Below are 115,343 nucleotides of genomic sequence, written 5' to 3'. Positions count from 1 at the left end.
CCTTCGAGGACGTCGCCGGCGTCGACGAGGCCAAGCAGGACCTGCAGGAGATCGTCGAATTCCTGCGTGACCCCGGCAAATTCCAGCGCCTGGGCGGACGCATTCCGCGCGGCGTGTTGCTGGTCGGTCCTCCCGGCACCGGTAAGACGCTGATCGCGCGCGCGGTCGCGGGCGAAGCCAACGTGCCGTTCTTCACCATTTCCGGTTCTGACTTCGTCGAGATGTTCGTCGGCGTCGGCGCATCGCGTGTGCGCGACATGTTCGAGCAGGCGAAGAAGAATGCGCCTTGCATCATCTTCATCGACGAAATCGACGCGGTCGGCCGTCATCGCGGCGCCGGTCTCGGCGGCGGCAATGACGAGCGTGAGCAGACGCTGAACCAGTTGCTGGTCGAGATGGACGGCTTCGAGGCCAATGAGGGCGTGATCCTAATCGCCGCGACCAACCGGCCCGACGTGCTCGATCCCGCACTGCTGCGGCCCGGCCGCTTCGACCGTCAGGTCGTGGTGCCGAACCCTGACGTCGTCGGCCGCGAGCAGATCCTGAAGGTTCACGTCCGCAAGGTGCCGCTGGCGCCGGATATCAATCTGAAGACCATTGCGCGCGGCACCCCGGGCTTTTCGGGCGCCGACCTGATGAACCTCGTCAACGAGGCGGCGCTGACCGCCGCCCGCCGCAACAAGCGGATGGTGACGCAAGCCGAGTTCGAAGAGGCCAAGGACAAGGTGATGATGGGTGCCGAGCGCAAGTCGCTCGTCATGACCGAGGAAGAGAAGCTCCTGACCGCCTATCACGAAGGCGGCCACGCGATCGTCGGCCTCAATGTCGTCGCCACCGACCCGATCCACAAGGCGACCATCATTCCGCGCGGCCGTGCGCTCGGCATGGTCATGCAATTGCCGGAGCGCGACAAGCTGTCGATGTCGCTGGAGCAGATGACCTCGCGTCTCGCCATCATGATGGGCGGCCGCGTCGCCGAAGAACTGGTGTTCGGTCGCGAGAAGGTCACCTCGGGCGCGGCGTCCGATATCGAGCAGGCGACGCGTCTGGCGCGCATGATGGTCACGCGCTGGGGCCTGTCGGAAGAGCTCGGCACCGTCTCCTATGGCGAGAACCAGGACGAGGTCTTCCTGGGCATGTCGGTGTCGCGCACCCAGAACGCCTCGGAGGCGACGGTCCAGAAGATCGACTCCGAGATCAAGCGGCTGGTCGAGGAAGGCTATCATGAGGCGACCCGCATCCTCACCGAGAAGCGCGCCGATCTCGAAGCACTCGCCAAGGGGCTGCTTGAGTTCGAGACCTTGACCGGCGAAGAGATCATCGATCTCCTCAAGGGCAAGAAGCCGAACCGCGAGTCCGTGCTGGAGCCGACCACGCCGCGTGCCTCCGCGGTGCCGCCCGCCGGCAAGTCGCGTCCGCGTCCGGATCCGGACCCCGGCCTGGAGCCGCAGCCTCAGGCGTAAGCGCGATCAGAGAGCAAGACGTGTAGAAGCCCGGCCTAGCGCCGGGCTTCTGCTTTGTGATTGCTCGCGAGCGAAACTCACTGGCCGACCGCGTTCCGGGTCAAGCCCGGACGACCACGTCGTCGAGGCATCGCTCTCGCGGCCGTCATTGCGAGCCAACGGGTCGCGCGAACGCGCGCCCGATGACAGGCTCCGCGAAGCAATCCATTTCACCGCTTGTGGCGGCATGGATTGCTTCGTCGCTTTGCTCCTCGCAATGACGGAGTATCCCACCGCATCTCGTCATGCCGTCGCGGGCGCGCCGAGATGGACGGCCAGTATGTGCTCCGGCGTCTCGACCACGTCGATCCTCTCGCCATCGCCGCCGACGAAGGCAAGCACGGTGCGCTCGCCGTCGCGACACATGCTGCCGACGAGTGCGATGTTGATGTGGACCGGCTGCCCCGTCTCGAACCTCGTGCATTGAATCCAGAAGCGCATGCAGTTCTCCTTCTTGAGCCGCCGCAGGATACGAGACGGGGCGGGCACGCCCTGGAGCGTGATGACTTTTCTTCGAATCGTCATCGCGCTCTAGCTCTTTGTTTGAGCATGATCTTTTTCGGAAAACCGGTTCCACTTTTCCGGATCATGCTCTAGGCAAGCGACCGCAACTCCCGCGCGGCGGCGACCATGTTGGCGAGCGCCGGGCGCACTTCCTCCCACTTGCGGGTTTTCAATCCGCAGTCTGGATTGATCCAGAGCTGGGCGTCGGAGAGCCGTTGCCTTGCGAGCTTGAGGAGGTCGGTAATCTCGCTAACCTCGGGCACCCGTGGCGAATGGATATCGTAGACGCCGGGGCCGATTTCGTTCGGATAGTGGTAATTCCTGAAGGCGTCGAGCAATTCCATTTTCGAGCGCGAAGTCTCGATCGAGATGACGTCGGCGTCCATCGCCGCGATGGCGTCGATGATATCGTTGAACTCGGAATAGCACATGTGGGTGTGGATCTGGGTCTCGTCCTGCACGCCGCAGGCGCAGATGCGAAAGCTGTCGACAGCCCAGTTGAGATAGATGGTCCATTCCGAGCTGCGCAGCGGCAGGCCCTCCCGCAGCGCGGCTTCGTCGATCTGGATCATGCCGGCGCCGGCGGCTTCAAGGTCCAGAACCTCATCGCGGATTGCGAGCGCGATCTGCCGGCACACTTCGCTGCGCGGCAGGTCGTCGCGAACAAACGACCAGTTCAGGATGGTCACGGGGCCCGTCAGCATCGCCTTGACCGGTTTCGTCGTCAGCGACTGTGCGAACTGCCACCATTCAACGGTCATCGGGTGCGGGCGTGAGACATCACCATAGAGAATCGGTGGCCGCACGCAGCGCGAGCCGTAGGACTGCACCCAGCCGAGTTCGGTGAAGGCGAAGCCGGAAAGCTGCTCGCCAAAATACTGCACCATGTCGTTGCGCTCGAACTCGCCATGGACCAGGACGTCAAGCCCGATATCCTCCTGCCAGCGCACCGCGCGCGCCGTCTGATCCTGCAGATAGGTCTTGTACGCGGTATCGCTGAGTGCGCCCTTGGCGTGCGCGGCGCGTGTGTTCCGGACGTCTGTCGTCTGCGGAAAGGAGCCGATGGTGGTGGTCGGGAAGCGCGGCAAGTTGAACCGTTCGTGCTGCACCTCCGCGCGCTCGGCGAACGGGCTGGCGCGGTGGCGCATGCTGTCATCAACGGCGGCGAGACGCTGTGCAACCCTGGCATTGTGGATCCGAGGCGAGGTCTTGCGCGCCGCCGCGGCTGCATCGGATGCGCGTATCGCTTCGGATGCATGGGTACGCCCGCTGCCAAGCGCCGCCCCCAACGCGGCAAGCTCCTCGAGCTTCTGCACCGAGAATGAAAGCCAGGTTTTCACCTCGGGATCGAGCCTGGTCTCCAGCGCAAGATCGATAGGCACATGGAGCAGCGAGCACGATGGCGCGATCTGGACACGCTCCTTGCCGAGCTTTGCGACGACGGGCTCAAGCCGCTCGAGGAGCCCGCTCAGATTGGCCCGCCAGACATTCCGGCCGTCGATCACGCCGAGCGACAGCACACGCTGTTTGGGAACGTCCATGAGGTCGCCGATTTGTTCGGACGCGCGCACGAGGTCAAAATGCAGGCCGGCGACCGGAAGGTCAAACGCGACCGCGCGATTGCCGCCGAGCCCGCCGAAATAGGTCGCCAGCATGATCCTGATGTTCGGCACCGCCTTGGCAAATTCGGAATAAGCGTGCCGCAAGGCCTGCTGGGCGGCGGCATCCAAATCAAGCACGAGACAAGGCTCGTCGATCTGCACCCACTCGGCGCCGTGGGCGGCGAGTTCGCGCAACAGCTCGATATAGACCGGCAAGAGGCTGTCGAGCAGCGACAGGGTGTCGAAATCCGCGCCCTTGGACTTGGCCAGTTTCAGGAACGTGACCGGGCCGATCAGCACAGGGCGGGTCTGATAGCCGAGCGCCTTCGCCTCGTCATACTCCTCGATCGGCTTCCGCGAGGCGAGCGCGAATTTCTGACCCTTGCGAAGCTCCGGCACCATGTAGTGATAGTTGGTGTCGAACCATTTCGTCATCTCGAGTGCCGCCACGCCGTGCGCGTGATGAGCATGTCCGCAATCGCCGCCGTCGCTCTGGGCGCCGCGCGCCATTGCAAAATAGGTTGCAAGCGGCACGGCTCCGCCGGTCCAGCCGTAGCCTTCCGGGATCGCCCCGACCATCGCGCAGGTGTCGAGCACCTGATCGTAGAACGAAAAGTCGTTCGACGGGATCACGGTGACGCCGAGCTTCTTCTGCCGAGCCCAATTGGCCGCACGCAGCCCGACGCCGGTTTCGATCAGCGTCCTTTCGTCTATCGCGCCGGACCAGAAGCGTTCCAGCGCGAATTTCAGTTCACGGCGCGGACCGATCCGCGGCGTACCGAGGGACGCAACAGCAAGTGAAGTGGGAGACATTGGCTTAACCCCATAAGTTGGGGGCAAAGGCCGGAGTGACACGTCGGAATTCCCCGCACGAGGTGTGCACGGAATCGCAGCCGCACCACCGGGACACCCCGCCCGAGGACGTGTATGTTGTCGAGGCAGGTCTCCTGGCTCGCGGGTCGTTGCTGCGGTCCGGCCTTCCCGAAGCCTTACAGGCTTCAGTGGCAGTTGTGGACCGCGGCTCGCCGCTTACAGTTGCGGGGGCAGCTCCGGCTTTACACCGGCTTCCCTCTTAGCTCCGGAAAAGATCTCTCCGAAGAACCACGACGTGCTCACTTACCGGCAAGTTCGCGCGAACGTCAACTCGGATGACATTACTTGCGCGTGGAGCCGGTTGTTCACAGCGTCAGCGGTATGGACGCGAAATTTCTTCGCGCGACCCGCACGTCCCATTGACACCATTCTCCAAATCGCACCAGATGTAGCTGTCACGGTCCATCATGACGCAAGGAATGGTGGCTAAGAGGGAAGCAGGTGATCGCGCATCAGTCGCGAGAATCCGGCGCTGCCCCCGCAACTGTAAGCAGTGAGTTGTTCCCGACTTGAAACGTCACTGATGCGGCATCGCATTGGGAAGACGGGGAGCAACAGCGACCTGCGAGCCAGGAGACCTGCCGTGACAGCAAAATAACGTCCACGGGCGGGGTGTCCCGGCGGCCGCTTGCAGGCTCATGCCGGTCCGCCGCCGGCATCATCACGCAGCGTCGCTTCCGGCATCCGGCCCCAACAAACATCACGGGGTCTGCAAGATGTCACTCTCTCTCGATCGCGAAGCAGCAGTCGCGCCTCTCATTCACCTGCGGCCCGAATCACCCGCTGCGGCGGAAGCGCGGCTGCCGATGCAGGTGATCCGCCGCAACGGCACGGTCTCGCAATTCGACGCCGGCAAGATCTCGGTGGCGATGACCAAGGCCTTCCTTGCGGTCGAGGGCCATGCGGCGGCCGCGTCGCGGCGTGTTCACGAAACGGTCGAGGCGTTGACGGCCGAGATGGTCGGCGCGCTGTCGCGCCGGATGAGCGAGGGCCGCACCTTTCACATCGAGGACATCCAGGACCAGGTCGAGCTGGCGCTGATGCGCAGCGGCCATCACAAGGTGGCACGCGCCTATGTGCTCTATCGCGAGGAGCGCACGCGGCAGCGCGCCGAGCAGCAGGCGGCGAAATCGGCGGAGGCACCGAGCGGGCCGATCATCCATGTAACGCTCGCGGACGGCAGCAAGGTGCCGCTCGACCATGCGCGGCTGGCGATGATCGTGGGCGAAGCCTGCGCCGGCCTCGACGGTGTCGATGCCGCGCCTGTGGTCGCGGAAATCGAGCGCAATCTCTATGACGGCATCAGCCAGGACGAACTGGCGCTCGCCGCCGTGATGGCGGCGCGCACGCTGGTCGAGCAGGAGCCGAACTACGCCTATGTCAGCGCGCGCCTGTTGCTCGATAAGCTCCGCACCGAAGTGCTGTCGTTCGTGCAGGGCGTGCCAACCACTGCGTCGCAGGCGGACATGGCGGTGCGCTATGGCGAATATTTTCCGGCCTACATCAAGACCGGCATCCGCGCCGAATTGCTCGATCCCGAGCTTGGCCGCTTCGATCTGAGCAAGCTCGCCTCAGCGCTGAAGCCGGAGCGCGATCTCGCGTTCCAGTTCTTAGGTTTGCAGACGCTCTATGATCGCTATTTCCTGCATGCCCGCGGCAACCGGATCGAACTGCCGCAAGCCTTCTTCATGCGTGTCGCCATGGGGCTGGCATTGCGCGAGATCGACCGCGAGGCGCGGGCGATCGAGTTCTATAATCTGCTGTCGTCGTTCGACTTCATGGCGTCGACGCCGACGCTGTTCAATTCCGGCACGCTGCGGCCGCAATTGTCGTCCTGCTTTCTCACCACCGTTCCCGATGATCTCGACGGCATCTTCAAATCGATCAAGGATAACGCGCTGCTCGCCAAATATTCCGGCGGGCTCGGCAATGACTGGACGCGGGTGCGGGGACTTGGCGCGCATATCAAGGGCACCAATGGCGAGAGCCAGGGCGTGGTGCCATTTCTCAAGGTGGCCAACGACACCGCGATCGCCGTCAACCAGGGCGGAAAACGCAAGGGCGCGGTCTGCGCCTATCTCGAGACCTGGCACATCGACGTCGAGGAGTTCCTGGACCTGCGCAAGAACACCGGCGACGACCGCCGCCGCACCCATGACATGAACACCGCGAACTGGGTGCCCGATCTGTTCATGCAGCGCGTCGAGGCCGACGGCGAATGGACGCTGTTCTCGCCGGACGAGACGGCCGATCTGCATGATCTCTACGGCAAGGCCTTTGCCGAACGCTACGCCTCCTACGAAGACAAGGCCGCGCGCGGCGAGATCCGAGTATCCAAGAAGATCCGCGCGGTCGATCTCTGGCGCAAGATGCTGACCATGCTGTTCGAAACCGGGCATCCCTGGATCACCTTCAAGGATCCCTGCAACCTGCGTTCGCCGCAGCGCCACGTCGGCGTGATCCATTCCTCCAATCTCTGCACCGAGATCACACTCAACACCTCGGATGAAGAGACTGCGGTCTGCAATCTCGGCTCGATCAACCTGCTCAACCACGTCGGCGAGCGCGGGCTCGACTCGGTCAGGCTGCAACGAACGATCGCGACCGCGATGCGGATGCTCGACAATGTCGTCGATATCAACTTCTACACCATTCCCGAGGCGCGGCGCTCCAACCTGCGGCATCGGCCGGTCGGCCTCGGCCTGATGGGATTCCAGGATGCGTTGCATATGCTGCGGATCCCGCTTGCTTCCGAGGCCGCCGTCGCCTTCGCTGATACAAGCATGGAGGCGATCTCCTATCACGCGATCTCGGCCTCCGTCGATCTCGCCGCCGAGCGCGGACGCTACCCGTCGTTCGAGGGATCGTTGTGGAGCCAGGGCATCCTGCCGATCGATTCGATCGAACTGCTCGCGGAAGCGCGCGGCGAAGTCGCGATGGACCGCGCGCGCACGCTGGACTGGGACGGCCTGCGCGAGCGCGTCAAGGCGGTCGGCATGCGCAATTCCAACGTGATGGCGATCGCGCCGACGGCCACCATCTCCAACATCTGCGGCGTGGCGCAGTCGATCGAGCCCGGCTATCAGAACCTCTATGTCAAATCCAACATGTCCGGCGACTTCACCGTCGTGAACGCCTTTCTGGTCCGCGACCTGAAGGCGCGCGGCCTGTGGGACGAGGTGATGGTCAGCGACCTCAAATATTTCGATGGCAGCTTGGGCGCGATCGACCGTATCCCCGATGATCTCAAGGCGCTCTATGCAACCGCCTTCGAGATCGACAGCGTCTGGCTGATCGAGGCGGCCGCGCGGCGGCAGAAATGGATCGACCAGTCGCAGTCGCTCAACCTCTATATCGCCAACCCCTCCGGCAAGAAGCTCGACACGCTGTATCGCCTCGCCTGGCGGCGCGGCCTGAAGACGACCTATTACCTGCGATCGCGCAGCGCCACCCATGTCGAGAAGTCGACGCTGAAGGGCACGGACGGCAAGCTCAACGCCGTCACGGTGGCTCCCGCGATATCTACCGCACCGGATCTGTCCGGCGCCATCGCGTGCTCGATCGACAATCCCGAATGCGAAGCCTGCCAGTGAGCAGCGGAATAAGGAGTAACGTCATGCTCGACTGGTCAGAGCCCGCCACGCCCGCGCGCCACGCGGCCGTCCCCGTCATGAACCTTGCCTCGGCCACCAACCAGACCGGCCTCGGCACGATCGATCGCCACGGTGGCCGTGTCTCGGTCGACGACAAGCGGATGATCAATTGCCGCGCCGACGTCAATCAATTGCTGCCGCTGAAATACAAATGGGCCTGGGAGAAATATCTCGCCGCCTGCAACAATCATTGGATGCCCACGGAGGTGTCGATGCAGGCCGACATCGCGTTATGGAAATCGCGCGACGGCCTGACCGAGGACGAGCGCCGTGCGATCAAGCGCAATCTCGGTTTCTTCGCGGCTTCCGAAAGCCTCGTCGCCAACAACATCGTGCTCGCGATCTATCGTCATTTGACCAATCCGGAATGTCGCCAATATCTGTTGCGCCAGGCGTTCGAGGAGGCCGTGCACACCCACACCTTCCAGTACATCGTCGAGAGCCTCGGCCTTGATGAGGGCGAGCTGTTCAACATGTACCGCGAGGTGCCTTCGATCACCGACAAGGCGGCGTGGGCGCTGAAGCACACCCAACATCTCGACGATCCCGATTTCAGGACCGGGACGCCGGAGACCGACCAGGCGTTCCTGCGCGACCTCGTCGCCTTCTATGTCATCTTCGAAGGCATGTGGTTCTATACCGGCTTCGCGCAGATCCTCTCGCTCGGCCGCCGCAACAAGATGGTCGGAATTGCCGAACAGTATCAGTACATCCTGCGCGATGAATCCATCCACCTGAACTTCGGCATCGACGTCATCAACCAGATCCGAATCGAGAATCCGCATCTTTGGACGAAAGCGTTCCAGGAGGAGATTCGCGAGATGGTGCGGACCGCGGCCGAGTTGGAGGCCGCCTATGGGCGGGACACCATGCCGCGCGGCTTTCTCGGACTGAACGCGGCGCTTTGCGAAACCTACATGCATTTCATCGCCAATCGTCGTTGCGCCCAGCTTGGGCTCGCGCCGGTGTTCGATGAAGCCGACAATCCGTTTCCCTGGATGTCGGAGGCGATGGACCTGAAGAAAGAGAAGAATTTCTTCGAGACCCGGGTCATCGAATACCAAAACGGCGGCGCGTTAAGCTGGGAGTAACCAAGGGCTCCCGGGGCCAGATTGTTGTTTGACGAGTTTTCTTCACGCGAACCGCTGTCCACTTCGCTCGAAAACGCTCTAATTCGCTGAACCGGGACCCCTTCCTTTTGCGCATTCCAGCCGTCGCAAATCCGTCTTGCCAGACGACCTGAATAGGTGTTCATCTTTTGCAGCGATCTGCGCTCGATCGCCCAAAACAGTGAAGTCTCGTTCGGCTGATCGCAAGCCGGCGAGGGCCTGGGGACGGAACCGCCATGGTCTATCGGCGAACCCATCAAGTGGTGAAACGGCTGGCCGCCCGGCGCAGCGCTATTCTGGCGGCGGCGCGGGAGGCGGCGGCGGATGGCGGCATGGCCGCGGTGCAGATCGCCCCGGTTGCGGTCCGCGCGCACGTCGCGGCGGGGACCGTCTACCGCTATTTCCCGTCCAAGGCCGACCTGATCTCCGAATTGATTGCCGAGGTCTCACGCGACGAACTCGCCGCGATCCGCCGGGCGGCCGATGCCGCGCCCGGGCCGTCCTCGGCGCTGGCGGCTGCGGTCACCACGGTGGCCGTTCACGTGCTGTCGCAGCGCAAGCTCGCCTGGGGCATCCTGGCGGAGCCGGTCGATGTCGACGTCACCGCCTCGCGGCTGGCCAGCCGCCGCGAGATCGCGGGCGAGCTTGCCGCCCGGATCGATGCCGCGGTGCGCGCCGGCCACCTGCCGGCGCAAGACACCGCACTCGCCGCCACCGCGCTGCTCGGCGCGTTGCATGAGTCGCTGGTCGGGCCGCTCGCGCCAGACAATCTCGACGATCCCGCCAAGCTGCGCGATGCCGTGCAGACCGTGACGCTGCTCGCCCTGCGCGCCGTCGGCGTCATGGACGCCCGCGCGCGCGGGCTCGTCGTGCAGGCCACCACGCCAGCGAAGGCGCTGGTAGGGGCTTAGGCGTCGTCCGGCCACCGCTCTCCTCGTCATTCCGGGCGTCCGAAGGACGAGCCCGGAATCCATTTCTCCTCCTACGCCTGCGGACCGATGGATTCTCTGATGTGCAATTGCACATCATAGCTCGCGCTTCGCGCGCCCCGGAACGACTGAGCAATTTACTTCTCCGTGTCGCTCTGCGGGGCGACGGAGGCGATGCGGACCATGTTGGTGGTGCCGGGAATGCCGAGCGGGACGCCGGCGACGATGATCACACGCTGGCCGGCGCGGGCAAAGCCATCGCGGAATGCGATGGAGTTGGCGCGGTCGACCATGTCGTCCTGGTCGCGCGCGTCCTCGGCGACGACGCAGTGTACGCCCCACACGACCGAGAGTTTGCGGCCTGTCGCCAGGTTCGGCGTGATCGCAACGACCGGCACTTTCGGCCGTTCGCGCGCGACGCGGATCGCGGTCGAGCCGGACGAGGTCCAGCAGATGATTGCCGAGAGGTCGAGCGTCTCGGCGATCTGGCGCGCGGCGTCGGCGATCGCGTCGCCGACCGTCTGCTCCGGCTCGGCGCGCTGCGCATTGAGCACGCCGCGATAGATCGGGTCGCGCTCCACTTCCTCGCCGATGCGGTTCATGGTGGTGACCGCTTCCACCGGATATTTGCCGGCGGCGGACTCCGCCGAGAGCATGATCGCATCCGCGCCTTCATAGACGGCGGTGGCAACGTCGGAGACCTCGGCGCGGGTCGGCACCGGCGCCTGGATCATCGATTCCAGCATCTGGGTTGCGACCACCACCGGCTTGCCGGCGCGGCGCGCCATCCGCGTCATCTGCTTCTGCAGGCTCGGCACGCGTTCCAGCGGCAGCTCGACACCGAGGTCGCCGCGCGCGACCATCAGCGCATCGGACGCATCGATGATGTCGGCCAGCCGGTCGATCGCCTGCGGCTTCTCGATCTTGGCCATCACCGCGGCGCGGCCGCGAATCATCTTCTTGGCCTCGTGGACATCCTCGGCGCGCTGCACGAAGGACAGCGCGATCCAGTCGATGCCCGTGGTCAGCGCGGCCTCGAGATCGGCGCGGTCCTTCGGCGTCATCGCCGACACCGGCAGGTCGGTATCGGGCAGGCTGACGCCCTTGCGGTCCGACATCTTGCCGCCGATCACCACGCGCGTCACGGCGCGGTCGGGCGAGGTTTCTTCCGCAATCAGCCGCACCTTGCCGTCGTCAAGCAGCAGCGCATGGCCCGGCCGCAGCGCCGCCAGGATCTCCGGATGCGGGAGGTTGACGCGGGTATTGTCACCCGGCGTCTTGTCGGAATCGAGCACGAAGCTCTGGCCGTTGTTGAGGTGCACCGCGCCTTCGGCAAAGGCGCCGAGCCGGAGCTTGGGGCCCTGCAGGTCGACCAGGATGCCGATCGGCCGGCCGTAGCTGGACTCGACATTGCGGATGGTCTTGACCAGGTCCCGCATCTTGTCGTGCGGGGTGTGGCTCATGTTGATGCGAAAGAGATCGGCGCCGGCCTCGAACAGCTTGCGGATCATCGCACTGTCGGAGGAGGCGGGACCCAAGGTCGCGAGGATCTTGATCCGACGCAGTCTTCTCATTGCTTGCTTCCGGGTGGTGCGGCTGGTGGCAAACCAGACGCGCCCGGAGGCGTTCCGCCCGGTGGATTGGGCAGGCCCGGCACCGCGGGTGTTCCCGGTGCGACCCCTCCCGGCATTCCCGGCACCTTTTGTGCCGGCTGCTCGTTGGCTTCCGTCAGTTGTACGGTCCACGCCCGTTGCTCCCCGGTGTCGACCTCGAAGAAGCCGGTGCGGTCATAGCCGCGCGCCAGGCAGTTCTCGGTGCCGCGAATGGTGAATTCCTTGTCGCGCGAGCACATGAAGGCCTGGCCCGACCATTCCCCCCCACGGTCATAATCGAGGGCGTAGATGTAGTAATAGCGTGCGACCAGGTTGCCCCGCAGCAGGGTCTCGCAGGAGCGCGAGGAAATGTTCCACCAGCCTTCGGTGGTCCAGCCCTCGGCGTCCTTGTAGCCTAGCGCGATGCCGACCCGGCTGGCGGTATTGTTGCAGAGCCGGAAATCCGCGGCGGCCGGGCTGGTCCATAGGCACGCCACCACAAGCGCCAGCGCGGGCAGAAGACCGGCAAGCAGGCGAGAGGGGAAGGGAAGGGAGTCCAGTACGATCATGGGGCGAAGCTACACCGAATCATTGACGATTTCGCGTGGCCCGGCGACACCTGTCAACGGAAGGCAGGCGGACTTCTGCCATCGAAAACCGCCGATCCCACCCGATTTCATGCTGTTTTGCGCAGCGATGTGGCAAAATCTGTGACGAATCCCACCTGATATCAATATGCTGAGAGTGATCTATTCGAGCATGATCTATCGGAAAACCGGTACCCAGTTTTGCGGGTCATGCAGACAGCGGGATGACAGCCATGACGATTGACGACAAGACCAGAACCGAGCTGGAAGCCGCCGTTTTCCGGCGCCTGGTGCAGCATCTGCAGAATCGCACCGACGTCCAGAATATCGACCTGATGAACCTTGCCGGATTCTGCCGCAACTGCCTCTCCAACTGGATGAAGGAGGAGGCCGACGCCAAGGGCGTCGCGATCAGCAAGGATGAGAGCCGCGAGGCGGTCTACGGCATGCCCTATGAGGAGTGGAAGGCGAAATATCAGGGCGCGGCGACGCCGGAGCAACTGACCGCGATGAAGAAGGCGCATCCCGGGCATTGACTCGTGTGCACGCCGTCATTCCGGGGCAATGCGCAGCATTGAACCCGGAATCTCGAGATTCCGGGTTCGTCCTTCGGACGCCCCGGAATGACAGGTAATTGCGGCTTCTCCCGCATCTCCTGTGGGCGCGCTGTGGATGAGCGCGACGTTTCCTTGACGGGAGGCGTCCCAAACTTGAGGGTCATTTCCGACACGCGATGCGTAGGAGCGCATACCGCTCAGGACGCCTCCACATCAGTTCCATTCAGGAGTACACGATGGCCACTTCTGCCGCCGTCAAAGAAGAACCCGCGACCCGATTCGCAAAGGATCAGCTCAAGGCCATCATCGAACGCATCGAGCGGCTGGAAGAAGAGAAGAAGGCGATCTCGGACGACATCCGCGACGTCTATGCCGAGAGCAAGGGCAACGGATACGACGTCAAGGCCCTGCGCACCATCGTGCGCCTGCGCAAGCAGGATCCCAACGAGCGTCAGGAGCAGGAGACGATCATCGAGACCTACATGCAAGCGTTGGGGATGATCTGAGGCGTTACCCGCGTACACCTTCACCCATCATCCCGGGCAAGCGAAGCGCGACCCGGGACGACGCCGTCATTGCGAGGAGCAACGCGACGAAGCAATCCATGTCTCCACAAATGGAGGCATGGATTGCTTCGCTTCGCTCGCAATGACTGCGGGGATTGCTGCTTCAGTCGTCAAGCAGCGTAGCGGTGTGAGTTCGCGCCGCGGCGGATCGCCGCCTTCGCGGGGATGACATCGAATTTGTGGAGGCAAGATCAGCGCAGCGCGGCGGTGCGAACGACGAAAGAGGTCGTCGGCAGCGTTGCGGTAGCGGAGCCGGTGAAGCTGTCGCAGCTCATGCCCATCATCGGATCATTCGAGAAGGTCATGTTGATCGCGGCTTGCGGCTTGACGAAATGGGCGCGCATCAAGGTCATGTCGGTATCGCCGAGCACGGTGGTCAGCATGGCGTTGCTCGCGCTCGGCGCCAGCATCACCACGCGCATCCAGAGATCGTTGCCTCTTGCGGCGGAGATGCGGGTCGAGGTCGCGATCACGCTGCCCTGACCTTGCGCGCCTTTGGCGACCACGGTGTTGATCTCGGTCGCAGCCGCCGCGGCATTGCGGGTCGGACGGACGCTGCGCGGCACCGGCGCGGAGGCGGCGACGATATTGCCGCGCTCGATCGGCGAGTTCGCCGGCGCATAGGCGAGGGCCTTGTTGAAGTTCTCGGTCACGCTGGCCGTGGCCTGCGGATCGGCGGCGCCGACCGCCTCACGTGCCTTCAGCGCGGCGATCTGCGCAGCCGTTGCCTGTTTCGGTGCAGGTAGCTCATCGCCCCAGAAGCCACGGGCATTGATGATGTCGGCAGGCGTCTCCGGCTTCGGCTCGGATTTTTCTGCGGCGGCCGGCGCCGCCTGCTTGGGCTTTGCCGCCGGAATGATCTGAGCGTCAGCCGCGGCGAGCTGGATGGTCGAGGCAAACTGCGGTTTTGCGCGCGGTATCGGCACGGGATCGGCTGACTTCGAATCGGCAGATCTGGCGGAGGCCAGGACAACCGCGGGCGCGGGCTTCTCGGCGGCAGCCGGCGCAGCGCCCTCATCATCCTCTTCAGCGCCGGCAGCCGGCTTACCCTTGAACAGCGCAGTCAGGAAGCCGCCGATGTTGCTGCCGCCGGACGACGAGCTATCGCCATTGCCGCGCCGCTCGATGTCGGCACGGGCGAGTTCATACCCTCTCAACGGGTTGCCGTCCGCGGGGACGTGGACGGTGCGGCCGTCCGGGAACACCCTCGCCAACTGGTCATGCGTCATGCGCGGCCAGTGACGAATCGACCCGGTGTCGAGGTGAACAAAAGGCGAGCCGGAGGTCGGATAGAAACCGACACCGCCACGCTGTAGGCGCAGGCCGGCATAGCGGATCTGCTCGAGCGGCACGCCGGGAATGTAGAAATCCATCGCATGCCCCAGCATGTGCTGGCTGAAGCGCGCCACCCCGGAGGAGCGGCGGCGGAGCATGGCGTTAGTTGCGGGAGAGCGGTAGGAGGAGATGACGTTGATCGGCTGCTTGCCGTCAACGTCGCGATAGACTTCCCAGAGGATGTCGAAGAGCCGACGATCCATCGTGGTCTGTTCCTGGGTGCGCCAGTCGCGCAGGAACTGATTGAGCTTCTTCAGCGCGTCTTCGTCATAGCGGCCATCGCGCTTGAAGGTGACGGTGACGTCTTCGCCTGAGTGCGTGTGATGGAAAGCGAGGGTGCGGGTCTCGTTCAAGGCGGTGGCGTCGTGAACCGATCCGGCGCCTGCGAGCAGCAATAGCGACGTCAGCCCGACCTGACATCCGGCTTTCGGGAACGACAGCAGTTTATAGTGGCGTGCGCGGACAGCCAGCACCGATGAGCCCACCCAGTCGTCGAGCGTTCGACCTTAACTTTCTTTCGCAGACCCCGGCGAAAGGCGGTGAACGCATTCTTAAAGCGGGACGGTTAACCGAGATTTACCATCCCGTTTTCCCAAGTTGGGCTCAACCTAAACCGTTGACTGTGGCGAAAAAGTGCCGCCACCTGCACCAGATGAAGAATGGTTAATGTAATTGATCCCGCCGGGCGGGCGGGATCGTTGATTTTGCTCTAAAATTTGGCGCGTTTGGGGAGCAGTGGATTACCGGGTGAACACCCGGCGCGGCTGCGGTTGTCCGCGCCCGATCGGCGCCGGTGGCACGGGTTGGCCGCCGCCGAACAGCCGCTCGAAGAAGTTCAGGCCGGAATTGGTGTTGTCGCTGGCGATGCTGACGCCGGGCGGCAGGTTGTTGCGGCTCGGGCGCGAATAGTTCGGCTGCGCATGCGCCACCATTGATTCGAGGTCCTTGCCGCGATTGTTCTTGAGCAGCGCCAGCATGCCGGCGTCACGGCCATAGACGTCCCTGCGGAATTGCAGCTTGCCGGCATCGTCAACGAACGCGGTCTGATAGGTGATGTTGACCGGGATCGGCGTCGGGAATTTGAGGTCGATCTCGCTCGAGCCATACATGCTGCGGATCCGCTCGGGCGTCCAATGCTCGTTCGTCATCGTGATGTTGAGCAGCACGGACGCGTATTGGTCCGGATTCTGCACGCGCATGCAGCCGTGGCTGAAGGCACGCTCTTCCCTGGCGAAGAGCTGCTTGTCCGGGGTGTCGTGCTGATAGACCAGGAACTTGTTCGGGAAGTTGAAGCGAATGCGTCCGAGCGCGTTCGCCTCGCCCGGCGGCTGCGAGATGTGGACCGAACCGTCGCGGCCATATTCGAGTCGCAGGCCCATACGCTGCAGCACGGTCGGATCCTGCTGCAAGGCCGGCAGGTACTCGTTGTAGATGATCGATGGCGGCACGTTCCAGGTCGGGTTGACCGTGATGTACTTCATCGTCTCGGTCAAAAGCGGCGTCGCGTGCTGTCCCGGCTTGCCGGTCACCACGCGCGTGGTCCAGACCGGCGCGCCGTTCTGCATCACCCTCAGCGTGTAGTCGGGGATGTTTAGGATGACATAGGCGTTGCCGAGAGAGGCCGCGCCGAGCTGGCGCGGCAGCCAGCGCCAGCGCTCCATGTTGACGATGACGGTGTCGATCTGCTTGTCGCGCTTCGGGCTGTTGATCGCCTTCACGGTGCGATCGTCGAGCACGCCGGTGGGCTTCAGCTCGGCGCTCTGCTGGAATTTGCGCACGGCTTCGGCGACCTTGGCGTCGTAGCGCGTGTCGTCCGGATTGTCGCTGACGCCGAGCTTGGCACGGAGCTGCGGCACGCGCGGATCTTCCGGCGCCACCGCCGGCTGTTTCTTGCTGCCCGCCTTGTAAGCCAGCACCGGCCCTTCCGCGATCTGGATCACCGGTCCCTCGCCCTGGCCGCGCAGCTCGGCGAGCTTGGCCTTGAGCTCGCGGTAGAGCTTGTGCGGCGGGTTGTAGCTGTCGAGTGCGGCGGAGGCGTCCTTGGCGCCGGTCACGTTGGCGAGGACTTCCGACGGATCGATCGGGTGCTCGGGATAGAGAATATCGGCCGAGACCTGCGACCAGTGCATCCGCCCGCTCTGCGCCTGGCGCGCATAGTCCAGCATGCTGGCGGTGAGCTTCAGCTCGGCTTCCGCCAGCGCATCGGGCGATGCGGCAGCGGCAAAATCCGGCACCGGATAGTCTTCCGGGTTGAGACCATCGGCGGCGGCGTCCTTCAGCCGCGCGATCACGCCCTTGGCGGTCGCGGTCATCTTGCCGGCTTGCGTGAACACCGGCGCATAGTCGCGCGCCGAGTAGAACTTCTCGACCGCGGCGCGCTCGTTCTTGCGGTCAAAGGTGCGCAGCGTCTTGTTGGCCAGCGTCTCGCGAAGCTTGTCGGCGACCGGCTGATCCTCCGCCGGCACGTTGCTCGCAGCCTTGACCGGCTCCTTGGCGGGCTCGGCAGCAGGCGCGTTGGCGGTTGCCGGGGTAGGCGTCGTGGTGGGAACGGGAGCAGTGGCGGTCGCCGGCGCGGCGGACGGCGTCACCGTAGCGGTGTCGTTCTTGACCGGCTCTGGCTCCTTCGGCGCGTCTTTCGCCACATCGCTCGGCTTCGGCTCGGCGGCGGGCGCAGTGACGACATCTGCCGGCTTGGGCTCAGCCTTGGGCTCGGCGGTCTTGATCGCCGTGTCCGGTTCGCTCGGCTTGACGGCGTCCTTTGACGCGTCAGGCACCGAGGCGGTGGTGTCCAGCTTGATATCGGCCGCGGTGGGCGGCGGCACGTTGGCAGGCTCGGGGCGCGGGATCGCGGCGTCGATCGCGAGTTCTGCGGCGCTGGCGCGTGGCGTGTCCGACTGGGCCAGTGCTGAGGTCGCGGAGACCGTCAGGAACGTCGCGGCGACGGCCATCAGCACGCGGTCGAATCCGGTACGGCCTTTCGAACAGTCACGCATCGTCAAACCCCCTGGGGCGAACTGCCCGGCATTGGAACAGTTCTCACGTCATGGTCCTGAAGCACGATGACGCTTCGCAGAAAGCATCATCCCGCTCGATTTGTTCGAGCACGATCTTCCCGGATCATGCCCTAAGCTTGCGCGGAAGCGCCGGCCTCACTCGATCAAAAACTCCGTCACGCCTGCACGCAACAAATCAACGCAGACGATACCTACGCCCCCTTCATGCAGCCAGCGCCATGCGGGGCAACTCACGACAAACTGACCTCGAACAACCACTTGCACTCGATCTTGCGCGATTTCTGCCACGCGGCACCCCGTTTGTCTGTCACCGCCAAGCCACGGTTCAATAGGTTCCGGATCACGCTAACACCCAAGCCACGACGCAATGCCTGCTCCATGGCACAAACGCCCATCGGCTCAATTGGTGCCCCCGGCGCCATCGGCGGAATCATTTGCCGCGGCCTCGTCGATCTTGCGATAGAGCGTCGAGCGGCCGATCTTCAGGCGCCGCGCCACCTCGGACATCTGCCCGCGATAATGCGAGATCGCAAAGCGAATGATCTCGTTTTCCATCTCTTCTAAGGGCCGCACGTCGCCGCTGCTGGTCAGCATCGAGAGACTGCCGGCGGCAGGCAGCGGCGCGATCGGTATTTCGCTACCCGATACCATTGCAGGCGCCGTCGACGGGGCAACGATCAGCGGTTCGCCATGCGCCGGATTCGGCTCGGCGAGGTGATGCGCGGCGACCTGCGGGAAGTCGGCGAGGTCAAGCTGGTCGCCGTCGCTCATGACCACCGCGCGATACACGGTGTTCTCGAGCTGGCGGATGTTGCCGGGCCAGTCGAGCTGCGAAAGATGTGCCATCGCTTCGCCGCTGATGCCGGTGATGTTGCGGTTCTCCTCCGCGTTGAAGCGCGCGAGGAAATGCCGCAGCAGATGCGGGATGTCCTCGCGCCGCTGCCGCAAGGGCGGAATCGTCAGCGGCAGGACGTGCAGGCGATAGAACAGGTCCTCGCGGAATTGGCCGGCCTTCACCAGCTCCAGCAATTGGCGGTTGGTGGCGGAGATGATGCGGACGTCGACCTTCACCGGCTTGCGGCCGCCGACGGCTTCAACCGTGCCCTCCTGCAGCGCGCGCAACAGCTTCACCTGCGCCGTCAGCGGCAATTCACCGACCTCGTCGAGGAAGAGCGTGCCGCCATGGGCTTCCACGAACTTGCCCATGTGGCGTTCGGTGGCGCCGGTGAAGGCGCCCTTCTCGTGGCCGAACAGGATCGACTCCACGAGATTGTCGGGAATCGCGCCGCAGTTCACCGCGACGAACGGCTTTGCCTTGCGCTCGCTGCTGCCGTGGATCGCGCGGGCAAACAATTCCTTGCCGACGCCGGATTCGCCTTCGATCAAAACTGGAATGGCCGATGCAGCCGCCTTCTGCGCGGTGCGCAACACGCCGCTCATCGCTTCGCTGCGGGTGATGATGTCGGAAAAGGTCAGCCGTCCCTCGCGGCTGTGGCGGATGCGCTGCAATTCGCCTTTGAGTGCAGAAGTGTTCAGCGCATTGCGCAACGAGACCTGCAGCCGCTCGAAGCCGACCGGCTTGACCACGAAATCCTGGGCGCCGGCGCGCATCGCCGAGACCACGTTGTCGATGCCGCCATGCGCGGTCTGCACGATGACGGGGACGTTCAAACCAGCGTCACGAATCTTTGCGAGCACACCCAGGCCGTCGAGGCCGGGCATCACGAGGTCGAGCACGACCGCATCGATGGTCTGGTTTTCCTGGGCGGTGAGTGCCGCGATGGCATCGTCGCCACTATCGACCACGAGGGGCTGGTAGCCGCATTTTTGCACCATGTTTTCAACCAGACGGCGCTGTACTGCGTCATCATCGGCAATCAAAATGGTGGCAACCATGGTTTTCCCCGCGCGTTACGCTTATCTGTCTCGAATCGGGGCACTCTCGCCGAAGCCGATTAACGCCCTCTTAAACGTTGCCGACCCCTGCACATTTCGCCGCCGCATCTCCGATTGAACACAGGCACCCACCAAGATGACCTCGCGCTCCTCCGCATCCCGTAAGCCAACGCAACGCAAGCCGGCCGCCGCAAAATCCGCTGCAAACAAGTCTGCAGCGAAGAAGGCCGCGGGCAAAACCGGCAAGCTGCCGGAATGGAATCTCGGCGATCTCTATTCCGGTATCGACGCGCCGGAAGTCGCGCGCGACCTGGCGAAGATGGATGCAGATTGCGTCGCGTTTGAGACCGACTACAAGGGCAAGCTCGCGGAACATACGGCGCGGGAAGATGGCGGAAAGTGGCTCGCCGATGCCGTGCGGCGCTATGAAGCGATCGACGATCTCGCCGGCCGGCTCGGCTCCTTTGCCGGCCTCGTGCATGCCGGCGACAGTGTCGATCCCGCGATCACGAAATTTTACGGCGATGTTTCAGAGCGCCTGACGGCGGCCTCGACGCATCTCCTGTTCTTTGCGCTCGAGCTCAACCGCATTGACGATGATGTGATCGAGCGCGCGATGCAGACCGAGGAGCTGGCGTACTACCGGCCGTGGATCGAGGATCTGCGCAAGGAGAAGCCCTATCAACTCGAGGATCGCATCGAGCAGCTTTTCCACGAGAAGTCGCAGAGCGGCTATGCCGCCTGGAACCGGCTGTTCGACCAGACTATCGCCGGCCTGCGCTTCAAGGTCGGCGCCAAGGAGCTTGCGATCGAGCCGACGCTCAACCTCTTGCAGGACCGCGACGGCGCGAAGCGAAGAACCGCCGCGGAGGCGCTGGCGAAAACCTTCAAGGCAAACGAGCGCACCTTCGCGCTGATCACCAACACGCTCGCCAAGGACAAGGAAATTTCCGACCGCTGGCGCGGCTTCCAGGACGTCGCGGATTCCCGCCATCTCAACAACCGTGTCGAGCGCGAGGTGGTGGATGCGCTGGTCGCTTCCGTGCGCGCCGCCTATCCGAAGCTGTCGCACCGTTATTACCGGCTCAAGGCGGGCTGGTTCAAAAAGAAGAAGCTGCCGCATTGGGACCGCAACGCGCCGCTGCCCTTTGCCGCGACCGGCACGATCGGCTGGCCCGACGCACGCAACATGGTATTGTCAGCCTATCGCGGCTTTTCCACCGATATGGCCGCGATTGCCGAGCGCTTCTTCACCGACCGCTGGATCGATGCGCCGGTCAGGCCCGGCAAGGCGCCGGGGGCGTTCTCACATCCGACCACGCCATCCGCGCACCCCTACGTGCTGATGAACTATCAGGGCAAGCCGCGCGACGTGATGACGCTTGCGCATGAACTCGGCCACGGCGTGCACCAGGTGCTGGCGGCAAAGAACGGTCCCCTGATGGCGCCGACACCGCTGACGCTGGCGGAGACCGCGAGCGTGTTCGGGGAGATGCTGACCTTCAAGCGGCTGTTGTCCGAGACCAAGAGCCCCAAGCAGCGCCAGGCGCTGCTCGCCGGCAAGGTCGAGGACATGATCAACACCGTGGTGCGGCAGATCGCGTTCTATTCGTTCGAGCGCGCGGTACACACCGAGCGCAAGCACGGCGAATTGACCGCCGAGCGGATCGGCCAGATCTGGCTCTCCGTGCAGACCGAGAGCCTGGGGCCGGCGATCGAAATCAAGCCTGGCTATGAGAATTTCTGGATGTACATCCCGCATTTCATCCATTCGCCGTTCTACGTCTACGCCTATGCGTTCGGCGATTGCCTGGTGAACTCGCTCTATGCGGTCTACGAGCACGCCTCCGAGGGCTTTGCGGAACGTTATCTCGACATGCTCTCGGCCGGCGGAACCAAGCACTATTCGGAACTGCTCAAGCCATTTGGCCTGGACGCCAAGGACCCGAAGTTCTGGGACGGCGGTCTGTCGGTTGTCTCAGGCATGATCGACGAGCTGGAAGAGATAGGCTGAGGGTTTCGGGACCGTAAAACATCTGTTGAACGATGCTCTAGGGTGCGTTATACTGTTGTATAACGTGCATTGGGCATGCCGAATTATGATGCTTTTTGAAGCTCTTACAGAAAAACTGCGCGACTGGGCGCAACTCGAAAGGCAAACTCCTGATGAAAATCGAGATCAAAAAGATCGGGAATTCCGATGGCCTGCTGCTCCCCCGCGAGCTGATGCAGCGGCTCGATCTGAAGCGCGGTCAGCAACTGCATGTCACCGAACTTCCGGGAGGTGGTTTTCAGGCGCTTCCCTACGATCCGGATTTTGAGCGGACAATGGAAGTCGCGGACGAGATCATGGACAAGTATCGCGACACGCTGGCGGCGCTTGCGAAGTAGAAGTAGTCGAAATTTCGAATGAGCGAGCCGAAGGAGCCGCTTTGGATCACCTATAAGCAGGCCATCGCCATCCATGCCCGCCAGCTCCGCCGCTTCGGCGGAGCGTCCGGCTTGCGCGATGAAGGCATGCTGCGATCGGCGCTGGAGCGGCCAGTCAACAAATGGCGCTATGAGCAGGCCTCCCTGGCTGAGTTCGCGGCGGCCTACGCGTTTGGCCTCGCCAAGAACCACGCCTTTGTCGATGGGAACAAGCGCATCGCCTTCATGGCGATGATGACGTTTCTCATCAAGAATGGCGTCAGCTTCGGTCCTGACCCGGCGCACGCCACATCGATTATCTTGTCGCTCGCGGCCGGGGAGGTCAGCGAGGAAAGCCTCACCCGCTGGGTTCGGGATAATTGGCCTTCCGAATGAGGCGATAGGCAGGGCGGCGTTGCCCTGCCATCCGGTTTGCGGTATTGGCACGCCAGAAATTCAGACGTTTGATGACTGGGGACAAGGATGGCAGACCATAGCGAAGTGGCTTACACCACCGCCGACGGCAACGACTACATCGAGCATGAACGGACCTACGAAGGCTTCATCGCGCTGGTCAAATACGGCACGGCGGCCGTCGCCCTCATTCTCATCCTGATGGCCTTCTTCCTGCTCTGATCCCTCTCTGCCTGCACCGCCAATGCTGGCGGTGCTCACAAAAATTGCACCCAAGCCGGTCCCAAAACCGGTATCCAACGTTGCGGGAGTAACGCTAAGTTTGCTTGCGCGCGCTGTCCCGCGCCGCCGGAGGCCCTATGAAGATTGCCGTTGCCAAGGAAATCGACCCGTACGAGCCGCGGGTCGCCGCGTCTCCCGACACCATCAAGAAATTCAAGGCGCTCGGCGCCGAGGTCGCGGTTGAGTCGGGTGCGGGCATCAAGTCGGGCTTGCCGGATTCGGAATTCACCGCTGCAGGCGCCACGGTCAGCGCGGATGCGGTGAAGGATGCCGACATCGTCATCAAGGTGAAGCGGCCGGAGGCGTCCGAGCTCTCGAAATACAAGCGCGGCGCGCTCGTCATCGCCATCATGGACCCCTATGGCAACGACGCCGCGCTGAAGGCGATGGCGGATGCCGGCGTCTCGGCCTTTGCGATGGAACTGATGCCGCGTATCACCCGCGCGCAGGTGATGGACGTCTTGTCCTCGCAGGCCAACCTCGCCGGCTACCGCGCGGTGATCGAGGGCGCCGAAGCCTTCGGTCGCGCCTTTCCGATGATGATGACCGCGGCCGGCACGGTCCCGGCGGCAAAGGTGTTCGTGATGGGCGTCGGCGTCGCCGGCCTGCAGGCGATCGCGACCGCGCGCCGGTTAGGCGCCATCGTCACCGCGACCGACGTGCGTCCAGCGACGAAAGAACAGGTCGAGAGCCTCGGCGCCAAGTTCCTCGCGGTCGAGGACGAGGAGTTCAAGAACGCGCAGACCGCGGGCGGCTACGCCAAGGAGATGTCGAAGGAGTACCAGGCCAAGCAGGCCGCGCTCACCGCCGAGCACATCAAGAAGCAGGATGTGGTGATCACGACGGCGCTGATTCCCGGCCGCCCGGCGCCCAAGCTCGTCTCCTCGGAGATGGTCAAATCGATGCGCCCCGGTTCGGTGCTGGTCGATCTCGCCGTCGAACGCGGCGGCAATGTCGAGGGTGCGAAAGCCGGCGAAGTCGTCGACGTCGATGGCATCAAGATCGTCGGCTACACCAATGTCGCCGGCCGCGTTGCGGCCTCCGCCTCGGGTCTGTATGCCCGCAACCTGTTCGCCTTCATCGAGACGCTGATCGACAAGGCGAACAGGGCGCTTGCCGTCAACTGGGATGACGAACTGGTGAAAGCCACCGCGCTGACCAAGGACGGCGCCGTCATCCATCCCAACTTCCAGCCGAAAGCTTAAGGAGAGAAGCCATGGAGCATATCGCGCAGGCCGTCGATCCCTTCGTGTTTCGGCTTTCCATTTTCGTGCTCGCCGTGTTCGTCGGCTATTTCGTGGTGTGGTCGGTGACCCCTGCGTTGCATACGCCGCTGATGAGCGTCACCAACGCGATCTCCTCGGTGATCGTGGTCGGCGCGCTGCTCGCGGTCGGCGTCGGCATGATCTCGAGCGGCTCGGGCCTGGCGCGCGGTTTCGGCTTCGTCGCGCTGATCTTCGCCTGCATCAACATCTTCGGCGGATTCCTTGTCACCCAGCGCATGCTGGCGATGTACAAGAAGAAGTCCAAGTAAGCGGCCACCTCGGGGAAGAGGCAAACGGGGACCTGAGATGAACGCCAATCTCTCTGCATTGTTGTATCTCGTGGCGGGTGTGCTGTTCATCCTGTCGCTGAGGGGGCTGTCGAGCCCCGCCACGTCGCGCCAGGGCAACCTGTTCGGCATGATCGGCATGGCGATCGCGATCGGTACGACGCTCGCGAGCCATCCGCCGGCGGATGGCGTCGCCTGGCTGCTCGTCGTGCTCGGCGTCGCCATTGGCGGCGCGATCGGCGCGGTGATCGCGCGGCGGGTGCCGATGACCTCGATGCCTGAACTGGTCGCCGCTTTCCACTCGCTGGTCGGCATGGCCGCGGTGCTGGTCGCCGCCGGCGCGTTCTATGCGCCCGAAGCCTTCGACATCGGCACGCCCGGCAACATCCACACCCAGAGCCTGATTGAAATGTCGCTCGGCGTCGCGATCGGCGCGCTGACCTTCACCGGCTCGGTGATCGCGTTCCTGAAGCTGTCGGCGCGGATGAGCGGCGCGCCGATCATCCTGCCGTTCCGTCACCTCATCAACATCGCACTGGCGCTGGCGCTGGTGTTCTTCATCGTCGGCCTGGTGCTGTCGGGAAGCGCGCTCGACTTCTGGCTGATCACCATCATCGCGCTGGTGCTGGGCGTGCTCATGATCATCCCGATCGGCGGCGCCGACATGCCGGTCGTGATCTCGATGCTGAACTCCTATTCCGGCTGGGCCGCGGCCGGCATCGGTTTTACGCTCGGCAACTCGGCGCTGATCATCACCGGCGCGCTGGTCGGCTCCTCCGGCGCGATCCTGTCCTACATCATGTGCCACGCGATGAACCGGTCCTTCATCTCGGTCATCCTCGGCGGCTTCGGCGGCGAGACCGCGGCGGCGGGTGGCGGGACCGGCGAGCAGAAGCCGGCCAAGCTCGGGTCCGCTGACGATGCCGCCTTCATCATGAAGAATGCTTCGAAGGTCATCATCGTGCCGGGCTACGGCATGGCGGTGGCGCAGGCCCAGCACGCGCTGCGCGAGATGGCCGACATCCTGAAGAAGGAAGGAGTCGAGGTGAAGTACGCGATCCACCCGGTCGCGGGCCGCATGCCCGGCCACATGAACGTGCTGCTGGCGGAAGCCAACGTACCCTATGACGAGGTGTTCGAACTGGAGGATATCAACTCCGAATTCGCCCAGGCCGACGTCGCCTTCGTGATCGGCGCCAACGACGTCACCAACCCGGCGGCGGAGGAGGACAAGACCTCGCCGATCTATGGCATGCCGGTGCTGCAGGTCTGGAAGGCCGGCACGGTGATGTTCATCAAGCGCTCGCTGGCCTCGGGCTATGCCGGCATCGACAATCCATTGTTCTATCGCGACAACACCATGATGCTGCTCGGCGATGCCAAGAAGGTGACCGAGAGCATCGTCAAGGCGATGTGAGCCCTTGCGGGCAGCGATGCTCGTCCTGAAATGGCTCCTGATCGTCGCGGCAGTTGGCTACCTCGGAGCGCTCGCGGTGCTGTTCGTCAAGCAGCGCGAGATGCTGTTTCCGATTCCGACGCGGGAGCGAACCTCACCGGAAGCAGCCGGCTTTCCCGAGGCCGAGGAGCATGTGCTCACCACCGGCGATGGCGAAAAGGTCATTGTCTGGCACGTGCCGGCAAAGCCCGGCCATCCCGTGATCCTGTACTTTCCCGGCAATGGCGACTTTCTCGCGGGACGGGTCAGTCGCTTCCGAGCCATGACGTCTGACGGTACCGGCCTGGTCGCGCTCTCCTACCGCGGCTATGCCGGCTCGAGCGGATATCCGAGCGAACTCGGCATTCTGCAGGATGCGGCCGCAGCTTACGCCTTCACTACCGCGCGCTACACAGCAGAACGAATCGTCGCCTGGGGATTTTCACTCGGTACCGGCGCTGCGGTGGCGCTGGCTGCCGAGCAGCCGATCGGCAAATTGATCCTGGAGGCGCCCTATACCTCGACTGCCGACATTGCCGGTACGGCGTTCCCGCTCGTGCCGGTGCGCTGGCTGATGCGCGACCAGTTTCGCTCAGACGAGCGCATTGGGCGCGTCAAGGCGCCGCTGCTCGTCATGCACGGCACTGACGATTCCGTGATCTCGATGATCTTCGGCGATCGCTTGTTTGCATTGGCGCATGAACCGAAGCGGTTCGTTCGATTTGCTGGCGGCGGCCACGACAATCTCGATTATTATGGCGCGATCGAAACGGTGCGGCAGTTCATCGGCGGTTCGTAGGTGCGGAATGAGAGCATGGCGTGGTGTGCTTGTCCTATCGGCATTGGTGTTGTTGCCGGAGCAGGCGCGCGCTGCGGCGGCCCTCGATGGCGCGGCGATGACGTGGCCGTTTGCCCTTCCTTTCGCCGGCCTCTTGCTGTCGATCGCGCTTGGGCCGCTGCTGTTCCCGAAATTCTGGCATCACCATTACGGCAAGATCGCCGCCGCCTGGTCGGCACTGACGCTTTCCTTGCTCGCCTGGTTCGCCGGCGGCGCGCCCATGCTGGAGAGCTTCGTCCATGCGATGCTCGGCGAATATCTGAGCTTCATCGTGCTGCTGTTCGCGCTCTACACGGTTGCCGGCGGGATCCTGGTAACCGGCGACATGAGGGGCACGCCGTCCACCAATACGGCGGTTCTTGCCTTGGGCACGATGATGGCGAGCATCGTCGGAACCACCGGTGCCGCCATGATCCTGGTCCGCCCGCTGATCCGCGCCAACCTGCTGCGCCCCCATAACGCGCATGTCATTGTGTTCTTCATCATTCTCGTTGCCAATGTCGGCGGTGCGCTCAGCCCGCTTGGTGACCCGCCATTGTTCGTCGGCTTCCTGCACGGCGTCGACTTCTTCTGGACCACGAGGAACATCTGGCTGCAGACCGCGATCGTGGCCGGCATCCTGCTGCTGATCTTTGCCCTGCTCGATCTCTGGCTTTTTCGCAGGGAGCCGGCGGTCCCGCCCGGCGGAGCGGCGCCGATCCGCGTTCACGGCCTGATGAACCTGCCGCTGATCGCAGCCATCATCGCCAGCATCCTGATGTCGGCGACCTGGCGGCCCGAAATCGCTTTCGACGTTCTCGGAACAAGGCTGGAACTGCAGAACCTGGTGCGCGACGGCCTGCTGGTCGGGATCGCGCTGCTATCGCTGTGGCTCACCCCGGACGAACACCGCGAAGCCAACGGCTTCAACTGGGAGCCGATCCGGGAAGTGGCGAAACTGTTCGCCGGTATCTTCACCGCGATCATCCCGGTGCTGGCGATGCTCCATGCGGGACAGCACGGCTCATTCGCCTGGTTATTGTCCGCCGTCACCGAGCCGAACGGTGCCCCGCGGGAGGTTCCCTATTTCTGGTTCACCGGCCTGATGTCGGCGTTCCTCGACAATGCTCCGACCTATCTTTTGTTCTTCGAGCTCGCCGGAGGCGACGCGCAGCGATTGATGGGGGAGTTGTCGGGGACGCTGGCGGCGATCTCCATGGGCGCCGTCTACATGGGTGCGCTCACCTATATCGGAAATGCGCCGAACTTCATGGTCGCGGCGATCGCGAACGAGCGCGGCATCAAGATGCCCAGCTTCTTCGGCTATCTCCTGTTTGCAGGCGGAGTGTTGATTCCACTCTTCCTGCTTCTCACCTTTCTACCGATCGCCCCTGTTCTCAGCGTTCACTGAGTGCCTTATGGTGCGGCTCCTTGAGCGGAAGGGGAGTTCATGAGCGCACACGGTCCGATGCCGCATACGGCATGGATTTTTCCGGCGCTGGCGCTGGCACTGTTCGCCGCGGCGACAGCTGTCGGGTGGGTATTTACCCCATCTCTCAATGGATGGCTGCTTGCCGCGATCCTGCTGGCCATCCTGTTCGGCACGGTGTTCGCGGCCGTTCATCATGCCGAGGTGATCGCCGAAGAGATCGGAGAGCCTTTCGGCACATTGGTGTTGACGCTCGCGGTCACGATCATCGAAGTCGCGCTGATCACGACGATCATGCTGGGCGACAAGCCGCAGCCGGCCCTGGCCCGTGATACGGTATTTGCGGTCGTGATGATCGTCTGCAACGGCCTCGTCGGGCTGTGCATCTTCATTGGCGGATTGCACTACCGGGAGCAGGATTTCCAGGTTTCGGGCGCCAACCTTTATCTCAGCGTGTTGTTTGTGTTGGCGACGATAACGCTGATCATGCCAAATTATACGTTGAGCACGCCAGGGCCGGTATATTCCGCCATGCAGCTTGGCTTTGTCGACGTGGTCACGCTCGTTCTGTACGGCGTCTTTCTCTACATCCAGACCATGCGGCACCGCGATTACTTCGTCGTCGAGTCCGCGAACAGGGATGCGGCGACCAAGAAGTCATCGAGCGCGGTGCTGGCGCTGAGCATTCCGTTGCTCCTGGTTTCCCTCCTTGCCGTCGTACTGCTGTCAAAGAAATTCTCGCTCGTCATCGATGCCACGGCGGCGATGATCGGTGCGCCGCCGGCCTTCGCGGGCCTCGTGGTCGCGATTCTCATCCTCATGCCGGAGGGCGTTGCCGCGGTTTCGGCCGCCCGCAACAATGATCTGCAGAAGAGCATCAATCTTGCGCTCGGCTCATCCCTGGCGACGATCGGACTAACGATCCCGGCGGTTGGAGTCGCCACCTATGTGCTGGGTAAGGAACTCGTGCTTGGGCTAAGCCCTCAGAGCACGGTGCTGTTGTTGCTCACCTTCCTGCTGAGCATGCTGACCTTCGGCACGGGTCGCACCAACATCCTGTTCGGCTTGGTGCATCTGGTGGTATTTGCCGTATTCTTGTTCCTGGAATTCTTGCCGTAGAATTCCTGCCATAGGAGAGGATGACGATGCTTGCCGCCAAATCCGACGTTCAGGTCGACACCCCCGAGGTTCGCGTCACGGAGTGGCGATTGGCACCGGGCAGTGCGACCGGGCGTCATATCCACGAGATGGACTATGTGATCGTCCCCGTCACCGCGGGCGAGATGACCATCGTGGCCCCGAGTGGCGAGCGCTCGAAGGCCCAGCTTGGCGTCGGCAAGTCGTATTTCCGCAAAGCGGGGGTGGAGCACGACGTGCTTAACGAAACCTCTACGGAGATCGTCTTCCTCGAGATTGAACTCAAGCCGTAAGCATCCGTGATCGCCGGAACAGGCCGATTGCCATTGATCCGTCGCAGTTGATCCCTCAATGTGCCTCAAAGTTCCCGCATCTAACGGCGCGGCGGGGAGTGGTTGGCAATGCTGAAATACCTGACGAAATTCGTCGTCGACATCTTTCCCTCGGTGGCTGCGACGGTCATCGGGGCCTACATCGTTAACCACTACATCGTAGCCAAGCCGGAGGCGCCCGCGGCCGCCACTGTTTCGACCGCCCAGCCGAAGGCGGCTGTCGCGAGCAAGCCGGTCGAAAAGCCTGCCGATGTCTCCAATCTCCCTGAGGCTGGCGTGAAGGCCAAGGGCATGTCCGAGCGCACATTGATGGAGCGCACGGCGTCCGAGAGGGCCACGGTGACCGAGAAGCCGGCAGAGAAGGCGGCCGAGAGCAAGCCCGCCGACGCACCGGCCGAGACCGCAAGCATTCCGCCCGCCGAGCCCCGTCGTCATCAGCCTGCGCCGCGTGAAAAAGCCGTCGCTAAAGTGACGCCGGCGCCCGTGCAGCAGCCTGCCGCTGCACCCGCTTCGCCACCGCCGGCTGAAGCTGCGGTTGCGCCAGAGGAGCATCGTGATGCCAACGATCTTGCGCGCGCCGCGATCGAGCGATTGCGCGGCGGCGGTGATGGCGCTGCGCGTCTCCCAGAGACGGCACGCGTGACGGAGGTGCCGCGCGCGCCGGAAGCGTCCCGGACTGTAACCGCGCCCTCGCTGCGGCCGCTGCCGCCGCCCATCATGGTCTCGACGCCGCCGAGCGAAGCATTGGGCCCGGCGTCGCAACCGAGGCCTCCATATCAGGCAGATGCGACCGATGATCCGAATCGCCCGACGCCGCCGGCCGAAATCCCGGCACGTCCGCCGCTGGATTTGCGCGCCGAGGCCGCCGAACCCGCCAAGGATCGCCCCAACATAGGCGAGGACATGCTGTCATCGATGAAGTCGGTGTTCCACGCGGTCCTGCCGAAATAACGACTATCAGCGAAACTATCCGCCCGTGCGCGCGAGGCCGCTGCGGGCGGCGTCGTCTCTGGGGCGCAACCCGACCGCGCGGCTGTATGAAGCCGCCGCCTTGGCTTTGTCGCCGAGCCTCTCATAGGCCTCGCCGCGCGCCGTCCACGCCTGGACGCTGTTCGGATCAGCCTGTACCGCTTCGTCGAGATCGGCGGTCGCTTCCTTGGCCTTGTTGAGGGCGAGATAGCTGTTGGCGCGTGCCAGCAACGGCCCAACGCGCTGCGGCGCCAGTCCACTGGCCGCAGTGAAATCCTCGATCGCCTGCTGGTGCTGATTCTGGCCCTGGTAGATCAGGCCGCGGGCGTAGAGCGCGTCCGTGTTGTAGGGATCGAGCGCGAGCGCTTGTTCGAATTCGGCGAGCGCCTGTTCGGTCTTGAAGGATCGCGCCAATTCCTGGCCCCTTGTCGCGTGCTGCCTGGCGTCGCTAACGTTCTGAGGGCTGACGCTGCCAGTCGGCTTTTCGGTGGTGGCAAGCTTGGGTTTGTCATTGGATCCCCATGATCCCAGATCGAACGAGCAGCCGCCCAAGGTGATGCCAAGGGGAACGCCAAGTGCGATGGCAAGAAGGATCGCCGGCCGCGTCATCACGCGCGGGAGGGGCAAAGCTCCAGAACGGGGGCGGGAGACCGGAAACACCATCAACGGAACTGCTCGCGTAATGGAAATGCTCGCGTCTGCAATTCCGTATTGGTAGCCGGCCGCGGTGCAAAATGCACCGGTCAAAAAACAAAAACGCGGACCGTAAGGCCCGCGTCTTCATCTCCAAGCTTGGAAAGGTGCGATCAGCGCGGACCGCGGCCAGCGCCTGGGCCGCCACGTCCACCAGTGCCGCGGTCACCCGCGCCGGCGCCGAACACCGGCTTCGGCTTCATCGGCAGCAGTCCTTCGCGCTGCAGCTTCTTGCGCGCCAACTTGCGGGCGCGGCGCACGGCTTCGGCCTTCTCGCGGGCCTTCTTCTCGGAAGGCTTCTCATAATGACCGCGGAGCTTCATCTCGCGGAAAATGCCCTCGCGCTGCATCTTCTTCTTGAGCGCCTTCAGGGCTTGATCGACATTGTTATCGCGGACGAGAACCTGCACGCGGCATCCTCTTTTCGATTGATCGGTTCGGAAATCTGGCAAAGCCAAGGTCGGCAAAAGGCCAGACCTTTACCCTAGGCGCGCGCATGTATCAGACAAAATCGCAAATGTCCACCAGTGAAGCAGGGCCAAGGGCCAAGTAAAGCCACGAAATAGGGCCAAATTGCCACGTAGCGGCCGTGATTGGGGTGATTCGGCGCCAAATGCTTGGCCGTTCCGCAGCTTTTGCCGGCTCCGGGAAACAAAATAATGGGAGAACTGGTATGGACACACAAAAATATGCCGCCGAGGCGATCGGCACCTTCTGGCTCACATTTACGGGATGCGGCAGCGCCGTGATCGCCGCCGGCTTTCCGCAAGTCGGAATTGGCTTGGTCGGTGTGTCACTGGCGTTCGGATTGAGCGTCGTCACGATGGCCTATGCGATTGGCCATGTGTCCGGCTGCCATCTCAATCCGGCGGTCACTGTCGGTCTTGCCGCCGGCGGACGTTTTCCGGCCGGCCAGATTCTGCCCTATGTGATCGCGCAGGTGGTCGGCGCGGTCGTTGCCGCCGGAGTGCTCTATCTGATCGCGAGCGGCGCGCCCGGCTTCGACCTCGCCAAGGGCTTTGCCTCGAATGGCTATGACGCGCACTCACCCGGGCAGTACAGCCTGCTGGCCGGCTTCATCACCGAGGTGGTGATGACGATGATGTTCCTGTTCATCATCATGGGCGCGACCCATGGCAGGGCGCCCGCCGGCTTTGCGCCGCTGGCGATCGGGCTCGCGCTGACGTTGATCCATCTGGTCAGTATCCCCGTCACCAACACTTCGGTGAATCCGGCCCGCAGCACCGGGCCCGCCTTGTTCGTCGGCGGCTGGGCGCTCGCGCAGCTCTGGCTGTTCTGGGTGGCGCCCTTGATCGGCGGCGCACTCGGCGGCGTGCTGTATCGCTGGCTGAGCGAGGAGCCGACCGGCGTCGTCGAAGGCGCACGGACGGCTTGAACCAGTCTCTACCCTGAAACTTGCCGGCGGGCCTATTTGTTGCCTGCCGGCACTACTTCGGTAACGTGGCCCATCTTGCGGCCGGGCCGCGGTGGGCCCTTGCCGTAGAGATGCACCGTGGCGCCCGGCACCGTCAGCCATTCCTCATAGCCCAGGATGTCATCGCCGATCAGATTGGTCATGGTCACCGCGCCATGGCGAATCGGCTTGCCGAGCGGCCAGCCGGCGATGGCGCGGATGTGCTGCTCGAACTGCGAGATCGAGGCGCCGTCGAGCGTCCAGTGTCCGGAATTGTGAACCCGCGGCGCGATCTCGTTGACCAGCACGGTCGGCCCGTCCTTGCCCGCTACCACGAACATTTCGACCCCGAGCACGCCGACATAGTTCAGCGCGTGCGCGATCCTTTCCGCCATCGATCGCGCCTCCGCGGCGAGCTCGGCCGGGATTGCCGCCGGCGCGCGCGAGATCTTCAGGATGTGATCGCGATGCTCGTTCTCGGTGACGTCGAAACATTCGACCTGGCCGTCGGAAGAGCGCGCTGCGATTACCGAGATCTCGCGCTCGAACGGCACGTAGGCTTCGAGAATCGCGGACTTGGTGCCGAGATCCTCCCAGATCTGGTCGATGTCGTCGCCCTCGCGGATCATCGCCTGGCCCTTGCCATCATAGCCGAAGCGGCGAGTCTTGATCACGGCGGGAAGGCCGATGCGCGCAATTGCGGCGTGCAGCGTTTCGACCGAGGACACGTCGGCATAATCGGCGGTGCCGATGCCGAGCCTGGTGATGAAATCCTTCTCGATCAGCCGGTCCTGGGTGGTCTCGAGGATCTTCTGCGATGGCAGGACCGGCCGGCGTGCGGCCAGCACCAGGGCGGTCCCGGACGGCACGTTCTCGAATTCGTAGGTGATGACGTCGACATCATTGGCGAACAGTTCGAGCGCCTCGACATCGGCGAATTCCGCGCAGGTCGCGTGCTGTACCACGTCGAAGGCGGGCGAATCCGGATCCGGCGAGAACACCTGGCATCGGAGACCGAGCCGCGCCGCGGCCATCGCCAGCATCCGGCCCAATTGTCCGCCGCCGAGAATTCCGATGGTATCGCCCGGCTTCAGCTTCACGTTCGTCGAAGCCGTCACGCCGATGCCTCCGGATGCTCCTTGACCGCGTCGGTCTGGGCTTTGCGCCAGGCGACAAGGCGCGCCGCCAGCGGCGGATCGTTCAGCGCGAGCACGCTCGCTGCCAAGAGCGCCGCGTTGATGGCGCCCGATTTTCCGATTGCCAGCGTGCCGACCGGGATACCGGCCGGCATCTGCACGATCGAGTACAGCGAATCGACGCCCGACAGCGCCTTCGATTCGACGGGAACCCCGAACACCGGAAGTTCCGTCAGCGCGGCCGTCATGCCCGGCAGATGCGCGGCGCCGCCGGCGCCGGCAATGATGACCTTGAAGCCGGCCGCCTTGGCGCCCTTGGCGAACGCGTACAGCCGGTCCGGGGTGCGATGGGCGGAAATGATCCGCGCCTCGAACGCGAGCCCGAGGGCGGTGAGCGTCTCGGCGGCGTGGCCCATGGTCTCCCAGTCCGACTGGCTTCCCATGATGATGGCTATTGCGGCGGGCATGTCGTCAATTCTGATCGGGAATCCAGAAGCATGGGCCGGATTATAGGAGCGGCCCGTGACTGATCCAAGGCGTGGCAAGGAATCCGGAATGGACTATCCTGTCTTGGTGAACGCCGGCAAGCCTCATCAGCGGGCCTCAACAAGGATGCTTATGAAAAAGAAGAAGAGGGCGGCTGCATCCGGGGCCGCGAAAAGCAAAAGCGCGGCCACGCGCAAGGCTGCGCCACGCCGGGCCCAGCCCGCGCCTGCCCCGGCGCCCTCGACCGCGCTGACCGAGGCCAAGGCGGCCATTCGCCGCCTCAAGGCGGAACTGGCCGCGGCGCAGGCACAGATCGCGGAACTGCAGGGCTCCGCGGAGACCGATTTCCTGCTGGATATCCTGAACCGGCGCGGCTTCGAGCGCGAGCTCAGCCGCTCGATCGCCTACATCAAGCGCTATCATGCCAGCGGCGCGCTGGTCATGCTCGACGTCGACCGCCTCAAGCCGATCAACGATACTTTTGGCCACGCCGCCGGCGACGTCGTGCTGAAGGCGATCGTCAAGACGGTCTCCAGCCAGGTGCGTGCCTCGGACGTGGTCGGAAGGCTCGGCGGCGACGAGTTCGCGGTGCTGCTGTGGAACCTGAGCGAGACCGACGCCAAGGCCAAGGCCGCGGCGCTGGAGCAGTCGATCGATCGCCTCACCTTCGATTTCGATGGCCGCAGCGTCCGCGCAGGCGCCTCCGCCGGCGTTGCGATCCTCGGTTCGCACTCCGAAGCGCGCCGCGCGCTGGAGGAAGCGGACAGCGCAATGTACGTGCGAAAGGCACGGCGGCGGCACGAGAAGGTGGGCGATAGTTGAGCGGAGTCACAGGCCGCCGAGATCGTCCGGCACGTTGCCGAATTTCCGCAACAGATGCGCATCGCCGAACTCGCCGATCATGGGATCGCCGGTGCGGCTGAAAGCGACCGCGCCGATGCTGCCCGGCATTCGCGACATTATCTCGGCGCGCCGCAGCGCGGTTGCGGCGCTCTGGCACTCCTCGGCATTGCCCGCGGCCAAGTCACCGCTGTCGTCCTGCACGAAAGGCAGCGCCACGTAATAGGTGACATTGGCCATCGGCGCGCTCCCTTGCCTGGGTTAGGCGGCGTCGTTCTTGGTCTGCGCAAAACAGGTCGCGAGCGCGTCCTGCAATTCCGCGACCTCGGTCTCGAGGAACTCGTTGGCCATGATCAGTGCCTTGATGGTGCTGCGCAGATTGCCGTCGCACATCGCGATCGCCTGGTCGCAGGCCACTTCATAGCGGTTGTTGTCGGAGAACAATGAGGGCACGGGCATCGCGATACTCCTTCCGGTTCTGGGCTGGCGGCTGAGCAATGTTCCTATTTTGTTCTAGTAGAGTCAAGTGGGCTCGGATCGCGCGAGAATAGCCTGTGCCCAAACCGGATCGTTGCAGTGGAGCGCCTGTGGATGTCGGGGAAAGACCGCCGGTATTGGCGTGCGGGAGATCACGAACAACTCGCCACGCTGGGCGAACCGAGCGCAGAAAATCTGCACGTCGTCATTCCGGACGCGCGAAACGTGGAGGCGGCATCCGGAGATCACGGGCGCAAGATTTCGGGCTGGCGATTTCATCGCGCCGCGCAGCGACGTGAGCGGAAAGCAAACCTCACGCGATGATGTCGGGTGTGATCTGATCCTCGATGAAGGCGATGCGATCGCGCAATTGCAGTTTGCGCTTCTTCAGCCGCTGCACCATCAGCAGATCCGGCGCCGGCGACTGATGTAGCGCGTCTATGGCTGCGTCGAGATCGCGGTGCTCCTGCTGCAGCCGTGCAAGCTCTGCGTGGAGTTCGCGCTCATCTTCGTCGGTCATGGCTGTGTACTAAAACGTAAGCACGGTAAGGTTGTGGCCGGGTCGCTCGGTATCCGCGTGCCGAAATATCCTCCCTCCACGCTCGCTGCGCAAGTTAAGACGGTTCCATAGGCACGTTCTGATACAGACAAATCCGAAATTGTCGCAGCGCTGATTCGCAATCCCCATCGACAGATTATCTGGCTGGTGTACACTTATTTGCCCTGCCCGAAATTGAGGTTTAACCCACCGAGGAGATTTCGTAATGGCGATACAGGCGCACCTGGTTGAGCTGGAACGCAAGCACAAAATTCTCGAAAGCGAACTACACGAAGCGCTCCTGCACCTATCCACAGACGACCTGCAAATCACCGAACTCAAGCGCCGCAAATTGATGGTCAAGGACGAGATCGAGCGGTTGAAGCATTCCGCCGACGAAACGGTCCACTAGCCAGTCCCCCCGATAACATATCGCAACGCACACCTCTTCATGCCGGATGGGCGCCGATGCGCTCATCCGCGGGAGACGATATTGCTGCGATTGCTCACGCGAGTTCGCTGATGTAATCGGCGATCGCGAGCGACGACGTCAGCCCTGGCGATTCGATACCAAACAGATTGATCAATCCGGTGACGCCGTGGTCGCGCGGCCCCTGGATCAGGAAATCCTGCGTTGCAACCGCCGGTGGAACAATCTTCGGCCGGATCCCCGAATAACTTGGCATCAGCGCGCCGTCCGGCAGTCCGGGCCAGTATTTGCGGATCGCCGGATAGAAGCGGTCGGCGCGCGCCGGATCGACGGCGTAATCAATGCTCTCCACCCATTCCACATCCGGCCCGAAACGAGCCTGCCCGGCCATGTCGATGGTGAGGTGCACGCCGAGCCCGCCGGGTTCAGGTACCGGATAGATCAGCCGCGAAAACGGCGCCCGCGCGCTGCAACTGAAATAGTTTCCCTTGGCGAGATAGGCGCATGGGATCAGTTCGAGCGGCATGCCCTCGATGCCGCGCGCGACCGCGGGCGCGCCGAGGCCGGCGGCATTGACGAGCAAGTCGCATTCCAGCGTCATCGGCGCCTCGCCGCCGGCCTCGATCTCGATCCGGCCGGCCGCGGTCTTGGCGCGGAGCAGGGGGGTGTGGAACGCGAACGCGGCGCCGGCAGCCTCTGCATCGCCCCGGAGCGCCAGCATGTAAGCATGGCTGTCGATGATCCCGGTGGACGGCGACAGCAGCGCGGCGTCGCAGTTCAGGCTGGGCTCCAGCGCGCGGGCGGCTTCGCCGGACAGCAATTGCATGTCGAGCACGCCATTGGCCTCGGCATGGGCGCGGATCGATTGCAGCTTCTCGGTCTCTTTCGGCGTGGTCGCGACGATCAGCTTGCCGCAATTGCGATAGGGGACGCCGTGATCCTCACAGTAGCGGTAAAGCGCATGCTTGCCGCTGACGCACATCCGCGCCATCAGGCTGCCGGCCCGGTAGTAGATGCCGGCGTGGATCACCTCGCTGTTACGCGAGGAGGTCACGGTGCCGATCCCTTCGGCGGCTTCCAGCACGATCACTTCGCGCCCTGCTTGCGCGAGGCGGCGTGCGACGGCAAGCCCGATCACACCCGCTCCGATGACGACGCAATCAACTCTGTCCATGGATCCTTCAAGTCCGGGAATTGGCGCGGTTAGAGCATGGTCCGGAAAAGTGGAAACCGGTTTTCCGAAAAGATCATGCCCAAACAAACCAATGAGGTTGGCTGCTGTTGTTGTCCATCCGCGCCTTGGTGGCAACGCCCCGGATTGCCTCGAAACGGGCTTCGTGGCGCACCGGCATTAGTGAGGCATTAATCATGTCAGGGCAATTGCCCTAAATTAAGTCACATTGTCCGGTTGCATCACGCGGCGTTTACCCGATCCAAACTGCCGGCGCCAGACACTGTAATGCGGAAATCCGCAAGGTGACGGAATGGCTGGCAAGAAACGGCAGGCAGGCGGGAGGAATCTGATTCCGGCGCTGGCCGTCCTGTGCCTTGTCGCCGCTGTCGCGCTCGCTGCACTGGCTTTCGCCGCTTCGGCCGGCTTTGCGCCATCGCGCTATATCGGTTCGCTTGGTCCCGACCTGCTCTGGGAGCTTCTGATCGGCGGCATCGTCGTCGCCTCCTTCCTGGGTGCGATCACGCTCTCGGTGCTTTCGGCGCTGCGAAGGATGCAGCGCATACAGCTCCGCCGCAATGCCTTCGTCAGCTCCGCCCTTAACCATCTGAACCAGGGCGTGGTGATGACCGATGCGCAAAAGCGGATCGTGTTCTGCAACGACCGCTATCTCGAGATCTATGGCCTGTCGCGCTGCGACATACCGCGTGACATGACCGGGCCCGAACTGCTGGAGATGCGGTACAAGCGCGGCTTGATGGATGTCACGCCCGCCGAGTTCTACATTCGAGGCGCCAATCCTGAAGGAATGGTGACGGAACTGCCCAACGGCAAATCGGTCGTGGTCCGGCATTTTGCGCTTCCCAATGGTGGATCGATCGCGACGCACGAGGACTGCACCGACCAGCGGCAATTGTCGCGCAAGCTCGCGTCGACCACCCAGTTCCTGGAATCGGTGCTCGACAACGTACCGGTCTGCGTGGCTGCGAAAAACATCGAGGACGGCCGCTACATTTTCGCCAACCGCGCCTTCGAGCGGTTTTCGCGCTTCTCGCGCGATCGCATCGTCGGCAAGCGCGCCGACGAAATCTTCCGTCCCGAGACCGCCGCCAGCATCGCCGCCGCCGACAAGGCGGCGCTGGAGGCGCCCGAAGGCTTTTTCCGCAACGAGTTCTGGGTCGAGCGTGGCTCGGAGCGGCGCATTCTCGCCTCCAACCGCGTGATCGCGCGCAACGAGAACGGCGAGCCGGAATTCCTGATCGCGCTGTTCGACGACGTCACCGACCGCCGTTCGCTGTCGCGGGAATTGGAGAACGCCAAGAAGTTCCTCGAACTCGTGGTCGACAACATTCCGGTCTCGCTGATCGTCGAGCGCGTCAGCGACGGCCGATACCTGCTCGCCAATCGTTCGGCCGAGACCATCCTCAACCGCCGGCGCGAAGATGCCACCGGCCTGACTGCAACAGACATTTTCAATCCGCGCGAGGCCAAGCTGATCATCGCGCGCGACGAGGCCGCGATCAAGAAACGCGGCCTGCTCACCGAGGAGCATCCGATCTCGACCAAGGACGGCTTGCGGCTGTTCCTGACCCGCCGCATGACCGTGCTCGACGACCACGGCGAGCCGCAATACCTGATCAAGACGCACGAGGACGTCACCGATCGGCGCCAGACCGAATCGCGCATGGCCCATATGGCCTATCACGACGGTTTGACCGACCTGCCGAACCGGGCCGCTTTCCTGCAGGCGTTGGCGCAGATGATCGAGGCCTGCGGCGGCACCGACGAGGAATTCGCCGTGCTTTGTGTCGACCTCGACGGCCTGAAAGAGATCAACGACGTGTTTGGCCATGCTGTCGGCGACAAATTGCTGATCGAGGTGGCCCGGCGCCTGCAGACTTCGGCGCGCGGCGGCGTGGTGGCGCGCCTCTCCGGCGACGAGTTCGGCCTGATCATTGACGGCAAGCAGCCGGCCGCCGGCATCGTCCTCGCCGAGCAGGTGGCGGAGGCGCTCGCGAAGGAATTCCTGATCGACGGCAAATCGGTCCGCACCGGCATCACCGCGGGCATTTCGGTGTTCCCGCACAATGGCGCGGATGCCGCCTCGCTGCTCGCCAATGCCGGCGCGGCGCTGTTCCGGGCGAAGGCGAAATCGCGTGGCACGATCTCGATCTACGAGCCGGAAATGGACCAGCAGATCCGCGACCGGCGCGTGCTGCATCAGGACCTCTCCGCCGCGATCAGAAACGGCGAGCTGTCGCTCTACTACCAGCCACTGGCTGCGGCCGGTGCAACGGTGGCCGAGAGCGGGGTGATCGGCTTCGAGGCCCTGGCGCGCTGGCAGCATCCGGTGCGCGGTTTCGTGTCGCCAGCGGATTTCATCCCGCTTGCGGAGGAAGGCGGCCTGATCGTCGAGATGGGCGAATGGATCCTGCGCGAGGCCTGCCGTGAAGCGGCCTCCTGGAAGCAGCCGCTGCAGATCGCGGTCAACCTCTCGCCGGCGCAGTTCATGCACGGCGATCTTGTCGGCCTCGTGCATTCGATCCTGCTCGAAACCGGCTTGCGGCCCGACAGGCTCGAGCTCGAAATCACCGAGGGTGTGCTGATCGAGGATTTCGATCGCGGCCTGGCGCTGCTCAGGCGGCTGAAGGCGCTCGGCGTCCGCGTCTCGATGGACGATTTCGGCAGCGGCTATTCGTCCCTGAGCTACCTGCAGGCGTTTCCCTTCGACAAGATCAAGATCGACCGCGCCTTTGTCATCAACCTTGGCCGCAATCCGCAATCGGCGGCGATCGTCCGCGCCGTCATCGATCTCGGTCACGGCCTGCAGATGCTGATCGTCGCCGAGGGCGTCGAAACCGAGGAGCAACTCGGCTTCCTGTCCAAGGAAGGCTGCGACGCAGTGCAGGGCTACCTGATCGGCAAGCCGGCGCCGATCGGCGAGTACGCGGCGCTGGTCGGTGACCACGGCAATGTCGTGAAGCTCGTGCGCAAGACCGGGTAGGCGCTCCCTTAGATCTCTCCTCCGCGCCGAACATCGTAGTTGTCACCGATGCCCGGAAAGTGGATACCGGTTTTTGAAAAGATCATGCTCAAACAAAGAGCTAGAGCGGGATGACGATTCGGAGAAAAGTCATCACGCTCTAGCTTGGCGCGACCACGCTTCGTCGCGGCGGGACGGCCGCCGGTGCAGGCGCTCGGCGATCAGTTTTGTCGCTTTCTCGCCTCGCTTCGCGCGGAGACACGCGACGATGAACGTATCCTCCCAAAGCTCGCGCTGGGCGTGGCTGCCGCCGATCCGCACCAATTCCGGCATCAAGGGCTCTAGGATGCGGACGGCGCCGTCGTTGTCGCCCGACGCAAACGCCTGGATGCCGCGGCAGACACCGATCGCGGATGGGCCGGGCGCCAGCTTGCCCTCGGTCAGCCGTGCCTCCATTTCCGCGAGCCTTGATTCCAGCGCGCCGCTGTTGGTCGCCGCGGCAGCCAATGCGTGGTGGACGTCAGCAAAATGCGCGCCGGCCTTCGGGAACAGTTTGTCGCTGTAGGCGGCGACTTCCTGCCAATGCGGTTCAAGCCCGGTTTTTCCCGCCAGCGAGAGCCGCCACAGCAGTGAGGTGGTATCCGTCAGAATGTTCAGCGGCGGATAGGGCCGTCCCTGCGGTCTGATGTGGCGTTGGTAGATGTCGAAGGCACCGTCAGTATCGCCGTCCTCCAGCGCGATCAGTGCCAGGTGCCAGGCAAGGTGTCCCTGCAGGAAGCTCGCACGGTCGTGGGCCGGCAGCCAGCCGGACAGGAAGGCACGGCCTTCCGTGGGATCACCCTGCTCGAACAGTGCATGCGACAAAGCGTGGGCCGCGCTGGCGTTTGCCGGCTTCATCCAATAGGCGCGCTCGGTGATGTCGCGGCCGGTGACGACGTCGCCCGCCTCAGTTCGCGACCAGCCGAGATAGGTCAGGAACCACCAGTCCTCGCCATAATCAGGAGCGTAACGCTCGCAGATCGAAAGTCGCGCCGCGTCGTGGTCGGTCCGTCCCGAGAAGGCGTAGAGGCCGAAGGCGCCGAGCAGCAGCGACAGGATCAGCGCGTCGCGCGGAAATTCCGTCAGATGCTGTTCAGCGCCTTGCAAGGCCCGCTTGGTCTGGCTTTCGACCACCGAGGCCACGATCTCGACATGCTGCTGCTCGCGCCGGCTTGTGGTCGCGGCCAATTGCCGGGCTTTTGCCGCCTGGTCGCGGGCCGCAGCGCCTTTCATGTTGATCTGATGGACGCGGGCGCGGGCGACACGCGCCAGCGCGAAATCGGGATCCTCGGCGATAGCCGCCTCAAAGGCCGCATCCGCCCCGTGCCAGGCCGCAAGCATGCGGTCGATGCCGTCACGGTAGAGCGCGGCGGCGCGATCGGAAGCGGTCGTCAGCGGCAGGTCGTAGCGGTCCCGGTTCATCGTTCGTCCTCCCGACGTGAGAGGCAATCTAGCAGAGACGCCGGTCACAACAATATTGCGGAAGGCGCCGTGTGAAGCGGTTGAGCCAGTGGCGATCCACCGCTAGCTTGCGGTCACGATCGGGCTAAAAGGGAATCATGGCTGAGCAACTGGCGAAGGCTGAAAACAGGTCGACGGAAAAAACTGCGCCGCAGACGGCGGTCGACATGCCGCTGCTGCGCATCGAGCGCGTGACGAAAAGATTCGGCAACTTCAGCGCGGTCAATCAGCTCTCGCTCGAGATCCGCGCCGGCGAATTCTTCGCCCTGCTGGGCCCGAGCGGCTGCGGCAAAACTACGCTGTTGCGCATGCTGGCTGGATTCGAGACTCCGGACGAGGGACGCATCCTGCTCGGCGGCCGCGACATCGCGCAGGTGATGCCGCATGAGCGGCCCGTCAACATGATGTTCCAGAACTACGCGCTGTTTCCGCATCTCTCGGTGCATGACAACATCGCGTTCGGCCTGAGGCGCGCCGGTATGGCACGTGCCGAGATCGCCGCCCGCGTCGCCGAAATGGTGGCGCTCGTCAAGCTCGACGGGCTCGAGAGGCGTAAGCCCGACCAACTCTCCGGCGGACAGCGGCAGCGCGTCGCCCTGGCGCGCTCGCTGGCGCGCCGGCCGCAGGTGCTGCTGCTCGACGAGCCGCTCGCCGCGCTCGACAAGAAATTGCGCGAGAGCACGCAAGGAGAGCTGATGGAACTGCAGCGCCGCCTCGGCCTGACCTTCATCATCGTCACCCACGACCAGGAAGAGGCGATGACGATGGCGAGCCGGATCGGGGTGATGGACGCCGGCCGCCTGGCGCAGGTCGCGACCCCGCGCGATCTCTACGAGGCGCCCGCCTCGCGCTGGGTCGCCGAGTTCGTCGGCGACGTCAATCTGTTCGAGGGGCAGGTGATCTCCAGCGAACAGGGCAGGCTGAAGGTCACGACGCGCGAAGCAGGGATCGTCACTGTCGCCGAACCGCGCCAGCCGGTGACGAAGGCGATCGTGACCATCGCGATCCGGCCCGAGAAGATCAAATTGTCACGGCGTGGACTGGCGTCGGGTGCCGACGCGTTGCAGGCGATCAATCGGTTCGAGGGCGAGGTCGCGGAGATCAATTATCTCGGCGGGCTCACCGCTTACAGGATCAGGCTCGACAATGGCACCATGGTGCGCTCGGTGATGGCCAACACCGCGCGGCTTGATGCGGACGGCTATGGTTCGAGCGACCGCGTCGCGGCCTGGTTTGCGCCCGACGATGGTGTGGTGCTCGAGCAATGAGCACGCGCCGTATCTTTGCCCGTCCGGCGCGCTATGCCACCATCGCGCCCTATCTCTGGATGGCGCTGTTTTTCCTGGTGCCGTTCGGTTTCGTGCTGAAGATCAGCTTGTCGCAGACCGCGATCGCGCAGCCGCCTTATACGCCGGTGTTCGATCTGGGCGAAGGATGGGAAGCATTCAAGGCCGCGTTCGAGCAGTTGTCGCTGGATAATTTCCGCCTGCTGCTCTCGGACAATCTCTACATCCTGTCCTATCTGCGCAGCCTCGTCGTCGCCGTGACCTCGACGCTGATCCTGCTCGTGATCGGCTATCCGATCGCCTACGGCATGGCGCGGCTGCCGCAGCGCTGGCAGGGCATCGCGATGATCCTGGTCATCGTGCCGTTCTGGACCTCGTTCCTGATCCGCATCTACGCCTGGATCAACATCCTGCAGCATGATGGATTGCTCAACCAGATCCTGCTCGCATTGCATCTGGTGTCCGGGCCGGTTGCCTGGCTCTCGACCGACACCGCAATGTATATCGGCATCGTCTATTCCTATCTGCCGTTCATGATCCTGCCGCTCTACGCGACCCTTGCGAAAATGGATCGGACGCTGCTGGAGGCCGCCGAAGACCTGGGCGCCTCGCCGGCGAAGGCGTTCTGGCTCGTGACGTTTCCGCTGTCGCTCCCAGGCGTCGGGGCAGGGGTCCTGCTGTGCGTCATTCCGATCGTCGGCGAGTTCGTGATCCCCGATCTCCTGGCCGGCTCCAATTCGCTGATGATCGGCCAGACGCTCTGGCTCGAATTCTTCACCAACAAGGACTGGCCGGTGGCATCCGCCGTTGCGATCGCGCTGTTGCTTCTGCTGGTGCCGCCGCTCCTGCTCTATGACCGGCTGCAGCGCCGGCAGATCGAGGGCGGGCGCTGATGGCGGGCGCCGTGAACCGACTTTCGCGCTTCAACATGACCGCGCTGGCCCTCGGGTTTGCGTTCCTTTACCTGCCGATCGTGATCCTCGTGATCTATTCGTTCAATGCGTCGCGGCTGGTGAACGTGTGGGGCGGCTGGTCGCTGCGCTGGTATGTCGAGTTCTTCAACGACCGCGCCATGCTCGAGGCGGCTTGGATGAGCCTGCGTGTCGCCGCGGTATCCGCCACACTGGCGACGCTGCTCGGCACGCTCGCGGCCATAGGCCTGGCGCGCGGCGAACGCTTTGCCGGCCGCGCGCTGTTCTCCGGCATGCTCTATTCGCCGCTGGTGATGCCGGAGGTGATCTCCGGCCTGTCGCTGCTCCTCTTGTTCGTGGCGCTGAACGCCGAGCGCGGCTTCTGGACGGTGACCGTCGCGCACACCACGCTGACCATGTGCTTCGTTGCCGTGGTGGTGCAGTCGCGCCTTACCTCGCTTGACCGCAGCCTGGAGGAAGCCGCGATGGACCTCGGCTGCAATCCGGTGAAGGCGTTCGTGATGGTGACGCTGCCGCTGATCCTGCCCGCCATTGTCGCAGGCTGGATGCTCGCCTTCACGCTGTCGCTCGACGACGTCGTGATCGCGAGCTTCACCACCGGTCCGGGTTCGGCGACGCTGCCGATCCGGATCTATTCCGAGGTGCGGCTCGGGGTGAAGCCGGAGATCAACGCGATCTGCACGCTGGTGATCGCATTGATCACGGTGCTGATCGTGGTCGCCTCAGTCGCCTCGAGACTGTCGAGCTCCCAAGGCGAAAGCGCCGCGCCGCTGTGAGCGGTCACGACTTCACCGCGCCCGCGGTGAGGCCGCCGACCATATAGCGCTTGAAGGCGTAGTAGATGGCCGCTGGCGGCAGGGCGTAGATGAAGCCGGTTGTCATCAGCAATTCCCACGGCGAATCGTCGGCGGCGAGGAAGTTGCCGAGCGCGACGGGGAGCGTAATGTCGGTGTCCTTTGACAGCAGCAGGAACGCGTAGAGATATTCGTTCCAGGCGAGCAGGATGGCGTAGGTGCCGACCGCGACCAGTGAAGGCATCATCAAGGGCACATAGACCAGGCGGAACAATTGCAGCGTGGTCGCGCCGTCCATGGTCGCGGCTTCGTCGAGTTCGACCGGCAATTTATCCGAAGCCTGCTTCAGCACCCAGATCGCGTAGGGCGAGGCGATCGTCACCATCGCCAGGATCAGCGACCAGTGACTGTTGAGCAATCCATAATTGCCCATGGTGCGGTACATCGGCACGGCCAGGAACGCGGCCGGGATGAAATAGGTGAACAGCGCGAGGTTCATCACCGCGCGGCCGCCGGGCGCGCGCAATCGCGAGATCGAGAACGCCGCTGCCGTGGCGATGAACAGCGTCAGCGCTCCGGTTGCGATCGCGATCACGGTCGAATTCCCGAACTGCACCCAGAAGTCCCGCAGGAAGTAATGCTGCTGGCGAAACACGATCTCGAAATTGTGTAACCTCGGATGATCGGGCCAGAGCTTGCCGGAGAACGCATCCTCCTTCGGCGAGATCGCGAACAGGAACATGTGGTAGATCGGCACCAACGTCCAGATCAGGACGGGGATGCCGATCAAGAGCAGCTTGGCCTCGGTGCCGATCTCACGCAGGGTGGGGAGCTTCATCGCGACAACCGTTTCATCATGAAGTAGACCAGCGGCAACACCAAGGGTAGCGCGCAGACGATCGAGGCCATCGCCAGATTGAGCTGGTCGAGCCGGAGATAGCGGATGCCGAGCGTCGCCAGCACATGGGTGAGGTCGGCAGGCCCGCCGCCGGTCAGGAGATAGACGCTGTTGAAGTCGCCCAGCGTCCAGATCATCGAGAGCAGCGTGCAGGTGACGTACAGCGTCCGCATCGACGGCCAGGTGATGTAGCGGAATTTCTGCCAGAAGCTTGCGCCGTCAACGGCTGCAGCTTCGAACAGATCGTTTGAGATGGCGAGCCGTCCGGTCATCAGGATCAGCGTCCAGAATGGCAGTGACTTCCAGATGTGTACGCCGATCGCCATGGTCAGCGCCACCGTGGGGTCGTTGAGCCAGTTCGGGCCGTCATCGCCGGTGAACTGGAAGATCAGGTGGTTGACCACGCCCCATTCCGGATTGAGCATGAAGCGCACCGACAGGATGGTCGGGATCGATGGCACCGCCCAGGGCAGGATGAACAGCACCGACAGCCAGCGGATCCAGGCGCGCTGCTGGGCGAAGAAGCCCGACAGGAACAGCGCGATCAGCATTTTGACGTTGATGCCGATGACGAGGAAGATCAGCGTGTTGACGGCGGCGCGCGCGAAGATCGGATCGTGATAGAGCGCGACATAGCTTTGCGGATGGCGCGCGAGCCATAGCCCGTAACCGACGGGATAGAGCACGAACGCCAGGAACACGAGCAGGTACGGCGCAAGCAGCACGATGCCCCAGACTTGCGGCGTCGACAGCCGCGCCGACAGCGGCGGGCGCGGGACCGCGTGATCGGAAAGCGTGATCGCCATGTGTTATATCGCGTCCTACATCGCCGTGGCAGGGAAGCCGGCCGCTGTAACCGCGGCCGGCCTTGTTGAGGTCAGCCCGCGACCTGCTTGATGCGGGCGATCAGTTCGTCGACCGCCTTGTCCACCGGCACCTTCTCGCTGACGACGCGGTTCATGGCCTTGGCCCAGACGTTCTCGTTGTTCAGAATCGTGAACTTGTAGTTCTTGGTGAAGTCGAACGGCGTGGTGCCGCCCGTGAACTGGGTGTAGACCGCCTTGCGATGGCGATCGGCCTGCCAGAACGGGCTCTTCTGGCCCGCGATCGTGACCGGGAACCAGCGGCCGAGCGCCCCTTCGACATACGGTCCGAGGTTCTCCTCCTGCAGCAGGAATTTGACGAACTCCTTGCCCTCGGCCTTGTTCTTGGCGGCGGTGAAGATTACGCCGGTCTTGACGTCGGAGCGATATTTGATCGGCGTGCCGTCCGGCTTGTTGGGGAAGGACGCTGTGATGATGGTTTCGTCATAGGCCTTCTTGCCGGTGGCGCGCTGCTCCGGCGTCAGCGCCTGATTGTTGGAATCCTCGAACCATTTCGCCGCGATCGAAATCGTGAAGTTGTGGGTCATCACGATGGTCTTGTTGTGGAAGGCGACGTTGTTGTCCGGGTCCTTCCAGGTGGTGGAGGAGGGCGGCGTGCAGCCCTTGATGTAGGTGTCGGTGTAATCCTTCAGCGCGTGGATCAATCCGTCGCGCACCTTGGGATCGTCGACCAAGAGCTTGCCGTCGTCGTCGACGAGCTTGACGTCGTAGGCGTCCATGAAGGTGTAGAACGACTGGAACGAGTCGGTCGATTCCACGCCCATCGGCTGGCCGACGCCGTAGATGCGGTTGCCGGTTGCCTTGCGGATCGCCGGCTGCACCTTGTCGCACCAGAACGACCAGTAATCCGCCCATTTGGTCGGGATATCGCTCGGCTTGAAGCCGGCCTGCTGCAGCATGTCGCCCCAGATCTGCACATGCATGCTCTGCTGCTTCAGCGGGAAGCCGTAATAGCCTTTCTTTTTGGTCTGATCGTTGTAGAGGTAGGCGGTCTCCAGCGTGTTGGGAGCGAAGGCCGATTTCATCGGCAGCAGGATGTCGGAGAGGTCCTCTAGCTTGCCCTCGAACGCCCATTTGCCGCCGGCCTGCACGTCATACGTATCGGAATAGGCGACGTCGGGCACCGTGCCGGAATCGAGCGCGGCGACCGTCTTCGGGATCATGTCCTGGATCGCGTATTGCGACAGCTCGACCTTGACGCCGGTCTTGGCTTCGAACTTCTTGATCGCCTCGAGGAGCGCGTCATCCTCGGATTTGTAGAACCCCTTGCCCCACCAGACCGTGATCTTCTTGTCCTGCGCCATCGCCGGCGCGGTCGCGTGGATTAGCCCGATGGCGGCGACCGCGAAAGAAAGCGCAGCAATACCCTTGGATCTCACGTTCTTCTCCCTCTCTCTTGATGCCGGTTTTTTTAACCGGTTGGATAAAAGACTAGCGTATGGCCGCAGCCTGATCCAGATGGTGCGTCGGAATCTTGGCATTTCGCTGGTCGCGTGTTCGCCTTTGAACCACGACGAAAGTCTGATGGTTCAATTCGGCTTGGCGTTCTCGGCTGCCGTCGGCGCGGCATCGGCGGGCTGCTGCCGCGGACCACCGGTGAAGCGCTCGATCACCGAGCGCACGGTGTCGCGGGTCTTGCGGTCCTTCACCGCATCGAGCAATTGCGACGATGCCGGTGAGCGGCGGATCAGACTTTCCGGATCGGGGAACACCAACGGATCGTCCCACGGTCCCTGCACGACGAACGGCAAGTCAAAACCGTTGGCGCCGCTCGGCGCCGAATTCAGGCTGGCGACGCCCTTCAGATCATATTCCCGCGACGGCACCGAGGCGGTGCCGGTCAGCGTGATCTTGGCCGCCGGCCCTTCGAGGCGGATGTTCTCGGCGGTGGCGACGCCATCATTGAACCGCACGGCGATCGTCAGATTGTCGTAAGGCGTCGAGCCCGAGCGGAAATTGCCGCCGCCGGACAACGGCCGCCGCTCCAGCCGCTTCAGGAGCTGCTCCACATTGAAGCCCGAGATCGCGCCGTCATGACCGCTCAGCGTCGCGGTGCCGTCGAGCGATTGCGCGAGCCCGAACGGGCTCGAGCCGGAGGCGATCAGCGCGAGGTTGAGATTGCCGCGGCCGGTAAGCCTGTTGATGCCGAACAATTCGCTGGCACAGGCCTGCAGATCGACATCGGTGAATTCGAGCTGCGCCTTTACGTCGGCGACGGCATCCGAGCGCGCGATCCCCAGCGAGCCCTTGGCGATGCCGCCATACATCTGCGCCTCCGCCACCGACAGCGCCAGCGCGCCGCCGCGCAAATTGGCGCCAAGCGCGGTGCGCCCGAGCCGGGTCGAGCCGACCGTCACCCGCGCCGCCGACAGGCGCATGTCGAGGTCGGTGGTGGAGAGCGCGTTCAAGTCGAACAACTGCCGGTTCCAGTCGCGCTGGCCGCTCGCCAGCAGGCGGAAGGTAGAGATGTAGGGCGTGAAGTCGAGGTTGCCTGCGGCCAGCGTCGCCTGCAGCGTCTGCCTGCCATTGTTGGCGAAAGTCATCACGCCCTCGGCGACATTGCCGTCGAGCTCGACATTGACATTGGTGAGCGCCACCGAGCCGCCGACGAGATTGGCGCGCGCCTTCAGCGTGAAGCGGCCGAACCCGCCGCTCCCTGGCGGAGCCTGTCCCATCCAGCGCAGCGCGTTGCGCAAGGACGCGCTGTCGATAGTGGCGGTGCCCTCCATCATCAGGCTGGTCCGGTTGGCGACGGTGCCGTCGAAGGCGAGCTTGAGCGGCGCACTGGCAAGCCGCGCCTTCAGCCCGGAGCGGTCGCCCGACAACAGCGCGATGAAGTCGCTGGCGCTGATCGAGCCGTCGACGCGTTCGCCGCGCCAATCAAATTGCCCGGTCGCGGCAAAGGAACGCGAGATTGACGGCCAGGCCAGCGACAGGTCGATGTCGGCGAGCTGCTCCCTGACGTGGTTGGTTTCATCCTCGTAATTGAGGATGCCGTCCTGGATGCGGATCTCCGAGAACGACATCTGGTTCTCGGCGCCCGGCTTCATCGCGCGCGCGATCGTGTCGATGAACGGCGTCCAGTTGCTGTCGCCCTTGCCGTCCCTGACCACATGGATATGCGGCCGCAGCATCATCACGTCGGCGATCTCGAAGCGCCGAAGCAACAGCGGCAGGAGGCGCAGATTGGCGGTGAGCACGTCGACCTGCAGCGCGGGATCGATGGTGCCGCCGCCCTTCAGCCCGACGTCATGGAATGAGACATAGCTGCCAGGGAACACCGACACGTCGATGTGGCCGTTGACGACGAGGTCGAGCCCGGTAACGGCGCGGATTTGCGCCTCCACTGCGCGCTGCAGGGCGTCCCGGTTGAGAAACCAGGACTGCCCGATCAGGCCAAGCAGCGCGAGGCCGAAAAACGCCGCAATCGGCATCCCCAGGCGCTTCATTCCTTGGGCCATGGTCAGTGACATATCCAGGTCGGGTTGTGGTGATCGGATATTCGAATAAAACTGGTCGGCGCACCGGGCGCCCCTGCCAACCCACGCAACTTGAAGGGTTTTCTTGACGCTTTCAAGGCCGTCATCGAGGTTGTAGGCAGCCGGGATGGCGAAAGGGGCCGTCATTGACGCATTGCGAAGATTTCGCCTAATAATCCAGGACTGTACCGGCGGATTGCGCCCTTCTCCATCAGGTCCTCTTTCATGAACAAGGTCTATCCCGACGCCAAATCGGCACTCGACGGCATCCTTAAGGACGGCATGATGATCATGTCGGGCGGCTTCGGCCTCTGCGGCATCGCCGAAACCCTCTCCGATGCGATCCGGGATTCCGGGGTGAAGGACCTGACCGTCGTCTCCAACAATGCCGGCGTGGACGGTATCGGGCTGAGCCGACTCCTGGAGACGCGGCAGATCAAGAAGATGATTTCCTCCTATGTCGGCGAGAACAAGCTGTTCGCGCAGCAGTACCTCGCCGGCGAGCTCGAGCTCGAATTCAATCCGCAGGGCACGCTGGCCGAGCGCATCCGCGCCGGCGGCGCCGGAATTCCGGCCTTCTACACCAAGACCGGCGTCGGCACGCTGATTGCCGAGGGCAAGGAGGTGAAGGAATTCGACGGCGAGAAATACATCATGGAGCGCGGCCTGTTCGCCGATCTCGCCATCGTCCACGCCTGGAAAGGCGACACCGCCGGGAACCTGGTCTATCGCAAGACCGCGCGCAACTTTAACCCGATGATGGCGACTGCCGCGAAGATCACGGTGGCCGAGGTCGAGCATCTGGTTCCGGCCGGCGAGATCGATCCCGATCACATCCACACACCGGGCATTTTCGTGAAGCGCATCGTCGAGGTCGGCACGGGCAAGAAGCGCATCGAGTTCCGCAACACCCGCCCGCGCCCCGCAGCCTAAATTTAACAGGAGAGTCCCATGGCCTGGACCCGTGAACAGATGGCGGCGCGCGCTGCGAAAGAGCTGCGCGACGGCTATTACGTCAACCTCGGCATCGGCATCCCGACGCTGGTTTCGAACTACATCCCCGAAGGAATCGACGTCAGCCTGCAGAGCGAGAACGGCATGCTCGGCATGGGTCCGTTCCCCTACGAGGGCGAGGAGGATCCTGATCTCATCAACGCCGGCAAGCAGACGGTGAGCGAATTGCCGTCGACCAGCTATTTCTCCAGCGCCGATTCCTTCGGCATGGTGCGCGGCGGTCACATCGACCTCTCGATCCTCGGCGCGATGCAGGTGGCGCAGAACGGCGATCTCGCCAACTGGATGATCCCCGGCAAGATGGTGAAGGGCATGGGCGGCGCCATGGACCTCGTCGCCGGCGTGAAGCGCGTCGTCGTGGTGATGGAGCATTCCGCCAAGGACGGTCCGAAGCTGCTCAAGAAGTGCACGCTGCCGCTGACCGGCGAGCATGTGGTCGACATGGTCGTCACCGATCTCGCCGTCTTCACCATCGACAAGCACGGCAAGAACGGCATGGCACTGATCGAGCTCGCCGACGGCGTCACGCTCGATGAAGTCAAGGCCAAGACCGAAGCCGAGTTTCGGGTGGCGCTGAAGAATACCTGACGGACGCGCTGGGTGGGCAAAGGCGCACAGCGCCGTGCCCATCATCCAGTGCTGCGCTATTCGTCAGTCCTGTAGGATGGGTTTCGCTTCGCTCTACCCGTCCTAGGATTCTCCCAACGGCCGCATCGGTGTCGTCCCCGCGAAGGCGGGGACCCATAACCAGGAACGTGTTGTGGCGCGAGCAAGCGGTTGCGGCGGAGCACACGACAAAGGCCTGTGGTTATGGGTCCCGGGGCACGCCCGGGGACGACGCGGGGAGATACTGATTCAATTGTCAAACAGCCTTGCGCTGTCATCGTCCGCCACCAGGTCGGCGCTTTGCGCCGACCCGTTGGTGGGGCATGACGGTGGAGAGGATGTGAGTCCGCGTTCTCGCGGCATGATGTGCCCGAGGTTTGCGTCTCGTTTCGCCCTCGCATTGAAGTGAGGGCGCAGGGAAAGCCGGGTGCTGGTTGCACCCGTGGGCCCCGTGCAGCAAAAAGCACGGGGGTAGGGCCACAGGTTCAACCGATTCACACCGGCTTTCCCTGCGCGATGGTTTACGGCTTACTTCGTGCTCTTCCCGGTGACCGGGCTTTCTTGCCACCGTCACCCTTGGGGATGTTTCCATCCCCCAGGACTTAGCGCCAGCGTCGGGGCGCCAGAACCACACGACTTCGCCGTCCGCGATATCCAGCGTTCGTCTTACGCCGTCATCACGTCCACCGCATCTCACCGCAACGTTCGTGACGATCGCGAGCCGCCCCTCATTCGCGCTGAGACGCGCGGAGTTAAATCACTGATTTGCCCGACGACGGAAGCGGAATGTTTTTTGCGCGAGGAGTGGACAGGGCAAATCACATTGAAACCATTCGCTAATTTTCTCGTTCCGGCCAACGCAAAGAATCCGGCAATGAGAAGATCGCGTGAAGCCCGAAACGCGCAAACGACCGTTTCGCGGCAAGTAGCCGCGTTCACCTCACTCGGCGCGCCTGCTGCTGATCGGATGGTGTGGTTCCTAGGGAGCCTGGTTATCAGTGGGGTCGGCCGAAGGTGCGTCCAACCTCGGAAATTCCTCATTGCCTCCGCCGGCAGCAGCCATCGCCCTCGTCACAATAATGGTAATCCTGGCGAAACGTGACCCCTCATCGAGCCCGTTGGGATCAAAGTCGATATCCTGTTGCGCACCATGGACGACATCGAACACGATGTAGGCAATGTCGAGTTTGAGTGCTGCATATATCGCGTCGGCCAGTTTGTTACGGTTAGCTTGGGTCAGGTCATTCTTGAGAAAGAACCGCCATCTCCTGTGCAAATTCGGATGCGCCGGATTGTCCTTCGGCAAAAGAGTGAGGTTGTCGGCGCGCTCGGTATGACCAATGCCGGGCCTCGGATCCGTCACAACCTGAATGATCTGATCCCATACGTCGATATCTCGACCAGCGCGATCAAAAACATTGATTCTGTTCTTGTAGAAAGTGAGCCAACTTGAAAACTCTTCGTTGTAATGACCGGCAAGTCGCCTTGTGCCCCTCGTAATAATCAGCGCACCCATCGGACTCTCCTGTTGGTGAGAAATTTTGCGAAAGCACTAAGTCAATTGGTATCTTTCCTTCCATCTAGCAGCCGATGAAATGCGGCTTGCAAAACTGTTGGCGCGGCTTCGCCCAGAGCGCCAGCCCTGAAAATGGCCGTGCGTTCGGCCGCGCTGATGTCGGGCTCATCGCCTTCTGCACAAAATTCGGCGTGCAGGTCGGCGATTTGCTTCGCTCCCCGAAGCGTCATTTTGCACGCCTTCCATCCAAACACCTTCGGCATGCCCTGGGCGGCGGCCCAAAAGTCCGCCTGCCCCTGCCAGGTAGGCCAGCGCAAGTCAGGGTCGAGCGGCCTTCCACCGAGATGATGGCCTGTTTCGTGAGCTAGTATCAGGGCAAGCCCGGACGCGGTGATACTGGGATGTCTGGCTAGACCGCCGTAGACAGTCACTCGCCTGCTTTCTCTCAGGCGCGATGCTTGCGCATTGATAATGGGTACATCCCAGAGCAACTCATACTCGATCTCGTCGAACACCTCCGCAAATCGCTTGATGAGCGACAAGGCTACTACCTTCCGGCAGTCAAGGGCCGTGTCGGCGAGCGACGACGAAACCTCATGTGGTCCGAAGAAGGTCATTCAAAACAACCTCAACTCGGCTCAAACGAGTGAATTTGCAATTTAAACGTTTATTCCGAGATTTGACAAGTGCAGCCAATGCAGAATCCATGTGCGAGACGCAGCCTCGCAGGACCATGCGACTTCGTCGCCCGCGTTGCGCGCGCTCGTCAGTCACACATCTAGCGTCCGCACGGAAACGTTCGTGACGATCGCGACCCGCCTGTTATTCGCCGTGAGACGCGCGAGTTAAATCACTGGTTTGACCTACAGCCGAAGCGGAATATTTTAGGCGAGGAATGTACGGGGCAAGTCACCATTGAAGCGAGCAAGTCGCGTGAAGATCATCAATAGACCCGGGACGTCAAAGACGTTTGCAGCCGTCGGATTTTCGGCCGGCCACTCACATCTTGCCGAGAACCTGTAGATCGTCCCTTCCGCTGCCGTCGCCGCCACTGACGGACGTCATCCGAAGGAACGGCTCGAAGAGCATAGCTCCGGTCTCCTGCATCAGTATCTCTGCCAATTCCAGCTCCTTTGCGCCCTCGGCTTGTTGATCTTGCTTCAGCAGCAGATCTGCGTGGACGATGCGGGCAAGGCATTCGGGGACACGGGCGTGACGCTGCATCGCAATTTCTATTGCCTCGCCCACAGTAGAAAGCGCCGACGCATGATCGCCATTCATTCTGTACGCGTTCGCCAGATCGGCCAGAATACGTGGTTCGTTTTCCAGTCCGGCCTTTCGCGATCGAGCAAAGCACAGCGCATCGGAGAGATCCTCGATGGCCGACGTCAGCCTTCCGGCAACCATGTGGGAAACCCCCCGGCAGGCCTGGGCGTAGACGCGCAGGTATGGATTCCCCGTCTTGATCGCGATCGAAAATGCGCGATCGGCGTGTTCCCTCGCGAGCCCCATGTTTCCCTCCGCCCAGGCGAGATCCATGTAGGCCAGACTTGGGATGAGGTGATGAACAGCATCGACCTGGCTGCTTTCCAGCCCAAGGACGCGGTCCAGAAAGGGGCGTGCCTCCTCTCCTCTGCCGAGCATGACCAGCGTCTGCCCGCGCATGGCCGTCAACCACACGTCAATGTCGAAGCCGAGCGTTTGCCGATCGAATTTGACGATCTCATGCGCGCGATCCATCGCCTCGATATTCATGCAAAGCGCCTCGGACATTTTGCCTGACGTCCGCAGCGCGTGGCAGAGTACGGCCTTGAGCGTGATCTGAACACTGGGATCGTTGCCTTGATCGGCGATCGCCTTGGCTTCGCGGACCTTTTCGACATACTCGTCTGCCGAGCCGCCATTTGCCAGGATCCTGCCGTACGCAGCATGTATCAGCGCATTCGCCCGCAAATCCCCGAGCGCCAACGCGAGTTGTTTCGCCTCCTCGAAATACAGGCGGGCATCCTGCGCCGAAATGCCTTCGCGCCAGCCGAAGTTTACGATCTGGCCGGCGGCCATCATCTTCAGGTAATCGATCGGCTGCGATGAAGGCAGGTTTGACAGCAGTTCGCGGACTTTTTTCCAGCTTCTCAGCGCCTGGCTTGGATCGTTCGTGCCGATCCAGACGGCCGAGCGCATGTGCTGTTGCGCCGCTTTGAGGTTCTCGCCGGCCTGCTCCAGGTGATACGCGAGCAGGGCGGCCCTCTGCTCGGCGTGATCCTTGAAGAGGCTTTCGATCGCTTGTGCGACCTTCAAATGAATCTCGCGGCGGCTCTCATTCAGCAGCGATCGGTAGGCAACTTCCTGGATCAGCGGATGGCGGAACGCGAGCTGCCGCTGTTCAAACGGAGGAACATCGTAAAGCAGCTCAGCCTGCCTCAAATGATGGATCGCTTCCGAGAGTTCGGTTGGACCAAAGCCGGTGATCCTCTCCAGAACCGATATCGATATCTCGCGACCGATCACCGCCGCGATCTCCAGAGCTTTCTTGGCGTTTTCCTCGAGCCGGTCGATCCGGGCTGCAACCACCGCTTGCACAGTCGAAGGGAGAGGGACGGTATCGATGCCGCCCTTCAGCCTGTAGGCGCCTTTTTCTCCCTCGAAGTCGCCACGTTCCACCAGGGCATTTACGAGTTCCTCAATGAAAAATGGATTTCCTTGCGCCCGCTCCACGATATTCCTGCTCAGCAATGCGACCGACGGATCATTGCCGAAATGATCATGCACCAGGACAGCCGCTTCCGCGGGCGGCAACGGGCGCATGTTGATTTGCCGATAGTGCGATCGCTGCGTCAGCGGCGCGGCAAATCCCGGTCTGAAGTTGACGATCAAAAGGGTCGTGGTGCCCACGACTGCATCCGCCAGCGCTTCCACGAACTCTTCACTTGCGGCGTCGATCCAGTGGAGGTCTTCGACGACGACAACCGACGGGCGTTCGCGGGGCGAATGCGGCACGGTTCTCACAAAATCCAGGAGCTGCGTTTTCCGGGCCTTCGGATCGAGCTTGATGGCCGGTCGTTGTGCGTCGGCCAGGCCCAGGAATTCCAGCATGATGGACGACATCTGCTCGGAGACGGGCAGATCGGCCAGGCGGTCGAGGACTCGTTGACGAGACACATCGGCCGCTTCCTTGGCGCGAAGCCCGAAATAATCACGCAGCAGTTCCAGGACGGGTTGAAACGGCGTTGCCCTGCCATGAGCCAATACACGTGCCTCGAAAACACGAATGCCCCTCGCACGACAACTCTCGGCAAACTCGTAGCAGAGACGGCTCTTGCCGATGCCCGCTTCCCCGACAACACCGACCACGCCACCTTCGCCCTTCATGGTGTTGTCAAGCTCGGCGACGAGAGCCGAGAGCTCGGCGCTTCTTCCCGTAAGCGGGCTGAGCCGCCTTCCGCTGCGGAAAACGCCGCTCGATGGTGCGTGCTGAAGGCCGGCGAGCCTGAAAATTTCAACAGGTGCTGCGATCCCGCGGATGGTCTGTGAGCCCAGGGGTTCGACTTCCACGAACTGCCTGGCTGCCGTGTAGGTATCTCTCGAGATCAGAATGGTCCCCGGCTCGCACAGTTGCTCCATGCGATTGGCGAGATGCACATTGGCGCCGGCGGCATCGTAGGTCTGATAGATTCCGTGCTCGATCGCCTGAACGACAACCTCGCCGGTGTGAACTGCAACCCGGATTTGCAGATCGGGATCTTCCAGCCGAGCCAACTCATCCTGCATGGCGAGCGCCGCCAGGCAGCCGCGCACGGCATGATCCTCCAGGGGCTGCGGGGCGCCGAAGATCGCCATGACCCCGTCGCCCTGGGATTTGTTGACGACACCCTCATAGCGAATGACGGCCTCTCTCATGATCTCCAGCACGGGTTGGAGGCGCCGCATGCCGATTTCGGGATCTCCCAGGCGATCGATCAGGCCGGTCGAGTTGCAGATGTCCGCAAACAGGATCGTGAGCCGTTTCCGCTCTCCGCCCTTGGCGTTCAGCGACGTGAGGATGTGCCGCCACGACTGATTGAATGCCGGCGAAGCCGCAGGCGTCAGCGCGGCGCTGCATCGCCCGCAAAAAAGCGCCGTCGCTCCGTTGACGTGGTGACAGGCGCTGCACTCAATTCCGAGAGCGGCCCCGCATCCTTCGCAATATTCATTGGTCGCCTTATTTCGGCGACCGCAACGCAGACATTGCATCAATGGCTCCTTAAAATGACAACGGAGCGCGCAACTACCGAAATATAATCCTATTTACCGATCAATTCCATGCCGCTTTGCAAAAACACACGCATTGGCTGTGGGCGCATTTGACGACCCTTGCGAGAAAAGGGCTGTTGCCGCTATTCCGACAAAATAAGCCGGGCCTGGCAGATCAATAGTGTGCTGGTCTCACGCCGGCCCGTTTGGCACGTCGGAAAAGCGCGTCAGCCACGCCACCGGGCCGATGCTGGCGGCGATGATCAGGAGCGCGGCGAGGGCGCCTTCCTCGAAACTGCCGCGGCTGGCGAACTGGTAGATCGAGGTCGAGAGAGTCTCGACGTTCAGAGGTCGCAGCAGCAGCGTTGCAGGAAGCTCCTTCAGGCAGTCGACGAAGACGATGATGGCGGCGCCGAACAGTGCGGGCTTTATGAGCGGCAAATGGATCCAGCGCAGGATCGTGGCCTGTCCGGCACCGACGGCGCGGGCGCTCTCGTCATAATCGCGAGGGATCTGTTCGAAGCCGGCCTTGATCAGGCCGGTCGGCACCGCCAGGAAGCGGATCGCATAGGCCATCACCACGGCCGACCCCGAGCCCATCAGGATCAACCCCGGCAGCGATCGTCCGGTCCACGCGGCAAGCACGTTCAGCCCGTTGTCGACAGCGAGAAGCGGCGCGAGCAGGCCAAGCGCGATCACGAGGCCGGGCAATGCGTAGCCGGCCTGCGAGATGTTCATCGCGACATGCTGCAACGGACCTGGCCGCCAGCGATGGGCGATGATGGTGGAGAGTCCGAGCAGCAGCGCCAGCAGCGTGGCGAGGCTCGCAAACGCGACCGAGTGGAACGCGTGGCGCCAGAGCGAGGAATCGAAATCGGCGAGCAGCCCGCGCTTGACGCTTTGATGCAGGAGATAGAGCAGCGGCACGACGAAGCCGATCAGCACCGGCAGCAGGCATGCCGTGAGCGCCGACCAGGCCTTTGCGCCGACCAGCGGTGTTCGCGGCATCAGCCGCGGGCTCTCGGCGGCGAGTTCGGCATTGGTGTTGCGGCGGCCGTAGCGCTCCATGGCGACGAGGCCGGCGACGATCGCCAGCATCACGCAGGCGAGCTGCGAGGCGCCGGCGAGGCTGCCGCGGTTGAGCCAGGTCGTGAAGATCGAAACCGTCAGCGTGCGGATGCCGAGATATTCGCTGGCGCCGATATCGTTCAATGTCTCCAGCGACACCAGCGCCACGCCGACCGCGAGCGCCGGCCGCGCCATCGGCAGCGAGACGCGCCAGAATACGGTCCATTTGCCTGCGCCTAGTGTTTTTGCGGCCTCGGCGAATTCGGCGGTCTGAAACTGGAACATCGCCCGCGCCGACAGATAGACGTAGGGGTAGAGCACCAGCCCGATCACGACAATCGCGCCGGGCAGCGAGCGGAGATTGGGCAGCCACCCCACCGCGTCACGGAGCGGCAGCCAGATCGCGAGCGTGCGATGGACAAGGCCGAGCGGCTCGAACAGATCGGCATAGACGTAGGCCGCAAGATAGGTCGGGACCGCCAGCGGCAGCGGCATCAGCCACAGCAGCGTGCCGCGGCCACGGAAATCATAGCGCGATATCAGCCACGCCGTGCCGGCGCCGAGCAGGAGCGTCAGCGCACCGACACCGGCGAGCAGGAGCGCGGTGTCGAGCACCGCCGCCGGCAGCACGTAGTTGATGAGGTCGTGCCACACCTCCGGCGCCGGCTGCATCGCAAGCGAGACGATCGAGATCACGGGAGCGGCGACAAGAGCCGCAGTCGCCACCGCGATGGCCGCAGCGATCCGCCCAGCATAGGCGCGTCGCGTCACGCTTGCTCGGGACGATTGGTCTGACCGCCGTGCGGCGTGGGGTGAGGGCCCTCTCCACAAGAAGAGTCCCGTCGTGGAGAGAGCCCTCACCCCGACCCTCTCCCGCAAGCGGGAGAGGGAGAACCGGCACCTCACGTTCGCCAACCTCGCCGCGGAGCGGCCCTTGGAGTCACCTCTCCCGCTTGCAGGCGAGGGAGGGCGCGAGGCGGAGAGGTCAGTTGTCAAAGCCGACCTTGTCCACCAGCGTCGCCGCCGTCTTGCGGCTCGCGGCGATCTTTGCGATCGGCAGGCTGTCGGCGTTCAGCTTGCCGTAGCCCGCGATGGTGGGATTGACGGCAACTCCGGCCCGAACCGGATATTCGTAGTTCTGGTCGGCATACATCTGCTGCGCCTGTTCGCCGGCGAGCCATTCGATCAGCTTGATGGCATTGGCCTTGTTGGGCGCATGCTTGGCCAACAGCACGCCGGAAAGATTGACGTGGGTGCCGCCGCCCTCGAACGTCGGCAGGACGACACGGGTCGCCTCCGCCCATGGCTTCTTGTCGGGATCGTTGTTCATCATCAATGCCCAGTAATAGGTGTTGCCGATGCCGATGTCGCATTTGCCCGCGGCGACGTCGCGCGCGGCTTCGCGATCGCCGCCCGACGGCTTCTGCGCCAGATTGGCCTTGACGCCGCGCAGCCATTCCTCGGCCTTGGCCTCGCCGTACTTGGCCGTGTAGGCGGCGAACAGCGCGTTGTTGTAGATGTGCTGGCCGGAGCGGATGCAGATCTTGCCTTTCCACTTGGGATCGGCGAGCTCTTCGTAGGTGATCTTGTCCTGCTTGACGCGGTCCTTGGAAGCATAGATCACGCGGGCGCGCATGGAGATGCCGGCCCAATGCCCGTCGGGATCGCGATATTGCGCCGGCACGATCTTATCGATCACGTCGGACTTGATGGGCTGGGTCACGCCGGCCTGCACGGCTTCGTCGATGCGGCCGATATCCACCGTGAGCAGCACGTCGGCCGGGCTGTTGGCGCCCTCCGCCTTGATGCGCTGCTCCAATCCCGAACTCGCCGAGACGACATTGACCTTGATGCCGGTGTCCTTGGTGAAGGCATCGAACAGAGGCTGGATCAGCTTGGTCTCGCGATAGGTGTAAACGTTGACTTCGCCATTGTCGGCGGATGCGGTCGATACGACAGGCAAAGTCAGGCATAGCACCGCGGCTGACGCGGCGAGGACACGAAAATTGATCATGAGGCTGCTCCGGCAGGATTCCACGCGGTACCGGAGTGCCTACCGCAGGCGACGCCAAGATGTCCGCGACCCGATGTCGCGAACGACGTGATTTAGAGTGATTCCAGCTTATACGCGGGCGGGTGAGTCCGGGGCGATGCGACGCATCGCACCCGGACTGACAGGCTTCTCTCACGTCACCTGTTTCACCAGAGCCGGAGCCGTCTCGTCTTTCTTCAGCTCTTCGAGGCTGCGATGCCGCGGCTCGATGCCAAGCCCCCACACCGTGATGATCTGCACGATGAGGAGCCCGATCATCAGCGCCATCACGCCGGCGACGCCGCGCGCCTCGAACAGCGTCACTACCAGGAAGGGGGTGACGATGGTGGCGCCGCGGCCGAGCGTGTTGACGATGCCGGAGGCACGCAGGCGCACTTCGGTCGGGAACAGTTCGGGGATGTAGATGCCGAACAGGAGCGCCACCAGCACGTAGATCGGAACGGTGAGGGCGAAGCCGACGGCCGGCAGCAGGAATGGGTCCGAAATCAGGGGATAGATGATCCCGAGCACGACCGAGATCAGCGATGCGCCGATGATGGTCGGCTTGCGGCCCCAGCGGTCGGCGGTCAACGCGCCGATGGCCGAGCCGATCGGCGCGCCCAGCGCCATCAAGAGCGAGTAGCCGAAGGACGTGGCAATCGAAAGCCCCTGCTTGATGAAGAACACCGGCAGCCAGGTCACGAAGCCGTAGAGCAACGTGTTGATGGTGATCAGGCAGACCGCGCCCACGATCATGCGCGACAACAGCGGCGGCGTGAACAGCGTGCCGAGATCGGGCGAGGCAGGCACGGTCGCGGCAGCCGCAGGCGCCGGCAGCGGCTGGCCCTGCGCGGCCTCCTTCTCGATCGCCTGCATCAGGGCTTCCGCCTCCGCGGTGCGGCCGACGGCTTCCAGCCAGCGCGGCGATTCCGGCAGCGACTTGCGCATGTACCAGACGATCAGCGCGCCGACGCCGCCGAGCACGAACATCGCGCGCCAGCCGAACACCGGCACGACGACGGAGGCGACGAGCAGGGCGGCCGGCAGGCCGGTCACCACGCAGACCGCGGTGAAGCCGAGCCACTTGCCGCGCGTGCGCGCCGGCACGAATTCGGTCATGGTCGAATAGCCGACGACGTTCTCGGCGCCGAGGCCGACGCCCATGAAGAAGCGGCAGACGATCAGGAACATCATGTTCGGCGCAAACGCAGCCGCGAGCGAGGCGATACCGAAAAGCAGCAAATTGAACTGGTAGGTAAAGCGGCGACCATAGCGGTCCCCGAGAAAGCCGGTAGCGAACGATCCGAGCATCATGCCGACGAAGGTCGCCGAGATGAATGCGGCGTTTTCCGACAGCGTGGAAAATCCGGTCTTCAAGGTGACGCCGAGCACGGTGCCGGCGATATAGATATCAAATCCGTCGAAGAACATTCCGATGCCGATCAGGAGCATGATCCGGCGGTGGAATGGGCCGATCGGCAGCCGATCGAGACGGCTGCCCGCGTTGACCGATGTCGACATATACGCTTCCTCCCTACTGTGATCTTTGATGCGGCCGCCTTCTGTTGGGCGATGGGCCGCTAACTTTATTTCTTGAGCATGATCTTTTCCGAAAACCGGTACCCACTTTTCGGGATCATGCTCGTGCTAGTTCAAGCGTCGCTGGTTCGCCGTGTCGCGGTACCAGTCGAACGGCTGGTCGTGGGTGGCGACCATCACGCTCTTGGTGTTGAAATGATCGTCGAAACTCTCGGTGCCGCATTCGCGGCCGATGCCGGAATCGTCGACGCCGCCCCAGGGCGAGGCCGGGTCGAGCCGGTGATGATCGTTGATCCAGACGATGCCGGCCTTCACCGCGGCCGCAACGCGATGCGCGCGGGCGACGTCGCGGGTGCGGATCGCGGCCGCAAGGCCGAACGGGGAATCGTTGGCGAGGCGCAGCGCATCCGCCTCGTCCTTGAACGGCGTCACCGAGGTGAAGGGGCCGAACACTTCTTCCTGGAAGATGCGCATCTCCGACCTGACGTCGGCAAACACCGTCGGCTCGACGAAATAGCCGTTCTCATGGCCGGGCACCTTGGCCGCGACGCCGCCGGTGACGAGACGTGCGCCGTCGTCGTGACCGTAGCGCGAATAGGTCAGCACGCGGTCGCGCTGGCGCGCCGAGATCACGGGGCCGAGTTGCGTTGCCGGATCGAAGGGATCGCCGATGCGGATCGTGCGGGTCTTGGCCCGCAGCTTCTCGACGAACTCGTCATAGATCGAGGCCTGTACGATGTGGCGCGAGGCGCAGACACAGGTCTGGCCGGCGCCGATGAAGGCGCCGAAGGTGGCATAGTTGACGGCGCGGTCGACGTCGAAATCATCGAACACCATCACCGGCGTCTTGCCGCCGAGCTCCATGGTCTGATGCGCGAACACTTTCGCTGCGGCGCTGCCGGCGATGCGGCCGGCTTCGGTGCCGCCGGTCAGCACCAATTTGTTGATATCAGGGTGCTCCGCCAGCATCTTGCCGGCGCTCTGGCCGAGACCGAGCACGACATTGAAAACGCCGGGCGGCAGCCCCGCCTCGGTGAAGATCTGCGCCAGCTTCAAGGTGGTCAGCGGCGTGTATTCCGACGGCTTGACCACGGTCACGCATCCGGTCGCCAGCACCACCGACAGCGACTTGCACAGGATCATCAGCGGATGGTTGAACGGCGTGCAATTGGCGACGATTCCGATCGGCGTGCGCAGGGTGTAGTTGAGATAGGAGCCCTCGACCGGGATCACGGAGTCGCGGCGCGCCAGCGCGACCCCTGCGAAGAAGCGGAAGAAATCCGGCAGCCGTGAAAGCTGGGCGCGGGTCTCGTTGACCGGACGGCCGTTGTTGAGGGTTTCCAGGCGATACAGCGCATCGAGATTGGCCTCGAAGGCATCGGCGAGGCGGTTGATCAGCCTGGCGCGGGAGCGTGTGTCCATGCCGCCCCACGCCTTGCCCTCGAAGGCGGCGCGGGCGCTCTTCATGGCGCGGTCGATGTCGGCGGCAGTGGAATTGGGAATGCGGGCGATGACGTCGCCGGTCGCGGGATTGCGGACGTCGAGCATCTCGCCGCCGCCGGCTTCGATCTCGCGGCCGTCGACGAAGTTGCCGTGGATTTCGACGTCGATCGACGTCAGCTTGGATGGAATGTTCATAGGCTATCTCTCTTCGACGATGACGACGGCGTTGCGCTTCAGCGCCGGCAGCACGCGCTTTTCGGTCTGGACGATGTGAGCCTTGATGATGCGGGCGGCGGTGCGCGCCTCGCGCCGCTGCATCGCCTCGATCAGGGCGGCGTGCTCGGCGACCAGCCGCGTCGGATCATGGTTCTTCACGTTGGCGACGCTGACGCGCACCAGACGATCGGCTTGTCCGATCAGGTCGCACAGCGCAGCCGCCATCCGGCGGTTGCCGGAGGCATGCGCCAGCGCGGAATGGAAGGCGCGGTTGTAGGCGATGAAGTCCTCGTGGCTGCCGGAGAATTCACGGAACTGATCCAGCGCCTTCAGCGTGGCGTCGGACGCGCCTTCGATCGCCTCCGCGACGCAGGCCGGCTCCAGCGCGAGGCGGAAGCGCAGGAGGTCGCGCGCATCCGACAATGAGATCGGATTGACCCGGTAGCCCTGGCGCGGCTGCACCGTGACCAGATGCTCGCGCTCAAGCCGGAGCAGCGCCTCCCGGACCGGCTGGCGGCTGACCGCATAGCGCTCGGCCAGATCCTGCTCTCGCATATCATCTCCCGGTGCCAGATGGCAGGCTAAAATATCAGAGCGCAGGCGCTCGTAGATATTATCGCGCAAAAGGATGGATTTTGGCTCGTTCATGACCATAGACTTCCACTTGTGAAATATCACGTCAAGTCTCAAAGGCTTGAAATATATGAAATCTGATTTATCCATCGAGGCGGAAACCGGCGGCCTGTGAGGACGCCGGACGTGATGAAACGCGGCTTTAGAAAGAGAGCGGCAATGGATCGGCTTCTTGCCAACGGCACCGTCAACGCAGCGCAGGCGGGGGATGGGCCGCCGCTGTTCCTGTTCCACTCGCTGCTCTCGGATCGCGCGAGCTTCGACGCGATCGTGCCGGCATTATCGCGGTCGTTCCGCGTGATCGTGCCGGAACTGCCGGGCTTCGGCCGCTCGCGCGCGGTGGCGGGCGGACTTGCCGCGGTGGCCGACCGGATGGCGGAGGCGGTGCAGGACGCCGCTGAAGGGGCAGCGCCCATCGTGCTCGGCAATGGCTATGGCGGCTTCGTCGCGCTGCAGATGGCGATCCGTCATCCGGCGAGCGCGAGCCGGCTCATTCTCGCCGATTGCGGCGCGGCATTTTCGGAAGCCGGGCGCGAGGCGTTTCGCACCATGGCGGCCCTTTCGCGCGACAAGGGGTTGGCCGCCATCACCGATGTCGCGATGCGCCGGCTGTTCGCGCCGGACTTCCAGGCGCAGCATCCGGAGCTGATGCGGGATCGGCGCGAGGCCTTCCTGCGCACCGATCCGGACGTCTTCCGTGCCGCCTGCGAGGCGCTGGCCAGTCTTGATCTGCGTCCGCAGCTCCAAGGCGTGAAGCGGCCGGTGCTGGTGCTGGTCGGCGAGCACGACGAGGCGACGCCACCGCCAATGTCGCATGAGGTCGCGGCCGGCCTGCCCGATGCGCGGCTCAAGATCATCCCGGGTTGCGCGCATGTCCCGCAACTGCAGGCGCCGGAAGTCTTCCTCGATGCGATCGGCGATTTCCTGCCGGCTGTCAGTTCGACGCCGGCCTAAGGGGTTGCCGACAATTTGGGCAGCGCGCCCAGCTAATCCGTTTCCCCTGCGAGCGCTCCGCGCTTAGTCTTTGCCCGGCGGGGAGGTGACCATTCTGATGCGCGCGATCCTGGACTATTGCGGTGGAGGCGTTCGGCGGCAGGTGCCGGCCGGTGCGCTCATCATCCACGAGGGCGGCAAGACCGGGCATCTGTTCGTGCTGATCGAGGGGCGGCTGGAAGTGATCAAGGGCGACGCTGTCGTCGTGGTGCTCGCCGAGCCCGGCGCCGTGCTCGGCGAGATGAGCGTGCTCCTGGATCAGCCGCACACCGCAACGGTGCGTGCGGCGTCCGACTCGCTGATCTATGAATTCGATGATGCGGCGGCGTTCCTGCGCGAGCAGCCGGAAGTGTCGCTACTGCTGGCGCAGCTCCTGGCGCAACGGCTCAACGTCGCCACCACCTATCTCGCCGATCTCATGCACCAATATGCCGATCATGGCACGCATCTGGCGATGGTCGGCGAGATCCTGCAGAGCATGATCAACCTGCCGCCGATGCAGGTCGCGCCAGGATCGGATCGGCAATCAGACCCAAGGATGTGAGCCAGGCCGGCGGATTCTCGATCCGAGCCGCCGGCTGCAGCGATGCATTGAGATCGATGGTCTGCTCTTCGCCCGGCGCCAGCCAGAACGCGGCGCCTTCGTCGAAATCGAGCACGATGTATGTCGGCGGGCGGCCCGGCATCCGGCCGGTGTTGAACACCCAGGTCGCACCCAACCGGTCGAACCACGAGCCATCAGGAATGAACGGCGACTGGTGCACATGGCCTGATATCACCATCGATGGCCGATGGCGTTCGATCCATTGCGAGAGCTCGACATCGCCGAAGAAGCGCTTGCCGCCCCAGCTCGTCGGCGAGTTCGCGGGCGGCGCATGATGCACCCAGATCCACCTCGCCGGCCGGTTGACGGCGGCCTCGCGAAGCTGCGCGTCGAGGCGCTCCTTCACCTTTGGGCCGTCCCACCACGGGCACACCGTGAACAGCGTACCGCCGATCATCAGGTTGTCGCCATCGCTGGCGATCCCGAGCTCCCTGACGTCACAGACCCAGCGCGCGATCTTCTCGCCGTCCGGATTGTGCTCGTCGAGATCGTGATTGCCGGAGCAGAGGATGACGCGGGTGCGGGCGGCGAGCAGCGCCAGATATTTCTTCACCACCACGATCTGGGCGCGGAAGTCGACGATCGACGAGATGTCGAGTGCATCGCCCGCAAAGATCACGAGGTCGAATTGCGGCGCGGCCGCGAGCAGCCAGTCGAACTGCGGCAATGAATAATGCAGATCGGCGACGACCAGGCAGCGCATGGGACCTCGATCATGTCCGATGAGGTTAAATCAAATTGCTCAGGAAATAGGCGCATCAGGCGGCGATGCATTCACGTCGGGAAAATCGAGCAATAATTGTGCCGCGTCGCATCCCGCGGACGCGACACATCCCCGCAGCGCGGTTGCCCGGGTGAAGCGCAGCGTAACCCGGGGCCGCTCGTGAACGCGGATGCACCTGTCCCGGGTTGCGCTGCGCTCCACCCGGACTACGGGATGTGTTCACGCCCGTGCGGCGGCATGGGGAAAGGCGACTTCGATCAGGGTGCCCGAGCGGCCGCCGGTCTTGATGTGGAATCTGGCGCGGTTGGCTTCGACCAGAGCCTTGGTCAGCGACAGGCTGACGGCGGAGCTGTCGGAGGTCTGGTCTGACGGCGCCGGGGTGCGGAACGGCTCGAGCGCGGCGGCGACTTCGTTGTCGTTGAGGCTCTGGCCGGTATCGCGGACGCGCAGCATCACCTCGCCGAAATCGGAAAGCGCGGTCGAGACAATCACCTGGCCCCCGGCATTGGCGAGGTGGATCGAATTGCCGATCAGATTGAGGGTGATCTGGCGCAGCGCGCGCGCATCCGCCAGCACCGGCGGCAGCATATGCGCGAGCGAGGTGCGGATGATGATGCGCTCGCGGTTGGCCTGCGGCTGCATCACCGCGACGCAGCTTTCGACCATTTCATTCAGGTTCTGGTCGGTGAGGGCGAGATCGAGCTTGCCGGTCTCGATCCGCGAGAGATCGAGCAGATCGTTGATGATCGCCAGCACGCGCTCGCCGGAGGCGCGGATGTCCTTCATGTATTCGAGATAGCGCTCGTTGCCGAGCGTGCCGAAACGCTCGCCGATCATCACTTCGGCGAAGCCGATGATGGCGTTCAGCGGCGTGCGCACCTCGTGGCTGATCCGCGCCAGCATGTCGGCCTTCGCGGTTGCCGCGCGCTCGGCAAGGCGCTTGGCTTCGCGCAACTCGCTCTCGCTGTTCTTGGCCTGCGACAGATCGCGGAACACCGCAAAGAAGTTCGGTCCCTCGGCGCGGGTGCGGCCCATCGTGATCGACAGCGGCACGAGCCCGCCCTGGCGCACGCGCCCGAGCGCTTCGCGGCCGTGGTCGAGCAGGCTGGCGACGCCTTCGCCCTTGATGCTCTCGAGATAGTCGAGCACGACCTGCTGGCTTTCGGGCGCAAAGAGATCGGCGAGGTTGCGCTGCACGAGCTCGTCGCCGTCATAGCCGAACAGCGCCTCGGCGCTGCGGTTGCAGGAATTGATGTTGCCCTCGGCATCGAACATCACGATGCCCTCGGCCGCGGTGTCGAGGATGGCGCCGAGCTCTTCGGCATCGGCGAGGCCGGCTCCCGGCGGTACAGGCGGCGGAGGTGCTTCCGTCATCGCCGCCGCGACGGCCGCGCCCTCGTCGCGCCGCTCGGCGAAGATCAAGGCGAGCGCGGAATCGCCGTCCCAGGAGATCGTGTGCAGATGCGCCTCTGCGCTTGCATGGTCGGCCGCGCCGTCCGGCGGGACTGCCGCGATCCGCACCGGCGTGCCGCTGTCGGAGGTGCTGCTCGCGGCCGTGACGCCGGGCTCGACATAGAGCGCATCCAGTCCGCCGGCATCCTCCAGCGCGCGCACGCTCTCATATCCCATCCGCTCCAGGAAGGCGCGATTGGCATAGAGCACGCGATCAAGCCGGTAGATCAGGACGCCGACGGGCATGAGGTCGAGCAGCGCGCGGTCGCGCCTGGCTTCGCCACGCGGTGGCGGCTCGGGCTCCGTCGGCCATTCCTGCGCAGCAGTCGCCGGGATCTCCGCGCTCGGCGCTTCGAAGGCTGGCTCCTGCGGATCCAGAGGCAATGGCGGTGTTTCGACGGCCGTCTCTTCTTCGGTGGCGGACGGCGTCGACGCTGCGACCATCTGGCTTTCGAGCCGCTCCGATAATTGCCGCGCCAATTCGTTGAAGGCGTTGTTCTCGACCGGCGTCAACGACGGCGGCTTCGGCTCGCCGGGCGGACGGAATGGCAGCACGTTGCCGGGCGCCTCGATCGGCGTTTCCGTTGACATGTCCTTGCGCGTATCCAAAGTCGTTTCCAGATCCGTCTGTTGTGAAGTCTCGGACGCTTTCGGCTCGGTCACTTTCGCGTCGGCTATCGATGTCGCGGCGGGCTCTGTCGGCGGTGCGCCGGATGAGACCTCGGGGCGCGGCGGCTCCTGCACCTCAGATCGCTCAGGCTCGGCCGGAATTGTGTCGGCGGACAGGGGCTGGGCCGGTGGTCCACTGAAAAATTCGTAGCGGCGCAGCGCCTCCAGCCGCGCCAGGGCGTCGAAGTCGCGGCAGACGCCGAAGCCGCGATAGCCGGCGAAATTGTGCGCGCTGTCGAAGATGGGCAGACCCGACAATTCGACTGGCAGCCGGCCGCCACCGTCGACCGGCCAGTTCAGCGTGATGCCGCTCCAGGTGTCGTGGGTGGCAAAGGCCTTCATTATCAGGCCTTCGGGATCGAGGCCGAACGTTTCGGCGATGTCGCTCCACAGCCGGCCGAAGCCGGTCGCCGTCTGCACGCCGATCAGCCGCGTGAACTCGTCCGAGCCGAGCGAGAAGCGGCCCTCGCGGTCCATCTGCCACATGAAGCGCAGCGGATAGCGGCGCGTGTTCGGCAGCGGCTCGTCATGCCATGATGGTGTCTTCTCGGACGCGCCGGCGGGCGCGCGTTCATCCGGTGTCGTGTAGAACAGGGGCGTTGCGGCCGGCGCCGCCGGCTCGTCAGCGACCGGTTCGATGAAGGGCGATGGCTCCGCTTCCTCAGGCTCCGGATCCAGCGCGTCGAACAGCGCGAATTCGGCGGGCGCTTCCCCTGAAAGAGCCGGCTGCTCGTAGAACGGCCCAGGCTCCGGGGCGGGCGCCGTTTCCGGCGGGGGAGACTTGGCCCGGGCCTCCGCGGCCTCCGGCACGATCAGCGCGATGAGGCCGACATCCGCGCCGCTGCCGACGCGCTGCAGCACCATGCCGATGCCAACGGAGGTTTCGACCCGGCCCTGCCGGAGCGCCTCATCGCGCGCGGCGTCAAGGCCAGCCTCGGTGAGATTGCGGAAGCCGAGCAGCGCCCGCGCGGCATCGCTGGCGCCGACGAACATGCCGTCGCGCGCGAACGCGGCCATTGGCACCTCGACGCCCCGGACCAGGCGCGCGAGCCGCTCGAGCAGCGGCATCGTGCGGTTGACCGTGCCGCTGGCGGCGGAAATCAGGACGCCATGCCTGCCGTCGGCAAATTCGAGCCGCGAACAGGCGCAGGTCGCGCGCATGCCGAGTGCAGCGCCAAAGCCGCGGAGCCGCTCCAGCCGTACCGCGCTGTTCTGCGGCAGCCGGCCGGCGAGTTGCGCGATCTGCCGCCGATGCGGGTCGGCCGGCCCGAATAGTTTCTCCGAAAGCGCCGCGCTAGTTTCGGCGCCGAACAATTGCGCGCCGACCGGATTGGCCCATAGCACCCGCGTGCCGTCGATCGACCACAGCCATGTGGGCAGCGGGCTCGTCGCATGCACCGCCAGCCGCGGATCGCCGAGGCCCTGCAACTGGAATTCCGCACTATTCATCGCGACAACTTGACCGCACGGTTTCGCTTCTCGCTCGCCGATGGCTGAAAGAAATCGGCGGCCAAACGATGACAGCCTTAACAGACCGTTAGTATCGCAAGTGCGACGCAGCCGGTCCACGGCCTCGCCAAAGCATCCACGATCCAAGCCGCGATAACGTTAACTGGGCCGAACGATCAAGCCCGCTTTCGCGTTGTACCTTGCAAACCGCCGTCAAGGGTCCACGATGGCAAGAACGTCAGGTCATTCGGGCGAGGTCTTTTGACGGTAGGCTGATGCGACCCGAACGGGAGGAAAGGGCCGGAAAAGGCCCGACAGAGGACGAGGAGTGGATCATGAGCAACGATGCACGGGACCGTTTCGACATTCCGAAGGAAGTGCGATCGATGGCGGAGGCGAGCTTCGAGCAGGCCCGCAAGACCTTCGAGAAGTTTCTGGCCAGCGCACAGGAGACCGCAGGCACGCTGGAGGAACGCGGCGCCACGGTTCGCGCTGGCGCCAAGGACATTTCAAGCAAGGCTTTCACTTACGCCGAAAACAACGTCAAGGCGTCGCTGGACTATGCGGAACAGCTCGTGAAGGCCAAGGACGTCAGCGAAGTGATGCGGCTGCACAGCGAATATGTGCAAGGCCAGATGCGTGCGCTGGCGCAGCAGGCGAGCGAAATGGGCCAGGTCGTCAGCCGCGCCGCGATGGACGCGTTCAGGCCGAAATCCTGAGGCTTGGCGCGGCTTTTACCGCTGGTCGGAAACCCGAGCTGACGGACGTCGCACCGCATCGATTTAACGTTGCGTTGCACAAAATTGACATGATAAAGAGGTTTACTTGTCCTGCCCAGGGACAGGGCATTCCGTGAACTAGGAACTAGGCAGCGTGATCCAATTCGACCGTTTTCGGTCCTCGCGGGCCGACGACGTTCGCGATGGGGTCACCGGACTTTACCCCGTTGCGAAGGATGCATGCGATGACCAGTTCGACTGATCCATTTTCCGCTTCGATCATCCCGTTCGAAGTTCCCGAGCAGATGCGCGCGTTCGCCGAAAAGGGCGTTTCCCAGGCGCGCGATAATTACGCCAAGTTCAAGGACGCCGCCGAGGCCCATAACGGCACTATCGAGGCGGTGTTCACCAGCGCCAGCAAGGGCGCGAGCGAATATACTGCCAAGCTGATGGAATTCGTAAAGGCCAACACCACCTCGGCGCTCGATTTCGCCCAGGAGCTGCTGGGGGCCAAGACTCCCTCGGAGGCGCTGGAACTGTGGACCGCGCAGACGCGCAAGTCTTTCGAGACCTTCGGCGCCCAGGCCAAGGAGCTGACTGAACTCAGCCAGAAGGTCGCGAGCCAGACCGCCGAGCCGATCAAGGCCAGCGCCTCGAAATATTACAAGCCCGCCGCCTGATCGAGGCAAAATCACTGAAAAGGCCCGGGCTGCCGAGCTCGGGCCTTTTGTTTTCGATGGGTTTTGGATTTCTCGGGCGCGGGGAAAGTACCGCGTTCGGCCTTGCCAAAGCGGGACGTTGCACCTAGTTTCCGGCCCATTCGAGAGGCCCGTTTCACGGCCTCGTCCGACGATGCAGTTGTAGCTCAGTTGGTTAGAGCGCCTGTCTGTGGAACAGGAGGTCGGTGGTTCGAGCCCACCCAACTGTACCAGCAAAATCAGAAGTTTACGGAAGACATCGAAGGCTGGCGGATTGTCGTAGCTACCAAGTAGCTACCACGAGAGCGCTGGTCTGGTGCATTGCGCTCGCTTAAGCGCGACCGAAATTCACGTGCCTGGGCCAGATGCCGCTTAGTCCGGCCTGTAGGTCGCAGTCGGTGAAGGAAAATGAACGGACTCCGGATCCGCCGGTTAATCGAACTCAACTTGGAACGGGTGATGACACCATGCTCCCTCAAGGCTGAAACGGGGATTCGATTCCCCTAGGGAGCGCCAGAAATTTCAACGACTTACAACTTGCCCCGAAAAGTCGTCGAATGAATAAGCGCGCTGAGATCGTGTCCCTGGGCGTGGTGTAGCTGGCGGTGGGACACCGCGTTCGCCGGCATGGACCGGGCTGGTCAGCCGGAATGCTGACGGCGGGATCATCGCCCAACGGCGCGATGGTTTCCAGCGTCATGTAACGGGCCCGCTGGACGACCCACTCGTCGTTCTGTTCGAGCAGGATCGCGCCGATCAGGCGCACGATGGCGTCTTCATTGGGGAAGATGCCGACCACCTCGGTTCGCCGCTTGATCTCGCAATTGAGACGCTCGATCGGGTTGGTCGAGTGTAGCTTGGTCCGATGCTGCGGCGGGAACGTCATATAGGCGAGCACGTCAGTCTCGGCTTCGTCCAAGCGCGGCCGGCGCGGCGTCAAGCTGGTCGTCTCCGACGCCCATGAGGGGATCAAAGCCACGGTCGGAAAGGTTCTCAACGCCACCTGGCAACGCTGCCGCGTGCACTTCATGCGCAACGCCCTAGCGCATGCCGGCAAGAGCGGGCAGGGGTCTTCTCCACAAGCGTGCGGAGGTTCATCATGTCGTCGGTCATCGGTGGTTCCCCGAATCAGATTGGTGTCGCAACCCAAACCTTACCGACGAATCATCGGTGACCACCCGCAAAGCCGCTCGCTCGCTACGGCGCTATTGGGGAGCGCGCGCAGGCGGCTTTGCTCTACCGAGCTACACCACGCAATGGGACACGACCAATAGCGAACATGCAGGATCAAGGTCCCTCAGCAATATGCTTCCACGAATTGCAGATTTTTACCTAGATTAACTGGTCTGCGCCACCCGACAGCCTAAGGTCCTACCTACCCCGCGGGAGGCCTACTTGGCCAAGATTCCGAAACTAGCGGAGCGTACGGCAGTGATCGCAGAAGCCGTAGACGTGAGATGGTCGTGCAATCGACATCTTGGCTACGTTTGCCGTGTCCAGTCCACGAACATAATTTTGAGAGGGCACCGCGACGATTGAGCAGATGCCGGAGGATCAAGAATATCGCTCAGTCTGTGCCGTCTTAGCGCCGACGAGAACTAGGAGACATATCGAAATGATCGAGCTCACGGTGAACGGGATTAAACGCGAGGTCGACGTCGTTCCCGAGATGCCCTTGCTTTGGGTGCTGCGCGACGAACTCGGCCTCACCAGTACGAAATACGGCTGCGGCATCGCGCAATGCGGCGCCTGCACCGTTCACATCAACGGCAAGGCGGTGAGGTCCTGTCAGGCGCACATTGGCGAGATCGCTGGCAAATCGGTCGTTACCCTTGAAGGGCTGGAGAACAAAGATCAGCATCCGGTCTTGCAAGCCTGGATCGAGCATCAGGTCCCACAATGCGGCTATTGCCAGATCGGGCAGATCATGCAGGCCATCTCGCTTCTTACACGGATCTCCAAGCCAACAGACGAGCAGATCGATCAGGTGATGTCCGGCAATCTGTGCCGGTGCGGAACCTATCCGCGCATCCGCGCAGCGATCCACGCGGCTGCGGCCAAGAAGATGGCGGAGAAGTGAAATGGGCCACATGCAACGCCTTTCCCGTCGCGCCTTCGTTTTCGGCTCCGCGGCTGCTGCATGAGGTCATTCATCGTCTGGCGACACTGGCGCCCCTCTATGATCCGGAAGGTCCGACGGCTCATGTAGTCGCGGTCTTGCTGAACGAACTCATCGAGATGCCGGCAGAGCAATTGCATCTGCCGGCTACGCGCCATTCAAAGTTGCGTGCGATTGCAGATGCCCTCATGGAAAACCTGGCGGATCGCCGCACGGTGGCAGAATGGGGCGAGGCGATGGCACTAGGGGAGCGAACCTTGATGCGCCTCGTCGTCGCCGAGACCGGCATGACGTTCAGTCGATGGCGCCAACAATTGCACATCATCATTGCGCTTCAGCGACTCTCGGCGGGAGATTCCGTGCAATCTGTATCCGAGGTACTCGGCTATGACTCCGTCAGCGCATTTATAACGATGTTCAAGAAAGCGCTCGGCAAATCGCCGGCGCGGTATTTCTCCGACCGTGTCAAGCGAGGCGAACGGACGCCCGAGGTGCATTTCAGCTAGACAAGGTGGCGTTCTGAATTGCCGCTCGCTGTCATGGATCGCCCGAAGGTCCCGCGCGACGATGTTTCGCTGCTCGTAAACAGGACCGGTAATCTCATGACCGGGACCAAGTCTATCAGAGTTGCTCGTTTCCGATGATCTCGATGCCGAATCCCGCAAGCCCTTTGAAGTGATGGGTAGACGATGTCAGATGGCGGATGGAGGTTATGCCGAGATCTCGCAATATCTGCGCCCCAACGCCGATCTCGCGCCACTGCCGATTGCGGTGCTCTTCAGAGGAGGACGATGGGAGCGGGGGTTCCGGCGGAACACCAGCCGCGCCGTCTCTTAGATAGATGAGCACACCACTTCCGTTCTCCTTGAAGCGTTGCAGCACAACGTTCATCTTTGCTTGGACCTGTCCCGAGAACATGTCCCGTATGACGTTCGGCTTGTAGAATCGCGTCAGTACGTTTTTGCCGTCGCCGATCTCGCCATATACGTATGCCACGTGGTGGATCGGATCGAACTGCGTACGGTATGAATATCCCTGCAGCGGACCAATTGGGCTGTCGGCCGTCACACTTGAGACCCTTTCAACCAGCTTCTCACGCGCCTGACGAAAGCCGATGATGTCGGCAATCGTTACGTGCTTCAGAGCGTGCCTGGCTGCGAAATCTCGAACTTGCGAGCCCTTCATCACGGACCCGTCGTCGTTCATCAGCTCACTAATGACTCCCACCGGAGCCAGTCTGGTCAACAAGCACAGGTCCACCGCAGCCTCGGTATGACCCGACCGCATCAGGACGCCGCCCTCGTTTGAAATAAGAGGAAAGATATGGCCTGGGCGTGCAAAGTCGCTTGCACCAACGTTGGGGTTAGCCAGGGCTCGGCAGCAGGATGCGCGTTCTTCAGCTGAGATCCCGGTCCCACCATCAGCTTTGTAATCGATCGATACGGTGAAAGCGGTAGAGTGGTTGGAGTCGTTGTTGATGACCATGGGATCTAGTCTCAATCGACGCGCATGCTCGGACGTGATGGGTGCGCAGACGATTCCGGAGGTATGGCGGATAATAAACGCCATCTTGTCGGTTGAACAAAGCGATGCTCCGACGACGAGATCTCCTTCGCCTTCTCGATCATCATCGTCCGTGACGACGACGATCTCTCCTTCGGAGAATGCTTTCAGGGCGGCATAAATCGACCCAGTCATGTGTCCCTCAGTGCGTTTTGTCCGCTCGATTGCCAAAGGGGTGTTCGACGCGTCCGCTCCGGCGGGTTATCCGCCGCCGCTGATCGAATCTCAAGCAAACAGAAAGATTTTGAATCGTTCCGGTGGAGGTCTTTATTGGTCCGGATAGACGGAGATCAGGGTTGGCGCTGCACAATCCCCTTTCATTCATCCATGTTGGCGTCGAACGGATTGGTCGTCGTCTAGTCTGGATCGATTGAGAATGCACGCGAATGGACCGTCCGATTGCCCGTGACCGGAGACGTTCTAGACGGTCCTTTCCGACACCGCGCATTGCTCGGCGCTAAAGGCCTGCTGTGCTGTGAGCAAAGATTCTCGAGTTCTCAGTGTTCATTCCGCCATCGAGCCGAGCCTGAGCTGGCGCATCATACTGAGGTTTGGCGGGTCTCTCTATGCGCCTGGAAGCCAAGTTGCCCGACTTGATCTGAACGGGACGGTTTGCGTCGATAGGGAGCACCGTCTTGTAAGAAATCCGCTTCAACGCCAGGCTTGATCGAATGCTGGAAACACCGGCAATACGTGAGAGCTTGTTCACGATCAGGTCTTCAAGAGCTTCGATGTCTGATACCATGACTCGAAGAAGATAATCGCTATCCCCCGTCATCAAATAGCACTCCATCACCTCACTCAGGCGATCTATCGTGCGAGTAAAGCTGTCGAGGGACGGTTGAGCCTGCTTTTCAAGCTTAACCTGTATAAAGGCAGTGACGCCGATACCGAGAACTGCCGGGTCCAACACGGCAATTCTCCTGTCAATGACTCCCAATTTTTCGAGCGTGCGCACTCGAGCAAGGCAGGGGGATGGTGAGAGATTGACGCGGGAAGCGAGCTCCACGTTGGTTAAGCTGGCGTTCAGCTGCAGTTCGTTCAGGATCTTGATATCGATCCTATCCAAAGCCGTCGTCGTCATATCGGTTCCTCCTGTGGGCAAGCGTTCATCAATGCATCGAGGCCCGGCCCCTCGCGTTATCTCGCGTGATGACATCTCGATGAAACAAATGCTAACCGCTGCCCGGGGATGTAGAATTTCGATAAAATGACGACTTATATCGAAAAACGGACAATCTAATTGCCTGCGCCAAACGCGAAGCTTCGAAAGGTCTGCCAATTGCCAAAGCCCTGAGCAATGCGCTTGCAGAATCAGCAATCGCTTTTCGCCTGCATTGCTTTGCTCTGGGATGATGGGCGGCCTTCGCCGCCGATATCGTGATGCGCATCGCCCTAATGACCGGCCATCCGGCTTGTAGTCATGCTGGCGCCTGCGAGACAGGTGGTTCCGTGCATCGTCGCAAAGTGAAAAGTCAACGCCCCTTTGCTCTCGGCTTTCTTAGAGCCGTTACACTGTCGCGTGGCAAGCAGGAACGGTCATCTTGAGGTCGGCACTATCTCTCGCTACGATCTAGCTCGAAATGTGGTATGGCAATATATCCCTGCGGTCCCGGTCGATTTTAAGCTTGCTGTTAAGCGGAGGAATCGCTCGCTGAGGGCAGCTGCTACGGTCGCAGATCCGACAAGAGATACCAATTGGGTCGTAGGCGCCCTTGTTCGTCAGGTCGAGCCCATCCGCATATACGAAATCCTTGGCGTAGGAGACCTCACACCCCAACGCTATGGCATAGCGCGGCCGAGGGGAGCCAAAGCCGCCCCGACCCTTCGAAAGTTCGGTTGCAATACAAAGAAATCGAACTCCGTCTGGCGTCTCGGCGAGTTGCCGGATGATTTGACTAGGTGCCTCGAACGCTTGATGAGCGTTCCAGAGAGGGCACGCCGCGCCGTAACGTGCGAACTGCAGCTTTGCCGCGCTATGTCGCTTTGTGATGTTTCCGGCGCGGTCCAGCCGAGCGAAGAAGACCGGCGCCCCTTTGGAGCCGGGTCGTTGCAGGGTCGACAATCGATGGGCGACCTGTTCGAGGCTCGCGCCGAACCTGGTGGCGATCAGCTCCAGGTCGTGCCGTAGATCTCGAGCGGATTGCAGGAATCGTTGATAGGGCAGAATGAGAGCGCCGGCGAAGTAGTTACGCAGTCCGGCCGCGCAAACATTCCGCGCATCGCCAGATCGAAAAGCCGCTTGGTCGGCAATCTGGCCAATGCGTTCTTCCTCCTCGAGGGCGGCGATTTGGAGCGCAATCTGGAAATTTCGGGTTGGCGTGGGAAGATAGGGGCTCAGCCACAAGGTGCGGGATGCACGATCGAAGTGCCGTAACGACGTTTCGTGGGGCCCGCTCTGGCGTATCTGCACTCCGTGTCGGGAGTCCAGGTGGCTGACCAGTGCCGTGGTCGTATTGCTGTCGGGAATGCTGAGGCGTCCGGCGAGGGCCTCGGCCGCGGTATCCAACTCGTGGACGTAATTGTCGACCAGATGAAAGAAATCGCGGACTTCTTCGTAAGCCGTCGGTTCGCCAGCCCAGTTGACGATCTGCCCGTCGAGACTGGCGAGCTGCTCGCCGTTGCGTCGGTACGCCTGGTGAGCGTTGAGGAGCGCTTGCGCAAAACCCGGCGCGTTCTGAACGACGAGTTTCAGCTCCTGGATGTTGGGCGCGTAGGGCGCAAAAATCGGATCGGCCAGCGCTTCCGTCAGCATCGACATGACCCTGTCGTTGTCGTTGATCGACAGAGAGCTGAGGTCGATCTGAAAACGTTCCGCAAGAAGCACCAAGACAGAGGCCGAAACCGGCCTCTGATTGTTCTCGATCTGGTTCAGATAGCTGAGGGAAATTCCCAGCCGCTCAGCGAAGGCCGCTTGGGTGAGCTTCGTGCTCTCCCTCACCTCGCGGAATCGTCGCCCGATGAAAAGCTTGCCGGCCATTTGCAACTTCGCAATTTGCTATTTGCAAAATTGTAACATGTGCAAATGCGCGTCTTCAAGTCTTCCCAAGGCCGATATTGGGTGTGTATCGCGGGAGAAGCAGGTCCGCCGTACCGCAACGGCAGGCCACCGAGGGAGAGTTCCGTGATCTCGACCATTGAAATCCTTGAAGACCGTCGTGCCGGCGCAAAGCTCGGCGGCGGGGAGAAGCGCATCGAGGCGCAGCACGCCCGCGGCAAGCTGACGGCACGCGAGCGCATCGAGCTGTTGCTCGACAAGGGCTCGTTCGAGGAATTCGACATGTTCGTCGAGCACCGCTCCACCGAATTCGGCATGGAGAAGACCAAGGTGCCCGGCGACGGCGTCGTCACGGGATGGGGCACCGTCAACGGCCGCAAGACGTTCGTGTTCGCCAAGGACTTCACGGTGTTCGGCGGTTCACTGTCGGAGACCCATGCGCTGAAGATCACGAAGCTGCAGGACATAGCGATGAAGGCGCGGGCGCCAATCATCGGCCTCTACGACGCCGGTGGCGCCCGCATCCAGGAGGGCGTCGCCGCGCTCGCCGGCTATTCCTACGTGTTCCGCCGCAACGTGCTCGCCTCGGGCGTGATTCCGCAGATCTCGGTGATCATGGGCCCCTGCGCCGGCGGCGACGTCTATTCGCCCGCGATGACCGACTTGATCTTCATGGTGAAGAACACCAGCTACATGTTCGTCACCGGTCCCGACGTGGTGAAGACCGTCACCAACGAGGTCGTCACGGCGGAAGAGCTCGGCGGCGCCTCCGTGCATGCCACGCGCTCCTCGATCGCCGACGGCGCCTTCGAGAACGACGTTGAGACGCTGCTGCAGATGCGGCGCCTGATCGACTTCCTGCCGTCCAACAATTCGGATGGCGTGCCGGAATGGCCGAGCTTTGACGACATCGAGCGGGTGGACATGTCGCTCGACACTCTCATCCCCGACAATCCGAACAAGCCCTACGACATGAAGGAGCTGGTGCTGAAGGTCGTGGACGAGGGCGACTTCTTCGAGATCGCGGAGAGCTTCGCCAAGAACATCGTCACCGGCTTCGGCCGCATCGCGGGCCGCACCGTCGGCTTCGTCGCCAATCAGCCGATGGTGCTGGCCGGGGTGCTCGACAGCGACGCATCCCGCAAGGCCGCGCGTTTCGTGCGTTTTTGTGATGCCTTCAACATCCCGATCGTGACCCTTGTCGACGTTCCGGGCTTCCTGCCGGGCACCGCGCAGGAATATGGCGGCCTGATCAAGCACGGCGCCAAGCTGCTGTTCGCCTATTCGCAATGCACGGTGCCGCTCGTCACCATCATCACCCGCAAGGCCTATGGCGGCGCCTTCGACGTCATGGCCTCCAAGGAAATCGGCGCCGACCTGAACTACGCCTGGCCGACCGCGCAGATCGCGGTGATGGGCGCCAAGGGCGCGGTGGAGATCATCTTCCGCTCCGACATCGGCGACCCCGACAAGATCGCCGCGCGCACCAAGGAATACGAAGACCGCTTCCTGTCGCCGTTCATCGCCGCCGAGCGCGGCTACATCGACGACGTCATCATGCCGCACTCGACGAGAAAGCGGATCGCAAGAGCGCTCGGCATGCTGAAGGACAAGAAGGTCGAGACGCCGGCCAAGAAGCACGACAATCTGCCGTTGTGAGACGAGAAGTGTTTAAGAAGATCCTGATCGCCAATCGCGGCGAAATCGCTTGCCGGGTCATCAAGACCGCCCGCAAGATGGGAATTCAGACGGTTGCGGTCTATTCCGAGGCCGACCGCGACGCCCTCCATGTCGAGATGGCCGACGAGGCCGTGCTGATCGGCCCGCCGGCTGCGGCCGAGAGCTATCTTGTGATCGAGAAGATCGTCGAGGCATGCAAAAAGACGGGTGCCGAGGCCGTGCATCCCGGCTACGGCTTCCTGTCCGAGCGCGAGGCGTTTCCGCGCGCGCTGGAGGCGGCCGGCATCGTCTTCATCGGCCCGAACCCGGGCGCGATCGCGGCGATGGGCGACAAGATCGAATCCAAGAAGGCCGCCGCCAAGGCCAAGGTCTCGACCGTGCCGGGCTATCTCGGCGTCATCGAGGACGACAAGCACGCGGTGGGGATCGCCGACGAGATCGGCTACCCCGTCATGATCAAGGCCTCCGCCGGCGGCGGCGGCAAGGGCATGCGCATCGCCCATTCCAAAGCCGAGGTCGCCGAGGGCTTCAACCTCGCCAAGGCCGAGGCGAAAGCCTCGTTCGGCGACGACCGCGTCTTCGTCGAGAAGTTCATCGTCGATCCCCGCCACATCGAGATCCAGGTGCTGGGCGACAAGCACGGCAACGTGATCTATCTCGGCGAGCGCGAATGCTCGATCCAGCGCCGCAACCAGAAGGTCATCGAGGAAGCGCCGTCGCCGCTGCTCGACGAGGAGACCCGCCGCAAGATGGGCGAGCAGGCCGTCGCGCTGGCGAAAGCCGTGCACTACGATTCCGCCGGTACCGTCGAGTTCGTCGCCGGGCAGGACAAGAGCTTCTATTTCCTCGAGATGAACACGCGCCTCCAGGTCGAGCATCCCGTCACCGAGCTCGTCACCGGCGTCGATCTCGTCGAGCAGATGATCCGCGTCGCGAGCGGCGAGAAGCTCGCCATCGCGCAGAAGGACGTCACGCTCACGGGGTGGGCGGTGGAATCGCGGCTCTACGCCGAAGACCCGTTCCGCAACTTCCTGCCCTCGATCGGGCGTCTGGTGAAATACCGTCCGCCGGCGAAGCTTAGCAAGGACGGCATCACCGTGCGCAACGACACCGGCGTGCAGGAGGGCGGCGAGATCTCGATCCACTACGATCCGATGATCGCCAAGCTCGTCACGCATGCGCCCTCGCGCGCCGCCGCGATCGAGGCGCAGGCGACCGCGCTCGACGCATTCTATGTCGACGGCATCCGTCACAACATCCCGTTCCTGTCGGCGCTGATGCACCATCCGCGCTGGCGCGAAGGCCGGCTCTCGACCGGCTTCATCGCCGAGGAATTCCCCAAGGGTTTTGCGGTGCGCGTGCCCGAAGGCGAAGTCGCCCGGCGGTTCGCTGCGGTCGGTGCCGCCATCGATCACGTGCTCGGGGAGCGCAAGCGGCAGATCTCGGGCCAGATGGGCGGCCGCGTCGTGCAGCGCGAGCGCCGCCGCGCGGTCTGGCTCGACCGCCAGGAAATCCAGCTCGAGGTCGGACGTGAGGGCGAGGCGATCGCGATCCGCTTCATCGATGCCGAGGGTAAGGCCGGCAATGCGCATCTATTACAGTCGCCGTGGAAGCCGGGCGATCCAGTCTGGCAGGGCACCATCGACGGCCACTTCGTCGCGGTGCAGGCGCGTCCCATCGCCAACGGCATCCGCCTCGCGCATCAGGGCGTCGAGGTGCCGGTCTATGTCTGGACCAAGGCCGAGGCGGCCTCCGCGCGGCTGATGCCGGTGATGACGGCCTCCGACAGCGGCAATAAGCTGCTCTGCCCGATGCCGGGCCTCGTCGTTTCGATCGCGGTGAGCGAGGGGCAGGAGGTCAAGGCCGGCGAGACGCTGGCGGTGGTCGAAGCCATGAAGATGCAGAACGTGCTACGCGCCGAGCACGACGGCACCGTGAAGAAGATCCACGCCAGCGCCGGCGCGACGCTGGCGGTGGACGCTCTGATTTTGGAGTTTGCCTGAATACTGCAAGAGATCGCGACCTGAGATGGGCAGCCTTCCTGCAGGAATTCCGGTTACTTGCAGACAGAAGTGATGCTGGTCAGCTCGGCGGCACTTGGGACTGAGTGGGGTTGATGAATACCGAACGGTTTGCATTGGCATCGGGCTTTGCGCCTGCTTCACGCGACGACTGGCGCAGGCTGGTTGATGGCGTGCTAAAGGGAGCGCCGTTCGAAAAGCTGATTGGAAAGACGTACGACGGCTTGAGAATCGAGCCGATTTACCTCCGCGCGAAAGACACTACGCCTGTCGAGGGGCGGGCGCCCGCGGCGCCTTGGCAGATCATGCAGCGCATCGATCATCCGGACGCGGTGACGGCCAACAGGCAGGCCCTTCAGGATCTGGAGAACGGAGCGACGGGCTTGGCGCTCGTCTTTGCCGGCGCCAACTGTAGCCGCGGGTTCGGCCTCGATCAAACGGCGGACGCCGTCGCCAAAGCGTTAAAGGACGTCCATCTTGATGCCGGCATTGGGATTGAACTTCAGATTGGTACACACGGGAGTAAGACCGCGATCCATGTCGCGGAATATGTGAAGTCGGTCGGCCTCGATCCTGCCGTTTGCGATATTCGATTTGGGCTCGATCCGCTGGGTGCGTGCGCCCTACGCGGATGCAGTCCATACACTTGGGACGAAATCGTGCGGACCGTTGCCAGCTCGATCAAGGGGCTTGTAACGCTGGGGTTCAGGGGGCCCTTTGCCGTGAGCGATGGGCGTATCGTTCATGATGCCGGCGGCTCAGAAGTGCAGGAGCTTTCCTTCGTGCTTGCCTGCGGCGTGGCATATCTGCACGCTTTGGAGGCGGCGCGCATTCCGCTGGACGAAGCGCGAAGCATGATCTATGCGCGACTCTCTGCTGACGCCGACCAGTTTTTGACCATGGCTAAATTCCGCGCGCTGCGACTCCTCTGGGCGCGCATTGAATCCGCGTGCGGTCTCGCGCCAAGGCCGCTGTTCATTGCGGCTGATAGCTCCTGGCGTATGTTGACCCGGCGCGATCCCTACGTAAACATGTTGCGCGCTACCTTGGCAACATTCTCTGCGGGAATCGCCGGTGCCAATGCGATCACGGTGCTGCCGCACACGTTGGCGCTGGGCCTCCCAGACTCGTTTGCCCGGCGCGTGGCTCGCAACACGCAGCTTCTGCTGCTGGAGGAAAGCAATCTTGCCAAGGTTAGCGATCCTGCCGCAGGTGCTGGCGGCATTGAGGCGCTAACAACGGAGCTTTGCGACGCGGCCTGGAAGAGTTTCCAAGAGACTGAAAATGCGGGCGGCATCTTTGCGGCTCTCCAGCAGGGAACGCTTCAGGCGAAGATCACAGCTACGCGCAGAGCGCGCGATGCCAATCTCGCGAAGCGCCGCGACCCGCTGACAGGAGTGAGCGAATTCGCAACCCTTGGCGAAGGCGCAGCGGCGGTACTGAACGTAACACCGATGGCCCCTCCGCCTAACGTGGACCAGAGATTCGTATTCGATGCATTGCCGCCGATCCGGCTTGCGGAACCATTCGAATCGCTCCGCGACAAGTCCGATGCGATATTGAAGCTAGGCGGCGTGCGGCCGCGAGTGTTTCTTGCTTGTCTGGGCACACCGACCGACTTTACGGCCCGCGCGACCTTCGCGAAGAGCTTCTTCGAAGCCGGAGGAATTGAGGCTATCGACGGCGCAGGCGTCGCCGACCCAGCCGAGCTTGCCCTCGCATTCACGGGCTCTGGTGCCGAACTCGCCTGCCTTTGCTCCAGCGATAAGATCTATGCGGAGCGCGCCGAGATCTCGGCCCAAGCACTTCAGCAAGTCGGTGCTAGGCACGTCTATTTGGCGGGACTTCCCTCTCAATCCGAGGCCACGTTTCGGCGGGCTGGCATCGGGAGCTTCATTCACGTCAGTTGCGACGCCTTGGCGACGCTAAGTGCCGCTTACGACTGGATGCAAAACCCGAAGATTTCCTTCGGATAATTGCCAATCGAACGCGAGCACTCAAATGTCATCCATCAGTGGTATCCCGAATTTTGCTAATGTTGCTTTCGAAAGGTGCTCGGTCATCGCCTCTTCTGTTCCCGTCGATCCGTGGGTGACTCCGGAGGGCATTCCGGTCAAGTCAGCATACGGAGAAGCGGATATCGCCGGGCTCGATTTCCTTGAGACTTGGCCAGGCATCGCGCCCTACCTGCGCGGCCCCTACCCGACCATGTATGTCAACCAGCCCTGGACCATCAGGCAATATGCCGGCTTCTCCACGGCGGAAGATTCCAACGCATTCTACCGCCGCAACCTTGCCGCCGGGCAGAAGGGCCTCTCGGTCGCCTTCGATCTCGCCACCCACCGCGGCTACGACTCCGATCATCCGCGCGTCTCCGGCGACGTCGGCATGGCCGGCGTGGCCATCGATTCCGTCTACGACATGCGTACGCTGTTCGCAGGGATTCCGCTCGACCAGATGAGCGTGTCCATGACCATGAACGGCGCGGTGCTGCCGATCCTCGCGCTCTACGTCGCGGCCGCCGAGGAACAGGGGGTGCCACCGGAAAAGCTGTCAGGGACGATTCAGAATGACATTCTGAAAGAGTTCATGGTGCGCAACACCTATATCTATCCGCCGGCGCCCTCGATGCGGATCATCTCCGACATCTTCGCCTACACCTCCACGAGGATGCCGAAATACAATTCGATCTCGATCTCCGGCTATCACATGCAGGAGGCCGGCGCGACGCAGGACCTGGAGCTTGCCTACACGCTCGCCGACGGCGTCGACTATTTGCGCGCCGGCCTTGCCGCCGGCCTCGACGTTGATCGCTTCGCGCCGCGCCTGTCGTTCTTCTGGGCGATCGGCATGAACTTCTTCATGGAGGTTGCCAAGCTGCGCGCCGCGCGGCTGCTCTGGGCAAATCTGCTGAAGCCGTTCAATCCAAAGGACCCCCGCTCGCTGTCGCTGCGCACCCACAGCCAGACCTCGGACTGGTCGCTGACCGCCCAGGACGTCTTCAACAATGTGATGCGCACCACGGTCGAGGCCATGGCCGCGACGCAGGGCCACACCCAGTCGCTGCACACCAACGCGCTCGACGAGGCACTGGCGCTGCCGACCGACTTCTCCGCGCGCATCGCCCGCAACACCCAGCTCTTCCTGCAGCAGGAGAGCGGCACCACCCGCATCATCGATCCCTGGGGCGGCTCGTATTATGTCGAGCGGCTGACTTGCGATCTCGCCGCAAAAGCCTGGGGCCACATCCAGGAGATCGAGGAACTCGGCGGCATGGCCAAGGCGATCGAGGCCGGCGTGCCCAAGCTGCGCATCGAGGAGGCCTCCGCCAAGACGCAAGCCCGGATCGATGCCGGCAAGCAGGCAGTGATCGGGGTCAACAAATACAAGCCGACCGACGAAGTGCCGATCGAAATCCTGAAAGTCGACAATACCAATGTGCGCCGCTTGCAGATCGACAAGCTCAGCCGGCTGAAATCCGAGCGCAACCAGAAGGATGTCGATGCCGCGCTGGCCGCGCTGACGCGCTCGGCCGGCGAAGGCAACGGCAATCTGCTTGCACTCGCGATCGACGCCGCGCGGGCGAAGGCCACCGTCGGCGAAATCTCGGACGCGATGGAGAAGGTGTTCGGCCGGCACCGCGCCGAGATCAAATCCATCACCGGCGTCTACAAGCGGGAGGCGTCCAGCATGGGCAATCAGGTCGAGAAGGTTCAGGCGCTGATCGACGCCTTCGAGGAGGCCGAGGGCCGCCGCCCGCGCATCCTGGTCGCCAAGATCGGCCAGGACGGCCACGATCGCGGCCAGAAGGTGATCGCCTCGGCGTTCGCCGATATCGGGTTCGACGTCGACATCGGGCCGTTGTTTGCCACCGCCGACGAAGCGGCACGGCAAGCGGTCGAGAACGACGTCCACATCCTCGGCGTCTCCTCGCTCGCCGCCGCCCACCTCACCGCCGTGCTGGAACTGAAGGCCGCGCTGAAGAAGCATGGCCGCGACGACATCATGATCATCGTCGGCGGCGTGGTGCCGCCGCAGGATTACGATGCGCTCTACGCCGCCGGCGCTGAGGCGATCTTCCCGCCGGGCACGGTGATCGCGGAAGCCGCGGAACAGCTGATCCACAAGCTCAATACCCGGCTCGGGCACAGCGAGGCGGCATAGCCTGAATACAAGCTCCCCCGAGCGCTCGTCCGAATATGACTAGCAGGCAGCAATCATGTCGACCCTAGATCGAATTCGTCATGAGATAGATCACATGCGCGTCCAGATCGGACGTCACCGAAGGGAAGCGTCTCGACTGCGACATGCAGGAATAGACGTGGGCGCAACGGAAGCGCTCATCGGCAAGATACAGGCGAAAATTCTAGAATTATGTTCTGAGAGAGATGAGCTGAGAAAGATGCAGCCGAGTCGACAAAGGGTAGGGTCGGCCGTCGGAAATGGTGAATCCGAGAGCTGGCGCAGGGTAGAAATTGCAGTGCCAGCGTTTTGTCCATAGCTCCGCTGGAATAAGCGGCAGAGTTGCCTCAGGCCTGCGCACTTCGATCAGAGCAGTTCGAACCCAGCCGCAACAAAACCATATCCTCTCGCGGTACCGGCTAGCGAAGGCGGAGTCTTGCATCCGTAGGCAACAGCATAAAATGCTGATTGGTCATGCGGGGCGTGACGACTTTGAACATTAATGCCGAAGGGACAGCGCAACTATGATCACACAATTGTAGTCCGCGGCGGAGGCGCGAATTAACGGTCCACGCCAAATAAGGAGTGAGAAGATGAAGCTTAAGCACGTCTATCTTACCGCTCCGGAACCTGAAGCATTAGCCCGCTTTTACGAAGCACTTGGATTGACGATCCGCTTTGTCGACCGTGGCAAGTGGATTCAGTTCGTAGGAGATAAGGCCGCCTTTTGCTTAGCAAGCCTGGCGGAATCCGCGTCCGAGCAGTCTCGGAATGCTGTGGTTGTATTCGAGGTGGAGGATATGGATGCTGCGCTTGAGCGAGCGCGGGCGGTGGGCGCTGAGCTCGTCGGTGAAGTTCGGGAGATGGGGGCGCATGGCCGGGTGGCCCATTTGAAAGATCCGCAACGCAACACAATTCAGTTCTTTCAGGCCGTGGTCAAGAACGGCAGCTAACCATCTTTCTGAATTTGCTTCGGTTCGATTTATCGGGGAAGCCTATCACCATGAACTTCCGAGTGTCGCCCATGCCTAGTCAAGAAATCCCGGCGTTCAGTAGCAAGGAATTCCGGAGTGCAATGCGCAACGTGCCGGGTGCAGTGTCTATCGTAACTACGGGGGTGCATCCTGGCAGGCACGGTTTGACGCTGACGGCTGGTTGCTCATTGTCGACGGAGCCATCGAGCGTGCTCGTCTGCGTGAACAAGTCGGCTGGCGGTCACGATACGATAAAGCAGAGCGGATCATTCTGCTGGAATATTCTTGCGGCGGATCACGCCGAGCTGGCAAGAAAGTTCTCCGGGCAGGACGGCAGCAAAGGTGACATACGCTTTACCGAGGGTTTGTGGCGCGAACTGATTACGGGAGCTCCAAGTCTGATCGATGCGATTTGTAGCTTCGATTGCCGATTGTCTGATTCTCACGATGCTGGCAGTCACACGATCTTCGTCGGTGAGGTGGTCGCGCAGGCGATAAACGCGGATCGCGAACCACTTGTCTATGTGAATGGCGAATTCACAGTACCGAAGCGCTAGAACTCCGACTGGTTTCGGGGAGCGTGCTTGAGGCGTGGCGGATCCTAGCAGGCCGCTTCTATGAACTGCTGTTTAGCGCCAACAAAGGTCAATTCTGGAGCAAGGGGGCGGCGATGAACGTCGAGGGGATCAGGCGGAAAGCCATTAGCGAAGTCATCTCGATTTGGAGCGATGGAGGGCAGGCGCCAGTCGCGCCTTCAGGCATCCCAATGTCCCGGCTGCGGTGTCCACTCGTACCGCTCGTTGCTCACTAATGTTGTCACTTTGGCTCAACGTTCTTGCGAGCGGCATTCTGCTTGGTCTCGTCTATGGCCTGGTGGCGCTAGGGTTGTCCATCATATTCGGCGTGATGCGGGTGGTAAACTTCGCCCACGGTGAGATGGTCGTCTTCGGCGTCTATATCGGATACTGGGCGGTTCGTCTTTGGAACGTCCCGATTATCGTAGCGGCAGCAATAGCTGCGGTCGTCATGTTCTTTTTCGGGTACCTCCTGGAAGCGGTGATAGTGAAGCGGTTCGTCAACCGGCCCCATCATTACCAATTCATTGTATTCATCGGTCTATCACTGCTCTTTAGCGGCGTCCTTCTGGTCGCCTTCGGGCCTGACCCGCGTCCGACTGCTTCTCAACTATCATTTCGCACTGTATCACTCGGCTTCGTGACGCTCGATCTGGCGAGATTGCAGGCGGCGATAACCGCGGGTGTGCTTATCGCTCTGCTGGGAGTATACCTCCGGTTTTCCTCGTTTGGCCGGGCGCTGCGAGCGGCCGCAGACAACCGGTTGGGAGGTCTTGTCGTTGGATTGAACATTCCTCGGGTCTACGCGGTGACCTTCGGAATTGGTGCTGCCTGCGCCGGTGTAGCCGGCGCGCTGATATCTCCTCTGTTTGATGCCCAACCCTATCTAGCCGTTGACTTCACTCTTCTTGCTTTCGTGACAGTCATTGTCGGTGGTCTCGGTAGCTTCAGCGGAGCGCTGCTGGGAGGCTTGGTTATCGGAGTCGCCGAGGCGATTGCGGCACTGATGTTCACACCGTCAATGAAGACCGCGCTTCCCTATGCGCTCCTCATCATCATCCTGATTTTCCGTCCGAGAGGGTTCTTCGGTGCAAAAGAGATTTGATGGCGGGCCTGAAATGAAGTGGTGGCTTGCTGGAGCGATGGTCTTCGTCGTTCTTACGTTAGTCGGCTCATTTGCAGATCCGTACTTCATCTCACTGATGACGATTGTGTTGCTATTCACTTTCCTGGGGCAGTCCTGGAACTTGATGCTTGGAATCGGCGGCCAGCTATCGATTGGCCATGCACTTTTTGTTGGGCTAGGGGCCTATTCGGTTGGCGTCCTCTACGTAAAGTACGGAATCTCGCCGTGGATTGGCCTCTTCCTTGGAATGATCATTGCCGGGTCAGTCGGTGCGGCATTGGCGTGGCTGAGCTTCCGCTTCGAAGTGCGCGGAATTTATTTCGCGCTGTTGACGATTGCGGCTGCGGAGTTCGCCAGGCTCATGTTCAGTGGATGGGAGTTCGTTGGCGCAATGCAAGGGTTGTTCTTTCCGGCGCCAACTGGCGCGATCGAATTCTCAATGCTCCGGGGTGGAGCCCGCTTCTATTACTTTGTCGCGCTCGCACTGGCCGCGCTGGGAATTATAGGAACCGGACTCATTTCACGATCCTACCTCGGATACGTGTGGCGAGCGATGCGAGACGATGAACCGGCCGCACGAGCGCTGGGCGTCCGCACTTTCCGACACAAAATTCTTGTGATCTCCGTATCCGCCGCAGCGGCTGCGGCCGGCGGTGGGGTTCTGGGACTCGTGCAAGGGTCGATATTCCCGGACTCGATCATGGGTATGGGGCTCTCCGTTGATGTGCTGATCGGACCTGTGGTCGGTGGGCTGGGGACGACGTTCGGTCCTCTGATTGGCTCGCTTGCCGCGATCCCTCTGAACCATTTGATGAGTGCCATCGGCGACAATCTTCGGATTCCGGGGCTGAACAATATCACGTACGGTATTGTCCTCATTTTGGTCGTCTGGTTTCTGCCAGATGGCATCTGGCCGGCGATCGTGCGTCTCTGCAAAGCAATTCAGGCGCCATCCCGACTGTGGTTGCCGCATCTGAGGAAGGCCGAGGAATGACGGCTTTATTGGAAGTAAAGAACCTCTCTCGATCGTTTGGGGGATTGGTTGCGGTCAAGGACGTCAACTTCACGCTAGAGGCCGGACGTATTACTGCGCTCATTGGGCCGAATGGCGCGGGAAAGACGACCTGTTTCAACCTTGTCGCCGGCTCCCTGAGCCCGACCAGCGGGCAGGTGTTCTTCGAAGGACGCCAGATCGACAGTACCCCTCCGGAAATTGTCTGCAGGATGGGTATCGCAAGAACATTTCAAATCGTTCGACCAATGCGCGATATGTCCGTGCTCGAGAACGCAATGGTGGGCGCCTTCAGCTGGACCAAAAGCGTAAAGGAAGCCAAATCGAAAGCCTACGAATCCCTTGAAAGCGTCGGACTTGCCGGCAAGGCCAATGCGCGGACGGACCAGCTAACGCTTCCGGATCGGAAAATGCTGGAGACGGCGAAGGCGTTATCCACCCGGCCAAAACTGCTGTTGCTGGATGAAGTAATGGCGGGCCTTCGACCGACAGAAGCGGCGGGTGTCGTCCGAGTGCTGCAGACACTTGCCGAAGGCGGCCTGACGATCCTCCTGGTCGAACACGTCATGCGGATCGTGATGGAAGTCGCGTCGAACGTCGTCGTACTTCATCACGGTGCCAAGATCGCGGAGGGAAGTCCCGCAGAAGTGGTTGCCGATCAGAAGGTTCTTGATAGCTATCTAGGGGCAGGCTTCCATGCTTGACGCGGCGCTCTTATCGATTGACGGGCTCTCTGTTGCCTACGACGGATCGAGCGCATTAAACGGTGTCTCGCTGCAGATACACAAAGGAGAGTTGATCTGCGTCGTTGGGGCGAATGGTGCAGGGAAAACGTCGCTCATCAGATCAATCTCGGGTATAGTACGATCTTCGAGTGGCACCGTAAAAATGAACGGCGTCAATATTACTGGGCTGCCCCCATGGGAGATCTGCGAACGCGGTATAGCGCAGGTCGCCGAGGGTCGACAAATTTTCGGCAGCCTTGCTGTCGAGGAAAATCTTTTGCTAGGCGGATCGCTGAAGCGCGCGAAGGCCCATCAGCTCGAGACGCTTGAGTTCGTCTACCAGCTATTTGAGAGACTGCGGGAGCGTAGACGGCAACTGGCCGGGACGCTATCCGGGGGCGAACAGCAGATGTTGGCGATCGGACGTGCGATCATGTCGAAGCCCGAAATCGTCATGTTCGACGAGCCGTCGATTGGGTTATCGCCTGCACTTACGGACGTGATGTTTGGCGTAGTGAAATCGCTCCACGAGCAAGGCATTACAGTGCTGCTGGTCGAACAGAACGTGGCGAAATCGCTTGCCTTGAGCAATCGCGGCTACGTCCTGGAGAATGGTTCAATCGTACTGCACGGATCGAGTCACGAATTGCTCAACAATTCCGAGATTCAACGCGCATATCTCGGAATGTAGCGGAGCTGTGGCGCAAATTGCGCAGCACTGTGCTCTCTCTTACTCAACGGTCCCACGGACCAGCGGAATTGCACAGCGGTCGAAGCAGATAATGCCGCGATGTGCCACTGGGGCAACCTTTTGTGTTGATGCCTACCGACGATGAAGCGGTGTACAGCAATCAATTCCGAGGTACGTCACCTAGACTCTACTCATGATACAGGATGATGCCCTCTTAATCGATCGCGACCTTGACCTGGTCACAATGACCATGAATAGGCCACCGGCAAACGCGTTAAACAACGGACTAGTTGAGCGCTTGCTGGAGGCCTTTCGGGCGCTTGGCAGCCAGGCGGCGCCGCCAGGTATTGTTCTGACTGGCCAGGGTGCCCGGTTCTTCAGTGCAGGCGGCGACATAAAGGAAGTGACGGGCATCGAGATATCCCGGCCTCGTATGAGGTCGTTCCATGCGCTCCTTTGCGAGATGGAGCGATATCCGGCGCCGCTTGTGTGTGCCGTCCGAGGTTACGCTGTCGGCGGCGCGTTGGAATTTCTTCTGCACGCCGACTACGTGATCGCGAATGGCGAGTGTAAGATCGGGTTCCCGGAAATCAACCATGGTCTTTTGCCTGCGGCCAAAGGCATGCGGAAGGCAGTGCAGAAACTGGGACTTCGTGATGCGCGAGCGCTGCTATATTGGGGCGATCTGGTCGATGCAAGGAAAGCACTCGAGGTCGGAGCAATCGACGAGATTGCAGCGACTTCGGCCGTGACGTCGCGGGCGTTAGAAGTGTGTAAGCACCTTCGCGGAAAGGATCAAAGGCTATTTGCGGCCATCAAGCGCTCGCTGAATCTGACGGACCAGATGGACGACGCCTCCCTTGAGGCGATGACAATTGAGGATCTTGGGGCCTACCTGACGGGAGACAGTTCGGCAGACGCGCGGGCCCGATTTCTGTCGAAAAACGCAAAGTAGGCATCGATGACCGAATTCGCTTCTTCCGATGAAGTTCGACTGGAGTTGATGAATTTTGAGCAAGTGTCGGCCGCCCTGGCGCAGGGGACGTCGACGATCCTGGTACCGTGCGGGGCCGTCGAGCAACATGGACCGCATCTTCCTCTTTGCATGGATGCCGACCACGCTGATGCGCTCGCATCGAAGGTGGCACGGCATCTTGGAAATGCTTTGATCGCACCGACAATCAAGGTCGGCTGCTCAGCTCACCATCTCGTCTTTCCCGGCACAATCTCCCTTCGTCCTGAAACGTTCGAAGCAATCTGCCTGGACTACTGCACAAGTCTCGCTCGGCACGGCTTCAAGCGGATCCTGCTGTTCTCGGGACACATCGGCAATTTTCCAATCCTGCGCGACATGCTTCCTCGATTGAAGCAGGCAGTTCCCCAAGACGTCAAGATCGACGCATTCTCCGATTCGATCGCCTGGATCGACAGGTGGCGAAGCGCCGTCAAAGAGGCCGGTGCAAACCCAGATGCGGTCGGCGGGCATGCCGACATAGCTGAGACGTCTCTCATGCTGTATCTCCGTCCCGACAGCGTGCGGCCGGATCGGTTCGAGCCGGGGCACCTTGGCGCGTTGTCTGAAGAGCAACTTCAGTCCATGTGGAGAAACGGCATCAAATCGGTCACTGCCAACGGCATCATTGGCGATCCGCATGGGTCGACTGCAGCAATTGGCGAGCGATGCCTTGAGGCGATAACCGAGCTTCTCGTCGCGTCTTTTGGCAAATAGACCGGGTCGTATCGAGCGCATCCCGCTCTTCGAGCGCTATCCCCTACGTAAATAGCCACGTCGTTGCGACGAAGGACGTCGATGTCCTGAGACATGACGCGGTTCGGCTGCGTACAGCACAAAATGTGGAAAGTTGCGTCGCGAGACCCTGCATTCGGACGAAAATATTGCTGTGCTTATGAAATGTTAGGCCATCTCGAAACTCCCTGGGGATTAAGAAGATGGCACTTACGTTCGGGTTTTGGTCGGAGCAGGAAACCCAGGTCGGGCAGAGTTATGCGCGCCGACTTCATGAGCTGGTGGACGAGGTGCGCCTCGCAGAAAAAATGGGATTCGATTGCGCCTCGCTCTCCGAACAACACGTCGCATTGGGCGGCATTTCGAGCTCGGCGCCGGAAGTGGTCTATGGCTACCTCGCTGCCGTTACCTCGCGTATCAAGCTGAGGCCGGCGGTCACTCTGATGCCGCAGAAGATCAATCACGCCTTGCGGACCGCGGAGCGCTTGGCGGTGACAGATATTCTCTCGAACGGTCGCATGGAGTTCTACGGCGGCCGAGCCAATACGACCATTGCCATGCGTGCGTTCAACGTCGATCCCGGTGAGACGCTCGCTCAAATGGAGGAGGGGATCGCTCTTCTGAAGAAATCGATGCGCGAAGACATCTTCACCTTCGAGGGAAAGTACTACCAGGTTCCGCCGCGAATGCTCGTGCCGAAGCCACTGCAGAAGCCGCATCCGGTCATCGGCATCGCTGCAACGAGCGAACGCAGTCACAGCTGGGCTGGCGCCGAGGGCCTCGCTGTCATGAGCAATTCGATCTACCAGGGATGGGAGGTCCAGGAAAAGCTGCTCAACTCCTATCGTCGATCCTGGAAGCGCGACGAGCTTGGGCCGCTTGAGCGCCCACGCATCGGCATTCCGCTCTTTTTTGGGATTGGTCCTACGGATCAGAAGGCGAAGGAAGACTACGCCGAGCCGTTGATGAATTATGCGAAGATCTCGACCGACGCTTATCCGCGCTTGGCAAAGATTGCCGATGATTACGCGTACATGAGCGAGAGCGTACCCGCCATGGAGCGCGCCGCCAAGGACTGGGACTATCTGCTCAATCACTCGGCAACTACGGTTTGCGGAAGCCCCGATACCGTCATTCGACAGATCGAAAAGTTCCAGGCATTGGGCGTTGACGAGGTCCTTCTGCATCTGGACTCCGTGAATCACGAGAAGATCATGGAAGCGATCGAAATGGTCGGGCGCTACGTCATCCCGCACTTCAACGACAGAAACAATGTCGTGCGGCCGACTGAGGAGATCCTCGGTCAGATTCGCGCCATGCGGCCCCAAAAGTAAAGTTGCTAGGAAAACACGGGAGCAGACCAATGTCGAAGCAGGGCTACAAATATCTGATTGTCGAGCGGCGGCCGAGCGGTGTTGCCGTCGTAACCATGAATCGCCCGGAAATCCTGAATGCGATCAACTGGGATATGCACCACGAGCTGGAGCGCGTCTTCGTCGAGCTGGACGACGACAAGGCGACACGCGCAATCGTGCTGACGGGCGCCGGGCGCGGCTTCTGTTCCGGTGGCGATCAGAAGACGCTCGACAAGAGCCCGATTCCTTCGCCGACCCGAGGTGGGCGTCATCTGATTCGGAATATGCTGGAAGTCGAAGTCCCGATCATTGCTGCGGTCAACGGCGTTGCCGTTGGTCTCGGCGCGACGCTCGCGCTCTTCTGCGATGTCATCTTCGCAAATCCAACAGCACGGTTTGCCGATACGCATGTTACGGCGGGCGTCGTCGCGGGCGACGGTGGGGCTGTGATCTGGCCTCTTCTGATGGGACCAGCCCGTGCGAAACACTATCTCATGACCGGCGAATTCATTTCCGCGGAGAAGGCGGCTTCCATCGGAATGATCAACGACCTCATTTCCGACAGAGACGTCAAGGAGGCCGCGATCGAATACGCTGAGATGCTCGCGAGCGGTCCGAGGGAAGCGATCATTTGGACCAAATACAGCGTCAACAAGATCATCAAGCAATACGCGCACCTATTGCTGGATACGTCGACTGCTCTGGAGACCATCACTTTCGCATCGCCTGAGCGGAGGGATGCGGTCGCCGCGTTCGCCGAAAAGCGCAAGCGTTTCGCGGAGCGGTGAAATGGACGTCGAACACTTCACGTCGGGGGCTCAGTTCGCGGATGTAACCATTCCGCAGCTTCTGAGTTCTCGACGAGCGGCGCGGCCGGACGAGATAGCATTCAAGCAGAAGCGCCGGGGCGAATGGACTGCGACAACCTGGAGGCAGTATTCAGATCTGGTCGCCAATTTGGCCGCGGCTCTGCAGAGAGCCAGATTCAAACACGGTGACCGTGCGGCCATCATGGGAGACGTGTCCCAGGAGTGGCTGCTTGCGGACATGGCGACGATCTGCGCCGGCGGAGTGATGGTCGGCGTCTATTTTACGTCATCGCCAGAAGAAGTTGGCTACTACCTCAGCGATTCCGGAGCATCCTTCGTCTTTGTCGGGAGCGAACTTCAACTCAATATTGTCCTGGCGTCAGGCCTGGCCGACAAGTTGAGGAAAATCATAGTGCTCGACCCGGAGTGGAAGGGAGCGGGCGGCTCCGCAAATGTTGTCCCGCTCCAGGAGTTCTTGAGAGGAATCTCGGTCGACGCTGATTTGTTCCTTAGGGAGCAGATTGCGAAATCAAAGGCAAGCGATCTCGCGAGCATTGGGTACACATCCGGTACGACGGGGTTTCCGAAAGGTGCGATGCTAACCCACCTTTCGCTACTCGCTGGCGCGCACTCAGTAACAACCTTCAATTCGAGTTTGCGTTCCGATGCGCATCGCGTCGTGGTGCATCTTCCGATGTCCCACACGGTTGCGCGCGCGCAGGCAACGACGTTGCCGTTGCTGATCCGGCTTGTGCCGTACTTTGGGGAATCGAGCGCTGATTTCGCTCAAACGATCAAGGAAGTGAAGCCAACCTACTTCATGGCTCCGCCGAGGTTTTATCAGAGGTTTGCCACCCAGATCCTCAGCAAGGTTCATTCGGGGTCTGAGAAGCAGAAGCAAGACTACCAATTTGCGATGACGATCGCTCGCAAGGCGCTCGACGACCGGCAGGCCGGCGGTGTGCCCAACCCGTTCATATCCGCCCTGTTCGCAGTCTGCCAGGAACGGATTTTCCGTCCCTTGCTTGCCGAGGTCGGGTTTGAAGATCTCACCGTCGCCTATACGTCGTCGGCCGCGATGCCTTCCGAACTCATGTCTCTGTGGCAGCTGTGGGGATTGCAGCTAAAGGAATGCTACGGGCAGACCGAGCTGGTTGGAGCGAACCTGGTCCAGATGGCTGAATGGCCGGAAGCGGGAACCGTAGGCGTCCCCGTGCATGATGCGGCTTGGCAAACTGCCGTTCTTGAAGACGGAGAAATGATCGTCAAAGGTCCCGGGCTCTTTGTCGGGTACTGGAATAAGCCAGAGGAAACGAAGTCGGCCCTCCGCGATGGCTGGCTTTATACCGGCGATATCGTGGAGATTGGGCCGACAGGCCTGTTCAAGCTGGTCGATCGAAAGAAGGAGATCATCAACACATCCAACGGCAAATCGATCAGCCCCACGCAGATCGAGAATGAAATCCGGCACAGTCCCTTCATCTCCGAAGCGGCGGTGATCGGAGAAGGAAAGAAGTATCTGACCGCGTTGATCGAAGTAGATGCGACCGCGACAATGGAGTGGGCCAAATCGCGTGATCTTCGCATTGCGCACTATTCGGATCTGGCGGAGTCAGAGATCGTCGTCCGGATGGTTGAAGGCGAGATTGCCAAAGCGAACGGTCGGCTAGCGAGGGCCGAGCAGATCAAGGCCTTTCGAATACTTCCGGAGGAGCTCTCTCCGGAGAATGGGGTGATGACGCCAACGCGGAAAAAACGCCGCAAGCAAATAATGGAGCGGTACCGGTCACTGATCGATTCGCTCTATGACGATAGTGAGGAGAACCTGATCAAGACCGAGGTGGGAATGTAATCTGATCCGTTTCCGCTTCGTGCGATCATCAAGGTTGCTGAGCGCGTGTCGCGGCTGTGTTCGCGTTGCAGCGCTCTGTCATTCGTAAAGCTTCCCACCAAATCGCCGCAAGTTCCATTGTAGTCAACTGAAAGAGACTTCACATGAAGAATCGCATCGGTAACGGGTTTACTCGCCGGACCGTGCTCGGCAGCGGCGTTGGCATCGCCGCCGGGCTTGTATCGTGGCCGGTCAGGGCGGCGGGCCAAGTCAAGGTTAAGATCGGCGCGATCATGCCCAGCAGCGGCGTGTTGGCGTTCCCCGGACAGGCTTGCGTGCGCGGCATTGATCTCGGCGCGAAGTTTGCCAGACAGAAGTACGGCCATGAGATTGAGATCATTCACGCCGATACGCAGAGCCGGCCGGAAAATGGCCGCATCGCTGCAGAGAACCTGATCCGCCAGGGTTGTACGGTCCTTATCGGCGCCTGGGACTCGGGCGCGACCATCTCGGCGCTTCAGGCCTGCGAAGCAGCGAAGGTCCCGATGGTCGTACATATCGCCAGCGCGACCCAAGTGACCTCGCAGGGGTTCACTCAGGTCTTCCGCTACTATCCGACTTCGCTGATGATCATTCGTCAGTCGCTGATCGATTTGAAAGCTCTGTTGCCGACCCTCAACGGTCCGCCAGCCAGCGCGGTCGTCCTCCACCTCAACAACGTGATGGGGCAATCCAGCGCCACGAGCATAGCACAGGCCTGGAAAGAGGTCGATCTCCCGGTCAAGCTCACCGAGTTCATTCCATACGATGAGAAGGCCAAGGATCTCTCGGTCGAAGTTGCAAAGGCAAAAGCGACCGGCGCTGACATGCTTTTCCCGATTACCCGGGTCAACGACGCCATCATGATCACACGTGAGTGTGTAAAGCAGGGATGGAGCCCGAAAATGATCTACTCGGCGAATTCGAACGGCGTTATCGACAAGGCATATTACGACGCGCTCGGCAAATACGCTGACGGCGCGATGGCGTCGGCGCTCTACTACAATCCGAAGGCGCCCGACGCGCACAAAATTCTCGAGATGTTCGCGGCCGACTACCCCAATGAATGGCTCGACGCAAATGCGGCATGCGCCTTCGAGGCCGTGCAGATCGTCAGGGATGCGGTAAAGCGTGCGGGCTCGTCGGAATCGGGGGCAATTCACGACGCGCTTGAGCTGACGGAAATGCAGCCACTCTTGATGTCGTCTGGGACGATCAAATTTGACTCAAGCGGCCAAAACGTGAATTCCGCCGTGGCTCTGCTTCAGGCGCAAAAAGGCAAGCCGCGCGTCGTTTCACCGAAGGCAATTGCCGAAGCAGACCTGGAATATCCGCTGGTGCCCTTCAGCTCTCGATAAGGCGTCACGAACCAGCGCCCCGGTTCAATGCCGGGGCTGTGGTTCTATACGTGCTATGTGAAGGGCTGGTGATTGCTGAAGCTCGACCGTTCGGCGAGGAAGCGGCGGGGGCTCTTTCCCATTGTCTTCTTGAACATAGTGATGAATGCGCTCGGCGTCTCATAGCCCAGATCGAGCGAAACGGCCTGCACCGACGATCCGGCCGTCAAGCGTTGCAATGCGACCAAGATATGAAGCCGCTGCCGCCAGCGTCCGAATGTCATTCCGGTTTCCTTCAAGACCAGGCGGGCGAAGGTGCGCACACTCATTGCATACCGGGCGGCGAGTTCATCGATGGTGCTGCGGTCGCCGGGATCATTGAGCAGTGATGCCGCGAGATGTTGAAGTCGGCTGTCCGTGGAAATTGGCAAGTACATCTGTTCCGTGGACATCTGCACCAATTCGTCGAGCAGCACTCGACCGAGTCGGCTCGTCGGTCCTTCAATGGGATAAAGGGGCGGAAATACGGATAGCCGGTGTATCAACTCGCGAACGAGCGACGATATCGTGAATGTGCAGCAAGTGTTTGGAAGCATACTTGCCAGCGGATCGATGAAGACGAGGTAGACCTTTCCATTGTCTGATACGCAATTGCTATGCATGACCCCAGGAGGTATCCACACGGCTCCTTGCGGAGGAACGATCCATAACCCACCAGGGGCACGACACATGACTGATCCATGTGAGGCGACGACCAATTGTCCCTTCTTGTGCGAGTGCAGCGGGAGCTCGTCACCATGTTCACCAGTCTCAATGCACATCGAGACGATTGGGCGATCGAACTGATCCGGATCTATCGGGTCGTAATTGAGCCTAAGATCCGGCAGATTCATTCTGGCCAGGCTATGATCCATTTCAGATGCGGGTGACGTGCTCATTGAGTTCACTCGTTAATGGATACGGTTCCATCCGTCAGGTGGCGCGAGTGGAGCTCGCTTCGAGGGCCTGCGCGCGACAATAGCCCTTTGGCAAATGACCGTCACGAAAAAGTAACGTGGTCGAAAAGGGTCTAAGCCGTCGGCTCTGCCTTACCCAAGCGCGACATGAGCCGGATGGGCGGGTAGCCGTGCGGGCGCGATCCAGCCAGCCGCGACAAAGTGTGCTTTCCGGGTACCTCATTGTCCTCTCGCGCGCGACACGGCAGAGAATGCCAAGATCCGCAACAGCTGGCTCGTCCGATCGCGTGTTCAGCCCGAAATGTCGGAGTTTTCGGCGAGATATGCCACGACACCCAATGCTACTAAGGAGGGAGTTCGAAGGAGTCTGACGACAGTGACCATTCGCATCGACGCGCCGATCAAGTCAGCCGGTGGACAATCGCTTGACCAAGACGAAAGCGAAACGGCCGATTGGCTTGCATCCCTCGGATCTCTCCATCGAAGCGCGGGTGCTGAACGTGTACGCTTTATTCTCTCGGCACTGGATCAGCGAGCCAAGGAGCTCGGCGTACTTTCAGATGTGCCTCCCTACTCTCCTTATCGAAATTCGATACCTCTCGAGTCGCAGCCGCCCTATCCGGGTGACATCCAGATGGAGACCCGGATCACTGCGATTATCAGGTGGAACGCCCTCGCCATGGTTGTTCGGGCCAATAGGGCCTATGGGGAGCTCGGGGGCCATGTCGCCAGCTATGCGTCGGCGGCAGAAATATTTGAGGTCGGTTTCAACCATTTCTTCCGCGCGTCAAGTCCGGAGGCGGAAGGCGACATTGTGTACTTCCAGCCGCATTCCTCGCCGGGCGTGTATGCGCGCGCGTATCTCGAAGGGCGCCTGTCAGAAGAAAACTTGAGATACTATCGTCAAGAGCTCACCGGGGCGGGCCTGTCCTCATATCCGCATCCTTGGCTCATGCCAGACTTCTGGCAGATGCCAACAGGCTCGATGGGCATCGGACCAATCAGCGCCATCTACCAGGCGCGTTTCATGAAGTATCTCGACAACAGAGGTTTGGCGCGTACCCAAGACCGCCACGTGTGGGGCGTATTCGGTGACGGAGAAATGGATGAGCCGGAGTCGATCGCCGGCCTGTCTTTGGCCGCGCGTGAGAACCTCGACAATCTGACGTTTATCGTCAATTGCAATCTTCAACGGCTCGACGGTCCAGTGCGCGGGAACGGACAGGTCATCCAAGAACTGGAGATGATCTTCCGGGGGGCAGGCTGGAATGTGATTAAGGTGCTGTGGGGATCGGAGTGGGATCAGATCTTCTCGCGCGACACAGAGCACGCATTGTTGCGCAAATTCGCTGCGACGGTTGATGGGAAGTATCAGACGCTCGGTGCCAAGGACGGAGCGTACAATCTCGCAAACTTCTTCGGTGAAGATCCGGAGGTGCGGGCTCTCGTCTCGCATATGTCCGACACTGACATCGATGCGCTGAAGCGAGGCGGCCATGATTTTCGGAAGCTATTTGCCGCCTTCGCTGCAGCAAAGGCGACCAAGGGGCGGCCGACTGTTATCCTGGCGAAGACCAAGAAAGGATATGGAATGGGAGGCGCCGGGGAGTCGCGCATGACGTCTCATCAGGCGAAAAAGCTCGACATCGATGCGCTCTATGCGTTCCGCGATCGCTTCTCTCTTCCACTGACCAACGAGCAGGTTGAACGTCTCGAGTTCTTCCGTCCCGCGAACGACAGCGCCGAGCTTCAGTATCTACGGTCGAAGCGTGAGGCACTTGGCGGCTACATGCCGACCAGAAGGCGGACGGCGGCGGCCGTTGCCGTCCCCGCCCTACAGTCCTATGCCAAGTTCGCGCTCAAGGGCGAGGGCAAAGAGGCGTCGACGACGATGGCGGTGGTTCGGCTGTTCTCGAATCTGCTTAAGGACAAAGTGCTCGGTCCCAGAATTGTGCCAATCGTTGCCGACGAGGCGCGGACGTTCGGTATGGCTAACCTGTTCAGGCAGGTGGGGATCTACTCACCGGTCGGGCAGCTCTATGAGCCGGAAGACGCGGGCTCGATGCTCTACTACAAGGAGGCGGCGGACGGTCAACTTCTCGAGGAAGGCATCACAGAGGCAGGCGCGATTTCTTCCTGGACGGCCGCTGCGACGTCTTACAGCGTCCATAACTTCGCATTGCTACCGTTCTATATCTACTATTCGATGTTCGGATTTCAGCGGATCGGCGATCTTATCTGGGCGGCCGCGGATCAGCGCGCGCGGGGCTTCCTGATCGGCGCGACCGCCGGCCGCACCACTCTCGGCGGCGAAGGACTGCAGCATCAAGACGGCTCTAGCCATGTCATCGCGGCGACGATCCCGAACTGCCGAGCATACGACCCGGCGTTTTCCTACGAAGTCGCCGTCATCCTGGACCATGGAATGCACGCCATGCTCGAAGAGGGGCGTGATGAATTCTACTATCTTACGGTGATGAACGAGAACTACGCGCAGCCGACCATGCCTGTGGATGTTCGCGACGACATCATAAAAGGTCTCTATCGCATCGTTTCGAGCGAAAATGGACCTGCGAAGGTGCGCCTCGTCGGTTCCGGCGCAATCCTTCCAGAGGCATTGGAGGCTGCAAAGATGCTGGAGAGGGATTGGCAGATCCCCTGCGAAGTATGGTCGGCCACCAGCTTCGCAGAACTGGCGCGGGAGGCTCGAGAAATTGAGCGCAAGAACCGTCTAAACCCGCTCTCCCAGCCAAAGGAGAGCCACGTTTCAAAGTGTCTCTCAGGAAGCGTGCCGGTCGTGGCGGCCTCCGACTACGTGCGTGCCTATCCGCAGCTCATAGCGTCGTATTTCGAGGCGCCGTACACCGTTCTCGGTACTGACGGCTTCGGACGGAGCGATAAGCGTTCCGCGCTAAGATCGTTCTTTGAAGTCGATCGCGCGCAGATCGCTATCGCTGCACTGACATCTCTGGCGCGGTCGGGGGCGATCGATCGCAGCCGGGTGGCCGAGGCCATCGCGCGCTATGACGTCCCGGCGGACGCAAATTCCCCCTGGTCAAGGTAACGCAGGTCAAAGCGAAATCATGGTTGATTCAATAGAAATCGTCCTGCCGGACATCGGGGACTACAAGGACGTGCCGATCGTTGAAATCAACGTTGCGGTTGGCGATGATGTCGTAATCGATACGCCATTGCTCTCGATCGAATCGGACAAAGCAACGATGGAGGTGCCGTCTCCCGCGGCTGGGAAAGTCAAGCAGTTGATGATCGAGGTCGGGAGCCTGGTATCTCAAGGATCGATATTGATGCTTCTGGAAGCAGGATCGGCACCAGGTCACTCTCCTGCTAAAGCAACAAGTGCGACACCGGCTTCATCAGCGAAGGATGCCGGTTCTGTGGCGCAGGAAGGACGCGTGCCAATCGAGTTGGGAGAAGGGCGCGAGCTAGCTGGGGTAGACGGGCGGAGAGGACAGCTAGAGGCAAGTGGAGCGCATGCATCACCGTCGGTTCGCGCATTGGCGCGAGAACTCGGCGTGTCTTTGGATCTCGTAATGCCAAGCGGAGCCAAGGGGAGGGTGCTGCGCGATGATGTTACGAGCTACGTGAAACGGGCGATGGGTTCGACCCAATTGCCACCTTCCGTGGCTCCAGTATCGCCAAAACCGGACTTTGAAAAGTTCGGTGCGATAGAAAGAGTGCCTCTCTCGAGAATCCAGCAGATCACCGGGGCAAACCTTTCACGAAACTGGAACATGATCCCGCATGTCACAAACTTCGACAAAGCTGATGTGACCGAGGCGGAGGCGTTCCGAAAGAATCTCAATGGAGAGGCAGGGGAGGCCTCGGCGAAGCTGACGATGGTGTCGATCCTGATTAAGGCTGCAGCCCTCGCGCTGAAGAAGTATCCCCGCTTCAATTCGTCCTTTGATCAAGATGCCCTAATTCTCAAGAAGTACATTCACATCGGATTTGCAGTCGACACTCCCAAGGGTTTGGTGGTTCCGGTCATCAGAGATTGCGATAAGAAGGGACTGATAGAGATCGCCTCCGAAATGCGTGCGCTCGCGGACAAGGCCGTTGGAGGTCAGTTATCCCCGGGGGACATGCAAGGAGGCTGCATCTCGGTCTCGTCGCTGGGAGGCGTCGGCGGTCATGGGTTCACGCCAATCATCAACGCTCCCGAAGTGGCGATCCTGGGAGCGGGGCGCGCTGTCACCGAGGCAGTCTGGGACGGAAGTGGATTTCAGCCGCGTCAAATGCTTCCGATAACGCTCTCGTGGGATCACCGGGTGGTCGACGGTGTCGCTGCCGCGCGGTTCTTGGGCTTCGTCGCGACTCTGCTGAACGATCTGCGGCGATACGCGTTGTGAGGCCCCCATGGAGCGCGTGATCGATATATTGGTCCCCGACATCGGAGACTTTAAGGACGTTCAGATTGTGGAGGTGCTCGTCAAAGACGGTGACATCGTTGACAAGGAGCAGGGGCTTATTGTTGTTGAATCTGACAAGGCCACGATGGAAATTCCTTCGCCGATCGCGAGTCCTATCAAGGAGGTGCTTCTGAAGGTTGGCGATAAAGTGTCGCAAGGCACCGTCATTGCCAAGGCGCAACCGATTGCGCCGAACCGGACGCCATCCGAGGCTGTACCCCAGAATGGCTCGGCCGCATCTGGCGGAGGCGAGGAACGCTTCGATCTCGCCGTGATCGGTGGTGGACCAGGTGGGTATTCTGCTGCATATCGCGCCGCGGATCTGGGTCTCAAGGTCGTGATGATCGAGCGATACCAATCGTTGGGTGGCGTATGCCTGAACGTCGGGTGTATTCCATCCAAAGCGTTGCTTCACATCGCGGCGGCCAAGGAAGAGGCCGAAAGGATCGCTGACAAGGGAGTGCGATTCGGCGCGCTGGAATTGGATCTGAATGCACTCAGATCATTCAGGGACGGAACGATAAAGAAGCTGACTGACGGGCTCGGTCAGATGGCGCGGGCGCGGGACGTTAGAATCATCAAGGGATTTGCCAGATTTGTCGCGTCGAATTGCTTGGCAATTGATCTCGATACTGGTGCGTCTCAATATGTTGAGTTCGAGAAGTGCATCATCGCCACGGGTTCCTCGGCGAATAAGTTAAGTGTGTTTCCGAAAGACGAGCGGATTGTCACGTCGACCGGAGCCCTGCAGCTAAAGACGATTCCGAAGCAAATGCTTGTCGTCGGGGCGGGCATTATCGGACTCGAGATGGCCACGATTTATAGCGCGCTTGGCGCTCAAATCGATCTCGTTGAACGATTGCCAAGTATGCTCGCCGGCGTTGATCCGGATGCTGTGAAGATATGGCAAAGCAGGAACGCTCATCGGTTCCAACATATTGATCTCAATGCGGGTGTAGTGAGCGCCACGGCAGATAGTAAGGGCGTATCGGTCGAGATTGAAGGCGCAAAGCCGGGGCGTCGAACTTACGATCTAATCCTGCAGTCCGCAGGCAGAGTGCCGAACAGCGCAAGTCTTGGCTTGGAGAAGATTGGTGTAAGATGTGACGCAAAAGGTTTCGTTGCAGTCGACAGGCAAATGCGGACGAATTTGCCTCATATTTTCGCGATCGGCGATGTCGCGGGCAACCCCATGCTCGCCCACAAGGCGGTTCACGAGGGGCATGTTGCGGCCGAAGTGGCTGCCGGGCTCAAGAGCTTCTTTGACGCGAAGATCGTCCCGAACGTTGCCTACACTGATCCCGAGGTGGCCTGGGTTGGCGTCATGGAACATGAGGCTGCCTCGTCAGGCAGGCGCGTTAGATCCGCGAAGTTTCCGTGGTCTGCCTCGGGCAGAGCGATTGCCTCGGGCGCCTCTTATGGCATGACCAAGCTGATCATCGACCAAGAGACGCACCGCATCATCGGCGGTGTGATCGTTGGCTCGCACGCTGGTGACATGATCGGAGAAATCTGTCTGGCGATCGAGATGGGCGCCGATGCAATTGATATCAGCAAGACCATTCATCCGCATCCGACGTTCGGAGAAACAATAGGCCTGGCTGCCGAAGTGTATGAAGGTGTTTGCACGGATGTGTTGCCGGGTGCGAAGAGGCCGACTAGGCGCGCGAGCCACTAGAAATCCAAAACCTGAGCCGGCACCAGTTCTCTCGCTGCCGGTCGTTCATATGGGACCCGAATATGGCGGGAGATTCTCGGAGGGACGTCAAGGTACCTTTAAGCGTTCAAGAGGAGGAATTTGCCGCGGCATGTCGAGACTTCGTTCTGGAGAGAAAACCTGATCTGGCGGCTTCCATCGTCATTGTAGACAACCAGCTCAGGATTGCGAACGATCCCCATGTTCGGGTCGCATTTGTAGAACTCGGTCTTGCCAGATTGGTGCGAGTTCTACATCTCGCAATCGAAGGCAAGGCGATTGCACTCAAAAGAGTGCCAAGGCTCCTGTTCGACCTGTCGAGCTTCAGAAGAAAGATACTCCGCGCGCTAAGTGGAGACGACCGAGGACAGCCCCTCGAGAAATAGGCGCGATTGCTTCAGCGCGCAGTTTCAAGGAATGGACGTTCATCAACGCAACGCAGACCCGGCAGTCATTCTTGGCAGGACCGTCGGCGATTGGGACCTCTGAATTGCAAAAGTGGGTACGGCGGTGCGGGCATTGCGAGATCTAAACCGCGGGATGAAATGAGCTGTTCCGGACGTGCGGAGCCTAGTGATCGGGGCCTGCCAAGTCACGCGCGCGTTCCTTATGGTGTTGTCGAAATCGTACGACGCGTCAAATGTCGGAAATAGCGCTGAGAGGTGCCGGCTTCAGCACAAAATGCTGTCTGATGTGTACGATAGTATTGCTGCTGGAGGTCGTTCGTTGGGTTTCTGCGATCGAATTCCGCATTCGGCGTTTGCGAAAGATTTCCGATCTTTCGTTTTCCTCCCTCTACTCGGCCCGGCGCGATCGCCGGGCCCTTTTCTCGGCTCCTGACGACATCTAGTGCCGCTCGAAGCCGGTTGATCAGCGTCGTATGATCTTCTTCGAGAGTTCGGTGAGCGTTCGAAATTCATCTTGAGTCAGTAGGTAGGTGATCAGATCATCGTCTGCAGTTCGACCTACGTGAATGAGAGGGAAATTGTTCGGCTGAGACCAAGAATCCTTACCTTTGAAGGGCTCCAAGGCCGGCTACCCCAGCCGTTCCGGCCGTTTTTGCGTCGACAGCGCGGCCTAGAAGATCATGGAAGGCACTGCCGCCATGCCAATGGCAGCGAGGAGTCATTCTCGAACCGCGCTAGACGGAAATTTCGTGAACACATGGCGCACCGTCACTCGTGGAAGCCAGAGGGAGCAGCGGCGGAAATGGGGCCTTGATTTGGATCGAGTGACGGATGAGTCAACCTCGGCTCGGCACGCGTAGCGAATAGGCTGACCACAAAGTCATGCTGCCTCGGTCCATGTTGCTGACCTAATTTGGCATGAACGACCGCTGTGAGAACTCGAGCTTCACTATTGCCGCCAGTCCTTCGTCGCGCGCGAGTTAAAGTACAAAGGACGGAACATCCGCCGTGACGGACTCGTTCTTTCTTCGGTGGCAAACATGAGGAGGCAACTATGAGGACACCTCAGCTCTCCGCATTAATGTTAGCTGTGCTTACCTTCAGTGCCGTCGCTGCAGAACCGAAGAAGCTGTGGGAGGCGAGCGGTTTCAAGAACCCGGAATCGGCGATCTTCGACCAAGCCAGCGGGGCAGTTTATGTTTCGAACGTCAACGGCGATGCCAGGAAAAAGGATGGCAACGGCTTCATCTCAAAGCTCGGGCCGGATGGACAGGTCATAGCCCTCGAGTGGGTCAAGGGACTCGACAGTCCGACCGGGCTGGCACTTTCCGGCGGCAAGCTGTACGCCGCAGATGTAGACCGAATTGCGGAAATCGACCTCGCCAAGGGCGAAGTCATCAACCTGTACGAGGCTCTCGGATCCAAGTTCTTGAACGATGTCGCGGCTGACAATAGGGGACGGATTTACGTCTCGGATATGGTGTCAAATAGCATTTGGGTGCTCGATGGTGGCAAGCTGTCGCTCCTGATGCAGGATGATGCGCTCGAAAACCCGAATGGGCTTCTGGCAGAGGACGGTCGGCTTGTGGTGGCGTCATGGGGCAAGATGGCCCCGGACTTCTCGACCCAAGTGCCTGGCCATATGAAGGTGGTCGATCTCGCAACCAAGAAAGTGTCTTCTCTTGGTGAGCCGAAACCGGTCGGTAATCTCGATGGCGTCGAGCCGGATGGCAAGGGTGGCTATCTTGTCACCGACTGGATGAATGGCGGGCTGTTCCACTTCACGAACAATGGCACGGCGACGCGTCTCCTTCCCCTCCAGAAGGGGAGCGCCGACCTTGGCGTGGGACCGGATGGTACCGTCATGATTCCGCTGATGATGGACGGCACTGTTGTCGCTTACAAGGTCGATACGCGCTGAGCGCTGGCAACCGACCCGATAACGGCTCAAGCGTTGTTCGGCTCAAAGCCGCAGGCGACATTCGTCTTGCTGAATTTGTTGATACGGCTCCAGCCAACTGCTCGATCTGTGCGGAAGCTTGAGGTCGCCTGACGAGGAAGCCCGTCCCAAAGACGGGCTTCTAAACTATTCCGCCGGCCAAGTGTACAACCTGATCCCGATCATAATCATCGAGCCGACCGCGACCATGATGGAGCAGATGAACGGCAGCTCTTCTAGCACGGCGGCGATTGTGGCCCGGACTTTAAAAGTTTTCTTCGCGAAACGCCAACCTGCCACACCCATCGGACATCTCCGGTTGGCCCCCAGCAGAGGCGATAGGACTCTTCAACGCAAAGCGCTCCGCGGGCTATAGCCAATTTGAGTGTAATCCTCAATCAAAGTGAAGGAACCGTTCACGCGAGCTTTGTCTGTTCTAAGCGGAAGCCGTTCAACCAGCCTTGCTGCCGGACCGCCAGCTTCCTCGCACGATGCAGGAAATCAGTGTGAGTAGCGGGTTGTGTCGGTCATTCGCGGCTTCTCGCTGCCGTCCGGATGAGTGTCGCGCGCCGATGCTGTGCAACACCGACTGATCGGTTATGTGGGCGCGCGAAGTCCGGGCGACCGCAGCCACTGGTCTATCCGCGCAGCGGTCTCGGCCTGACGAGCTCTCCGGATAAGTCGTTCACGCTGAACGCCATGCGGGGTGCCTCGCGCCTCTTTTCGCAAGCGCTGAGCTTCGTTCAATAAGCGCTGATCCAGGGATGTGGTTTGTTTGATACGGCGGCGCAGCTGCATGGCGGCTCCTCGGCACGGGGAAGGCGGGCGCGCAACTGGCGTTCTCATCACCGATAAATGCCACAAGACCGTGCGGTGATGGCTAAGGTGTAACACTGCTTAGGCCTCGCGTATGTCCACAAGTGCACACACGCGCACACGTCAAATTGGGCCATTGGCCGGATCTCTGGCCTGCAGCCTAGCGATTGTTGATGAGCTGTGAATGAAGACCTGTGTTCTTGCGGGCCTCGCTTTGAATATTCTCATTGTTCAGACACTACGGTTGAGATCAAAAACGTATAGTGGTCCACTAGGGTGCTGGCCTCTTTAACGAAGATAGTTTGTAGGCCGGACGCAGGTCCACTGGATTTGGTGGAAGAAGAAGGATGAGTGAGGCGCTGCCGTTCTGTGCTGGCCTGCCATGAACGGGAGTATGACCCCCGGGGTTGGTCCCGTAGTGCCAGCCGGCTGGCTGGTCTCAACCGCTGCTGGTGCAGCTGCGGGAGCTGCAACAGGGGGCATTATTGGTGCGCTTACCCAAGCTGGAGCTTCCAAGGAAGAAGCGTCCCAACATGCGGAGGGCGTCCGCCGGGGCGGGACGCTGGTTTCCGCGCGTGTTGCCGATGGTGACCGGATCAGAGTGGAGCAAATCCTTGACCAGTCGTCAGCCGACCTCCGGCAGAGGAGCGCAGTCTGGCAACAGTCCGGTTGGAAGGACTTCGACGCGGCCAGTCCGCCGCTTTCTTCAGACGACATCCGGCGGGAACGTGAGCTGTACCGCACCGGACGCACTTAAGCATAGTGTCCTACTTGGGTGCTGCGGCCAAGAACCGGACAAACCCGAGCTGTGAGTGCGTGAGGGACAGCTTCTGATGAAGTGGTGCGCCCGCTGCGATAACTGCCGCTGGATTTGCGAGAACCATCCGGCAAGGCCGTGGCTGGGCGGCCACGCATGCACCTGTGGTGGCGCCGGCATGCCCTGCCCCACCCTGCAACCCCAGCGACGAAGAGCCCCCGCCTGACCTGCCGGCAGGCTTCCAAGCGGATCCAGTGGAAAGGCCGTTGAAGCTTATCGACGTCCCGCCCTACGATCCGGCTCAACATCACCAAGCCGAGCGCACCATCCGGGTATCAATACTCAACTCCTTTATTCGAAACCCCGCTCCTGACTTGGATGCGTCCTCATGGAAGGTGACGCTCCAACGGCCGCTCCTCGGATTGAGCGAAACCACGTCATAGCACAGCGATGACCCTTCTGCTCCTGTCGTTGACCCACAACCGACGACCATCATTGTGTGCTGGTGGCCATTGATGGAGATACTTGCCTGCACATGATGAGGAACATGCTTATGCCCATGCAGGATTAAGGACACGCCGCGCTCAGCACACCAGGTGACGAAGCGATCCGCCTGCTCAAATCGGGTAAAGGTGTCTTCATTGCCAGTGATCCTCCTGACGAAGGGTTCATAATAGGCCAAGGCCGACGGAGGTGTTTCGCATGCAAATGGGTGATGATGAACTAAGGCAATCCGCGTGTATCGTCGAATGTCCGTCTGGTGCTCTTGCATCCATTGATCACATTCCTCATTGAACTCCGACGATCCGTAAAAGCTGATCATCAGTGACACGCCCTCTAGCGAGCGCTCCCTCCTCAACCAAGTTGAAACAAAGGAATACACACTCGAGGTCGGGGTCGACGACGATGGGTTTCCAGCCGATATCGAATGCGAACTCATAAGTTTTTCCCAGTATACCCCGCGTGCGAACATCGTGGTTTCCCGGAACGACAATCAAGCTCTTGTTGGTCATTCGCTTGACGTTCGCGCGAAAATCAAGAAATTGATCACGCAGTTCCGCACGCGGACTATTGAATAGGTCGCCCGTAACGACGACCCGATCGATATCGCGAAGCAAGCCCGCGAGGTGACCTGTCACATAACGCCGGCTCTTGTCGGACTGAGGATCGCCAAAGTGGAGGTCGCTCATGTGCAGAAATCGTTTGGTTTCGGTCATCGCTGACCGCGCACGTAATGCGGCGTCAACCGCGTCCGGCGTGGGAATGTCCAGCAGAGCGGTCCTGAAAAATGTTTTTGCTTCCGCTAGATCCAAAGCGCACGCGCCTCCACGCGTGGTCCAGAACACGACGGCGGGAGGGTCAAGGGGTGTCCGAGCCAGTTCCTGTAGGGCAAGAAAAGGGTCAAGAATGTTCATCAGACCTGCCGGGCCGTCCGGCATCAAGGCAAGTGCCCGATGCCGCGAGGATACGGCTATCTCTTGAAAGATTTCGTTCTCTTCGGGGCTGGGATAAATTGTTCCCGTGCGAACAATAAGACAATAAAGCCAATACCCGGAGAATAACGGACGAAGCGGCTCCAGGATATTCCCAACAACCGTAGGCTCGATCACTGTCGTGCGCCCAACTCCAGCGCCGATCTGTTGCAGGAAGGCGTTGTAGGATCTTTCTGCACAGAGGCGAATATCGCGGAGCCAGTCAGGATCGGATGAAATTAGCCGTCGATCGGCAGCGACGTCTCCACGCCTATATTCTGCGTTGGCAGCAAATTCCGTGCGGCCCTCATCTGTACTCAAGCTCCAGATGAATTGCTTCAGGCTTTCGGCTTCGGCACGTGGCGGCGCGACGGGCCCATCGCTGGCCAAGTACGCAACGAGGTTGGCATGATCGAGACTATAGCGCCATCCCATAGCGAACCTCCCCGGAGCTTCTACTTTTGAGATTATCTCCAGCTTTAGTACGAGGCCAGCTTGAAGGTCCGCAATGAGACCGTCAAATGAGATACGTCTGCCTGACTGCCGTTCTCGTCAGCCTAGCTTGATCCCATGCGGACATTCTCAACGACCTGCCGAGCACCCAAGCAGCTGCACCGATGCAAAGGCAGCCGAGTACAAGACCAGCGCGCGGTCCAAGTGGTTTGTCGAGCTAGTCCATGGTCTCGTCCCTCGCTCTTGATGCGAATACAAACGCACCTTACAAAAGCCATCCGAGTGAGCGCAAATTCTTCAAGTTTATCAACGTTGAAGCTGGATATCGACGGTACCCACCCAACTGTACCATTTCCCGAAATTTTCACCGTAGCCGAGAAGCTGCTGACACCGCACAGCATTTCGTGCGCCTCGACTACAAGTGTCGCTAACAAGTGTCGGGCCTAATTTCAGCAAACCAGGTGGTTACGTCACGCGCAGGCCTATTCCCGAAGACGTCCGGGACGTCGAACAGCCGCATCTGAAGGCGTCAGCGGCGCCTCCAGATCAGGCTAGAGCATTTTCGGTTCTGATTGAATCAGAACCGAAGCTCTAGATTCTTGTTTTGACGCGTTTTCTTCACGCGAACCGGTATCCACTTCGCTCGAAAACGCTCTAGACCCATCCTCGTCGAGGAGTGTTACCGCCGTAGGCCGTTTTTGCGGATACACGAGTAATAGGCATTTGCTCCCACCGAGTTCCCTTCGGCGGTAGCAGCGGGATTAGCAGAAGCCATGCCGACTTGGGCTCTTGCCGCCTCGTTGGCCTGCCTGAAGCATTCGGCGCGTATGGCCTGAGTCTTATCCATCGGTCTTGCCGTTTGTGCCGATGATGAGACTGCAAGGAAGGGAAGGGTAGCGACAGCCAACAGTGTTCGCATAGTCAGCATGGTTAGCCTCCTGGAAAACGTTGGGTTGCAGCGTAGTGCGATCTCGCTCCTATCAAGGCAGGCGGGCCTGACGACAATCCGGAAGGCCCTCAGCTCGGCTACGCTAGTGCCAAGGCCGCACGAAGGCAAGAACGGTAAGGACTACAGGTTGACGTAAATCGATGGTGCGGACCTAGCATTGTGCGCTGCGCAAAATCGTAAGCTGGTCAAAGCTGAAGGCTGGCGGGCGGCAGTACCACTCGAGTGCACCACTTATGAAGCCATTGTGACTGATGGAGGAGCCCCGCTGGCGCTTTGGCTGTGATGTTCCCTCTGCGTCGCCTTGCCAAGGCCACGACCTTCACCGACACTTCTTGGGACGTGATGGCGAGAGGAACAATGACGATCGTCGGCTCCACTTATTTCAGGTTCGGTTTGCTGTTGGCCGCGACGGTGATGGTCGCGATGTGGCCGCGATCGAGCACAGCTTACACGCCCGAGCAGCAGCAGGCTTGCTCGCCCGATGCGATGCGACTCTGCAGCGCGTTCATTCCCGACGTGGATATGATCACCGCCTGTATGATCCGCAACAAGGCGCAGCTCTCGCCGCCGTGCCGCGTTTTCTTTGGTCCTGACCCAGAGGAACGACGGGATCGCAGGGAAAGGCGCCGCGCCAGGCCTGAGAATTAAAGCGCGTCGTTGCGAACCGCGAACGAACGCAATTCTGCAGCGTGAATCGAATGAGCGCTGTTTCAAGGCCTATGCGCGCGACAGACTGACGCCTTGCCACGGTCTCGCTCGTCAACATCTTCTCGCGAGAGGAGAAATCGGTGAGCGAACATTACAGAATGGAAATAGACCGGCACTTTGCTTGGTTCGAAGGCAAGCTGCCGCCGCGGCCCGCGAAGTTCGTCGCGTGGCTGCGCAAGCCGTCGTCGCGCTATGCGCGCTTGCCGCTTGCCATTCTCCTGATGTTCGGCGGCGTTTTCAGCTTCCTGCCGGTGCTCGGGCTCTGGATGCTGCCGCTTGGACTCCTTTTGTTCGCGCAGGACGTGCCGGTGCTGCAAAAGCCGACGGCGCGGACTCTCGGGTGGGTTGAACGCAAGTGGAGCGAGCGTCAGCGCGCGAAAGACGTGCTGTGATTGGCTGAAAAGCAGACATCTTGCTTCTATTGTCGGTTGTATTGCACTGCAAGGTGTGACTCAAACAACAACATTTTCCGGCAATTTACGGCTCGCGCCCGATTGTCTGCAAATTTCCGCTTTCGCGAATCACCTCACTGATTCATTTTCGCGGCCTGGGGTCAATCTGGAGGCCAACGTAATGAACGTGATTGTTTTTGCTTCGCGTAAGGGGGGCTCGGGAAAGAGTACGCTAGCCGCCCACCTGGCTGCCCACGTAAACAAATCGACCAAGCCCTGCCTGTTGATCGACGCCGATCCGCAGGGCTCGCTGACGCTGTGGCACAAGCTGCGCGGCACCAACGAACCGCCGATCAAGGCGGCCGTCAATTCCGTCAGCGGCATCGTCGCCGCAGCCAAGCGCGACGGGATCGAGTGGGTGTTCATCGACACGCCGCCGAATCTGTCGGCCGTCGTCGATGATGCCATCAAGAACGCGACCATGGTGATCATTCCGGCGCGGCCCGGTGTGTTCGACGTCAACGCGGTGCAGGAGACGATCCAGAGCTGCCGTTCGGCGCGCAAGCCTTACGCGGTCGTGATCAACGGTGCACCGGCGCAGCGTGACGGCGTCGAAAGCCCGATCGTCACGATCGCGCGCGAGTCGCTGGCGAAATTCCGCGCACCGGTGTGGAGTGGACAGATCACCAACCGCGCCGATCTCTTGATGGCGCTGAGCCATGGTGAAGGCGCCCGCGAATATGATGCCGAGGGACGCGCGGCTGCCGAAGTCGGCCGGCTGTGGGCCGCGATCGAACGCTCGATCAAGGCGATCCGCGGCGCGGCATCGTCGAGCGGCGCGATGCACAAGCAGGCGGCCTGATCACGACAGGCCTTCCAGACTGACAAAAACGCGCGGTCCTCCGCGCGTTTTTGTTGGTGGTTGGTTGTTGGTGGCTAGCGCATGCTGTCATTCCGCGGCGCGCGCAGCGCGAGCCCGGAATCCATTTATCCGCAGACTTCGCGGCCAAATGGATTCCGGGCTCATCGCTTCGCGATGCCCCGGAATGACGGAGTGCGTGGTGGCGTTCACGCCACCATCAACATGTAAAGGATGATCACCGGCGAGAGGGTGAGGATCACCGACCAGATGCCGACGGCCCAGAGGATGTCCTCGGTGGTAAATCCTTGGTGGTCTGAAATTCGATCAAGTTCTTTGTACACGATGCGCCCCATATTCTTTGGCGGGGCGATGGATAGCTGAAGCCTTTTAAGGTTCCGCTCGCAGTTTCGCTTGAATTTGACCCCGGCTGCTACCGCGGATTAACCACGGGCGCGGCGGGCGGGTTGTTGCGCACCTCGCCCCGCTTGCGGGGAGAGGTCGAAATTCGCGTCAGCGAATGTCGGGTGAGGGGGAGTCTCCGCGCATTCCTCTGCCGAGCCCCTTGTATCTGCTCGGACATGATTTGTGCGATGGAAGCGACTTGCGCTTTGGCCGGTGGCCACCGGCCAAAGCGCGTGGCGATGTCGCCCGTTTCCCCCTCCGGCTACAACCGTGGGTGAGC

General features: G+C 61.7%; 95 protein-coding genes, 1 tRNA gene, 3 pseudogenes and 2 riboswitches (1 of these 101 running past the window's edge). Of the genes and pseudogenes, 60 read left to right on the top strand and 39 right to left on the bottom strand.

What is annotated here, in order from left to right; translation table 11 throughout:
• A protein-coding gene (ftsH, locus tag I6F35_RS26825) for an ATP-dependent zinc metalloprotease FtsH (RefSeq protein WP_225120662.1) crosses the window boundary here: on the top strand, nucleotides 1-1,463 show its 3' portion. Its footprint begins 460 nt before the window's first position; the window shows 1,463 of its 1,923 coding nt (coding positions 461-1,923); its start codon lies off the left edge, out of view; its stop codon occupies nucleotides 1,461-1,463.
• Nucleotides 1,464-1,745: 282 nt separating this feature from the next.
• On the opposite strand, the gene I6F35_RS26820 is transcribed toward ftsH, so the two are convergent.
• Nucleotides 1,746-1,943 carry a hypothetical protein gene (locus I6F35_RS26820; protein WP_225120661.1) on the bottom strand — a complete coding sequence of 66 codons (198 nt, stop codon included), beginning with the start codon at nucleotides 1,941-1,943 and terminating at the stop codon, nucleotides 1,746-1,748.
• 152 nt (nucleotides 1,944-2,095) lie between these two features.
• Nucleotides 2,096-4,420: a 5-methyltetrahydropteroyltriglutamate--homocysteine S-methyltransferase gene (gene metE / locus I6F35_RS26815; protein ID WP_225120660.1), complete on the bottom strand. Its 2,325-nt coding sequence runs from the start codon at nucleotides 4,418-4,420 to the stop codon at nucleotides 2,096-2,098.
• A 106-nt stretch (nucleotides 4,421-4,526) separates the two neighbouring features.
• Nucleotides 4,527-4,728, bottom strand: a riboswitch (cobalamin riboswitch).
• A 133-nt stretch (nucleotides 4,729-4,861) separates the two neighbouring features.
• Nucleotides 4,862-5,081, top strand: a riboswitch (cobalamin riboswitch).
• Between the two features lie 115 nt (nucleotides 5,082-5,196).
• On the opposite strand from metE, the gene I6F35_RS26810 reads away from it, so the two are divergent.
• From I6F35_RS26810 to I6F35_RS26800, 3 genes are all read left to right on the top strand, one after another.
• Complete coding sequence (locus I6F35_RS26810) at nucleotides 5,197-8,073, top strand: ribonucleoside-diphosphate reductase subunit alpha (protein WP_225120659.1); 2,877 nt, start codon at nucleotides 5,197-5,199, stop codon at nucleotides 8,071-8,073.
• Between the two features lie 77 nt (nucleotides 8,074-8,150).
• Nucleotides 8,151-9,224: a ribonucleotide-diphosphate reductase subunit beta gene (locus I6F35_RS26805; RefSeq protein WP_346283196.1), complete on the top strand. Its 1,074-nt coding sequence runs from the start codon at nucleotides 8,151-8,153 to the stop codon at nucleotides 9,222-9,224.
• 254 nt (nucleotides 9,225-9,478) lie between these two features.
• Nucleotides 9,479-10,153: a TetR/AcrR family transcriptional regulator gene (locus I6F35_RS26800; RefSeq protein ID WP_225120657.1), complete on the top strand. Its 675-nt coding sequence runs from the start codon at nucleotides 9,479-9,481 to the stop codon at nucleotides 10,151-10,153.
• Nucleotides 10,154-10,308: 155 nt separating this feature from the next.
• Here the strand turns inward: I6F35_RS26800 and pyk are convergent, their stop codons facing one another.
• Nucleotides 10,309-11,745 carry a pyruvate kinase gene (pyk, locus tag I6F35_RS26795; RefSeq protein WP_225120656.1) on the bottom strand — a complete coding sequence of 479 codons (1,437 nt, stop codon included), beginning with the start codon at nucleotides 11,743-11,745 and terminating at the stop codon, nucleotides 10,309-10,311.
• Nucleotides 11,742-12,332, bottom strand: a complete 591-nt coding sequence (locus tag I6F35_RS26790) for a DUF1036 domain-containing protein (protein WP_225120655.1) — start codon at nucleotides 12,330-12,332, stop codon at nucleotides 11,742-11,744. Before I6F35_RS26790 ends, pyk begins: the two co-directional genes overlap by 4 nt.
• 251 nt (nucleotides 12,333-12,583) lie before the next feature.
• Between I6F35_RS26790 and I6F35_RS26785 the strand changes: the two genes are divergently transcribed.
• Together I6F35_RS26785 and I6F35_RS26780 are read left to right on the top strand one after the other, a co-directional pair.
• Entirely contained in the window at nucleotides 12,584-12,886 is a 303-nt protein-coding gene (locus I6F35_RS26785; protein ID WP_225120654.1) for a DUF1244 domain-containing protein, read from the top strand.
• A 257-nt stretch (nucleotides 12,887-13,143) separates the two neighbouring features.
• A complete protein-coding gene (locus tag I6F35_RS26780) occupies nucleotides 13,144-13,413 on the top strand; it encodes a DUF2312 domain-containing protein (protein ID WP_028163653.1) in 270 nt (89 codons plus the stop codon).
• Nucleotides 13,414-13,664: 251 nt separating this feature from the next.
• On the opposite strand, the gene I6F35_RS26775 is transcribed toward I6F35_RS26780, so the two are convergent.
• The 3 genes from I6F35_RS26775 to I6F35_RS26765 all read right to left on the bottom strand — a co-directional run bounded on the left by I6F35_RS26775 (nucleotide 13,665) and on the right by I6F35_RS26765 (nucleotide 19,718).
• The gene (locus tag I6F35_RS26775) at nucleotides 13,665-15,281 is read right to left on the bottom strand and encodes a DUF882 domain-containing protein (protein ID WP_225120653.1); all 1,617 of its coding nucleotides are present in this window, start codon (nucleotides 15,279-15,281) and stop codon (nucleotides 13,665-13,667) included.
• Between the two features lie 267 nt (nucleotides 15,282-15,548).
• Nucleotides 15,549-17,801 (bottom strand): L,D-transpeptidase family protein, encoded by a 2,253-nt coding sequence (locus I6F35_RS26770; RefSeq protein ID WP_225120652.1) that lies wholly within the window; start codon nucleotides 17,799-17,801, stop codon nucleotides 15,549-15,551.
• Between the two features lie 420 nt (nucleotides 17,802-18,221).
• Entirely contained in the window at nucleotides 18,222-19,718 is a 1,497-nt protein-coding gene (locus tag I6F35_RS26765; RefSeq protein ID WP_225120651.1) for a sigma-54 dependent transcriptional regulator, read from the bottom strand.
• A 136-nt stretch (nucleotides 19,719-19,854) separates the two neighbouring features.
• Between I6F35_RS26765 and I6F35_RS26760 the strand changes: the two genes are divergently transcribed.
• From I6F35_RS26760 to I6F35_RS26705, 12 genes are all read left to right on the top strand, one after another.
• Nucleotides 19,855-21,732 (top strand): M3 family oligoendopeptidase, encoded by a 1,878-nt coding sequence (locus I6F35_RS26760; RefSeq protein WP_225120650.1) that lies wholly within the window; start codon nucleotides 19,855-19,857, stop codon nucleotides 21,730-21,732.
• Between the two features lie 152 nt (nucleotides 21,733-21,884).
• A complete protein-coding gene (locus tag I6F35_RS26755) occupies nucleotides 21,885-22,109 on the top strand; it encodes an AbrB family transcriptional regulator (protein ID WP_028166990.1) in 225 nt (74 codons plus the stop codon).
• Nucleotides 22,110-22,127: 18 nt separating this feature from the next.
• Nucleotides 22,128-22,523 (top strand): type II toxin-antitoxin system death-on-curing family toxin, encoded by a 396-nt coding sequence (locus tag I6F35_RS26750; RefSeq protein WP_225120649.1) that lies wholly within the window; start codon nucleotides 22,128-22,130, stop codon nucleotides 22,521-22,523.
• Nucleotides 22,524-22,610: 87 nt separating this feature from the next.
• Nucleotides 22,611-22,763 (top strand): aa3-type cytochrome c oxidase subunit IV, encoded by a 153-nt coding sequence (locus tag I6F35_RS26745; protein WP_225120648.1) that lies wholly within the window; start codon nucleotides 22,611-22,613, stop codon nucleotides 22,761-22,763.
• Between the two features lie 137 nt (nucleotides 22,764-22,900).
• Nucleotides 22,901-24,028, top strand: coding sequence for a Re/Si-specific NAD(P)(+) transhydrogenase subunit alpha (locus tag I6F35_RS26740; protein ID WP_225120647.1), 1,128 nt, complete (start codon nucleotides 22,901-22,903; stop codon nucleotides 24,026-24,028).
• An 11-nt stretch (nucleotides 24,029-24,039) separates the two neighbouring features.
• Complete coding sequence (locus I6F35_RS26735; protein WP_225120646.1) at nucleotides 24,040-24,357, top strand: proton-translocating transhydrogenase family protein; 318 nt, start codon at nucleotides 24,040-24,042, stop codon at nucleotides 24,355-24,357.
• Nucleotides 24,358-24,394: 37 nt separating this feature from the next.
• Nucleotides 24,395-25,792 carry an NAD(P)(+) transhydrogenase (Re/Si-specific) subunit beta gene (locus I6F35_RS26730; RefSeq protein WP_225120645.1) on the top strand — a complete coding sequence of 466 codons (1,398 nt, stop codon included), beginning with the start codon at nucleotides 24,395-24,397 and terminating at the stop codon, nucleotides 25,790-25,792.
• A 16-nt stretch (nucleotides 25,793-25,808) separates the two neighbouring features.
• Nucleotides 25,809-26,609 (top strand): alpha/beta hydrolase, encoded by an 801-nt coding sequence (locus tag I6F35_RS26725; protein WP_225120682.1) that lies wholly within the window; start codon nucleotides 25,809-25,811, stop codon nucleotides 26,607-26,609.
• Between the two features lie 97 nt (nucleotides 26,610-26,706).
• Complete coding sequence (locus tag I6F35_RS26720) at nucleotides 26,707-28,038, top strand: sodium:proton antiporter (protein WP_225120681.1); 1,332 nt, start codon at nucleotides 26,707-26,709, stop codon at nucleotides 28,036-28,038.
• 39 nt (nucleotides 28,039-28,077) lie between these two features.
• Nucleotides 28,078-29,175 (top strand): ionic transporter y4hA, encoded by a 1,098-nt coding sequence (locus tag I6F35_RS26715; RefSeq protein ID WP_225120644.1) that lies wholly within the window; start codon nucleotides 28,078-28,080, stop codon nucleotides 29,173-29,175.
• A gap of 26 nt (nucleotides 29,176-29,201) precedes the next feature.
• Complete coding sequence (locus I6F35_RS26710; protein WP_225120680.1) at nucleotides 29,202-29,486, top strand: cupin domain-containing protein; 285 nt, start codon at nucleotides 29,202-29,204, stop codon at nucleotides 29,484-29,486.
• A 108-nt stretch (nucleotides 29,487-29,594) separates the two neighbouring features.
• A complete protein-coding gene (locus I6F35_RS26705) occupies nucleotides 29,595-30,476 on the top strand; it encodes a hypothetical protein (protein ID WP_225120643.1) in 882 nt (293 codons plus the stop codon).
• Nucleotides 30,477-30,491: 15 nt separating this feature from the next.
• Here I6F35_RS26705 and I6F35_RS26700 read toward each other — a convergent pair whose 3' ends face one another.
• Together I6F35_RS26700 and rpsU are read right to left on the bottom strand one after the other, a co-directional pair.
• Nucleotides 30,492-31,103, bottom strand: coding sequence for a tetratricopeptide repeat protein (locus I6F35_RS26700; protein WP_346283195.1), 612 nt, complete (start codon nucleotides 31,101-31,103; stop codon nucleotides 30,492-30,494).
• Nucleotides 31,104-31,300: 197 nt separating this feature from the next.
• On the bottom strand, nucleotides 31,301-31,597 hold the full coding sequence (gene rpsU / locus I6F35_RS26695; RefSeq protein WP_225120641.1) for a 30S ribosomal protein S21: 297 nt from the start codon (nucleotides 31,595-31,597) through the stop codon (nucleotides 31,301-31,303).
• Nucleotides 31,598-31,860: 263 nt separating this feature from the next.
• Between rpsU and aqpZ the strand changes: the two genes are divergently transcribed.
• A complete protein-coding gene (aqpZ, locus tag I6F35_RS26690; RefSeq protein WP_225120640.1) occupies nucleotides 31,861-32,583 on the top strand; it encodes an aquaporin Z in 723 nt (240 codons plus the stop codon).
• 32 nt (nucleotides 32,584-32,615) lie between these two features.
• Here aqpZ and I6F35_RS26685 read toward each other — a convergent pair whose 3' ends face one another.
• Nucleotides 32,616-33,719, bottom strand: coding sequence for a 5-(carboxyamino)imidazole ribonucleotide synthase (locus I6F35_RS26685; RefSeq protein ID WP_225120639.1), 1,104 nt, complete (start codon nucleotides 33,717-33,719; stop codon nucleotides 32,616-32,618).
• Nucleotides 33,716-34,204, bottom strand: a complete 489-nt coding sequence (purE, locus tag I6F35_RS26680; protein WP_225120638.1) for a 5-(carboxyamino)imidazole ribonucleotide mutase — start codon at nucleotides 34,202-34,204, stop codon at nucleotides 33,716-33,718. Before purE ends, I6F35_RS26685 begins: the two co-directional genes overlap by 4 nt.
• A 145-nt stretch (nucleotides 34,205-34,349) precedes the next feature.
• Here purE and I6F35_RS26675 point away from each other — a divergent pair, with 145 nt between their 5' ends.
• Nucleotides 34,350-35,045, top strand: a complete 696-nt coding sequence (locus I6F35_RS26675) for a GGDEF domain-containing protein (RefSeq protein ID WP_225120679.1) — start codon at nucleotides 34,350-34,352, stop codon at nucleotides 35,043-35,045.
• A gap of 6 nt (nucleotides 35,046-35,051) precedes the next feature.
• Here I6F35_RS26675 and I6F35_RS26670 read toward each other — a convergent pair whose 3' ends face one another.
• Nucleotides 35,052-35,303, bottom strand: a complete 252-nt coding sequence (locus tag I6F35_RS26670; protein WP_225120637.1) for a hypothetical protein — start codon at nucleotides 35,301-35,303, stop codon at nucleotides 35,052-35,054.
• Between the two features lie 21 nt (nucleotides 35,304-35,324).
• Nucleotides 35,325-35,522, bottom strand: coding sequence for a hypothetical protein (locus tag I6F35_RS26665; RefSeq protein ID WP_225120636.1), 198 nt, complete (start codon nucleotides 35,520-35,522; stop codon nucleotides 35,325-35,327).
• Between the two features lie 132 nt (nucleotides 35,523-35,654).
• Here I6F35_RS26665 and I6F35_RS26660 point away from each other — a divergent pair, with 132 nt between their 5' ends.
• Entirely contained in the window at nucleotides 35,655-35,864 is a 210-nt protein-coding gene (locus I6F35_RS26660) for a hypothetical protein (RefSeq protein ID WP_225120635.1), read from the top strand.
• Here I6F35_RS26660 and I6F35_RS26655 read toward each other — a convergent pair.
• Complete coding sequence (locus tag I6F35_RS26655; protein WP_225120634.1) at nucleotides 35,854-36,060, bottom strand: DUF465 domain-containing protein; 207 nt, start codon at nucleotides 36,058-36,060, stop codon at nucleotides 35,854-35,856. The genes I6F35_RS26660 and I6F35_RS26655 overlap by 11 nt on opposite strands.
• A gap of 244 nt (nucleotides 36,061-36,304) precedes the next feature.
• Here I6F35_RS26655 and I6F35_RS26650 point away from each other — a divergent pair, with 244 nt between their 5' ends.
• Nucleotides 36,305-36,490: a DUF465 domain-containing protein gene (locus I6F35_RS26650; RefSeq protein ID WP_225120633.1), complete on the top strand. Its 186-nt coding sequence runs from the start codon at nucleotides 36,305-36,307 to the stop codon at nucleotides 36,488-36,490.
• Between the two features lie 94 nt (nucleotides 36,491-36,584).
• Here the strand turns inward: I6F35_RS26650 and I6F35_RS26645 are convergent, their stop codons facing one another.
• Nucleotides 36,585-37,682 (bottom strand): NAD(P)/FAD-dependent oxidoreductase, encoded by a 1,098-nt coding sequence (locus tag I6F35_RS26645; protein WP_225120632.1) that lies wholly within the window; start codon nucleotides 37,680-37,682, stop codon nucleotides 36,585-36,587.
• Between the two features lie 310 nt (nucleotides 37,683-37,992).
• Here I6F35_RS26645 and I6F35_RS26640 point away from each other — a divergent pair, with 310 nt between their 5' ends.
• A complete protein-coding gene (locus tag I6F35_RS26640; RefSeq protein ID WP_225120631.1) occupies nucleotides 37,993-40,683 on the top strand; it encodes an EAL domain-containing protein in 2,691 nt (896 codons plus the stop codon).
• Between the two features lie 132 nt (nucleotides 40,684-40,815).
• Here the strand turns inward: I6F35_RS26640 and I6F35_RS26635 are convergent, their stop codons facing one another.
• Entirely contained in the window at nucleotides 40,816-42,123 is a 1,308-nt protein-coding gene (locus tag I6F35_RS26635) for a tetratricopeptide repeat protein (RefSeq protein ID WP_225120630.1), read from the bottom strand.
• Nucleotides 42,124-42,260: 137 nt separating this feature from the next.
• Between I6F35_RS26635 and I6F35_RS26630 the strand changes: the two genes are divergently transcribed.
• Genes I6F35_RS26630 through I6F35_RS26620 form a run of 3 tightly spaced genes read left to right on the top strand, consistent with a single transcriptional unit; the run spans nucleotide 42,261 to nucleotide 45,156 of the window.
• Nucleotides 42,261-43,430, top strand: coding sequence for an ABC transporter ATP-binding protein (locus tag I6F35_RS26630; protein WP_225120629.1), 1,170 nt, complete (start codon nucleotides 42,261-42,263; stop codon nucleotides 43,428-43,430).
• A complete protein-coding gene (locus I6F35_RS26625; RefSeq protein ID WP_225120628.1) occupies nucleotides 43,427-44,341 on the top strand; it encodes an ABC transporter permease subunit in 915 nt (304 codons plus the stop codon). Before I6F35_RS26630 ends, I6F35_RS26625 begins: the two co-directional genes overlap by 4 nt.
• Complete coding sequence (locus I6F35_RS26620) at nucleotides 44,341-45,156, top strand: ABC transporter permease (RefSeq protein ID WP_225120627.1); 816 nt, start codon at nucleotides 44,341-44,343, stop codon at nucleotides 45,154-45,156. The genes I6F35_RS26625 and I6F35_RS26620 overlap by 1 nt, the downstream gene beginning before the upstream one ends.
• Nucleotides 45,157-45,160: 4 nt before the next feature.
• Here I6F35_RS26620 and I6F35_RS26615 read toward each other — a convergent pair whose 3' ends face one another.
• From I6F35_RS26615 to I6F35_RS26600, 4 genes are all read right to left on the bottom strand, one after another.
• A complete protein-coding gene (locus tag I6F35_RS26615; RefSeq protein ID WP_225120626.1) occupies nucleotides 45,161-46,012 on the bottom strand; it encodes a carbohydrate ABC transporter permease in 852 nt (283 codons plus the stop codon).
• The gene (locus I6F35_RS26610; RefSeq protein ID WP_225120625.1) at nucleotides 46,009-46,878 is read right to left on the bottom strand and encodes a sugar ABC transporter permease; all 870 of its coding nucleotides are present in this window, start codon (nucleotides 46,876-46,878) and stop codon (nucleotides 46,009-46,011) included. The genes I6F35_RS26615 and I6F35_RS26610 overlap by 4 nt, the downstream gene beginning before the upstream one ends.
• A 71-nt stretch (nucleotides 46,879-46,949) precedes the next feature.
• Nucleotides 46,950-48,335 (bottom strand): ABC transporter substrate-binding protein, encoded by a 1,386-nt coding sequence (locus I6F35_RS26605; protein ID WP_225120624.1) that lies wholly within the window; start codon nucleotides 48,333-48,335, stop codon nucleotides 46,950-46,952.
• 150 nt (nucleotides 48,336-48,485) lie between these two features.
• Entirely contained in the window at nucleotides 48,486-50,417 is a 1,932-nt protein-coding gene (locus I6F35_RS26600; protein WP_225120623.1) for an AsmA family protein, read from the bottom strand.
• A gap of 243 nt (nucleotides 50,418-50,660) precedes the next feature.
• On the opposite strand from I6F35_RS26600, the gene I6F35_RS26595 reads away from it, so the two are divergent.
• Both I6F35_RS26595 and I6F35_RS26590 read left to right on the top strand, forming a co-directional pair.
• Complete coding sequence (locus I6F35_RS26595; RefSeq protein WP_225120622.1) at nucleotides 50,661-51,368, top strand: CoA transferase subunit A; 708 nt, start codon at nucleotides 50,661-50,663, stop codon at nucleotides 51,366-51,368.
• Between the two features lie 18 nt (nucleotides 51,369-51,386).
• Nucleotides 51,387-52,037 (top strand): CoA transferase subunit B, encoded by a 651-nt coding sequence (locus I6F35_RS26590; protein ID WP_225120621.1) that lies wholly within the window; start codon nucleotides 51,387-51,389, stop codon nucleotides 52,035-52,037.
• Between the two features lie 997 nt (nucleotides 52,038-53,034).
• Here I6F35_RS26590 and I6F35_RS26585 read toward each other — a convergent pair.
• The 8 genes from I6F35_RS26585 to I6F35_RS26550 form a co-directional block, all read right to left on the bottom strand.
• Nucleotides 53,035-53,571, bottom strand: coding sequence for a hypothetical protein (locus I6F35_RS26585; RefSeq protein ID WP_225120620.1), 537 nt, complete (start codon nucleotides 53,569-53,571; stop codon nucleotides 53,035-53,037).
• 41 nt (nucleotides 53,572-53,612) lie between these two features.
• Entirely contained in the window at nucleotides 53,613-54,188 is a 576-nt protein-coding gene (locus I6F35_RS26580) for a hypothetical protein (RefSeq protein ID WP_225120619.1), read from the bottom strand.
• A gap of 382 nt (nucleotides 54,189-54,570) precedes the next feature.
• Nucleotides 54,571-57,801, bottom strand: a complete 3,231-nt coding sequence (locus tag I6F35_RS26575; protein ID WP_225120618.1) for an adenylate/guanylate cyclase domain-containing protein — start codon at nucleotides 57,799-57,801, stop codon at nucleotides 54,571-54,573.
• Nucleotides 57,802-57,993: 192 nt separating this feature from the next.
• Nucleotides 57,994-59,640, bottom strand: a complete 1,647-nt coding sequence (locus I6F35_RS26570) for an iron ABC transporter permease (protein WP_225120617.1) — start codon at nucleotides 59,638-59,640, stop codon at nucleotides 57,994-57,996.
• 214 nt (nucleotides 59,641-59,854) lie between these two features.
• Nucleotides 59,855-60,883, bottom strand: coding sequence for a Fe(3+) ABC transporter substrate-binding protein (locus I6F35_RS26565; RefSeq protein WP_225120616.1), 1,029 nt, complete (start codon nucleotides 60,881-60,883; stop codon nucleotides 59,855-59,857).
• Between the two features lie 171 nt (nucleotides 60,884-61,054).
• On the bottom strand, nucleotides 61,055-62,422 hold the full coding sequence (locus I6F35_RS26560; RefSeq protein WP_225120615.1) for an MFS transporter: 1,368 nt from the start codon (nucleotides 62,420-62,422) through the stop codon (nucleotides 61,055-61,057).
• 126 nt (nucleotides 62,423-62,548) lie between these two features.
• Nucleotides 62,549-64,078: an aldehyde dehydrogenase gene (locus tag I6F35_RS26555; protein ID WP_225120614.1), complete on the bottom strand. Its 1,530-nt coding sequence runs from the start codon at nucleotides 64,076-64,078 to the stop codon at nucleotides 62,549-62,551.
• 3 nt (nucleotides 64,079-64,081) lie between these two features.
• A complete protein-coding gene (locus tag I6F35_RS26550; RefSeq protein ID WP_225120678.1) occupies nucleotides 64,082-64,729 on the bottom strand; it encodes a GntR family transcriptional regulator in 648 nt (215 codons plus the stop codon).
• Nucleotides 64,730-64,891: 162 nt separating this feature from the next.
• Between I6F35_RS26550 and I6F35_RS26545 the strand changes: the two genes are divergently transcribed.
• Nucleotides 64,892-65,686, top strand: a complete 795-nt coding sequence (locus tag I6F35_RS26545; RefSeq protein WP_225120613.1) for an alpha/beta fold hydrolase — start codon at nucleotides 64,892-64,894, stop codon at nucleotides 65,684-65,686.
• 97 nt (nucleotides 65,687-65,783) lie between these two features.
• Nucleotides 65,784-66,269: a cyclic nucleotide-binding domain-containing protein gene (locus tag I6F35_RS26540; protein ID WP_225120612.1), complete on the top strand. Its 486-nt coding sequence runs from the start codon at nucleotides 65,784-65,786 to the stop codon at nucleotides 66,267-66,269.
• On the opposite strand, the gene I6F35_RS26535 is transcribed toward I6F35_RS26540, so the two are convergent.
• Both I6F35_RS26535 and I6F35_RS26530 read right to left on the bottom strand, forming a co-directional pair.
• Nucleotides 66,208-67,032: a metallophosphoesterase gene (locus I6F35_RS26535; RefSeq protein WP_225120611.1), complete on the bottom strand. Its 825-nt coding sequence runs from the start codon at nucleotides 67,030-67,032 to the stop codon at nucleotides 66,208-66,210. The two genes, I6F35_RS26540 and I6F35_RS26535, sit on opposite strands and share 62 nt — an antisense overlap.
• Nucleotides 67,033-67,272: 240 nt before the next feature.
• Nucleotides 67,273-70,623 carry a PAS domain-containing protein gene (locus I6F35_RS26530; RefSeq protein ID WP_225120610.1) on the bottom strand — a complete coding sequence of 1,117 codons (3,351 nt, stop codon included), beginning with the start codon at nucleotides 70,621-70,623 and terminating at the stop codon, nucleotides 67,273-67,275.
• Nucleotides 70,624-70,958: 335 nt separating this feature from the next.
• Between I6F35_RS26530 and I6F35_RS26525 the strand changes: the two genes are divergently transcribed.
• From I6F35_RS26525 to I6F35_RS26515, 3 genes are all read left to right on the top strand, one after another.
• Complete coding sequence (locus I6F35_RS26525; RefSeq protein WP_225120609.1) at nucleotides 70,959-71,342, top strand: phasin; 384 nt, start codon at nucleotides 70,959-70,961, stop codon at nucleotides 71,340-71,342.
• 245 nt (nucleotides 71,343-71,587) lie between these two features.
• The gene (locus I6F35_RS26520) at nucleotides 71,588-72,022 is read left to right on the top strand and encodes a phasin (RefSeq protein WP_225120608.1); all 435 of its coding nucleotides are present in this window, start codon (nucleotides 71,588-71,590) and stop codon (nucleotides 72,020-72,022) included.
• A 174-nt stretch (nucleotides 72,023-72,196) separates the two neighbouring features.
• A tRNA-His gene (locus I6F35_RS26515) sits at nucleotides 72,197-72,273 on the top strand.
• A 413-nt stretch (nucleotides 72,274-72,686) separates the two neighbouring features.
• Here I6F35_RS26515 and I6F35_RS26510 read toward each other — a convergent pair.
• Nucleotides 72,687-72,950: pseudogene (locus I6F35_RS26510) on the bottom strand (transposase); the annotation flags it as partial.
• Between the two features lie 7 nt (nucleotides 72,951-72,957).
• On the opposite strand from I6F35_RS26510, the pseudogene I6F35_RS26505 reads away from it, so the two are divergent.
• From I6F35_RS26505 to I6F35_RS40570, 3 genes and pseudogenes are all read left to right on the top strand, one after another.
• Nucleotides 72,958-73,107 (top strand): annotated as a pseudogene (locus I6F35_RS26505) (transposase); the annotation flags it as partial.
• A 548-nt stretch (nucleotides 73,108-73,655) separates the two neighbouring features.
• The gene (locus I6F35_RS26500; protein WP_225120607.1) at nucleotides 73,656-74,120 is read left to right on the top strand and encodes a (2Fe-2S)-binding protein; all 465 of its coding nucleotides are present in this window, start codon (nucleotides 73,656-73,658) and stop codon (nucleotides 74,118-74,120) included.
• Nucleotides 74,117-74,665, top strand: coding sequence for an AraC family transcriptional regulator (locus I6F35_RS40570; protein WP_225120606.1), 549 nt, complete (start codon nucleotides 74,117-74,119; stop codon nucleotides 74,663-74,665). The genes I6F35_RS26500 and I6F35_RS40570 overlap by 4 nt, the downstream gene beginning before the upstream one ends.
• 115 nt (nucleotides 74,666-74,780) lie before the next feature.
• On the opposite strand, the gene ribB is transcribed toward I6F35_RS40570, so the two are convergent.
• The 3 genes from ribB to I6F35_RS26480 all read right to left on the bottom strand — a co-directional run bounded on the left by ribB (nucleotide 74,781) and on the right by I6F35_RS26480 (nucleotide 78,702).
• Nucleotides 74,781-75,857: a 3,4-dihydroxy-2-butanone-4-phosphate synthase gene (ribB, locus tag I6F35_RS26490; protein ID WP_225120605.1), complete on the bottom strand. Its 1,077-nt coding sequence runs from the start codon at nucleotides 75,855-75,857 to the stop codon at nucleotides 74,781-74,783.
• Between the two features lie 322 nt (nucleotides 75,858-76,179).
• A complete protein-coding gene (locus I6F35_RS26485; protein WP_225120604.1) occupies nucleotides 76,180-76,806 on the bottom strand; it encodes an Lrp/AsnC family transcriptional regulator in 627 nt (208 codons plus the stop codon).
• Between the two features lie 489 nt (nucleotides 76,807-77,295).
• Nucleotides 77,296-78,702: a helix-turn-helix transcriptional regulator gene (locus I6F35_RS26480; protein WP_225120603.1), complete on the bottom strand. Its 1,407-nt coding sequence runs from the start codon at nucleotides 78,700-78,702 to the stop codon at nucleotides 77,296-77,298.
• 144 nt (nucleotides 78,703-78,846) lie between these two features.
• Here I6F35_RS26480 and I6F35_RS26475 point away from each other — a divergent pair, with 144 nt between their 5' ends.
• The 16 genes from I6F35_RS26475 to I6F35_RS26400 all read left to right on the top strand — a co-directional run bounded on the left by I6F35_RS26475 (nucleotide 78,847) and on the right by I6F35_RS26400 (nucleotide 98,845).
• Nucleotides 78,847-80,379 (top strand): acyl-CoA carboxylase subunit beta, encoded by a 1,533-nt coding sequence (locus tag I6F35_RS26475; protein ID WP_225120602.1) that lies wholly within the window; start codon nucleotides 78,847-78,849, stop codon nucleotides 80,377-80,379.
• Between the two features lie 8 nt (nucleotides 80,380-80,387).
• Nucleotides 80,388-82,403, top strand: coding sequence for an acetyl/propionyl/methylcrotonyl-CoA carboxylase subunit alpha (locus tag I6F35_RS26470; protein WP_225120601.1), 2,016 nt, complete (start codon nucleotides 80,388-80,390; stop codon nucleotides 82,401-82,403).
• Between the two features lie 113 nt (nucleotides 82,404-82,516).
• On the top strand, nucleotides 82,517-84,397 hold the full coding sequence (locus I6F35_RS26465; RefSeq protein ID WP_225120600.1) for a methylmalonyl-CoA mutase family protein: 1,881 nt from the start codon (nucleotides 82,517-82,519) through the stop codon (nucleotides 84,395-84,397).
• A 34-nt stretch (nucleotides 84,398-84,431) separates the two neighbouring features.
• Nucleotides 84,432-86,585, top strand: coding sequence for a methylmalonyl-CoA mutase (scpA, locus tag I6F35_RS26460; RefSeq protein ID WP_225120677.1), 2,154 nt, complete (start codon nucleotides 84,432-84,434; stop codon nucleotides 86,583-86,585).
• Nucleotides 86,586-87,196: 611 nt separating this feature from the next.
• The gene (locus tag I6F35_RS26455; protein WP_225120599.1) at nucleotides 87,197-87,556 is read left to right on the top strand and encodes a VOC family protein; all 360 of its coding nucleotides are present in this window, start codon (nucleotides 87,197-87,199) and stop codon (nucleotides 87,554-87,556) included.
• 122 nt (nucleotides 87,557-87,678) lie between these two features.
• A complete protein-coding gene (locus I6F35_RS26450) occupies nucleotides 87,679-88,134 on the top strand; it encodes a flavin reductase family protein (RefSeq protein WP_225120598.1) in 456 nt (151 codons plus the stop codon).
• 253 nt (nucleotides 88,135-88,387) lie between these two features.
• Nucleotides 88,388-89,257, top strand: coding sequence for a branched-chain amino acid ABC transporter permease (locus tag I6F35_RS26445; protein WP_225120597.1), 870 nt, complete (start codon nucleotides 88,388-88,390; stop codon nucleotides 89,255-89,257).
• Nucleotides 89,241-90,272 carry a branched-chain amino acid ABC transporter permease gene (locus tag I6F35_RS26440; RefSeq protein WP_225120596.1) on the top strand — a complete coding sequence of 344 codons (1,032 nt, stop codon included), beginning with the start codon at nucleotides 89,241-89,243 and terminating at the stop codon, nucleotides 90,270-90,272. Before I6F35_RS26445 ends, I6F35_RS26440 begins: the two co-directional genes overlap by 17 nt.
• Nucleotides 90,269-90,994, top strand: coding sequence for an ABC transporter ATP-binding protein (locus tag I6F35_RS26435; protein ID WP_130214642.1), 726 nt, complete (start codon nucleotides 90,269-90,271; stop codon nucleotides 90,992-90,994). The genes I6F35_RS26440 and I6F35_RS26435 overlap by 4 nt, the downstream gene beginning before the upstream one ends.
• Entirely contained in the window at nucleotides 90,987-91,706 is a 720-nt protein-coding gene (locus I6F35_RS26430) for an ABC transporter ATP-binding protein (protein WP_225120595.1), read from the top strand. The genes I6F35_RS26435 and I6F35_RS26430 overlap by 8 nt, the downstream gene beginning before the upstream one ends.
• Nucleotides 91,707-91,899: 193 nt before the next feature.
• Nucleotides 91,900-92,661: an enoyl-CoA hydratase/isomerase family protein gene (locus tag I6F35_RS26425; protein WP_225120594.1), complete on the top strand. Its 762-nt coding sequence runs from the start codon at nucleotides 91,900-91,902 to the stop codon at nucleotides 92,659-92,661.
• Between the two features lie 6 nt (nucleotides 92,662-92,667).
• Nucleotides 92,668-93,435, top strand: coding sequence for a creatininase family protein (locus tag I6F35_RS26420; protein WP_225120593.1), 768 nt, complete (start codon nucleotides 92,668-92,670; stop codon nucleotides 93,433-93,435).
• 221 nt (nucleotides 93,436-93,656) lie between these two features.
• On the top strand, nucleotides 93,657-94,787 hold the full coding sequence (locus I6F35_RS26415) for an LLM class flavin-dependent oxidoreductase (RefSeq protein WP_225120592.1): 1,131 nt from the start codon (nucleotides 93,657-93,659) through the stop codon (nucleotides 94,785-94,787).
• 29 nt (nucleotides 94,788-94,816) lie between these two features.
• Complete coding sequence (locus tag I6F35_RS26410; RefSeq protein ID WP_225120591.1) at nucleotides 94,817-95,596, top strand: enoyl-CoA hydratase-related protein; 780 nt, start codon at nucleotides 94,817-94,819, stop codon at nucleotides 95,594-95,596.
• Between the two features lies 1 nt (nucleotide 95,597).
• The gene (locus I6F35_RS26405; protein ID WP_225120590.1) at nucleotides 95,598-97,469 is read left to right on the top strand and encodes an AMP-binding protein; all 1,872 of its coding nucleotides are present in this window, start codon (nucleotides 95,598-95,600) and stop codon (nucleotides 97,467-97,469) included.
• A gap of 143 nt (nucleotides 97,470-97,612) precedes the next feature.
• Nucleotides 97,613-98,845, top strand: coding sequence for an ABC transporter substrate-binding protein (locus I6F35_RS26400; protein ID WP_225120589.1), 1,233 nt, complete (start codon nucleotides 97,613-97,615; stop codon nucleotides 98,843-98,845).
• A 53-nt stretch (nucleotides 98,846-98,898) separates the two neighbouring features.
• Here the strand turns inward: I6F35_RS26400 and I6F35_RS26395 are convergent, their stop codons facing one another.
• The gene (locus I6F35_RS26395) at nucleotides 98,899-99,762 is read right to left on the bottom strand and encodes a helix-turn-helix transcriptional regulator (RefSeq protein WP_225120588.1); all 864 of its coding nucleotides are present in this window, start codon (nucleotides 99,760-99,762) and stop codon (nucleotides 98,899-98,901) included.
• A gap of 400 nt (nucleotides 99,763-100,162) precedes the next feature.
• Here I6F35_RS26395 and mdeB point away from each other — a divergent pair, with 400 nt between their 5' ends.
• From mdeB to I6F35_RS26375, 4 genes are all read left to right on the top strand, one after another.
• The gene (gene mdeB, locus I6F35_RS26390; protein WP_225120676.1) at nucleotides 100,163-102,844 is read left to right on the top strand and encodes an alpha-ketoglutarate dehydrogenase; all 2,682 of its coding nucleotides are present in this window, start codon (nucleotides 100,163-100,165) and stop codon (nucleotides 102,842-102,844) included.
• Between the two features lie 19 nt (nucleotides 102,845-102,863).
• A complete protein-coding gene (locus I6F35_RS26385; RefSeq protein ID WP_225120587.1) occupies nucleotides 102,864-104,150 on the top strand; it encodes a 2-oxo acid dehydrogenase subunit E2 in 1,287 nt (428 codons plus the stop codon).
• A gap of 7 nt (nucleotides 104,151-104,157) precedes the next feature.
• Complete coding sequence (gene lpdA, locus I6F35_RS26380) at nucleotides 104,158-105,888, top strand: dihydrolipoyl dehydrogenase (protein ID WP_225120586.1); 1,731 nt, start codon at nucleotides 104,158-104,160, stop codon at nucleotides 105,886-105,888.
• A gap of 1,479 nt (nucleotides 105,889-107,367) precedes the next feature.
• The gene (locus tag I6F35_RS26375; protein WP_225120585.1) at nucleotides 107,368-108,234 is read left to right on the top strand and encodes an SMP-30/gluconolactonase/LRE family protein; all 867 of its coding nucleotides are present in this window, start codon (nucleotides 107,368-107,370) and stop codon (nucleotides 108,232-108,234) included.
• Nucleotides 108,235-108,399: 165 nt separating this feature from the next.
• Here I6F35_RS26375 and I6F35_RS26370 read toward each other — a convergent pair whose 3' ends face one another.
• Nucleotides 108,400-108,558, bottom strand: coding sequence for a hypothetical protein (locus I6F35_RS26370; RefSeq protein ID WP_225120584.1), 159 nt, complete (start codon nucleotides 108,556-108,558; stop codon nucleotides 108,400-108,402).
• Nucleotides 108,559-109,468: 910 nt separating this feature from the next.
• On the opposite strand from I6F35_RS26370, the pseudogene I6F35_RS26360 reads away from it, so the two are divergent.
• A pseudogene (locus I6F35_RS26360) lies at nucleotides 109,469-109,825 on the top strand (hypothetical protein); the annotation flags it as partial.
• Between the two features lie 307 nt (nucleotides 109,826-110,132).
• Here the strand turns inward: I6F35_RS26360 and I6F35_RS26355 are convergent.
• Together I6F35_RS26355 and I6F35_RS26350 are read right to left on the bottom strand one after the other, a co-directional pair.
• The gene (locus I6F35_RS26355) at nucleotides 110,133-110,648 is read right to left on the bottom strand and encodes a hypothetical protein (protein WP_225120582.1); all 516 of its coding nucleotides are present in this window, start codon (nucleotides 110,646-110,648) and stop codon (nucleotides 110,133-110,135) included.
• Entirely contained in the window at nucleotides 110,614-111,732 is a 1,119-nt protein-coding gene (locus tag I6F35_RS26350; protein ID WP_225120581.1) for a metallophosphoesterase, read from the bottom strand. Before I6F35_RS26350 ends, I6F35_RS26355 begins: the two co-directional genes overlap by 35 nt.
• Nucleotides 111,733-113,056: 1,324 nt before the next feature.
• On the opposite strand from I6F35_RS26350, the gene I6F35_RS26345 reads away from it, so the two are divergent.
• From I6F35_RS26345 to I6F35_RS26335, 3 genes are all read left to right on the top strand, one after another.
• Complete coding sequence (locus I6F35_RS26345) at nucleotides 113,057-113,347, top strand: hypothetical protein (RefSeq protein ID WP_225120580.1); 291 nt, start codon at nucleotides 113,057-113,059, stop codon at nucleotides 113,345-113,347.
• Between the two features lie 158 nt (nucleotides 113,348-113,505).
• A complete protein-coding gene (locus tag I6F35_RS26340; RefSeq protein ID WP_225120675.1) occupies nucleotides 113,506-113,799 on the top strand; it encodes a hypothetical protein in 294 nt (97 codons plus the stop codon).
• A 181-nt stretch (nucleotides 113,800-113,980) separates the two neighbouring features.
• A complete protein-coding gene (locus tag I6F35_RS26335) occupies nucleotides 113,981-114,661 on the top strand; it encodes a ParA family protein (protein ID WP_225120579.1) in 681 nt (226 codons plus the stop codon).
• 206 nt (nucleotides 114,662-114,867) lie between these two features.
• Here the strand turns inward: I6F35_RS26335 and I6F35_RS40265 are convergent, their stop codons facing one another.
• On the bottom strand, nucleotides 114,868-115,002 hold the full coding sequence (locus I6F35_RS40265) for a hypothetical protein (protein ID WP_275945498.1): 135 nt from the start codon (nucleotides 115,000-115,002) through the stop codon (nucleotides 114,868-114,870).
• Between the last annotated feature and the right edge of the window lie 341 nt (nucleotides 115,003-115,343).

Origin of the sequence: Bradyrhizobium sp. BRP22 (assembly GCF_020194175.1) — a bacterium.
In the GTDB taxonomy this organism is placed as follows: Bacteria; Pseudomonadota; Alphaproteobacteria; order Rhizobiales; family Xanthobacteraceae; genus Bradyrhizobium.
Note: the sequence above shows the minus strand (reverse complement) of the source record. Positions and strands in the feature narration are given on the sequence as shown.

What these genes read in the sequence shown, in the direction of transcription:
- I6F35_RS26650 (WP_225120633.1), top strand. Translation starts at nt 36,305, where the DNA reads ATGGCGATACAGGCGCACCTGGTTGAGCTGGAACGCAAGCACAAAATT.
- I6F35_RS26410 (WP_225120591.1), top strand. Translation starts at nt 94,817, where the DNA reads ATGTCGAAGCAGGGCTACAAATATCTGATTGTCGAGCGGCGGCCGAGC.
- purE (WP_225120638.1), bottom strand. Translation starts at nt 34,204, where the DNA reads ATGCCCGCCGCAATAGCCATCATCATGGGAAGCCAGTCGGACTGGGAG.
- I6F35_RS26530 (WP_225120610.1), bottom strand. Translation starts at nt 70,623, where the DNA reads ATGAATAGTGCGGAATTCCAGTTGCAGGGCCTCGGCGATCCGCGGCTG.
- I6F35_RS26455 (WP_225120599.1), top strand. Translation starts at nt 87,197, where the DNA reads ATGAAGCTTAAGCACGTCTATCTTACCGCTCCGGAACCTGAAGCATTA.
- I6F35_RS26555 (WP_225120614.1), bottom strand. Translation starts at nt 64,078, where the DNA reads ATGAACATTCCATCCAAGCTGACGTCGATCGACGTCGAAATCCACGGC.
- I6F35_RS26535 (WP_225120611.1), bottom strand. Translation starts at nt 67,032, where the DNA reads ATGCGCTGCCTGGTCGTCGCCGATCTGCATTATTCATTGCCGCAGTTC.
- I6F35_RS26350 (WP_225120581.1), bottom strand. Translation starts at nt 111,732, where the DNA reads ATGGGATGGCGCTATAGTCTCGATCATGCCAACCTCGTTGCGTACTTG.
- I6F35_RS26585 (WP_225120620.1), bottom strand. Translation starts at nt 53,571, where the DNA reads ATGGGTGCGCTGATTATTACGAGGGGCACAAGGCGACTTGCCGGTCAT.
- I6F35_RS26660 (WP_225120635.1), top strand. Translation starts at nt 35,655, where the DNA reads ATGTCGGGGAAAGACCGCCGGTATTGGCGTGCGGGAGATCACGAACAA.
- I6F35_RS26675 (WP_225120679.1), top strand. Translation starts at nt 34,350, where the DNA reads ATGCTTATGAAAAAGAAGAAGAGGGCGGCTGCATCCGGGGCCGCGAAA.
- I6F35_RS26465 (WP_225120600.1), top strand. Translation starts at nt 82,517, where the DNA reads ATGAATACCGAACGGTTTGCATTGGCATCGGGCTTTGCGCCTGCTTCA.
- I6F35_RS26485 (WP_225120604.1), bottom strand. Translation starts at nt 76,806, where the DNA reads ATGACGACGACGGCTTTGGATAGGATCGATATCAAGATCCTGAACGAA.
- I6F35_RS26655 (WP_225120634.1), bottom strand. Translation starts at nt 36,060, where the DNA reads ATGACCGACGAAGATGAGCGCGAACTCCACGCAGAGCTTGCACGGCTG.
- I6F35_RS26625 (WP_225120628.1), top strand. Translation starts at nt 43,427, where the DNA reads ATGAGCACGCGCCGTATCTTTGCCCGTCCGGCGCGCTATGCCACCATC.
- I6F35_RS26335 (WP_225120579.1), top strand. Translation starts at nt 113,981, where the DNA reads ATGAACGTGATTGTTTTTGCTTCGCGTAAGGGGGGCTCGGGAAAGAGT.
- I6F35_RS26480 (WP_225120603.1), bottom strand. Translation starts at nt 78,702, where the DNA reads ATGGCCGGCAAGCTTTTCATCGGGCGACGATTCCGCGAGGTGAGGGAG.
- I6F35_RS26420 (WP_225120593.1), top strand. Translation starts at nt 92,668, where the DNA reads ATGACCGAATTCGCTTCTTCCGATGAAGTTCGACTGGAGTTGATGAAT.
- I6F35_RS26820 (WP_225120661.1), bottom strand. Translation starts at nt 1,943, where the DNA reads ATGCGCTTCTGGATTCAATGCACGAGGTTCGAGACGGGGCAGCCGGTC.
- I6F35_RS26450 (WP_225120598.1), top strand. Translation starts at nt 87,679, where the DNA reads ATGCGCAACGTGCCGGGTGCAGTGTCTATCGTAACTACGGGGGTGCAT.
- I6F35_RS26565 (WP_225120616.1), bottom strand. Translation starts at nt 60,883, where the DNA reads ATGATCAATTTTCGTGTCCTCGCCGCGTCAGCCGCGGTGCTATGCCTG.
- I6F35_RS26520 (WP_225120608.1), top strand. Translation starts at nt 71,588, where the DNA reads ATGACCAGTTCGACTGATCCATTTTCCGCTTCGATCATCCCGTTCGAA.
- I6F35_RS26760 (WP_225120650.1), top strand. Translation starts at nt 19,855, where the DNA reads ATGACCTCGCGCTCCTCCGCATCCCGTAAGCCAACGCAACGCAAGCCG.
- metE (WP_225120660.1), bottom strand. Translation starts at nt 4,420, where the DNA reads ATGTCTCCCACTTCACTTGCTGTTGCGTCCCTCGGTACGCCGCGGATC.
- I6F35_RS26615 (WP_225120626.1), bottom strand. Translation starts at nt 46,012, where the DNA reads ATGAAGCTCCCCACCCTGCGTGAGATCGGCACCGAGGCCAAGCTGCTC.
- I6F35_RS26735 (WP_225120646.1), top strand. Translation starts at nt 24,040, where the DNA reads ATGGAGCATATCGCGCAGGCCGTCGATCCCTTCGTGTTTCGGCTTTCC.
- aqpZ (WP_225120640.1), top strand. Translation starts at nt 31,861, where the DNA reads ATGGACACACAAAAATATGCCGCCGAGGCGATCGGCACCTTCTGGCTC.
- I6F35_RS26805 (WP_346283196.1), top strand. Translation starts at nt 8,151, where the DNA reads ATGAACCTTGCCTCGGCCACCAACCAGACCGGCCTCGGCACGATCGAT.
- I6F35_RS26750 (WP_225120649.1), top strand. Translation starts at nt 22,128, where the DNA reads ATGAGCGAGCCGAAGGAGCCGCTTTGGATCACCTATAAGCAGGCCATC.
- I6F35_RS26400 (WP_225120589.1), top strand. Translation starts at nt 97,613, where the DNA reads ATGAAGAATCGCATCGGTAACGGGTTTACTCGCCGGACCGTGCTCGGC.
- I6F35_RS26355 (WP_225120582.1), bottom strand. Translation starts at nt 110,648, where the DNA reads ATGATCAGCTTTTACGGATCGTCGGAGTTCAATGAGGAATGTGATCAA.
- I6F35_RS26385 (WP_225120587.1), top strand. Translation starts at nt 102,864, where the DNA reads ATGGTTGATTCAATAGAAATCGTCCTGCCGGACATCGGGGACTACAAG.
- I6F35_RS26645 (WP_225120632.1), bottom strand. Translation starts at nt 37,682, where the DNA reads ATGGACAGAGTTGATTGCGTCGTCATCGGAGCGGGTGTGATCGGGCTT.
- I6F35_RS26665 (WP_225120636.1), bottom strand. Translation starts at nt 35,522, where the DNA reads ATGCCCGTGCCCTCATTGTTCTCCGACAACAACCGCTATGAAGTGGCC.
- I6F35_RS26590 (WP_225120621.1), top strand. Translation starts at nt 51,387, where the DNA reads ATGGCCTGGACCCGTGAACAGATGGCGGCGCGCGCTGCGAAAGAGCTG.
- I6F35_RS26560 (WP_225120615.1), bottom strand. Translation starts at nt 62,422, where the DNA reads ATGTCGACATCGGTCAACGCGGGCAGCCGTCTCGATCGGCTGCCGATC.
- I6F35_RS26710 (WP_225120680.1), top strand. Translation starts at nt 29,202, where the DNA reads ATGCTTGCCGCCAAATCCGACGTTCAGGTCGACACCCCCGAGGTTCGC.
- I6F35_RS26810 (WP_225120659.1), top strand. Translation starts at nt 5,197, where the DNA reads ATGTCACTCTCTCTCGATCGCGAAGCAGCAGTCGCGCCTCTCATTCAC.
- I6F35_RS26445 (WP_225120597.1), top strand. Translation starts at nt 88,388, where the DNA reads ATGTTGTCACTTTGGCTCAACGTTCTTGCGAGCGGCATTCTGCTTGGT.
- I6F35_RS26415 (WP_225120592.1), top strand. Translation starts at nt 93,657, where the DNA reads ATGGCACTTACGTTCGGGTTTTGGTCGGAGCAGGAAACCCAGGTCGGG.
- pyk (WP_225120656.1), bottom strand. Translation starts at nt 11,745, where the DNA reads ATGAGAAGACTGCGTCGGATCAAGATCCTCGCGACCTTGGGTCCCGCC.
- I6F35_RS26785 (WP_225120654.1), top strand. Translation starts at nt 12,584, where the DNA reads ATGACGATTGACGACAAGACCAGAACCGAGCTGGAAGCCGCCGTTTTC.
- I6F35_RS26720 (WP_225120681.1), top strand. Translation starts at nt 26,707, where the DNA reads ATGACGTGGCCGTTTGCCCTTCCTTTCGCCGGCCTCTTGCTGTCGATC.
- I6F35_RS26770 (WP_225120652.1), bottom strand. Translation starts at nt 17,801, where the DNA reads ATGCGTGACTGTTCGAAAGGCCGTACCGGATTCGACCGCGTGCTGATG.
- I6F35_RS26525 (WP_225120609.1), top strand. Translation starts at nt 70,959, where the DNA reads ATGAGCAACGATGCACGGGACCGTTTCGACATTCCGAAGGAAGTGCGA.
- I6F35_RS26800 (WP_225120657.1), top strand. Translation starts at nt 9,479, where the DNA reads ATGGTCTATCGGCGAACCCATCAAGTGGTGAAACGGCTGGCCGCCCGG.
- I6F35_RS26640 (WP_225120631.1), top strand. Translation starts at nt 37,993, where the DNA reads ATGGCTGGCAAGAAACGGCAGGCAGGCGGGAGGAATCTGATTCCGGCG.
- I6F35_RS26780 (WP_028163653.1), top strand. Translation starts at nt 13,144, where the DNA reads ATGGCCACTTCTGCCGCCGTCAAAGAAGAACCCGCGACCCGATTCGCA.
- I6F35_RS26370 (WP_225120584.1), bottom strand. Translation starts at nt 108,558, where the DNA reads ATGGGTGTGGCAGGTTGGCGTTTCGCGAAGAAAACTTTTAAAGTCCGG.
- I6F35_RS26620 (WP_225120627.1), top strand. Translation starts at nt 44,341, where the DNA reads ATGGCGGGCGCCGTGAACCGACTTTCGCGCTTCAACATGACCGCGCTG.
- I6F35_RS26725 (WP_225120682.1), top strand. Translation starts at nt 25,809, where the DNA reads ATGCTCGTCCTGAAATGGCTCCTGATCGTCGCGGCAGTTGGCTACCTC.
- I6F35_RS26430 (WP_225120595.1), top strand. Translation starts at nt 90,987, where the DNA reads ATGCTTGACGCGGCGCTCTTATCGATTGACGGGCTCTCTGTTGCCTAC.
- I6F35_RS26630 (WP_225120629.1), top strand. Translation starts at nt 42,261, where the DNA reads ATGGCTGAGCAACTGGCGAAGGCTGAAAACAGGTCGACGGAAAAAACT.
- I6F35_RS26635 (WP_225120630.1), bottom strand. Translation starts at nt 42,123, where the DNA reads ATGAACCGGGACCGCTACGACCTGCCGCTGACGACCGCTTCCGATCGC.
- I6F35_RS26345 (WP_225120580.1), top strand. Translation starts at nt 113,057, where the DNA reads ATGACGATCGTCGGCTCCACTTATTTCAGGTTCGGTTTGCTGTTGGCC.
- I6F35_RS26600 (WP_225120623.1), bottom strand. Translation starts at nt 50,417, where the DNA reads ATGGCCCAAGGAATGAAGCGCCTGGGGATGCCGATTGCGGCGTTTTTC.
- ribB (WP_225120605.1), bottom strand. Translation starts at nt 75,857, where the DNA reads ATGACTGGGTCGATTTATGCCGCCCTGAAAGCATTCTCCGAAGGAGAG.
- I6F35_RS26700 (WP_346283195.1), bottom strand. Translation starts at nt 31,103, where the DNA reads ATGACGCGGCCGGCGATCCTTCTTGCCATCGCACTTGGCGTTCCCCTT.
- I6F35_RS26610 (WP_225120625.1), bottom strand. Translation starts at nt 46,878, where the DNA reads ATGGCGATCACGCTTTCCGATCACGCGGTCCCGCGCCCGCCGCTGTCG.
- I6F35_RS26500 (WP_225120607.1), top strand. Translation starts at nt 73,656, where the DNA reads ATGATCGAGCTCACGGTGAACGGGATTAAACGCGAGGTCGACGTCGTT.
- I6F35_RS26705 (WP_225120643.1), top strand. Translation starts at nt 29,595, where the DNA reads ATGCTGAAATACCTGACGAAATTCGTCGTCGACATCTTTCCCTCGGTG.
- I6F35_RS26595 (WP_225120622.1), top strand. Translation starts at nt 50,661, where the DNA reads ATGAACAAGGTCTATCCCGACGCCAAATCGGCACTCGACGGCATCCTT.
- I6F35_RS26765 (WP_225120651.1), bottom strand. Translation starts at nt 19,718, where the DNA reads ATGGTTGCCACCATTTTGATTGCCGATGATGACGCAGTACAGCGCCGT.
- I6F35_RS26375 (WP_225120585.1), top strand. Translation starts at nt 107,368, where the DNA reads ATGAGGACACCTCAGCTCTCCGCATTAATGTTAGCTGTGCTTACCTTC.
- I6F35_RS26540 (WP_225120612.1), top strand. Translation starts at nt 65,784, where the DNA reads ATGCGCGCGATCCTGGACTATTGCGGTGGAGGCGTTCGGCGGCAGGTG.
- I6F35_RS26405 (WP_225120590.1), top strand. Translation starts at nt 95,598, where the DNA reads ATGGACGTCGAACACTTCACGTCGGGGGCTCAGTTCGCGGATGTAACC.
- I6F35_RS26670 (WP_225120637.1), bottom strand. Translation starts at nt 35,303, where the DNA reads ATGGCCAATGTCACCTATTACGTGGCGCTGCCTTTCGTGCAGGACGAC.
- lpdA (WP_225120586.1), top strand. Translation starts at nt 104,158, where the DNA reads ATGGAGCGCGTGATCGATATATTGGTCCCCGACATCGGAGACTTTAAG.
- I6F35_RS26740 (WP_225120647.1), top strand. Translation starts at nt 22,901, where the DNA reads ATGAAGATTGCCGTTGCCAAGGAAATCGACCCGTACGAGCCGCGGGTC.
- I6F35_RS26790 (WP_225120655.1), bottom strand. Translation starts at nt 12,332, where the DNA reads ATGATCGTACTGGACTCCCTTCCCTTCCCCTCTCGCCTGCTTGCCGGT.
- I6F35_RS26755 (WP_028166990.1), top strand. Translation starts at nt 21,885, where the DNA reads ATGAAAATCGAGATCAAAAAGATCGGGAATTCCGATGGCCTGCTGCTC.
- I6F35_RS26715 (WP_225120644.1), top strand. Translation starts at nt 28,078, where the DNA reads ATGAGCGCACACGGTCCGATGCCGCATACGGCATGGATTTTTCCGGCG.
- I6F35_RS26340 (WP_225120675.1), top strand. Translation starts at nt 113,506, where the DNA reads ATGGAAATAGACCGGCACTTTGCTTGGTTCGAAGGCAAGCTGCCGCCG.
- I6F35_RS26545 (WP_225120613.1), top strand. Translation starts at nt 64,892, where the DNA reads ATGGATCGGCTTCTTGCCAACGGCACCGTCAACGCAGCGCAGGCGGGG.
- I6F35_RS26425 (WP_225120594.1), top strand. Translation starts at nt 91,900, where the DNA reads ATGATACAGGATGATGCCCTCTTAATCGATCGCGACCTTGACCTGGTC.
- I6F35_RS26730 (WP_225120645.1), top strand. Translation starts at nt 24,395, where the DNA reads ATGAACGCCAATCTCTCTGCATTGTTGTATCTCGTGGCGGGTGTGCTG.
- I6F35_RS26580 (WP_225120619.1), bottom strand. Translation starts at nt 54,188, where the DNA reads ATGACCTTCTTCGGACCACATGAGGTTTCGTCGTCGCTCGCCGACACG.
- I6F35_RS26395 (WP_225120588.1), bottom strand. Translation starts at nt 99,762, where the DNA reads ATGAGCACGTCACCCGCATCTGAAATGGATCATAGCCTGGCCAGAATG.
- I6F35_RS26435 (WP_130214642.1), top strand. Translation starts at nt 90,269, where the DNA reads ATGACGGCTTTATTGGAAGTAAAGAACCTCTCTCGATCGTTTGGGGGA.
- I6F35_RS26575 (WP_225120618.1), bottom strand. Translation starts at nt 57,801, where the DNA reads ATGCAATGTCTGCGTTGCGGTCGCCGAAATAAGGCGACCAATGAATAT.
- I6F35_RS26745 (WP_225120648.1), top strand. Translation starts at nt 22,611, where the DNA reads ATGGCAGACCATAGCGAAGTGGCTTACACCACCGCCGACGGCAACGAC.